This is a genomic window from Micromonospora sp. WMMD964, from assembly GCF_029581455.1.
GTDB lineage: Bacteria > Actinomycetota > Actinomycetes > Mycobacteriales > Micromonosporaceae > Micromonospora.
In genome coordinates this window covers 3315854-3426215 of record NZ_CP120860.1, presented here as the reverse complement: position 1 = coordinate 3426215, position 110362 = coordinate 3315854, and the positions used below count along the sequence as shown (strand labels likewise).

Sequence of the window (110362 nt, the reverse complement as noted above, 5' to 3'; positions counted from 1 at the left end):
GGTCCGACGGTCGACGCCGAGGCGGGACAACTCCACGTCGCTGAACTGGAACACCCCCCAGCGCCGTGACCCGTCCGCGGCGATCTCCACCCGGTACGGGTCGAGCCCGGACAGGCACCGCGCCACCTGCACCGCTGCCGCCGGATCCTCCGGGAACGCCTTCCGCACGTACTTTCCGACCCGCTCCTCCGGCCACCTGGGCGCCACCAGATCGCCCGACAGCTCGTCGAGCATCCTGCCGTCTGCGGAGCCGCTGACCGGCAGGCCACCCAGTGCCTGGAAGGCGATCAGCCGGCTGGTGGTGTCCGGGCCGAACCAGCCGTCCACCGGCACGAACAGTCCGCCCGCCACCAGCCGTTCCTGGAGGCTCTGCACGCACGGGCCGTACATGCCCTGGCGCAGGACGACCGGGCAGTCGTCAGTCGGCGCGTCGTCCGTCGTGGGGTCGGCGCGCGGTAGCAGCGTCCCGGCCGCGCCGACCGTGAGCACGGCGAGCAGCGCGACCGCCGCCAGCCGGAGGCGTCGACGCGCCGGCCGTGGCACGTCGGGTGGCACCAACTCCGGTGGAACCGGTCCCGCAGTCGGGGCCAGGTCCGCCGACGGAGCCGGAGCGGCCGGCTCTGCAGGCGGGGCTGGGTCGGCGGACGGGGCCGTGATGGTCGCCGTTTCCTGAACCCCCACACGGTCCCGCTCGCTGAGGTGGGCCTCGATGTCGCGCCGCACCGTCAACCACCGCTCGACCTCGCCGGCCGTCGTACCGCAGGCCGTCAGCAACGCCACGACGGTACGCTCCCGGGGCAGGGTGCTCCGCCCCAGCATCGTGGCCAGCGTGCTCGGTGGAAGCCAGTGTCCGGTGGCCGAGGCGCGGCGGGAGACCTCCCGGTAGGTCAGGCCGGAACGCCGACGCACGTCTCGGAGCAACGCGACGTACTCCCCCGCCGTGGTCGCCTGCGGCGCCAGATCCAGGGCAGCGTCATCCATCGAATCCCCCAGTTCGTTGGTGTCGTCAGACCCGGACCGTTGCCGGTCCGAACCCGTGGGCCGTACGCCCTCAGCGGCGCGGCCATCGAGGAAGACGCTAGAGAAGGCCGTCGGCCGGAACAATGGCCTGACTGCCCCGGCGCGGTGTCCGCGCAGCTCAGGGCCACCTGTCCGGGTTTTGTCCGACCATCTCGGACAGTCGCTGGATCCCGGCTTGCCCCCGCGGCCGCACGGTCAGGAGAATCGGGCGATGTCCACGGGGGAACTACGACCGGACGAGGCGGCCGACCCGGCCGAGTTCGTCGACCAGCTACGCCAACTCAAGGACCGGTCGCGGCTCACGTACCGCCAGTTGGAGCAACGCGCGGCGGCGGCCGGTGACGTGCTGGCCCGCAGCACCGCGGCGGACGTCGTCCGTCGGAACACGCTGCCGCGACCCGAGGTGGTGGCCGCCTTCGTCCGGGCCTGCGGTGCCGGCGACGAGGTCGAGGCGTGGCTGCGGGCGCGGCACCGCCTCGCGGTGGGTGCCTACGCACCGGAGTCGCCCACGCCTGACCAGCCGTCCCCGGACCGCACCGCGCCCGACCAACCGTCGCCCGACCAACCGTCCGCCGAGGCGGCGGTGCCGGGGGTGGTGGACGGGGGCGCGACCCGTTCGCGGTGGTTCACGCGGCCCGTGCCGCTGGCACTGCCTCTCGTCGGCACCCTGCTGGTCGCGATCGGCGTCGGTGTCTGGATCCAACGGCCCGACGACAAGCAGCGAACGACACCGCTCGGCGAATCGACCACCTCGGCGAGCGCCGGCCCGCCGGCCGCACCGGACGCCAGTGCCAGCGCGACGCTCGCTCCGAGCGCTCGGCTGAGCCAGATCCGGCCCGCCCGAAGTCCGCAGCTCTGTGTCACCGAGGGGCGGGATCGCACCGGCCAGTACCGGCATGAGGTGGCGGTTCAGCGGCCCTGCGCGGAGGCCACCCCACCGGACACCTACCTGGAGCCGGTGTCCGACGGGGTGTACTTCATCAAATGGAACCACCCGGCACACGGGGTGGGGTGCCTCAGCGTCCGCGACGAGGATCCCGGACGCAACATGCTCGAACCCGTCATCGACTGCTCTGCCGGCAAATCGTCCCGGCTGTTCCGGTTCGAGTCGACCGGATCGACGCCGACCTCGTACCGTATCCGGCCGGCCGACGGCGACCTGTGCGTCGGCCTGCGCGACGACGACACCGAGATCTCGGCCGAAGCGCTGGCCGAGCCGTGCACCGACGGCGGGGACCAGGTGTTCCTGGTCGACACACTGCCGGGCCGCTGAGCGGGGCCGCTCAGCGGGCCGGGGGCACCCGGTCCCAACCGACCGGCAGCGGCGGCGCGGACCAGGCCGGGTCGGGTTGCCATGTCGCCCACGCCGGGTCCCACCACCGTTCGCCGGCGTCGAGCAGCGCGGCGATCCGGTCGCCCTCGGCCTGGATCGCGTCACCCATGCCCGGGTAGCGCCCCTCGACGAGGCGCTGGGCGAACAACTCCACGTCCTTCCAGACGTACCGGTCGGCGTCCGCACCCCACCACAGGTCCAGCTCGTGGTCCAGGGTGTCCACCCCGATCGGGGTACGCCGCACCGGGTCCTGGAGGTTGAAGTACCAGCCGGCGAAGTCGCGACCCGGCCCCGTCCAGAACACGTCGATCGAGTGCGCCTCACCGGGGCGTTGCAGCATCACCTTGCCGTGGCCCGACCAGGAGCGGTGCCCGGCGGTCTCCCACGGGTGCCTCCCGCAGGGGAAGACACCGTCCTTCGGGAAGCCGAACTCGGCACCCGGCGGGAGGTAGAGCGCGAGCAGGTCGGGTGAGTCCTCGACGCAGATCGTCGGGCAGGCGAACCACACCTCGCCGCGCAGCACCTCGCGCCGCACCACGGTGTCACCGGGCGCGAACCGGTCCGCCACCACTTCCACCTCCGCACTCTCCCCACCGTGGGCTCGGGCCGGAGCAGCCCTCAGGCGGCCCCGGCCGCTGACGAATCAGACGGGCTCGATCGCGAGGTCCGTGACCTGGTCGTCCTTGATATCAAACACGAGGGCGAAGGACAGAGGTCCGCCGGGGAAATCACCGTCCCCGGAGGCCACCAGCCGGTCGTCCGCGAACGAGGTCGGCGTGAGCACGACCTTGGGGTTGATCAGGTGCCCCTGGATCCACTCGCTGATCTCGGCCACGCCGACCCAGGTCTTCCCGTCATCGCGCACGGTGGCCCCGTCGGCGAAGACCGCGGCCAGCGCTTTCGCGTCGTGCGCGTTGGTGGCCGTGATGAAGGTGTCGACGGCCTTGGGCAGAGTGATGTCGTTCATTGCTGCTCTCCAGTCTTCTCGAATTCCAGAACGCGGGCGCGTGCTGGTATGGACCTGCGTCAGAAATCCGCTCCGCGGGAGAGCTTCTCGTTCGCGCGCAGCTCCGCGAGTGCGTTCTCGTGCATCGCGACGACGACGTCGTAGCCGGAGTTGCCGAGCACGATTCGTTTCGGCGGAACGGGTGCGTTCATCGCGCTGATCACGGCCTGCACTCCGCGAACAGGGTCTCCTGCCTGCTTGCCGTTGTGGTCCACGAACGCCGCCTTGACGCCCTCGACCATGGGCACGTAGGCGTCGACGGTCTCGTTGACGTCCTCGTTCTGGAAGTAGGTGAAGGCCTTGGTGCGGAACGCCCCTGGCTCTACGACGAGCACGCGCACACCGAACGGCTCGACTTCCTGGCGCAGTGTCTCCGACAGTCCTTCGACCGCGAACTTCGCCGCCGCGTAGTAGCCGAACCCCTGTGCGCCGACGAGGCCTGCCACCGACGACATGTTCACGATCCAGCCGTCGCCGCGTGCCCGCATACCGGGCAGGACCGCGCGCACCACCTCGACCACGGCGAACAGGTTGAGGTCGAACGTGCGGCGGATCGTCTCGTCGGGGGCACCCTCGATCGAGCCGTACCAGCCACGGCCGGCGCTGTTGACGAGCACGTCGATCCCGCCGAACCGCTCCTCGGCCGCCTTGACCGCCGCCCGCACCTGGTCGGCATCGGTGACGTCGAGCTGGAGCACCAGCGCACGGTCGCCGTGTGATTCAGCCCACTCTCGCAGTTCGGCGGGCCGACGCGAGGTCACCACCACCTGATCGCCCTGCTCCAGGGCAGCCTCCGCGTAGACCAGGCCGAACCCTCCGGGCGTCCCACCCGTGATGAACCAAGTCCTCATGGACTCCTCCTCTCGCTATAGAGCGCAATGTAGCGCTATATGAGCTACCATAGCAACATGCAGAACGCACGGGATCGACTCCTGCTCGCCGCAGCGGAGTTGTTGCAGGCCGGCGGCACGGTGTCCACGAGGGCGGTGTGCGAACGCGCCGGAGTGCAGGCCCCCACGCTGTACCACCACTTCGGCAGCAAGCAGGGCCTGATCGACGCCGTGGTCAACCACGGCTTCACCCAATACACAGCGGTCGAAAGCTCCGGCAACCCGCTGAACGACCTGCGCGAGGGCTGGGACAGACACGTGCGGTTCGGGCTGGAGCACCCGTCGTTCTACGGGCTGCTCTACGGCCGCGTCGAGCCGGGAAAGCCCTGCGCGGTCACCGCTCCCGCGCACGCAGCGTTGCGCGAGCGGTTCACCGACGCCGCCTCCCAGGGCCTGCTCACGGTGCCCGCGGACGACGCCGCCGAACAGGTGCTCGCCGCCAACGTCGGCATCACGCTCACCTTGATCAGCCAGCCGGAGCCGGACTTCGGGCTGTCCGTGCGCGTCCGAGAGGCCGCACTGGCCGGAGTCCTGCACACGCCCTCCAGCGACGCCCCCGCTACCCGCGCGAGCGCCGCCCTGACGTTGCGTGCGCTGGTCGGCAACGACCCGGGGAACCTCACGCCTGGCGAACAGGCGCTGCTCGGCGAACTGCTGGACCGCCTGGCCCGCTGAAGCCTGTGGCGAAGTAGGTCATGGCCACTCGTTGATCGCGGCGAGGTGCACGGAAGCCCTGACACTCATGGATGTCAGGGCTTCTCGGTGATATCAGCGCGCGATGCCGATCCCCTTGTGGGGTTGATCGACTCGGTTTCGCCGACGTCGGGGTATCCCGGGGCTCGGATACCGCGATGTCGCCGACCTGGTGTGGATCATGGCGGGGGTCGGTGTCGGCGACCGGGTCGAGGCGCGGGTGGTTGGTCGTACCAAGACGGAGGGGGCCGGTGAACGGCCCCCTCCGTTGCGGTTTGGCGCCCGCCACCTTGCGGGCTGGCGCCCTCAGGCGTCGACGGCCGCCATCACGTCGTCGCTGACGTCGAAGTTCGCGTAGACGTTCTGCACGTCGTCGCAGTCCTCCAGCACGTCGATCAGCTTGAAGACCTTGCGCGCGCCCTCCTCGTCCAGCGGGATGTTCATGCTGGGGATGAGGGAGGACTCGGCCGACTCGTACTCGATGCCGGCGTCCTGCAGGGCGGTGCGGACCGCGATCAGGTCGGTCGGCTCGGACACCACCTCGTACGCCTCACCGAGGTCGTTGACCTCCTCGGCACCGGCGTCGAGGACGGCCATCATCACGTCGTCCTCGCTGGTGCCCTCCTTGGGGACGATCACCACGCCCTTGCGGGAGAACATGTACGACACCGAACCGGCGTCGGCCAGCGAGCCGCCGTTGCGGGTCAGCGCGGTGCGCACCTCGGTCGCCGCCCGGTTGCGGTTGTCGGTGAGGCACTCGATCAGCATCGCGACGCCGTTCGGGCCGTACCCCTCATACATGATCGTCTGCCAGTCGGCGCCGCCGGCCTCCAGGCCGGAGCCGCGCTTGACGGCGCGATCGATGTTGTCGTTCGGCACCGAGCTCTTCTTCGCCTTCTGGATCGCGTCGAAGAGAGTCGGGTTACCGGAGGGGTCGCCGCCACCGGTCCGTGCGGCCACCTCGACGTTCTTGATCAGCTTGGCGAACATCTTGCCGCGCTTGGCGTCGATGACGGCCTTCTTGTGCTTGGTCGTCGCCCACTTTGAGTGGCCGGACATCTTCTACCTCCGTCTGTCATTCCACGCCTGCATCGACTGCCGCACCGATGACGCGCCGCATCGGGCGGTCCGGCGGCCGGTCGGCTCCGCGGGAATTGCCGCGCCGGGCGACGGCCCTGCCGAACCGCGGCAATCTTACCGAGGTCACACCCGGGCGTGTCACATCCGGCACCCGCCGGGGTGCCGCCGGTGACCCATGGGACAACCAACCGGGGCCGGAGAACATGCCCCGCCGGTCGCAGGGCGCCCTGCCCGACCGCTCAGGCGGCCCGCACCAGATCCACGAAGTACGCGTGCACCCGCAGGTCACCGGTCAACTCGGGGTGGAACGAGGTGGCCAACAAGTTGCCCTGCCGGACCGCCACGATCCGGTCGGCGGCCGGGCCACCGGTCACCGTTCCGATGACCTGGACACCGGCACCGACCCGTTCGACCCAGGGCGCCCGGATGAAGACCGCGTGGAACGGCTCCTCCGGCACCCCGGTGATCTCCACCGGGGCCTCGAACGAGTCGACCTGCCGACCGAACGCGTTGCGCCGCACGGTCATGTCGATGCCGGCGAAGCCGCGCTGGTCGGGTCGGCCGTCCAGCACCGCCGAAGCCAGCATGATCATGCCGGCGCAGGACCCGTAGACCGGCATGCCGTCGGCGATCCGCTTGTCGATCGGCTCGCGCATCTCGAAGATGTCGGTGAGCTTGCTGATGGTGGTGGACTCGCCCCCGGGGATCACCAGGCCGTCGACCGCGTCCAGCTCCGCCGGTCGACGCACCGGGCGGGCGTCCGCACCCGCCGCGGCCAACGCCGCCACGTGTTCGCGGACGTCACCCTGAAGTGCGAGAACACCGATCACGGGTACGGCCATCCGTCGGTCACCAGCCCCGCTCGGCCAGGCGGTGCGGCTGCGGGATCTCGTCGACGTTGATGCCGACCATGGCCTCGCCGAGGCCACGGGAGACCTTCGCCAGCACGTCCGGGTCGTCGTGGAAGGTGGTGGCCTTGACGATCGCGGCGGCCCGCTGGGCCGGGTTGCCGGCCTTGAAGATGCCGGAGCCGACGAAGACGCCCTCCGCACCGAGCTGCATCATCATCGCGGCGTCGGCCGGGGTGGCGATCCCACCGGCGGTGAACAGCACCACCGGCAGCTTGCCGCTCTCGGCGACCTCCTTGACCAGCTCGTACGGGGCCTGCAACTCCTTGGCGGCGACGTACAGCTCGTCGGCCGGCAACGAGGACAGTCGACGGATCTCCTGGCGGATCCTCCGCATGTGGGTGGTGGCGTTGGAGACGTCACCGGTGCCGGCCTCGCCCTTGGAGCGGATCATGGCCGCACCCTCGGTGATCCGGCGCAGCGCCTCGCCGAGGTTGGTCGCGCCACAGACGAAGGGCACCGTGAAGGCCCACTTGTCGATGTGGTTGGCGTAGTCGGCCGGGGTCAGCACCTCGGACTCGTCGACGTAGTCCACGCCGAGCGACTGGAGGATCTGCGCCTCCACGAAGTGGCCGATGCGGGCCTTGGCCATGACCGGGATGGACACCGCCTCGATGATCCCGTCGATCATGTCGGGGTCGCTCATGCGGGACACCCCGCCCTGCGCGCGGATGTCGGCGGGCACCCGCTCCAGGGCCATCACCGCGACGGCACCGGCGTCCTCGGCGATCTTGGCCTGCTCGGCGTTGACCACATCCATGATCACGCCGCCCTTCAGCATCTCGGCCATGCCACGCTTCACGCGGGCCGAGCCGACGACGGGGGCGGTACCGGTGTTCGAGGCGGTGTTTTCGGGCACGGGTCAACGCTCCTTGGACGGGCTCCGGGGGTGGCAGCGAAAATGCTACGTGCGCTGCAACGCCGCACCGACAGCCAATCAGACCTCCGGTGGCCTGCCCTGTGGCACTGATCACCGGCCCGCGCGAGGCCGGGTCAGGTGGCGGGGACGTCCGCGGGCACCGTCAGGGTCGGGTCGTCGATGTCGAAGTAGCGCGGCCACTCCCGGCCCCGCCCCATCCGCAACAACCGCACCAGCGGCCGACTACGCGCCGAGCGGGCGTCCCGGACCAGATCGGTGTGCACCTGCCGGGACAGCGCCAACCGACGGCTGGCCGCGATGACCGCCCCGCAGTCCGGATCGTCCGGATCCAACTGGACGGCACGCAACTGCCGGGTCAGATCGTTCTCCGCCGCCTCACGCTCGTCCGGGCCGGCGTCCAGGGCGATCCGGGCCGCCGCGTACAGCTCGACGCCGAACCGCCGCTCGGCCAGCACCGCGGCCGCCGCCGCCCGGCGCAGCAGGTGGGCGTCGAGTGCCCGGGCCGCCAGCTCCGCGCGACCCTGCAACCTGTCGACCCGGCCGGCCGTCCAGACGAGGTACGCCGCGACCAGCCCGACGACCACGCTCGCGGCCACCACCCACCACATGTGCGGCATCGTAGTGCTGCTCCGTTTCAGTTCCGAGTGCGTGCGGTCAGGCCGGGAGACCGGTCACCGCCGCACCGTCCGTCACAGCGGTCAGCCCAGCCCCACCCATTCCTGGTCGATGACCCGCCCGTCGGTTGCCTCGATCGCCGCTGCGTATACCTCCAGAACACGGCGGGCAACCACCGGCCAGTCGAAATTCGCCACGACCTGATCCCCGCAGGCGGTCAGCGTGGCCCGCCCGGCGGGATCGTCCAACAGCTCGGTCACCGCGTCGCGCAGCCCCACCGGGTCGCCGGTGGGGAAGAGCCGGCCCGCGCGCCCACCGTCGAGCACCCGCCGGAACGCGTCCAGGTCGCTGGCGACAACCGTCGTACCCGCGGCCAACGCCTCGGTGAGGATCATGCCGAACGACTCGCCACCGGTGTTCGGCGCCACGTAGAGGTGGACACTGCGCAGCATGCGCGCCTTGTCCGGTTCGGTGACCAGGCCGAGGAACGTGACGCGCTCGTGCAGCTCGGCCGGGAACTGGTCGTACAGGTCGTCCGGGTCACCCGGGCCGGCGACGAGCAACCGCAACCCGGGCCGGGTGGGTGCCAGCGCCACGAACGCGTCACGCAGCACCGGGAAGCCCTTGCGCGCCTCGGTGAACCGGCCCAGGAAGCCGAGCGTGCCGCCGGTGCCCGGGGCACACTCCCCCGGCCAGCCCGGCAACGGCTCGGCGTCGGCGAACTTGGCCACCGCCACCCCGTTGGGGATCTCCACCGCGCCGCCGTCCATGTGCTCCACCTGCACCTTGCGGGCCAGCGCGCTGACCGCGATCCGGGCGGTGATCCGTTCCAACACGATCTGGAGCACACCCTGCGCCGCCGCCAACACCCGCGAACGGGTCATCGCGGTGTGGAACGTGGCCACCACCGGACCCCGAGCGGAGAGCACGGCCAGCAGCGACAGGCTCAGCGTGAGCGGCTCGTGCACGTGCAGCACGTCGAAGTCACCGTTGGTGATCCACCGACGGACCCGAGCGGTCGAGACCGGGCCGAACGCGATCCGGGCCACCGAGCCGTTGTACGGAAGCGGCACCGCACGGCCCGCGGACACCACGTACGGCGGCAGCGGCGAATCCTCGTCGGCCGGGGCGAGCACGCTGACCTCGTGACCGAGCGCGATCAGCGCCTCCGCGAGGTCCATCACGTGGTTCTGCACACCGCCGGGCACGTCGAAGGAGTACGGGCACACGATGCCGATCCGCATGCGTCACCGCCCCCTGTCCGTGATCGTGGGACACCAACCCACCGTGCCCACCACGCCCTAGGCCGGACCGGAGGCCGACGAGGGCAGCACCGTGCCGTCCCCCGCCCTCCGCTGGTCCAGCCACATCCGCTGCAACATGTGCCAGTCTTCCGGATGCCGGGCGATACCCGCCGCCAGACGGTCGGCGATCAGCTGGGTCAGCGATCGGACCCGCTGGTCCAGGGGCCCCGACTCGGGCCCCGGCACCGGCAGCGGGCCGGCGAGCGACGCGCAGGCCGCGTCCGTTTCGTACCACATCGAGGCCACGTAGAGCGGCGCTCCGGTGTGCAACGCGAGCAGTGCGGGCCCGGCCGGCATCCGGGTCTTCCCGTCGAAGAAGTCCACCTCCACGCCACGGGCGGAGAGGTCCCGGTCGGCCAGCAGCGGCACCACGGCACCGGCGCGTACCCGGTCCAGCAGCACCTCGAACGCCGGGCGCGGTCCGCCGTGGGTCGGCAGGATCTCCATCCCCAGGCTCTCCCGGAAGGCGATGAAACGCTCGTAGACGCCCTCCGGCTTGAGTCGCTCCATGACCGTGGTGATCGGCCAACCGGTGGCCGCCACCCAGGCCCCCGCGGCGTCCCAGTTGCCGGCGTGCGGCAACGCCACCACGGCGCCCCGGCCCGCGGCCACGTCGGCGGCGAGCAACTCCGCGCCGTCGAGCCGGAAGCCGGACAGGATCTGCGTCCGGCTCAACGACGGCAGCCGGAACGCCTCCATCCAGTACCGGGCGTAGGAGCGCAACCCACGCTTGACGAGATCGTCCAGCTCGGCGTCGGACAGCTCCGGCCCGACCACCCGGCGCAGGTTCGCGCGCAGTCGGTCCGTACCCCCGCCGCCACGGCGGTGGGCGCGGTCGGCGCCCGCCTGAAACGCCGCCGCCACCAGCGGCCGGGGTAGCGCGCGGACCACCCGCCAGCCGGCGACGTAGCCCAGCTCGGTGAGGTTCACGCGGCCCGGCCGCCGGTCGTCCGGCACCGGGCCGTCACCGGGCCCCTCACGCCTGGCCGTCCGGCTGGAGCTGCCGGGCCTGGCGGTAGACGTGCGTCATCCGCTGCCCCACCGTGAAGATCGACACCGCGGCGAGCAGCCAGAGCGCGATCTCCAGCGCCGGCTCCACACCGACACCGGTGAGGATGCCGCCGACGCCGACGATCAGCAGCCGCTCGGTGCGCTCGGCGATGCCCACGTTGCAGGTCATGCCGAGCCCTTCGGCGCGTGCCTTCACGTAGGAGACCAGGCTCCCGGCGGCCAGGCAGACCAGCGCGGCGGTGACCCCCGAGTGGTTGCCCTCGGTGGCCAGCCAGTACGCGACCGCGCCGAAGACGGCGCTGTCGGCGACCCGGTCCATGCTCGAATCGAGGAACGCGCCGAACCGGGTGGAGCCGCCGCTCATCCGGGCCATCGTCCCGTCGAGCAGATCGGTCAACGCGAACAGAGTCACGATCAACGCGCCCGCGACCAGATGGCCGCGCGCACCGAAGCCGAGCGCGCCGACGAGCACACCGACGGTGCCCGTGACGGTGACGGCATTGGGGGTGACGCCCGCGCGCAGAAGGGCACGGGCAATCGGCTCGACGACGCGGGTCATCCCCGCGCGGGCCGACACTTGGAAGATCTTCGCCATGGCGGTCCCCACGATAACGGTCCGCCCAGCTCCGCCGATACGGACGGTCCCGGCGACCCGCCCGCGAGAGGCTTGTGCCTGTCCGACAACGGGTGTGAGATCGAGCCAGGGGGTGAGCCAGCTCACCCGCCAACCCGTCCCGTTCCCGCTGTGCAGCAGACCACCGGAGGATATCGCCGCGCTCTCGCCCCGGGCCGCTTCCACCTCGCGCGGCGGTCGCCACCCACCACCGGCTGAGGGAGGTGCGCCCGATGGCGCAGAAAAATCAGGAGAAGGGTTCCACCGGCGGCGCGCCGGTCATGACCCGACCCGAACGGGTCCGCAACGTGGTGCTCGTCGGGCATTCCGGAGCGGGCAAGACGACACTCGTCGAGGCCCTGCTCGCGGCGACGGGCACGATCGGCCGGGCCGGCTCCGTGGTCGACGGCACCACCGTGGGCGACCACGACCCCGCCGCGGTACGCCAACAACGCTCGGTCAGCCTGTCCTGCGCACCACTGCTGCACAACGGCATCAAGGTCAACCTGCTGGACACCCCGGGGTACGCCGACTTCGTCGGCGAGCTGCGCGCCGGGCTGCGGGCCGCCGACGCCGCGCTCTTCGTCGTCTCGGCCGCGGGCGGCATGGACGCCGCAACCGTCGCCCTGTGGGAGGAGTGCGCGGCGGTCGACATGCCCCGCGCGGTCGCGGTGGCCCGACTGGACCAGCCCCGCGCCGACGTCGACGAGACGGTGGCGCTCTGCCAACGCCTCTTCGGTGACAACGTGATGCCGCTCTACCTGCCGATGCTCGGCGACGACGGCGTGTCCACCGAGGGTCTGCTCGGCCTGATCACCCGCCGGGTCTTCGACTACAGCGCCGGGCTGCCCGCCGACGTCCGCGCCCCCGACCCGGAACACCAGCGGGCCATCGACGAGTCCCGCGACGAGCTGATCGAGGGGATCATCGCCGAGAGCGAGGACGAGACCCTCATGGACCGCTACCTCGACGGCGAGGAGATCAGCGACGAGGTGCTCATCGAGGACCTGGAGAAGGCCGTCGCCCGAGGCCACTTCTACCCGGTGGTGCCGGTCTGCGCCCAGACCGGCGTCGGGTTGGACGTGCTGCTGGAGGTGCTGACCGCCGCGTTCCCCTCGCCGCTGGAGCACGAGCTGCCGGCGGTGACCGGCGTGGACGGGTCACCGCGTCCGCCGTTGACGTGCGACCCGGCCGGGCCGCTCGTCGCGGAGGTCGTCAAGACCACCGTCGACCGCCACGTCGGCCGGGTCTCGCTGGTCCGGGTCTTCTCCGGCACGCTGCGACCCGACCAGACGGTGCACGTCTCCGGGCACGGCATGGCCGAACGCGGGCACCCCGACCACGACGCCGACGAACGGGTCGGGCACATCTACACCCCGCTGGGCGCCACCCTTCGCGAGGTGCCGCTCTGCGCGGCGGGCGACATCTGCGCGATCACCAAGTCGGGCAGCGCCGAGACCGGCGACACCATCTCGGCCAAGACCGACCCGCTGCTGATCGCCCCCTGGGAGATGCCGGAACCGCTGCTGCCGGTGGCGATCGTCGCCCACAGCCGCGCCGACGAGGACGCCCTGGCCCGCAACCTGGCCCGCCTGGTCGCGGGCGACCCCACGCTGCGGTTGGAGCGCAACCCGGAGACCCACCAGTTGGTCCTCTGGTGCATGGGCGAGGCACACGCCGACGTGGTGCTCGACCGGCTCCGCGCCGGAGGCGTCGAGCTGGACACCGAGCCGGTCAAGGTGTCGCTGCGCGAGACGCTGACGGTGCCCGCGCGGGGGCACGGCCGGCACGTCAAGCAGTCCGGTGGCCACGGCCAGTACGCGGTCTGCGACATCGAGGTCGAGCCACTGCCCCGGGGCGGCGGCTTCGAGTTCGTCGACCGGGTCGTCGGCGGCGCGGTGCCGCACAACTACATCCCCTCCGTGGAGAAGGGCATCCGCGCCCAGCTCGAACGCGGCCTCGTCGCCGGTCACCCGGTGGTGGACCTGCGGGTGACCCTGGTCGACGGCAAGGCGCACAGCGTCGACTCCTCCGACGCGGCCTTCCAGACCGCCGGCGCGCTGGCCCTGCGCGACGCCGCCGAGCGGGCCCAGCCGGCACTGTTGGAGCCGATCGACGAGGTCACCATCCGGGTGCCTGACGGTTCGGTGGGCACGGTGATGGGCGACCTCTCCGGCCGACGAGGCCGTGTGCTCGGCACCGAACCGGACCCGGACGCCGAGGGCCGAACCCTCGTCCGCGCCGAGGTGCCGGCTACCGAACTGCTGCGCTACGCCGTCGAGCTGCGCTCGATGACGGCCGGCACCGGCACCTTCCGCCGTCACTTCGTCCGCCACGACCCGATGCCCGCCCACCTGGCCGACCAGATCCGCAAGGAACAAACCCCCTGACGCACCCCACCCCACCCCACCCCCTGCCTCGCCCCTCCCCACCCCTCCCCACCCCTCCCCACCCCTCCCCGCCGTCGATCATGGAGTTGCGGTGGGCGACATGCCACCTATGCCCCGATCTTCAGGCACCACAACTCCATGATCGACGGGGACGGGGGTGGGGGCAGGGTCGGGGCAGGGGGTGGGGTGGGGCTTGGGTCAGGGATGGACGGTGGGGTGGGTGGGCGGGGGCCAGTGCGGGCGGTCGGCGTCGCGTAGCGCCGCCGTGCGCAGCGCCGCCAACTGGCGTTCCACCTCGACGAACTGGTCCGCCGGCAGCGGGCCCCGGTGTAGCGCGGCGGCGTTCTCCTCGATCTGGGCGACCGTACGGCAGCCGGGGATCGGGATGGTGCGGCCACTGCGGGCCCAGATCCAGCCCAGCGCTCCCTGGGCGAGGGTGCGCCCGTCGGCGGTGAGCGCCGCTCGGACCGCGCCGACCCGACGCAGCCACTCCGGCGCGGGCCGACCACCACGGAACCACTCCAACCACCCGGGGGCCAGCCCGCGTACGTCGTCGTGCGGCAGGGTCGACGCGGCCGTGTACTTGCCGGTGAGCAGCCCCATGCTCAGCGGGCCCCGGTTGACGCTGGCCAGGTCGTACTTGTCGCAGACGGCGAGCAGTTCGGGGGCGTCCCGCAGCACGGACAGGGTGTGCTGCACGGCGGTGGCGTGCCCGAACGCGGTGGCGCGGTCGGCACGGTCGGTGCTCCACCCGTACGCGCGGATCAGGCCCTCGGCGACCAGGTCCTCGCAGCCGCCGATCAGCCCCTGCGCGCGGGGCACCGACAGGTCGGCGAGGTGCAGCTGGTAGAGGTCGATCCGGTCGGTGCCCAACCGGCGCAGCGAGTCGGTCACGGCCCTACGCAGGTACGCGGGCGACGCGTCCTCTCCGGTGGCCTGTCGGCTCGCCTCGTCGAAGGTGTAACCCCACTTGGTGGCGATCACGGCCTCGTCCCGGCGACCGGCCAGCGCCCGGCCGAGGACTCGCTCGCTGTGCCCGGCGCCGTACGTGTCGGCGGTGTCGAAGAGGGTGACGCCCAGGTCGAGCGCGCGGCGGACCGTACGCACCGACTCGTCGTCGTCGACCGCACCCCAGCCGAGCGGTTGGGTGCCCTCGGCCCACGGGCCGCCGATCGCCCAACACCCCATGCCGAGGGCGCTGACCTGGATGCCGCTGCGTCCCAACGTCCGTGTCGTGACTGCCATCGGCCGATCGTGCCACCTCCACGGGCGGGGGCGTAGCAGATCCCGGGGCCGGAATCGCGCGTGCGAGCCGACCGACCGGTACGGCATGATCGGCCGCATGCGGAGGCTGGGTGTGGACGTCGGCGGAGTGATCATCGAGCCGGCCGACGAGGACGCCGACACCTCGTTCTTCGGGGCGCACTACCTGCGTACGCCGGTGGTCGACGGGGCGTTCGACGCGCTCGCGGCGCTCGGGCCGGATTTCGACGAGGTGCACCTGGTCTCCAAGTGCGGGGAGGCCACCGAGCGCCGCACCCGGGAGTGGCTGGCCCACCATGGCTTCCCGGCGCGCACCGGCATCCCGGTCGAGCGGGTCCACTTCTGCCGTACCCGGCCGGACAAGGCGCCAATCGCCGAGCGCCTCGGGCTGACCCACTTCGTGGACGACAAGTTGGAGGTGCTCGGCTACCTGGAGTCGGTGCCGCACCGCTACCTGTTCCGGCCCCGCCCGGCGGAGGTCGCCGCCCACGAGGCGCTGCTGCCGCTCGTACACCGGGTGGAGAGCTGGCCGGAGCTGACCCCGCTGCTGCGCGCCGCCTAGCGGGCGGCGCGGGCCCGGCGTGTCGCCGACGGTCAGGACGGCCAGGCGCGGGCCAGCAGGTCGCGGGTGTCGTGCAGCAGTTGCGGCAGGACCTTGGTGCGGCCGATCACCGGCATGAAGTTCGCGTCGCCGCCCCAGCGCGGGACCACGTGCTGGTGCAAATGCGCGGCGATGCCCGCACCGGCCACCCCGCCCTGGTTCATGCCCAGGTTGAAGCCGTGGGCGTTGCTCACCTTGCGGATCACCCGCATCGCGGTCTGCGTGTACGACGCCAGCTCGGTGGTCTCCGGCACGTCCAGGTCGGTGTAGTCGGCGACGTGCCGGTAGGGGCAGACCAGCAGATGCCCTGGATTGTACGGATAGAGGTTGAGCACCACGAAGACGTGCTCGCCGCGGGCCACCACCAGGCTCTCCTCCGGCGGCAGCTCGGGGCCCCGGCAGAACGGGCAACCGGTCGGCTTCTCGTAGCCCTCGGCCGGGCGGTCCTCGCCGGAGATGTAGGTCATCCGGTGTGGTGTCCAGAGCCGCTCCAGGCCGTCCGCCATGCCGCCGATGTCGGTGTGCTGTTCCTCCCCTGTCACGAGCCGATCCTACGGAGCACTTGAGGCGTGCCGCGACACCTGTCGGATGGGAAAACGTCACCGTGCAAGTTCTTGACGGATCAATAGCAAGACCTGAAGATTCCATGCATCCAGAAACTTCCATGCATTGATGGAGGGTTACATGATCCGACGGCTCGGCCGGCTCCTCGCGGCACTCGCTCTGACTGCCGCCACCACAGTGGCCGGCATCACCCTCACCGCCGGCGCCGCCCAGGCGGACGGCTGCTACACCTGGGGCCGGACCCTGTCCCAGGGGGCATCCGGTGAGGACGTCCGGCAACTCCAGATCCGCGTCGCCGGCTACCCCGGCTACGGCGCGGTGCTCGGCCTCGACGGCGCCTTCGGCCCGGCCACCCGGTCGGCGGTGATCCGCTTCCAGCAGGCGTACGGGCTGCCCGCGGACGGGATCGCCGGGCCGCAGACGTACAACCGGCTCTACGCCCTCCAGGACGACGACTGCACACCGGCCAACTTCAGCTACGCCGAGCTAAACAAGTGCAACAGCGACTGGTCCGGTGGCGCGGTCTCGGCGAGCACCGCGCGGTTCAACGCGCTCGTCTCGATGTGGAAGCTCCAGGCCATGCGGCACGCCCTCGGTGACGTGTCGATCGTGATCAGCAGCAGCTTCCGCAGCTACGCCTGCAACAGCGCGGTCGGCGGCGCGTCGAACAGCCGACACCTGTACGGCGACGGGGTCGACCTGGTCGGGTCACCGTCGTTCTGCCGACTGGCCCAGCAGGCCCGCTACCACGGCTTCGGCCAGATCCTCGGCCCCGGCTACCCGGACCACAACGACCACACGCACGTCGCGGCGGTGGGCGGCTGGTCGGCGCCGAACTGCGGCATCTGACGCCGGTGCGTGCCCGGCCGGTCGGCCGGGCACGCACCGGGGCGTCACTCCGCGGCGGCGGACGGACCGATGTTGGTGCGGGAGCCGACCACGTCGAGGATGTGGGTCACCGCCTCGGCGACCGGTACGCCGTTGCGCTGGGAGCCGTCGCGGTAGCGGAAGGAGACCGTCCCGGCGGCCACGTCGTCGTCGCCGGCGATGACCATGAACGGGATCTTCTGCTGCTGCGCCGTACGGATCTTCTTCTGCATCCGGTCGTCACCCGCGTCCACCTGGGCGCGGACACCCTCGGCGCGCAGCGCCGCCACGAAACCGTGCAGGTAGTCGGTGTGGTCCTCGCGGATCGGGATGCCGACCACCTGCACCGGCGCCAGCCAGGCCGGGAACGCCCCGGCGTAGTGCTCGGTGAGCACCCCGAAGAACCGCTCGATCGACCCGAACAACGCCCGGTGGATCATGACGGGTCGCTGGCGGCTGCCGTCGGCGGCCTGGTACTCCAACCCGAAGCGCTCCGGCTGGTTGAAGTCGACCTGGATGGTGGACATCTGCCAGGTCCGGCCGATCGCGTCGCGGGCCTGCACGGAGATCTTCGGCCCGTAGAACGCCGCGCCGCCCGGGTCGGGCACCAACTCCAGGCCGGAGGTCGCGGCGGCGGTCCGCAGCGCCTCGGTGGCCTCCTCCCAGTCCTCGTCGGCACCGATGAACTTGGGCGAGTCGTCCCGGGTCGACAACTCCAGGTAGAAGTCGTCCAGGCCGTAGTCACGCAGCAGGTCCAACACGAAGCTGAGCAGCGTGGACAGCTCACCGGCCATCTGCTCGCGGGTGCAGTAGATGTGCGAGTCGTCCTGGGTGAGACCCCGGACCCGGGTGAGGCCGTGCACGACGCCGGACTTCTCGTACCGGTAGACGGTGCCGAACTCGAACATCCGCAACGGCAGCTCACGGTACGACCGCCCGCGCGACCTGAAGATCAGGTTGTGCATCGGGCAGTTCATCGCCTTGAGGTAGTAGTCCGCGCCCTCCAGCTGCATGGGCGGGAACATGGTGTCCGCGTAGTACGGCAGGTGACCGGAGGTCTGGAACAGCTGCGCCTTGGTGATGTGCGGGGTGTTGACGAACTCGTACCCGGCGGCCTCGTGCCGCTGCCGGGAGTAGTTCTCCATCTCCCGCCGGATGATGCCGCCCTTGGGGTGGAAGACCGCCAGGCCGGAGCCGATCTCGTCGGGGAAGCTGAACAGGTCGAGGTCCGCGCCGAGCTTGCGGTGGTCGCGCCGGGCGGCCTCCTCCAACAGCTTGAGGTACGCCTTGAGCTCGTCCCGGGTGGGCCACGCGGTGCCGTACACCCGCTGCAGTTGGGGGTTCTTCTCCGACCCCCGCCAGTAGGCGGCGGCGGACCGCATCAGCTTGAACGCGCCGATCAGGCGGGTGGTCGGCAGGTGCGGACCCCGGCACAGGTCCGACCAGCAGACCTTGTCCTCCTTGGCGTCGAGGTTGTCGTAGATGGTCAGCTCGCCGCCGCCCACCTCCATGACCTCGTCGGTGTCCAGGCCCTCGCCCTTGACCTCGATCAACTCCAGCTTGAACGGCTCGTCGGCCAGCTCGGAGCGCGCCTCGTCCAGGCTGCCGAAGCGGCGGCGGCGGAAGCGCTGCCCGGACTTGATGATCTCCTGCATGCGCTTCTCGAGCTTGCTGAGGTCATCGGGCTGGAACGGCTTGTCGACGTCGAAGTCGTAGTAGAAGCCGTTCTCGATGGGCGGGCCGATGCCCAGCTTGGCCTCGGGGAAGACGTCCTGCACGGCCTGGGCGAGGACGTGCGCGGTGGAGTGGCGCAGCACGTTGAGCCCGTCCGGCGAGTCCAGGCTGACCGGCTCGACGACGGTCTCCTCGGCCGGCGCCCAGTCCAGGTCACGGAGCTGACCCTCCGGGTCGCGGACCACGACGATCGCCTTGGGGCCGTTCGCGGGCAGTCCGGCCGCGGCCACCGCGTCGGCCGCCGTCGTCCCGGCGGCGACGACGACGGGGTCGGCCACGGCGGGGGTACGGGGTGCGGACACGATGACTCCTCCAAGCGGTACGAAACGGTGCCGATCCTCGGCTCCTGCCGATGCTATCGGTCGCGCCGTCGCCGCCTTCCGGACGGCTCGCGTTGAACCTTTCGCGCCTCGCAGCCGAACTACCGGGTGTGGCCGGAAAACCGGTGCCGGCCGCGCGGAGACGGATGGGGGCACGAGATGGCGAGCACGCACGGCGGCGAGCGTCGACGGCGGATCGCGGCGGTGACCGCGCTGACCGCCGCCGGGCTGCTGTTCTGGCCCGGCACGGCGGACGCGGCGGACGTGACGACCACCCCGACCAAGGCTCGGCAGGGCGACGCCGTACGCCTCGAGTTCACCGTGCCGGAGGAGCGCGCCGGCACGAAGACCAAGCAGATCGAGATCCGGTTGCCGGCCGACGCGCCGATCGCCGAGGTCTACCCGATGTCGGTGGACGGTTGGGCGCCCCGGCTCAGCTCCCGCACCCTCGACAAGCCGCTGGCCGGAATCCACTCCTCCGGGGTGAGCACGGTGACCACGGCGGTGACCTGGGTCCGGGTCGGCGACGGCGGCCCCGGTCCGGCCCGCCTGGCGCTGTCCATGGGACCGATGCCGCAGGCGGAGCGGCTCACCTTCGAGGTGGTCCAGACGTACGCCGACGGCACGGCCGTCCGGTGGGCGGACGCCACGGGCCCGCACCGGGCCCCGGTGCTGACTCTGCTGCCGGCGCTCCCCGGCGCCGGACCGGCCACCCACGGCGGGGGCCACGGCGCCCCGGCCGCCGGTGCGCCCGCCGACCCGGGTAGCGGTGTCGACGGCGGCCCGGCGGATCGTGCGGGCGGCGCCGACGAGGAGTCCGGCAGCGCCGACGGGATGCTGGCCGCCGGCCTGCTCGCCGGGCTCGGCGGCGGCGCGGCCATCGGTTGGCTGATCAGCCGATGGCGTCGGCGCGACCCGAACGAGGCCGCCGCACTCGCCGAGGTGACCGGGAACACGGACGAATTCCCCACCCTCGCCGAGGTCACCGGCCGCACCGCCGAGACCGCGACCCCGGCGGAGGCCGCAACCCCGACCGAAGCCCCCGGCGAACCCGGAGCGCCGACCCAGACCCAGACCGCGCCCCAGGCCGAAGCCCCCGGTGAACCCAAGACGCCGACGCCGGCCGAGGCCGCAAGGCCGGCCGAGCCGGTGCCTGCTTCTCGTTGATCGACTCGGGTTCCCGGAAACCGCGGCATCCAGGTCACGTGGACAGCCCGACTTCCGGAGACCCGAGTCGATCACGCCCACGACGCCCCGGGCAGGCCAGGCGACCAGGCCACCAGCGCGCCGGGCCGTCAGGGCGCCCAGGGCGGTAATGGTTCGCGGGCGGCCAGCCACGGCTCGGGCACGCCGCCCGGGGTGCCGACGCCGGTGTGGGCAGCCACCACCGAACCGGCGATGGCGGCCGTGGTATCCACGTCACCGCCGGCCCGTACGCACGTCCGGATCGCCGCCGGGTAGTCGTCGAGGTGGGTGGCGGCCACCCAGAGGGTGAAGCCGACGGTGTCCTGGGCGGTCACCCGGGAGCCGTTGCCCAGCGCCGCCACCACGCGGGCCAGTGGCCGGCCGAGCAGCCCGGCGGCCCGGTTCACGCTCCGGTGCACCTCGGTGCCGGAATCGAGCGCGGCGGCGATCCCGGCGAGCAGCCGCTCCGGGGCCGGCCGGTGCCCGTCGAGGCGGGACCGGGCGGCCAGCGCGGCGGCGACGGCGACCGCGACCGCCCCCGCGATGCCCTCCGGGTGCGCGTGCGTCACCTCGGCCGAGGCGCGGGCCTGCGCGGCGGCGCGGGCTGTCGAGTCGGCGAAGTACGCGCCCAACGGGCCGACCCGCATCGCCGCGCCGTTGCCGCAGGAGCCCTGCCCGTCGAAGGCGGAGGCGGCGGCCAACGGCCACGGGGTGCCGCCGTGGATCAGCCGCAGGATCTCCGTGGCGCCGTCGCCGTAGCCCCGGCGGGGGTCGCGACGTTCGGCGAAGGCCAGGGCCAGCCGGTCCCGGTCGATGTCGCCGCCGTCGACCAGGGCGGCGAGGACCGAGCAGGCCATCTCGGTGTCGTCGGTCCACCGCCAGGGAGCCGGTGGCAGTGCGCCCTCGGCGAGATCGACGGACGCCGACGACGCGGACCGTTCGCCGAGCGCGTCACCGGTGGAGAGACCGGCGAGGCTGTCCCGGGCGAGCGCCAGGCGGGCATCGACGAACAGCGTGAAGGACATCGTCGTACCAGCTTGCCCGCTCCTCAGGCACGTCGCAACGCGATCAACTTGCCAGGCCAAGTACGGTCTTGTCGTGGCCTCCGTGCTCCTGGTCGAAGACGATCACGTCGTACGCGGCGCGATGCTGCGGTCCCTCACCGACCGGGGGCATGCCGTGCACGCCGTCGGTACGGCGTTGGACGCGCTGCGTCGGGTCGCCGCGGAGACACCCGACCTGGTGGTTCTGGACCTGGGCCTGCCGGACCTGGACGGCTCGGACGCGCTGCGGATGCTGCGCGGCATCACCGATGTCCCGATCATCATCGCGACGGCCCGCGACGACGAGCAGTCGGTCGTCAAACTGCTGCGCGCCGGTGCCGACGACTACATGGTCAAGCCGTTCACCGGGGCGCACCTGGACGCGCGGATCACCACGGTGCTGCGCCGGGCCGGGCGGGCCAGCCGGGCGGTGCAGCCGGCGGTGCACAGCGTCGGCGGGCTGCGGGTGGACGTGGGCGAGCGCAGCGCCCAGCTCGACGGGGAGCCACTGGCGCTGACCCGCAAGGAATTCGACCTGCTGGCGTATCTCGCCGCGCGACCTGGGCGGGTAGTGTCCCGCCGGGAACTCTTGGAGGAGGTATGGCGGCAGCCATCGGTCGGCGAGGACCAGACAATCGACGTTCACCTGTACTGGCTGCGCAGAAAGATGGGCGAGTCCGCGGCGAAGCCGCGCTACCTGCGCACCGTGCGGGGGGTCGGGTTCCGGCTGGTGGCGCCGGACTGAGGACGGCGCTGGCCCTGCTCACGGCCGGCATGTGCAGTCTCGTCGCGCTCGCCTTCCTGATCCCGCTCGGGCTCAGCCTGCGGGAGCAGAGCCGGGACGAGGCGATCGCCGACGCGGCTCGGCGCAGCGCGTTGGTGACCGGCGCGCTCGCGGTGAGCACCGATCCGGCGGTCGTCGAGCGTGCCGTGGTGGCCAGCGCCGAGGGGGCCCCGACCCGTCCGGTGGTGCACGGGTTGGGGTTGGACGAGTCCGCCGGTCGGGCCGGCGGCGGCGACCTGGACCGCGCCCGAGCCGACAAGCGGTCGCTGGTGGTCGACGTCGACGGCGGCGTGGTGCGGCTCGACCCGGTGGTCCTCGGTGACCGGACGGCGGTGGTCGAGGTGTTCCTGCCGGATTCGACGTTGGGCGAGGGCGGCGGCACCTGGTTGCTCCTGTTCGCGGTCGGCGCGGCGATGGTCGGAGCGGCGGTGCTGGTCGTCGATCGGGTCGCCGCCCGCGCGGTGGACGCGACCCGGGGTCTGGTCAAGGCCGCGCTCTCCGTGGGCGACGGCGATGCAGGGGTACGCGTCGAGCCGACCGGTCCCCGCGAACTGGCCGAGGCCGGGTACGCCTTCAACCGGATGGCCGACCGCCTCGACGCGGCCCGCACCGACGAGCGGGAGCTGGTGGCCGACCTGTCGCACCGTCTGCGTACCCCGTTGACGGTGTTGCGGTTGGACGCGGAGGCGTTGGAGTCCGACGACACCAGCGTGGGGTCGTTCAGTCCGGCGGAGTTGGACCGGCTTCGCGGCATCCGGCGGATCCGGCAGGCGATCGTCACCCTGGAGGGTGAGATCGACGTGCTGATCAAGACCACCCGCAAGGCGGTGGCGCACGAGGCCGGGCCGGCGATGTGCGACGTCAGCGAGGTGGTCCGGGACCGGATGGTGTTCTGGGCGGCGCTGGCCGGCGACCAGAACCGGCCACACCGGGTGAACGGCGCACAGTTGCGCATCCCCGCCCCGGTGCCGCGGGCCGAGCTGGCCGCCGCGCTGGACGCGGTGATCGGAAACGTCTTCCGGTACACCCCGCAGGGCACCGCGTTCGAGGTGGCCGTGTCGCGGCGGGACGGGTACGTGGCGATCCGGGTCGACGACGCCGGACCGGGCATCGCCAACCCGGACCGGGCGCTGCGCCGGGGGGCCAGTGACCAGGGTTCGACCGGGCTCGGTCTGGACATCGCCAAGCGGGTGGCGTTGCAGGCCAACGGTTCGGTGAGCATCGACCGCGCACGGTTGGGCGGGGCCAGTGTGGTGATGCTGCTGGCCGATCCGGAGGCGACGCCCCGGCAGGTGAGCCGTTTCGGCCTGGTCGGTCGGATGGCCCGCGACGCCCGGGACACGAAGACCAGCGGCCGTCGCTGGCCCCGCCAGCGCCCCACCGACGAGTGACCGGTGGGCCGGTTGTGCCCCGGTGCAAGTCTTCCTTAGATCGCGGTTAACGACCGAGCTGGAACGCCTGCGGGCTGACAGGATCAGAGCACGAACCCACCAGTTTCACCGGTCGAGCGCACCATGCACCCACGGCCGGTGAAGCCGCGCGCGCGGCGGGAGTCTCAGGTCCCCCCACACCCACGCTCCCGCCGCGCGCCCTGCTCTCCCCCGTCGGCCGGGTCGCGTCGGGTCAGCGCGCGGTGGCGACGTACGCGTCGATCTCGGCGGTGATCCGCTGCTTGCCGGCGGCGTCGAGGAAGGACGCGCTCACGGCGTTGCGGGCCAGCCCGGCCAGGCCCTCGCGGTCGGTGCCGAGGAGTCGGGCCGCCACCGCGTACTCGTCGTTGAGGGTGGTGCCGAACATCGGCGGGTCGTCGGAGTTGATGGTGACCAGCAGCCCGGCGTCCACGAGCTGGCGCAGCGGGTGCTCGTCGAGGTCGGCGACCGCCCGGGTCCGTACGTTGGACGTCGGGCAGATCTCCATCCCGATCTGCCGCTCGGCCAGGTAGGTCAGCAGCTTCGGGTCCTGGGCGGCGGAGATGCCGTGCCCGATGCGCTCGGCGCCCAGCTCGTTCAGCGCGTCCCAGATCGTCTGCGGCCCGGTGGTCTCCCCGGCGTGCGGGACGGAGTGCAGACCGGCCGCGCGGGCCTGGTCGAAGTAGGGCCGGAACTGCGGCCGGGGTACGCCGATCTCGGGGCCACCCAGGCCGAAGCTGACCAGCCCGTCGGGGCGCTCGTCCAGGGCGACGCGCAGCGTCTCCTCGGCGGCGGGGAGGCCGGCCTCGCCGGGGATGTCGAAGCACCAGCGCAGGTCGAGGCCGAAGTCGGCGAGGGCACGCCGGCGGGCGTCCTCGATGGCCTCGCAGAAGGCCGGCGCGGGGATGCCCCGGCGCACGTGCGAGTACGGGGTGATGGTCAGCTCCGCGTAGCGGACCTGTTGGCGGGCCAGCTCCCGGGCCACCTCGTGGGTGAGGATCCAGACGTCCTCCGGGTCGCGGATGAGGTCCACCACGCTCAGGTACACCTCGATGAAGTGCGCGAAGTCGCGGAACTCGAAGTAGGAGGCGAGCGCCTCGGGGTCGGCCGGCACGGGGGTGCGCCCCTCGTGGCGGGCGGCCAGTTCCGCGACGATCCGGGGCGAGGCGGAGCCGACGTGGTGCACGTGCAGCTCCACCTTGGGCAGGCCGGCGATGAAGGTGGTCAGATCGGTCACGGGTTCTCCTGTGCATGGTCGCCGGTGTGGGCGACGAGGTCATGGTCGCCGGTGTGGGCGACGACGAAGACGCGGCGGAACGGGAAGTACACCTGACCCTGCCGCACCGGGTACGCGGCGGTGAGCCGTACCCCCAGCTCGGCCCGGAAGGCCGACCAGCCGGCGGCGTCCAGCGCGGCCCGGACCGGGCGTAGCGCGGTGCCTTCCATCCAGGTGAGAACCGGGTGCTCGGCGGCGGGCCGAGCCGGCAGCAGGTGCACGTAGGTAGTCTCCCAGGCGTCCACCGCGCAGCCCGCGGTGGTCAGCAGCGCCGCGTAGTCGGTCGGGTCGTCGACGGGGTCCGCGCGCAGCAGCGGGGCGACCTCGGCGCGCCAGGTGGGCCGGTCGGCGACCTCGCGGAGCGCGCGATGCGATGGAGCCTCGAAGTTGCCGGGGACCTGCATGGCGAGCCACGCCCCGGCGGGCAGTTCGGCGGCCCAGCGGCGCAGCAACTCCTGGTGGCCGGGCACCCACTGCAGGGCGGCGTTGCTGACGACCACGTCCTCGTCGCCGGTCGGACGCCAGTCGCGCAGGTCGGCGACCGCGAAGTCGACGGGAGCGTCCAGCGCGGCGGCCCGGTCGATCATCTCGGGTGCGGAGTCCAGGCCGATGACCCGGCTCGTCGGCCAGCGCTCGGCGAGGGTGGCGGTGAGGTGGCCGGGGCCGCAGCCGAGGTCGACCACGGCCCGGGGTCGCGCGGCGGGGATCCGTGCGACGAGGTCGTGGAACGGCCGGGACCGCTCGTCGCCGTAGCGCAGGTAGGCCGTCGGATCCCACATCTCGCCCCCAAACCGTACGTCCGTCTTGTTTTACGATACGGCTCGCGTGGCACCGCGGCAACCCGATCACTAGGCTCGGGGCATGGAACAGCGCAGCTTCACCCGGCTCGGCCGGACCGTCGGCGCGGTCGGCCTGGGCGCCTGGCAACTCGGCGCCGACTGGGGCACCGTCAGCGAGGCCGACGCGATGGCGGTGCTCACCGCCGCCGTGGACTCCGGAGTCACCTTCCTCGACACCGCCGACGTGTACGGCGACGGCCGCAGCGAGCAGCTCATCGGTCGCTTCCTCCGCTCCCGACCCGACGCCGGGCTCACCGTCGCCACCAAGATGGGCCGCCGCGTCGAGCAGCGGCCGCAGGCGTACACCCTGGCCAACTTCCGGCAGTGGACCGACCGTTCCCGGGCCAACCTGGGAATGGACACGCTGGACCTGGTCCAGCTGCACTGCCCGCCCACCGCCGTGTTCTCCTCCGACGAGGTCTTCGACGGGCTGGACACCCTGGTCGCCGAGAAGGCCATCGCCGGGTACGGCGTCAGCGTGGAGACCTGCGACCAGGCCCTCACCGCGATCGCCCGGCCGGGCGTGGCGAGCGTCCAGATCATCCTGAACGCGGTCCGCCACAAGCCGCTGGAGCGCGTCCTGCCCGCCGCCGCGGACGCCGGCGTGGGCATCATCGCCCGGGTGCCGCTGGCCAGCGGCCTGCTCTCCGGCCGGTACGACGAGCACACCGAGTTCCCCGCCGACGACCACCGCAACTACAACCGGCAGGGCGCCGCCTTCGACGTCGGCGAGACGTTCTCCGGGGTCGACTTCGCGCAGGGGCTCGCCGCCGTACGCCGGCTCGCGCCGCTGGTCGACGCCGACCGCACGATGGCGCAGTTCGCGCTGCGGTGGGTGCTGGACCAGCCGGGCGTGACCGTCGTCATCCCCGGTGCCCGCGACGCCGACCAGGCCCGACGCAACGCCGCCGCGGCGGCCCTGTCGCCGCTCACCGACGACCAGTTGACCGCCGTACGCGAGGTCTACGACGAGCTGATCCGCCCGCAGGTGCACGACCGGTGGTGACCCACGCACCCGGGGTGCTCGCGTCGCGTCGCACGACCGGCGATGCTGGACGGCGGCGCGCCGCCTCGGGCAGCGGAGAGGGGAATCGATGAGGGGCTGGCTTCCGCTCACCCTCGGTCTGCTGGCCGTCGTGGTCGGTGCCGTGTGGACGGTGCAGGGCCTCGGCTACGTCAACGGCAGCCTGATGACCGGCGAGCGGATCTGGGCGGTGCTCGGCCCGCTCGTGGCGCTGGCCGGGCTGGTGGTGCTCTGGCTCGGTCTACGCTCGCGTCGCCGACGCTGAGCGATCCGTCCACTACGGAACAGGACGTGGAAAAGCCCTGCACCCCGGGAGGGATGCAGGGCTTTCAACGACCCTGGCCGGATCGTCCCACTGGCCGGCGGGGGCCGGCCGTCTCACTCAGATGGGACGAACCTGCTCGGCCTGCGGGCCCTTCTGACCCTGAGCGATCTCGAACTCCACCCGCTGGTTCTCCTCCAGCGAACGGTAGCCGCTGGTCTGGATGGCCGAGAAGTGGACGAACACGTCAGCACCCCCACCATCGACGGTGATGAAGCCGAAGCCCTTGTCAGCGTTGAACCACTTCACGGTTCCCTGAGCCATGTGTATCTCCCTCTAAAAACTGGTGGCCGTGCACGCCGTCCGGCCGATTGGCCGTTTTCGAGCAGCGGCGCCTGAGGCGGCCCCACGAAGGAGACTTCTCTCAACCCACGCCATCTCTCAACAGCGTGGACCAGCAAATCACGTACGCAAAAAGTCTGTCACGACCTTCCCGACGAATTTCTCCGACATGTGACCTGACGGATGCCTCAGATCCGCTGGGTGGCGTCCGAAGCCATGCGAAAGCCCCCTTCCCATCGATGCGGGAAGAGGGCTGAAGTCGCTGTGGTCAGTCCGGCCAGGAGCCGGTCATCCGGCGTACGCCGACCGCCCCGCCGCGGTCCACGGCGGCCCGGACGACCGCGAAGATCGCGCCCTGCAGCGCCGCGGCGGCCAGGATCTCGCCCCAGCCGCGATCCTCGTCGGTCGCGTTCGGCGCCTCGCCGTCGCCCGCGGTGACCTTCCAGACCTGCCGGAAGATCGCCCCGGCCACCGTGCCTGCGGCGATACCCAACAACACGCCGACCGGCCGGTACGCGACCCGGCTGATGCTCTTGCTCACCTACGCCTCCCCCGCACGATCATCAACACCACCACGGTCGCCACCGCACCGGCGGCGATGGCCGCCCACGGCACCGGGTTGCGGCGCACCAGCTCACCCTTGTCGCGCACCAGCCCACCCTTCTGGTGTGCCTGTGCCCGCGCCATTCCGGCGCCCCGCACGGCCTGCCCGCGGACCCGGGCGACGGTCTGTGCCGCCTGCTCGCGCATCCGCTCCTTCGCCTGCCCGGCGGACTCCTTCAAACGCGCCTTGACGTCGGCCTTGGCGGCCAACGCCTCCATCGTCTCGCCCAACTCGACCCGGGTGCGACGGATCTCCTCACGGAGCGCCTCCGTGTCGCCGGTCCCGTTGCCGGTCATTGCCGCCCCCTGTCCTTCACCGCGGCCGTGACAGTGTCCACGTCGGCCCGGAGGCTGCGGACCGTCGCCGCCGGCACGGGCGGAACGGCACGGCTGACCTGCTTCTTGCCCACCAGGGCGAGGATGCCGGCCACCAGGAAACAGGCCACCGCGACGATCAGCGCGGCGGCCCAGGCGGGCAACACCAGGTCGAGCAGCAGGATCGCCGTGGCGACCAACGCGCCCAGGCCGAAGAACGCCAGGGCACCGCCACCGCCGAAGAGGCCGAGGCCGATGCCGGCGTGCTTGCCCTTCTGGGTCAACTCCGCTCGGGCCAGCGCCAGTTCGTCCCGCACGAGGCGGGAGACCTGTTCGGTGGCCCGCTGCACCAACTCGGCGGTGGAGGGCTCGCTCCCGTTGTGGGATGTGCGGGCGTTCGCCACGTCAGCCATGCTGTCCTCCTTTCCTCATCACCGCGCTGTATGCCCGGAGTCGCCGCCCGTCAATCCTAAAGCGCGCCGAACGCCCGACCGTGCCCCTTGTCGGGACGCCGCGCCGCGGATACGCCGGCTGATGCGGTGATCGAGGCAGAGACGTCCGGCAGCACATCCCCCACCCAAGCCCGACCAAACCTCCCGCAACGGACCAGACCCGGGTGTCGCGGCCCCGCGCCCGCACCCCCGCCGACCCGCACCCGCCCGGCCCCGCACCCGGCCGGCCCCGCACCCGGCCGGCCCCGCACCCGGCCGGCCCCGCACCCGGCCGGGCCCGGCCCCGCGCCCAAGATCCGCGCAACATCACCGATGTTGCTGCCTCGAGCGCTTCGGAGGCAGCAACATCACCGAACTTGCGCGGGCCCCTTCGTGGGGCCGGGTGCGCGGGCCCCTTCGGGGGGCCGGGTGGGGGGTGGGGGTCAGGGGCGGGTTTCTTCGGGGCCTACGAAGGCTTCGCTTCGGGCGTCGCCGTCGTCGCTGCCGCCGAAGACGCGGGCGTCGTCGGGGGCTTCGGTGTCGGAGCGGCGGCGGACCGGCCGCCGCGGCTGCACCCACTGCCAGGGCAGGTTGCTGGTGGAGTCGCCCAGCTCGGTACGGATCCGGGGCATCGAGGTCGGCCGGTTGTCCCGGATCCAGGCCACCAGGTGCTCCCGCACCAGGCACCGCAGGTCCCACAGACTGCCCGCGTCGGCGGCGCTGACCAACGCGCGGACGCGGACCATCCCGCCGGTGGCGTCGGTGACCTGCAGGACGCACACCCGCCCGTCCCACAGCTCGGTGCCCTCGACGAGGCGGCGAAGCTCCTCGCGCATGGTCTGCACCGGCACCGCCCAGTCCACGTCGAACTCGGCGGTGCCGAGCACCGCGGACTCGGTGCGCGTCCAGTTCTGGAACGGCTTGCTGGTGAAGTACGAGGTGGGCAGGATCAATCGCCGGTCGTCCCAGATCTGCACGACCACGTAGCTCAGGGTCAGCTCCTCGATCCGGCCCCACTCCCCCTCGACGACCACCACGTCGTCCAGCCGGACGGCGTCGCTGAAGGCGAGCTGGAGGCCGGCGAAGACGTTGCCGAGCAGGCTCTGCGCGGCGAGCGCGGCCACCACACCGACCACACCGGCCGAGGTCAGCACACCCGCGCCGATGCCCCGCACGCTCGGGAACGTCATCAGCATCACGCCGATGGTCAGGATGACGATCACCGCGATGGTCAGCCGGCGCAGCATCACCACCTGGGTCCGGACCCGCCGGGCGTGCCGATTGTCCGGTACGTCGACCCGGAACCGGGCCAGCGCGGTGTCCTCCACGACGACCAGCAGCGCGGCCACCAACCAGGCCACCGTGGCGATGACGGCGAGCACGAGCAGGTGCAGCACCAGGCGACGCCAGCTCTCGCCGACCGCGTACCCGGTGCTGAAGCGTACGGCGAACTGCACGGCGAGGACCGTCCCGGCGACCTGGAACGGGCGGTGCGCGTGGTCGGTCAACTCGGTCAGCAGCTGCGACCGACGGCCGAACCGCCGGGTCAGCCGGTGGACGACCTCGACCAGGAGGAGAGCGACCGCCGCCGCGACGAGCGTGGCGACGGCCGTTTCGAGATAGTTCTGCACAGCTCCGTTGCTTCCCTTCGGTCAGACGTCGGGCACTCCGGGCAAAAGCCCAAGAGTGCCCGATGTCCGTGCTATCGACCAGCTCAGACCTTGCGGTACCGGGACTGGAGGAAGCAGTAGACGCCGAAGGCGGCGATGCCCAGGGCGACCAGGGTCAGCAGGAACATGCCGTACGACTGCTCGCGCAGTGTGTGCAGCGCGGCGTCCAGACCACGGGCCTTCTCCGGGTCGTAGTTGACCGCGGCCACGATGACCAGCAGACCGGCGATGCCGTACGCGACGCCCTTGGCGATGTAGCCGGCCATGCCGAGTCGGCGGGCCAACTGGCGGGTCTTCGGGCTCATCTCACCGGTCTTCAGGTGCTTCTCGAACTTCTTGCGGGCACCGTAGATGACCAGGCCGACGCCGATCGCGGCGAGCACCAGACCGGCCAGGCCGACCAGCCAACGGCCGCCGCTGGAGGTCATCAGCTTGCCGGTCAGCGCTTCCTGCTGGTCGGCGCTGTTCGACCCGGCGTCCTTGAAGACCTTGAAGGCGGTCCAGGCGAAGTAGAGGTAGACGATGGTCCGGCCCGCCGAGGCGAGCCGTTCCATGACCCGCTCCCTGCCCCGCTCGGCGCGATGCCCGCTGGCGGCCTCCAACGCCTGCCAGATCGCCATCGCGAGCAGGCCGACCGCGACGGCGATGACCAGGAACTTACCCAGGGGCTGTTCGGAGAGGGTACGCAGCGCGCCGGACTGGTCGCCGTCGTCGGACGACGTGCCGAACGCGATCTGCAACGCCAACCAGGCGAAGAGGAGGTGGACGATGCCGTAGCCGATGAAGCCGGCCCGGGCGAGGAGTTCCAGCCACCGGCTGTCCGCCGTTCGGGAGGCGGTGGCTTGCGCGCTACGGGTGAGTGACATGGCGTCACAATCTCCGATTACGAAGATTCCCAAACGTCGGCCACCGCCTCCCGGCGTGGGGTCAGTTACCGGGGTTGCGGGAGACGCGGACCTTCACCTGCTGGTCGGTGACGCTGTCCAGGGTGACCGCGAAACCGCCGGCCTCGGCGGCCTGCTGGCCCATGGTCAGGGTGAGCTGCTCCCCGGCGACCTCGACGGTCACCTGGTCGCCCTCGGCGCCGACCAGTTTGGCCTCGACGCCCAGGATGGTGGCGCTCGCGTCGACACCCCGCTCGAAGGTGACCGTGCAGGCGTCCAGCCCGCAGTCGGTGGAGGCGCCCTGGGAGCTGCAACCGGCGAGCACGGCGAGGCCGAGCGCCAGACCGGCGAAGAGACCGGCGGCGCGGCGGACGGGGGGCATGGGCATGGTGGCGGGTCGGTTCGTCACCCCGCCAAGAGTACGAGACGCCCGCGACGCCCACGCGACAGCGAGCGCGGGGAGCGCCCCGGTTAGGGTCCGGGACATGCCGTTCGACATCGCCCGCACCCGGGCCGCGTACCCCGCCCTGACCGAGGGCTTCGTCCACTTCGACGGTGCCGGTGGCACCCAGACCGCGGCGGGTGTGGTCGACGCGGTCACCGACGCCATGCGATCGGCGGTCGGCAACCGCAGCGCCGCCTCCGTACCGGGTCGCCGGTCGTTGGAGCTGGTGGCCGAGGCCCGCTCGGCGGTCGCCGACCTGCTCGGCGCCGACCCGGCCGGGGTGGTGCTCGGTCCGAGTGCCACCGCGCTGACGTACACCCTGGCCCGTACGCTCGGCGCGAGCTGGCGTCCGGGTGACGAGGTGGTGGTGTCCGGCCTCGACCACGACGCGAACATCCGGCCGTGGGTGCAGGCCGCCGAGGCGGCCGGTGCGACGGTGCGCTGGGCCGAGGTCGACCCGGGCACCGGGGAGCTGCCCGCCGCCCAGTACGCCGACCTGGTCGGCGAGCGGACCCGGCTGGTCGCGGTGACCGCCGGCAGCAACGCCATCGGCACCGTGCCGGACGTGCCGACGATCGCCAAGATCGCGCACGCGGTCGGCGCGTTGGTCCACGTCGACGGGGTGCACTCGGTTCCGCACGGACCGACGGACCTGGCCTCGCTCGGTGCCGACGTGCTGGTGACCAGCGCGTACAAGTGGTCCGGGCCGCACCTGGCGGCGATGGTGGCCGACCCGGCCCGGTGGGAGGCGCTGCGCCCGGCGAAGCTGGTGCCGTCCTCGGACGCGGTGCCGGACCGGTTCGAGTACGGCACGCCGAGCTTCCCGCTGCTCGCCGGTGTCACGGCGGCGGTGGATCACCTGGCGGGGCTGGATCCGGACGCGGTCGGGGACCGGCGGGCGCGGCTGCGGGCCGGGCTGGCCGCCGCGCAGGCGCACGAGGAGGCACTGCTGGACCGGCTGCTCACCGGGCTGGCGCAGCGACCGGCGATCACCGTCTACGGGTCGCCGGCGCGGCGCTGCCCGACGGTCTCGTTCCGGGTCGCCGGCGTGACCCCGGCGGCCACCCAGGAGGCGTTGGGCGCCGCCGGGTTCTGCCTCTCCGTCGGCGACTACTACGCCTACGAGTACTTCGAGATGATGGGTCTACGCGACAGCGGCGGCGCGGTGCGGGCCAGCATCTACCACTACAACACGGCCGACGAGGTCGACCGGTTGCTCGCCGAACTCGACGCGCTGGCCGACGCCGCGGGGACAATGGCCGGATGAGCACCCTGGTCGAGGACAACCCGGCGAAGCGCCGCTTCGAGATCCTGGTCGACGACGCGTTGGCCGGCTTCACCGCCTACCTGATGCGCGGGGAGGTCCTGGTCTTCACCCACACCGAGGTGGACCGGGGCTTCCAGGGCAAGGGCGTGGGCGGCGCGCTGATCCGGGGCACCCTGGACGAGGTCCGTGCCCGGGGCGCGACGGTGGTGCCGCAGTGCCCCTTCATGGCGGCGTTCATCGACAAGCACCCCGAGTACGCCGACCTGGTGGCCGACCTGCCGTAACGCGGGCCCGACAGCGGGCACGGGCCGGACAGCGGACGCCGGTCGGCCAACACGCGCGGGCCGGTCAGCGGGCGCCGGTCGGCCAACACGCGCGGGCCGGTCAGCGGGCGCCGGTCAGCACCTCGGCGGCGGCCCGTCCGCTGGCCCGGGTCGCGCCGTGGGTGGCCAGGTGCACCGACCCGGTCACCAACTCCGGCACGCCCAACTCGACCACCACCGCGTCCGGCCGGGCGGCCAACGCCCGGTGCACGGCGGAGCGCATCCACTCGTGCCGGTGCAGGTCGCGGACCACCAGGACGAGCGGGCGGCTGCCCGCCCCCGCGCCCGGGTCGGCCGGTACGTCGGTCTCGGCGTAGCGGACCGTGCTGGTGCCGGGCAGCAACTCGCCCAGGGGCGCGCCGATGCCCCACGGGGTCTCCGCGCCGATGGCGATGTTGCGGAGGGGCTCGAATTCGACGACGTACGCCGGGCGGGTCAGCGGCAGCGCGGACGCCGCGGTCCGGGAGGCGGTGACCCGGACGGCGCGGCGGGCGGCGACCAGTCCGACGTCGGCGGCGCCGCGTCGCCCCGCCGACCCGGCGGTGCGGGCGGCCATCGTCCAGGCGGCGAGCTGTCCGACCCGCTTGGCGGCCTCGGCGAGCCGTTCCTCGGGCAGCTCACCGGAGACGACGGCGGCGACGATGGCGTCGCGAAGCTCGCGTGCCGCCTGCTCGTCGGCCCGCTCGCCGCCGACGCAGATCGCGTCCGCCCCCGCCGCCAGGGCGCGGACGGTGGCCCCGGCGAACCCGTACCGGTCGGCGACCGCGCGCATCTCCATCGCGTCGGTCACCACCACACCGGAGAAGCCCATCTCGTCGCGGAGCAGCCCGCCGAGGATGCGCTGGCTCAGCGTGGCCGGCAGTTCCGGGTCGAGGGCCGGCACCAGCAGGTGGCCGGTCATCACCGCCTGCACCCCGGCGGCGACGGCGGCCCGGAACGGGGCCAGCTCGCAGGCGTCGAGGCGGTCCCGGTCGGCGGCGATCCGGGGCAGGTCGTGGTGGGAGTCGACGTGGGTGTCGCCGTGCCCCGGGAAGTGTTTGGCGCAGGCGGCCACGCCCCCGGCCTGGAGCCCGCGCACCCAGGCGGCGGTGTGTCGCGCGACGAGCTCGGGGTCGGCGCCGAAGGCGCGTACGCCGATCACCGGGTTGTCCGGGTTGGAGTTGACGTCGGCGTCCGGGGCGTAGTTGAGCGTGACCCCGGCGGCGGCCAGCTCGACGCCGAGGTCCCGGGCGACCGCCTCGGTCAGCTCCGGGTCGTCGACCGCGCCGAGGGCGAGGTTGCCGGGCCGGGAGCTGCCGTGCACCGATTCCAGTCGGGTGACGTCGCCGGCCTCCTCGTCGATCGCGACGATGACGTCGGGCCGTTCCGCGCGCAGCGTCGCGGTGAGCGCCGCCACCTGGGCGGGGTCGACGACGTTGCGGGCGAAGAGCACCACGGCGCCGAGTCCCTCGCCGAGCCAGCGGCACACCCACGGTGGCGGGGTGGTGCCGACGAACCCGGGCTGCAGGACGGCGGCGGCGAGCGCCGGGAGGTGGCCGGCGGGAGTGGTCACGCCGCCCCCTCGGAACGATCGATCTCGATCACCGGCGTCGGTGCGCCCCCGTCGACCCGCTGGTTGCGCTCGCTCATGCGACCCCCGTACCCCATCTCTCGCACGCCATCGGCGCACCGCCACCGGCAGGCGGTCATGCCATGGTCACACCGGGCGATTCAATAGTCAATAAACCTTACAGTTGCCTCAGGGGCCTGCCGCCGGGAGAGTGCGGGGATGGATCCCGCCCTGCTGGCCGACGCGACGAGCCCGGCCGACATCCCCGGCGTACGCCTGCTCGGCCTGGTGGTCGGCGCCCTGCTGCTGCTCGCCGCGATCCGGGCGATGTTCGGCCGACGCTGAGCGAACGGCCCCCGGACGGCCGGTCCGGCCGACGCCGAGCGAATGGGCCCCGGCCGTCCGGTGTGGCCGACCACGCCCGGGGTACGGCTCTCCCCATCAGCAGGTCCGCGCGTTGAAGGAGAGACCATGAAGATCGGATACTTTTTGTCCAGTGAGGAGTTGACGCCAGCCGAGCTGCTGGAGCAGGCGCGGGGCGCCGAACGGGCCGGTTTCGAGGCGCTGTGGATCTCCGACCACTACCACCCCTGGGTGGACGCGCAGGGCCAGAGCCCCTTCGTCTGGTCGATGATCGGCGCGCTCAGCCAGGTCTGTTCGCTGCCGGTGACCACCGCCGTGACCTGCCCGACGGTGCGCATCCACCCGGCCGTGATCGCGCAGGCGGCGGCGACCAGCGCGGTGCTGCACGGCGGACGGTTCGTGCTCGGCGTCGGCACCGGCGAGGCCCTCAACGAGCACATCTTCGGCGACGCCTGGCCGCAGGCCGACGTCCGCCTGGAGATGCTGGAGGAGGCCGTCGAGGTGCTGCGCGAGCTGTGGGGCGGCGGGTTCGTCAACCACCACGGCAAGCACTACACGGTCGAGCACGCCCGGATCTACACGCTGCCTGACACTCCCCCGCCGATCTACGTCTCCGGTTTCGGCCCGAAGGCCATCGAGCTCGCCGCCCGCATCGGCGACGGCTACGTGAGCACCATGCCCGACGGCGAGATGGTCCGGCGTTTCCGCGAGAACGGCGGCGGCGACAAGCCGTGCCAGGCCGGCTTCAAGGCGGCGTACGCGGACAGCGAGGACGAGGGGATGCGCATCGCGTACGAGCGGTGGCCGAATGCGGGCGTGCCGGGCGAGTTGTCCCAGGTGCTGCCCTCACCACGGCACTTCGAGCAGGCCGCCGAGCTGGTCGAGCCGGAGATGCTCAAGGAGACGTTCGTCTGCGGCAACAGCGTCGACGCGCACCTGGAGATGATCGACAAGTACGCCAAGGCCGGTTTCGACGAGGTCTACGTGGCCAACACCGGCCCGCACCACCAGGGCCTGTTCGACCTCTACCAGCGCGAGGTCCTACCCCGGCTGCGCTGAGCCGGCCAGGGCCCGACAGCCCATGATCGCCCGGACTTGTTTCGGCGGTCATGGGCTCGGGTACCTCCGGCCCTCGATGAAACTGTCCACGCATTCGATGACGTTGCGCCGCGCCGCCCGGAGCCTCTTCGGCTGGAAGGCTCTGCGGCCCAACCAGTTGGCCGCCATGCGCGCGGTGATGAAGCGACGGGACGCCCTGGTGGTGTTGCCCACCGGCGCCGGCAAGTCGGCCATCTACCAGATTCCGGCCAGCCTGATCCCCGGCCCCACCGTGGTGATCTCCCCGCTGCTGGCGCTCCAACAGGACCAGATCGCCGCCCTCAACGAGCGGCAACGCCCGGAGCTGAGGGCGGTGCGGATCAGCTCGAACGAGTCGGCCGCCCAGCAGGCCGAGGCGATCACCGAGGTCCGCGAGGGCCGGGCCGAGTTCCTGTTCATCACCCCGGAGCAGCTCAGCAACCCCGATCGGATGGCCGAGGTCGCCTCCCTGAAGCCCGCGCTGGTGGCGATCGACGAGGCGCACTGCATCTCCGCGTGGGGGCACGACTTCCGCCCCGACTACCTCGCGCTCGGGCACCTGATCGAGGGCATCGGCCGGCCGCCGGTGGTCGCGCTGACCGCCACCGCCTCCCCACCGGTACGCGACGACATCATCGCCCGCCTGCGGCTGCGCGATCCGGACGTGGTCATCTCCGGGCTGGACCGGCCCAACCTGTTCCTGGAGGTGGCGCACTGCCCCGACGAGGACTACCGGTGGCGGCGGCTGATGACGCTGCTGCGCGACGAGGGACGGCCGGGGATCATCTACGTGCCGACCCGCCGCGCCTCCGAGGAGTTGGCCGCCCGGCTGACCGACGCCGGCTTCCCGGCGCTGTTCTACCACGGCGGGATGCCGGTCGGCGCCCGCGCGGAACTGCACGAGGCGTTCCTCGCCGACCAGGTCCCCATCATGGTGGCGACCTCGGCCTTCGGGATGGGCATCGACAAGCCGAACATCGCCTGGGTGGTGCACATGGCGCTGCCCGACTCACCGGACAGCTACTTCCAGGAGATCGGCCGGGCCGGGCGCGACGGGGAGCCGGCCCGGGTGCTGCTGCTGTGGCGGGCCGAGGACGTGGGCCTGCAACGGTTCTTCAGCGGCGGCCTGCCGGACGTCGACGAACTGCGCGACCTGGCCGCGTTGCTACGCCGCAAGCCGGCCACCAAGACCGAGCTGCGCGAGGCCACCGGCCTCGGGCCGCGCAAGCTGGGCCAGTATCTCGCCCTGTTGGAGCAGATCGGTGCCGCCGAGCCGCGCGCCCGGCAGCGCATCGGCGCCCCGCGCTACTCCCCCACGCCGGTCGACGCCGCCGCGGCGGCGCTGGCCGAGGCGGAGCGTCAACAGACGGTCACCCGGTCCCGCACCGACATGATGCGGGCCTTCGCCGAGACCAACGCCTGCCGGGGGCAGACCCTGCTGGCCTACTTCGGCGAGCAGATGAGCGCGGTCTGCGGCCACTGCGACAACTGCCACAGCGGCACGAGCGTCGCCGACCAGGGCGCGGTCGGCCCGTTCCCGGTGCACAGCCGGGTGCGTCACCCGGAGTGGGGCCCGGGCCTGGTGCTCTCCTACGAGGACGACAAGATGACGGTTCTCTTCGACGAGGTCGGGTACAAGACGTTGTCGGTGCGCGTGGTGTCCGAACAGGGCCTGCTGACCCTCGACTAGCCTGACCCGGGCACCGGTGTCGGGCCCGGTGGATCGACTGACCAGAGCACCGATTGACCAAGCAGAGCAGGGCGGAAGGGGCGTTGCCGTGATCGAGCAACCGGCGTACACCGGTTTCGGTTTCTCCGACGGGGAGTGGGGGCTGCTGGTCGGCCTGCCGCAGTCGGTCCTGACCGCGGCGAGCGCCGCCGAGTCCGACGGCACCCGCCGGACCATGGCGGAGACCGCGGCCGGTCTGGAGACCATCTCCGCCGGCCGGGAGTCGGCCAGCCCGCTGGTCGCCGCCGTGGCCGGTGAGATCGTGACCCGGGTCGGCGACCCGGAGGCCGGCGCCGAGTTGCCGGTCATCGCACCCGACGACCCGCGCGCGCTCATCGACGACGTGCTGCTGCGGGCCGGTGAGGCCGCGGCCCTGCTGGCCAAGCGTGTCGACGAGGGCGAGGCCGGCGCGTACAAGCACTGGCTCGTGCAGATCGCCGAGCAGGTGGTGGGCGCCGCGTCCAGCGGTGGCGTGCTGGGCATCGGCGGCGAATCCGTCAGCGACTCCGAGCGGCGCTTCCGCGACCGGCTCGCCCACGTGCTCAACGACTGATCGAGGACAGCGACGTGTCGGCCGGACCGGTCGGCTCGGCGGCCGGCGCCGCGGGGTCGGCCGGCCGGACGCCGCGCAGCGTCACCAACGCGGTGACCGCGCCCAGCAGCATCGCCACCATCGCGGCGACGGCGGCGACGTGCAGCCCGTCGGTGAACGCCACCCGGGCCGCGTGCAGCACCGCGTCGGCCAGGTCCGCCGGCAGCTCCTGGGCCACCGCGAGCGCACCTCCCAGCGTCTCCCGGGCGGCGTCGCCACTGTCGGCGGGCAGTCCGGCGGGCAGGCCGTCGAGGATCTCGCGGCGGTAGACCGCCGCGCCGACGCTGCCGAGGATCGCCATCCCCAGCGCGCCGCCCAACTCACTGCTGGACTCGGTCAGCGCGGACGCGACACCGGCCTGCTCGGCGGGCGCGGCACCGAGGACCAGCTCGGTGACGAGGGACATCACCATGACCAGGCCACCGGCGTAGACGCTGGCGCCGACGAGGAGCAGCCAGAGCGGCGACTCCGGCGTGACCCGGGTCAGCACCACGAAGCCGAGCACGGCGACCGCGAAACCCGCACCGATCAGGTACGCCCGTTCGACGCGCTGGGCGAGCGCGGCGGCGGCCGGCGCGACTCCGCCCACGGCGAGCGACGGCACCAGGCTCCACAGTGCCGCGCGCAGCGGGCTCAGGCCGAGCACCGACTGGAGGTGCTGGGTGGTGAAGATGGCGAAGCCGACCAGGGCGAACATCGCCAGCAGGTTGACCGCGAGCGCCCCGGCGAAGCCCCGGCGACGGAACAGGGCGAGGTCGATCATCGGGTACGCGCGGGTGCGCTGCCGGTGCAGGAACAGCGCGCCCACCAGCAGGCCGGCGACGATGGCGAGCACCCGCGCCGGGCTGACGCCGTCGCGGGCCATCTCCTTGATGCCGTAGATCACCGGGAGCAGTGCGCCGAGGGAGAGCGCCCCGCTGACGAGGTCGAACCGTCCGGCCGCCGGGTTGCGGGACTCGGGCACCAGGACCGGGGCGAGCAGGAGCAGCATCAGCATCGCCGGGATGTTGATCAGGAAGATCGACCCCCACCAGAAGTGCTCCAGCAGGATGCCGCTGAGCACCGGGCCGATCGCGATGCCGCCGGTGAGCGTGGCGGTCCAGATGCCGATGGCGGTGGCCCGCTGCCGGGCGTCGTGGAACAGGTTGCGCACCAGGGCGAGCGTGGAGGGCATCAAGGTGGCCCCGCCGACGCCGAGCAGGGCGCGCGCGGCGATCAGCGTCTCGGCGCTGTCCGCGTAGGCCGCCAGCAGCGATGCCGTCCCGAACGCGGTGGCGCCGATCAGCAGGAGCCGACGTCGGCCGATCCGGTCGCCCAGCGCGCCCATGGTGATGAGCAGCCCGGCCAGTACGAAGCCGTAGACGTCGAAGATCCAGAGCTGTTGGGTGCCGGTGGGGCGCAGCTCCTCGCTGATGAACGGGACGGCGAAGTAGAGCACCGACACGTCCATCGAGACCAGGAGCAGCGGCAGCATCAGCACCGTGAACCCGGTCCACTCCCGGCGGCCCGCCCGTGGCGCCGGTGAGGTGGTCGTCATCATGATCGATTCTCCTTCTGCGTATGACGTACGCTGTAATGCGTAGACCATACGCAGAACTAGGATGGCGAGGCAAGGAGGAAAAGTGGCGGCACAGACAGACGACAGCGGGCCAGTGCTCCCCCCGGCCATCGAGAGCGCCTGGGGGCTGCGGGGGCGACCGCCCAAGGGGCCCCGACCGGGGATGAGCGTGTCCACCATCGTGGACACCGCCGTACGCGTGGCCGACGCCGACGGGCTGGCCGCCGTCTCCATGAGCCGGGTGGCCAAGGAGCTGGGCGCCGCCACCATGGCCCTCTACCGGTACGTCGGCTCGAAGGACGAGCTGCTCCTGCTCATGGTGGACACCGGCTACGGCCCACCACCCGGCCCACCCGCACCGCAGGACGACTGGCGCGCCGGTCTTACCCGATGGGCCTGGGCCGAGCACGAGGTGCTGCGCCGCCGGACCTGGCTGCTACACGTGCCGATCAGCGGTCCGCCGATCACCCCGCAGCAGCTCGGCTGGCTGGAGGACGGGCTGCGCTGCCTCGACGGCACCACGCTCGCCGAGGGCGAGAAGATGTCGACGCTGCTCCTGATCACCGGGTACGTCCGCAACGAGGCCACGCTCACGTCGCAGATCGCCGAGGGCGCCCAGGCTTCCGGCGTCACGCCGAGCGAGATGATGCCCGCCTACAGCCGGATGCTGGCCCGGCTCATCGACCCGACCCGCTTCCCGGCGCTGCACCGGGTGCTGAGCGCCGGTGGCATCGACCAGGACGACGACCCGGACGACGAATTCGTCTTCGGCCTGGACCGGATCCTCGACGGCGTCGAGGCACTGATCCACAGACGAGCGGACTGAGGGAGCCCGGATGCTCCCGAGCGAGACGTTCGACACGACCGTCCTGCCACCCGGTGAACGATTCGGGATGTGGCTGGAACTGGTCGCCCGCACCTCGGCGCCGATGCAGGTCCGGTCCGAGCACGACGAGGACTTCATCGCCCGGGCCGACTTCGTCGACCTCGGGCCGATCCAGCTGGTCAGCTACGACTACCCGTCTCTGGACGCCTTCCGGACCCCGAAACTCATTCGCCAGTCGGATCCGGAGGTGTACATTCTCGCCCTCACCACCGGCGGCGTCGGCACGTCCAGCCAGGACGGTCGCCGCAGCGAGATCCAGGTCGGTGAGTTCACCTTCTACAACGCGTCGCGTCCGCACGACCTCGGCCACCAGGCGACGGAGCCGGAGCGGCACCAGGCCAGCTCGATCATCACGTTGATCCCGCACGCCGCGCTGCCGCTGCCACCGCAGCGGATGGCAGCGCTCTACGGCGGGCGGATGTCCGGCAGCGAGGGGATCGGGGCGCTGCTGGCGCAGTTCCTGTTGCAGGTGACCAGGCACCCCGAGCAGTACCATGCCGCCGACGCGAGCCGACTCGGCGCGGTCGGGCTCGACCTGGCCACCACCATGCTCGGCCGGCACCTGGTCGCCGAGGACGCCGTACCCACCGAGGTCCGCCGCCGGGCACTGCTCACCCAGGTGCAGTCGTACGTCCACCGGCACCTCGGCGACGCGACGCTCAGCCCTCGGGTCGTCGCCGACGCCCACCACATCTCGGTGCGGTCGCTGCACCGGCTGTTCGAGGCCGAGGAGACGACCGTGGCGTCGTACATCCGCGATCTGCGGCTGGCCCGGTGCCGACGCGACCTGTCCGACCCGGCGCTGCGAAACCAACCGGTGCAGACCATCGCGGCGCGCTGGGGGTTCTCCGACAAAGCCCACTTCAGCCGGGCGTTCCGGGCAGCCTACGGGGTGAGCCCACAGGAACATCGCGACAACAGCTCGCATCCGGCGCGGATCGTCAACCGCGCGGCGTCCATGGTCAACACGAGGCGGGCAGACTGACACCACGTGGCCGACCGCTCGCGGTGGGCCGCCAACGGGGGCCGTGGCGAGGCGCCCGCCGCGCGTAGGCGCGGCGGGCGGCCGCCCGGTGGCCGCCCGCCCACGCCCGAGTCTCCGGCCCCGCCACTTCCCCCCAGGATCGTCGGCGGGGCCGGTCAGGCCTTCTCCAACAGCTCCAGGACGACCCGCTCGGCCTCCTCGCGCGACGCCTGCGGGTCCACCGACGCCACCACCCCGTCGTGGTAGAGGTCCACCACCCGTGGATCCACGTAGGACGCCCGAGCCACCGTCGGCGTGTTGCCCAGCAGGTCGGCCACCGCACGCATCACGGAGACCACCGCCCTGCGCCGCGCGGTCACCGAGCGGGCCGGGGCGGCGATGGCCAGCTCGGTCGCGGCGAGCACCGTCGCGTGCCAGGTACGGAAGTCCTTGGCGGTCATCTCCCCACCACTGGCATCGCGCAGGTAGCCGTTCACCTCGTCGCTGCGCACGTCCCGCCAGTCCCGGCCGTCCCAGTAGCCGAACAACCGGTCCGCCCGCCGCCGCCGACGGCGCAGATTGACGAGCACCTGGCACAACTCCGGGTCCTCGATGCGGCGTACCTGCTCGATGCCGCCCTTCGCCGGGAACACCAGGACCACGCAGCCGCCCCGCGACCGGGCGTGTTCGGGCCGCAGGGTGGACACCCCGTACGTCGGGTCGTCGCCGGCCGCGTACTGGTCACTGCCCACCCGGAACATCCCCATGTCCAGCAGGCGGGCCACCGTGGCGAGCACCCGGTCCCGGTTCAACCCCCGGCCGTCCAGGTCGCGACCCACCCGCTCCCGCAGCGCCGGCAGCCGGCGGGCCACCTCCAACATGTGGTCGAACTTCACCTCGTCCTGCTTCTCCCGCCACCGTGGGTGGTAGACGTACTGCTTGCGTCCGGCCGCGTCGATCCCGATCGCCTGGATGTGCCCGTTCGGGTACGGCGAGATCCAGACGTCCTGCCAGGCCGGAGGGATGACCAACTCCCGCAGCCGGGCCAGGACCTCCGCGTCCCGGACCGGAGCGCCGGTCGGGTCGACGAAATGCCAGCCCCGCCCGCGTCGACGCCGTCCGTACCCCGGTCGTCCCGGGTCACTACGCCGCAACCGCACCGGAGACCCGCACCACCCTCTCCACCTCAGCCACGGCGGCCAGCACCTCGTCGAGACGCAGCGCCGCCATCGTCGGGTGGCTTCCTACCCCGTCCCACCTGGGCCAATCCCCCTCGCCGACCCAGAGCACCCGGTGCCGGGGCCGGTCCGGCGGCGGTCCCCAGTGCGCCGGTGGCACCGGCCCGAAGAGGACCACCGACGCGGTGCCGTACCCGGTGGCCAGATGAGCCACCCCGGTGTCCCCGCTGACCACCAGCCGGGCGTCGGCCACCAGCGCGGCGAGCGTGCCGAGGTCGGTCCGGCCGGCCAGCACGGCGTCGGACCCCAGGCCCGCCGCCTCGGCCACCCGGGCCGTCAGGGCCCGTTCGTCGGCCGAGCCGGTGAGCAGCACCCGGTGCCCCTGGTCGGTCAACGCCCGGGCCAGCGCGGCGAACCGCTCGGCCGGCCACCGCTTGGCGGGGATCTTGCTGCCGGGATGCAGCACCGTCACACCGGTGGGCAGCCCGGTCACAGCCGGGCGGCGCAGGCCGAGGTCGGCCCGGTCGGCCGGGATGTCGTGCCAGGACAACAGCCGGCACCACCGGTCCACCTCGTGCTCGTCGTCGGACCACTGCGGACCGTCGGCGTGGCCGGCATCCGGGTTGGCGAAGGCGAGCAGCCGACCGGGTCGGGTGGCCGCGAGCGACCGGTGCGACTGCGGACCGCGGCCGTGCAGGTTGACAGCGACCTGCGGGACCGAACCGACCCGGACGGGCCGGTCCAACCCGGCGGTGTCCACCAGCCGGTCCACGCCGCCGACCAGGTCGACGAGCGGAGCCAACCCGGCGGGCGCGGCGAGCGCCAGCTCCTGGGAGGGGTACGCCGCTCGCAGTGCCCGCAGGGCGGGCACCGCGGTCACCAGGTCGCCGACGCCGAGGGCGCGCAGCACGAGGATCACGGGTACGACGTCTCCTGCTCGGCGCAGACCACCAGCTCGCGCACCGCGCAGCCGGGCGGCTGGTTCAACGCGAACATGATCGCGGCGGCGGTGTCGACGGGGTCGTTGAGGATCGCGTCCGGCCCCGGCTTGTACTGCGGATCGCGCTCGTCGAAGAACGCGGTGCGCATCCCACCCGGAATGAGCAGCGTGACGCCGACCTGACCGGCGAGTTCGGCGGCGAGGGCACGGGTGAAGCCCACCACGCCGAACTTCGCCGCGCAGTACGCGGTGGCGTCGCTGACCGCCTTGACCCCCAGGGTGCTGGCGACCGTGACGATGCGACCCCGCGACGTCAGCAGGAACGGCAACGCGGCCCGGATCACCGCCGCGGTGGCCAGCAGGTCGACCGCGACGATCCGATCCCAGGTCTCCCCCGGCACGTCGAGGAGTCGACCGGGCACGTCCATGCCGGCGGCGGTGACCACCGCGTCCAGGCCGCCGGCCTGCTCGGCGAGGTGCCGGGTGGCCACCTCGGCGGCCCGCGTGTCGGCGAGGTCGCACTCGGTCCAGGACACCCCGTCGGCCGGTGCCTGCCGGTCCAGCACGACCGGTCGACCACCGGACGCGGCCACCGCCGCGACCACCGCCGCGCCGAGCCCGCTCGCGCCGCCGGTGACCAGGACCGTCGGCCCGGCTCCCTGCCGCGTGGCGGTCATCGGGTCCGCTCCGCGAGCGTACGGACGATCATGTCGGTGGTGGACCGACCGTCCAGGTAGGGCACCACCACCGTGTTCCCACCCCACCGGCGCAGCACCTCCGCCTCCGGAAGGATCGTCGCGTCGTCCCCGCCGCCGGTGGCGTAGTCGCCGCCCTTCACCCAGATGTCGGGGCGTACCCAGGACAACGCCGCGTCCGGAGTCGGCTCGTCGAAGACGAGGACGGCGTCGACGCAGCTCAGCGCGGTGAGCACCCGACTGCGGTCGTCCTCGGACATCACCGGCCGGTCCGGGCCCTTCAACCCGGCCACGCTGGCGTCGGAGTTCAGGCAGACGATCAGGCAGTCGCCGAGCTGCCGCGCGGCCTGCAGGGTGGCCACGTGCCCGGCGTGCAGGAGGTCGAAGCAACCGCCGGTCGCCACCACCGTGCCACCTGCGGCGCGTACCTCCTGCAGGAGGTTTGCCACCGCCGCGACTCCCACCCGATCGCTCGCCACGACGCCTCTCGGTAGCGCTCGGAGGGCTCCCCGGGCGGGCGCGCTCCGCGCGGGCGCCAGATCGGTCGGCAGCGCCGCGGCCACTCCCCCACCCGCCACGAACCTGGACGCCTCGGCGACCGCCGCCTGCACCGCCTCGGAGACCAGCGCACCCTCGGCCAGGGCGAGGCTGGCGGCAGCCGCGAACCGGTCGCCGGCCCCGCAGGTGTCCCCTTCGGCGCTGCCCGGTGTCGGCACCACGAGCGGCGTCGACCCGGCGTGACAGAGCAGCGCGCCGTCGCCGCCCAACGTCACCGCCACCGCGCCGGCCCGCCAGCGCCGCCGCAGCCCCTGCGCCCCCCGCGACGCGGTGGCCAGCCGGGACGCGCCGGGCACCGCCGGGACCAGCTCGCGTACCTCCGACTCGTTCGGGGTGGCCAGGTGCACACCGGGCACCGCCTCCGGGCCACGCGGGTGCGGATCCCACACCACCGGCGCACGGGTCGCGGCCAACGCGTCGCGCAGCGCGGGCTGCCGGGCCACCCCCCGGCCGTAGTCGCTGACCAGCACCGCCGACGCCGAGCCGATCACCCGGAGGACCTCCTCGGACGGTTCGCCGGGATCCCCGGACGCGCCTCCTCGGTCGTGCCGCAGCAGCACCCGGCCCCGAGCCCGGAGCCGGATCTTCTCCGGCGTCGCACCGGGCAGGGCCAGCGGGTACACCTGGACGCCGGCGGCGGCGAGCAGCGCGCTCAGGCGGGCGCCGCCGGCGTCGTCGGCGAGCGCGGTCACCAACACCACCTCGGCGCCCTGCGCGGCGGCGAACACGGCGGCCAGACCGGCGCCACCGGGCCGGTCGACGGCCGAGGTCTCGTCGAGCACCGGCACCGGGGAGTCCGGGCAGAGACGGTTCACCACCCCCTCCACGTCCCGGTCGAGCAGGGTGTCGCCGAGCACCACGACGGGTCCCCTCACGCTTGCCTCCTCATCCTCACGCGTCGACCTGCTGGGCGGCCTCGCCGTCGAGCACCACGTCGACCCCGGCGCGCACCGAACCCGGCTCCCCCGGCAGGCGGCGGATGACAGCCGCCGCGTCGGCCGCGGCCAACGCGGCGGGCAACTCCTGTTCCAGGTACTCGCACAGCAGGTGACTGGTCACGAGGTGCAGCTCCTGGACGACTTGGGTGTCACCGGACACGACGGCCAGCACGTCGTCACAGGCGTCGGCGAGCGGATTGGGGACGGCCCCGGTGAGCGCCCAACTGGTCACGCCGACGACGCGGGCGGCCTGCGCGGCGCGGACCAGGTTGGGGCTGGCCCCGCTGGTGCTGAGCAGCAGCAGGACGTCACCGGGGCGGCCGTGGGCGCGCACCTGCCGGGCGTAGACGTCGTCGTAGCCGTAGTCGTTGGCGATCGCGGTGAGCGCGCTCGTCTCGGCGTGCAGCGCGATCGCCGACAGCGGCTGCCGGTCGTCGTGGAGCTTGCCGACCAGCTCCGCGGTGAGGTGCTGCGCCTCGGCCGCGCTGCCGCCGTTGCCGGCGACCAGCAGCCGACCCCCGTTGGCGAGCCGGTGGGCCAGGTCGGCACCCCAGCGCGCCAACTGCGACTCACACCGCCGGTACGGCACCAGCGCCGCCGCGAGATTCGTCAGGTGGGTGTCGAGCAGGCTATCCGCCGGCATCAGGCCACCACCCGGGTCGGCCGACGGACGGCGGCCACCTCGCTGTAGACCTCGACCAGCCGCTCGGCGGTGGCCGCCCACGAGTACCGGGTCCGGGCCCGCTCGCGGGCCGCCGTGGCGTACGCGAAACGCCTGATCCGGTCGTCGAGCAACCCCTGGATCGCGGCGGCCAGAGCATGCGGGTCCCGCGCCGGTACGAGGTCACCGGTCGTGCCGTCGACCACGGTGTCCCGGATGCCGCCGACGGCGGTGCCGACGACCGGCACACCACAGGCCATCGCCTCCAGCGGCGTCAACCCGAACGGCTCGTACCAGGGTGCGGCGACCAGCAGGTCCGCGGAGCGGTACCAGCGGCCCATCTCCTCCCGGGGCACCGCGCCGACCAGGTGCACCCGATCGGCCACCCCGCACGACTCGGCGAGGGCCCGCAGCCGCCGGGCGTACGGGTCGGTCTCCAGCAACCCTTCGGGCGGGCCGCCGACGACCACGCACTCGGCGTCCGCGACCAGCGCCATGGCACGGATCACGGTCTGGAAGCCCTTGCGTTCGACGAGCCGGCCGACGGTAAGGATCCGCGCCCGACCCGGCTCCCGGTCGGCGGCCGGTCCGAGCGGGGCGAACGTGGCGAGGTTGACCCCGGAGGGCACGACGGTCATCCGGGACCGGGGCACCCCCATCCGGACGAGTTCGCCCACCTCGTCGCGGCACTGGGCGACGATCCGGTCCACCGAGCGGCCCAACTCGCGCTCGTAGGACACCCGCCGGGCCGGGCTGGTGTCCTGCACCCCCTGGTAGCGGCGCTTCACCGTGCCCAACGCGTGGTACGTCTGCACCACCGGCACCCCGGTCTGCCGACCGGCGGTCAGCGCCGCCAGGCCACTCATCCAGAAGTGCGCGTGGATCACCTCGGGCACCCAGTCCCCGCCCCGCCAGCGCTCGGTCAGCCAGCGGCTGAACTCCCGCATGTGCGGCAGCAGCGCGTCCTTGGCCACCGGCTCGGCGGGCCCGGCGGGCACGTGCACCACGTCGTACCCGTCCGGGCTGCGGACCGTCACCGGCAGGTCGGGCGCGTCCCGGCGCGTGTAGACCCGCACCTCGTGCCCGGCGGCGGCGAGCGCGGCGGACAACTCCGCGACGTGCGTGTTCTGGCCGCCGGCGTCCTCCCCTCCGAGGACGGCGAGCGGGCTGGCGTGCTCCGAGATCATCGCGATCCGCATACTTCCTCCTCCAGCAGCCGGTCCCAGTCAGCGAGGAAACGGTCGAGGCCGTACCTGTCGCGGGCGGCGGTCCGCGCCGCCGCTCCGGCCTGACGTGCGGTCGCCGGTTCGTCGATGAACCGGCGGGCGGCGTCGAGCAGGGTGTCGGTCCGGGTGGCGAGGGCCCCCGCCTCCGGCGGCACCGCCATCACCGCCTCGGTGGTGGCGAGCGCGACGACCGGCATGCCGATCGCCATCGCCTCGATGAGGCTGAGCCCGAGCGACGTCCACCGGCACAGGTGCAGGTACGCGCGCCGCCGGGCCAGCTCGGCGTGCATCCGGTGCTGGGGCACGTCGTCGTGGCTGATCAGTCGGTCGGCGGGCAACCCGAGGTGGTCGGCCAGCCCGGCGACGCCCATCCCGAAGACGTCCAGCGGGGCGATCTCGGCGAATCGGGGAAGCAGGTCGGTGCCGGTGACCCGGCCGCGTCGGACCGGTTCGTTGATCACCACGGCGAGCCGGTCCAACTCGCCGGTGTAGGACACGGCGGGGGCGACGATGCCGTGGTCGACCACTGTGGTGCGGGTCGTGCCGGTGTCCCAGAAGATCTGGTTGAACCCGGTGACGTGGGCGATGAGCAGGTCGTCGCGGTCGGCCATCGGGTGCCGGGTGTCGGGGACGTCGCCCTTCGGGGTGTTGTGCTCGACGTAGACGGCGGGCACGTCGCGTCCGGGGCGGCGACGCAGCCACTGTTCGGCCCGGTCGATCTCCTCCGGCCGTTGCAGGATGACCACGTCGACGTCGGTGCCGGGTAGATCCTCCGGGGTGACCTCGACCGCGCTGTCCGGCCAGGGGTAGGTGCGGGCCCGGCCGAGACCGTACGGGCCGCGGTCGGGTGTGGTGGGGATCAGGTAGCGGTGGTCGCCGTGCACGAACGATGTGGTCCAGGACCCGTGCACGTGCCAGAGCAGGATGTTCATCGGCCGCCACCACCACCGACGGCGAGCATCCGCAGCGCGTCGACCACCTCGTCCGGGTCGACACCGCTGAGGCAGGGGTGGCCGGGGACCGGGCAGCTCGCGGCCCGGGTGTCCCGGCACGGCGCCGCGGCGTCGCCGAGCCGGACGGTGGGCACCCGGTAGGGCCCCCACTGACCGAACGGGACGGTCGGCGCGAAGAGGCTCACCACCGGCACCCCGGCGGCGGCGGCCAGGTGCGCCGGCCCGGTGTTGCCGACCACCACCGCACCGGCGTCCGCCACGATCCCGGCCAGCCCGGCCAGGTCGGTTCGTCCACCCAGGTCGACGCCGCCGGCCGCCGCGACCCGGGCGGTGACGTTCCGCTCGTCGCGGCCACCGGTGACCAGCACCCGGTGCCCGGCGGCGGTCAGCGCCCCGGCGATCCGGGTCGCCACCTCGGGCGGGCACGCCCGGCTCGACGCGGCCGAACCGGGGTGCAGTACCACGTACCCCGGGTCGCCGAGACCGGACGGACGCGCCGCCACGGCGTCGTGGCGGAGCCGGAGCACCGGTTCGTCGTCCTCGGGCAGCCGGTGGCCGGCGGCGGCGGCGAGGGAGAGGGCGCGTTCGGGTTCGGGGACGCCCACCGGCACCCGGTGCCGGACGTCCAGCAGCGAGCCCGGGTAGTCGTCGCTGATCGCCGCGATCCGGCCGATCCCCGCCATCCGCAGCAGCAGGGCCAGCGGCAGGGCGGACTGGTGGAACGAGGTGAACACCACCGCCTGCTCGGCGCCGACCGCGCCGAGGCGGGTGATCAGGCCCCGCATGTCCTCCGGGTCGACCGGCCCCGGCGTGCTGTCGATCCAGGGCAGCGGGTGCTCGATGATCTCGTCGACGCCGGGCAGCAGTTCGGCGGCGGCGCGCCCCCGCGGCCCGCACAGCAGCACCACCCGCTGCGCCCCGGCCGCGACCGCGCGGATCGCCGGCCCGGTGACCAGCACGTCCCCCGCCGAGTCCGACCGCACCACCAGAGCGGTCCGTACCGGCTCGGCGGGCGGGGTCGCCGGCCGTACGGCCTGTTGACGGCGCAGGATCTCGTCCACCGCCGCCGGCAGGTCGCCGGCCGTCCACCCGGCGGCGGCGACCTCCTCCGGTCGGGTCACCGGAGTGGGCACCAGGACGCCCGTCGCCCCGGCGGCCAGCGCGGCGGCGATGTCCCGGCCGATGTCGCCCACCAGCACGCACCGGGACGCGGTGGTGCCCAGCTCCCGGGCGGCGGCGTGCACCAGACCGGGTGCCGGCTTGCGGCAGTCGCACCGGTCCTCGTCGTCGTGCGGGCAGACCAGCCAGGCGTCGAACCGTCCCAGCAACTCCTCGACGCGGGCGTGCACCGCCCGCATCTGCTCCCCGGTGAAGTAGCCCCGGGCCAGGCCCGACTGGTTCGTGACCACCGCCAGCCGCAGCCCGGCCGCCCGCAACCGGTCCAGCGCGGCCCGCGCTCCCGGCACGGGTCGCACCTTCTCCGGGTCGCCGTTGTACGGGACGTCCTCGATCAGCGTGCCGTCGCGGTCCAGCAGCACCGCGTCGTACAGGACGCCCCGGGGGCGTGCGGTCAGGTGCCGCGACCCGGCGGAACCGGCGCGGTCAGCAGCGGCGTACACCCGGGCTGACCTGCGCTGATACGGCTCCTCCTGGTCCTGTCGCACAGCCGGCGGGTTCCCTGCGCCCGAAGGAGTAAACGTCGTCGCCGAGGGGGTGGGCCAGCGCCACCAGCGGCGCCCCGGTGGGCCTTACCCGTCGCGCCGGAGAAGCTAACGCGCCGGTCGTTAGCGCCGCCGTGGCGCGGGTATGGGAGTCCAGTGGCGATTGTGGAGAAAGTGATCCAAGCTCCCCCGCAGCAGGTGTTCGACGTGCTGGCCGACGGGTGGACGTACAGCGACTGGGTGGTCGGCACCGCACACATGCGCGACGTCGACGACACCTGGCCGCGGGTGGGCAGCCGACTGCACCACCGGGCCGGGCCGTGGCCGTTCTCGCTGCAGGACGCCTCGACGGTGCTGGTCTGCGAACCGCCGCACCGGCTCGTCCTCAAGGCCGGCCTCTGGCCGGCGGGTGAGGCGATAGTGGCCTTCACGCTGGAACCGGTCGGCGAGGACGCCACGCGGGTGCGCATCGGGGAGGACTTCGCCGCCGGCCCGCTGCGCTGGCTCCACACCAAGCTCAACGACCTGGTGCTGCACCTGCGCAACCGGGAGACGCTGGACCGGCTCGCCGACATCGCCACCCGACAGAAGGGGTGACCGTGACGCAGACCGTGGTGGTGACCGGGGCGAGCGCCGGCGTCGGTCGGGCCGTCGCCCACGCGTACGCGGCCCGGGGCGCCCGGCTCGCGCTGCTGGCCCGGGGCGAGGCGGGCCTCGCCGCCGCCGAGCGGGAGTGCCGGCTGCGCGGCGCGACCGACGTGCGCGCCTACCGGGTCGACGTGGCCGACGCGGGAGCGGTGCAGGAGGCCGCCGATGACGTGGTGCACCGGTGGGGCGGCATCGACCTGTGGATCAACAACGCCATGGTGTCGGTGTTCGCGCCCGCCTGGGAGATCCCGGCGCGCGAGTTCCGCCGGGTCACCGAGGTCACCTACCTGGGCACGGTGCACGGCACCCTGGCGGCGCTGCGCCACATGCGGGCGCACGGGCGGGGCACGATCGTGCAGGTGGGCTCCGCGTTGGCCTACCGGGGGATCCCGCTGCAGTCGGCGTACTGCGCGAGCAAGCACGCGGTGCAGGGCTTCAACGACTCGCTGCGCGCCGAACTGCTGCACGACAGCCCGGGGGTGAAGCTGTCGATGGTGCAGTTGCCCGCCGTCAACACCCCGCAGTTCTCCTGGGTCCGCACCCGGCTGCCCCGGCATCCACAGCCGGTGCCGCCGATCTTCACGCCGGAGTTGGCCGCCCGGGCCATCGTCTGGGCCGCCGAGCGCGGCACCCGCGAGCTGAACGTGGGCGGCCCGACGTGGCAGGCACGGCTCGCCGACATCCTGTTCCCCGGGCTGCTCGACCGGAAGCTGGCCCGCGACGGCTACGACAGCCAGCAGACCGACGAGGAGATCGATCCGGCCGCCTGGCGGGACAATCTCGACCATCCCGGTGACGAGGACACCGACCGGGGCGCGGCGGGCATCTTCTCCGACCGGGCCCACGACCGTTCGGCGGCGCTCTGGGTCGGCACCCACAAGCCGGCGCTGACCGGTGCCGTACTCACCGTCGCGGCACTGACCCTCGCCGCCGCGGCACGACTGCGGCGCTGACCGACCGTGACCGGCGCGGCCCGGCCTCCACGGCCGCTGGCCTGGCAACCCCACCACCAGCGGATCGATGATCGGACACGGCTGTCCATCGGGGCCCGCAACGCCCGGAAGGGGTGCCTCTTCAACCCGAATGTGACAACTGGATACCCTTTCCAGGAGCCCCCTGTCCGCAAACCGAGGATGTCCGCATGATCGAGCCTGTGCAGCTGCCGTCGCCGTGGCGGGACGTACGCCTGACCGTCGTCGTGCCCACCTACAACGAAGCGGGCAACCTGCCCACACTTGTGGAGCGGCTACTCGCACTGCCGCTGCCCGGCCTGCGCATCCTCGTCGCCGACGACAACTCCCCGGACGGCACCGGTGACGTGGCCGACAAGCTGGCCATCGAGCACCCGGAGCGGATCGAGGTCGTGCACCGTGCCGGCAAGGAGGGCCTCGGCCGGGCGTACGTCGACGGGATGGGGCGGGCGCTCGAAGGCGGCGCCGAGTACGTGGCGCAGATGGACGCCGACCTGTCGCACCCGCCGGAGGCACTGCCGGGCATGCTGGGCGCGCTGCTCTCCACCCAGGCCAGCGTGGTGATCGGTTCCCGTTACGTGCCGGGCGGCGAGCTGGACGAGAACTGGCCGCTGTACCGCCGGGCGCTCAGCGGCTGGGCGAACCTCTACGTGCACACCCTGCTGCGGGTCCGCATCCGCGACCTGACCGCCGGCTTCAAGATCTGGCGAGCCGACGCGCTGCGGGACATCGACCTGAAGCGGGTGCAGTCCAACGGCTACAGCTTCCAGGTGGAGATGCACTACCTCGCCACCAAGCTGGGGCACACCATCCTGGAGGTGCCGATCCGCTTCGAGGAGCGCCAGGAGGGCGCGTCCAAGATGACGACCGCGACCAAGGTGGAGAGCGCCCTGATGCCCTTCCGCCTGCGCAGCAAGCACCGCAACATCACCAACTGAACCCCACCCGCGCGCCCGTCCACGCCGCCACGCGCCCGCGCAGGCACGCCGCCACGCGGCCGGGCGGCCACGCCGCCATGCGGCCGCGCCGCCACGCCGCCACGCGGCCGGGCGGCCACGCCGCCACGCCGCCGCGCAGGCACGCCGCCGCGCGGCCACGCCGCCACGCCCAAGATCCGCGCAACATCAGCGATGTTGCTGCTTCCCGCGTCTCGGAGGCAGCAACATCGGGGAAGTTGCGCGGATCTTGCGGGCGGGACGCGGCGCGCGCGTACGCGGGACGCGGGAGCGGCGCGCGGAAGCGGCGCGCGGGTCAGTCGGGGTAGACCGCTCGGTGGGCCGTCGCGATGGCTGCGGCGTAGGCCCGGCCGGTCAGGGCGCGGTCGCGGGCCAGCGCCGCGCGGGCCGCGTTCGCGCCGGGCGCGCCGTGCACCCCGCCGCCGGGATGCGCCGACGCACTGGCCAGGAAGAGCCGGTCCACCGGGGTGTCCGCCCGGCCCAGGCCCGGGATCGGGCGCAGGAACAACTGTTGGTACGCGGCGGCGGTGCCACCGCCGAGGGCGCCGCCGACCAGGCTCGGGTTGCCCTTCTCCAGGTCGGCCGGCCCCGCCACGTGCCGTCCGACGATGAGCTGCCGGAAACCCGGGGCCGCCGCCTCCAACACGTCCTCCATGCGCTGCACGTGACCGGCGACGTCCTCGGCCCGCCAGCCCCGACGGAACGGCAGATGGGTGTACGACCAGAGCGACTCGGTGCCCGGCGGGGAGTGCTTCGGCTCGGCCACGGACATCTGCCCGACCAGCAGGAACGGGTCCCGGGGCAGTTCGCCGCGGGCCAGCTCGCCCGCGTACCGGGTCAACCCGTTCAGGTCCGCGCCCAGATGCACGGTGCCGGCGCCGACCAACTCCCGGTTGGTCCACGGCACCGGCGCGGACAGCGCCCAGTCCACCTTCAGCGTCGAACCGTCCCAGCGGAAGTGCGCCAGATCCTCCACCAGCCGGGACGGCAGGGCCGCCGCGCCGACCAGGTCGAGGTAGAGCGCAGGCGCCGGCACGTCGGCGAGGACGGCCCGGCGGGCCCGCCACAGCGCGCCGCCGACGGTGCGGACCCCCATCGCCCGGCCCCGTGCGGTGAGCACCCGGTCGACGTGAGCGCCGTAGAGGATCACCCCGCCGCGCTCCTGCAGCCGCGCCACCAGCGCGTTGGTGATCTGCTGGGCCCCGCCTTCGGGGACCGGCCAACCGATCTGCTGACCGAGCATGGCCAGCAACCAGCCGTACACCCCGGAGCCGGCCTCCTCCGGGGACAGGTCGGTGTGCAGGGCGCAGCCGGCCAGCAGGGCCGGCCCGCCGGGGCCGTCGAAGAGTTCGTCGCCGAGCTTGCGCACCGGCACCACCAGCCGTCGGGCCAGTCGCAACGCACCGGCGACCCGCAGTCGACGCAGCAGACCCAACCCGCCCCGCACCGGCGGGAAGGGCGAGGTGATCGCGTCCAGCATCGGCTCGGCCACCTCGACCCAGTCGGTGTACGCGTTGAGCCAGCGCTTGCCGTCACCGGGGGCGAACTGCTCCAGCGAGGCCGCGGTGACGTCCGGGTCCCGGTTGATCACCGCGGCTCGGCCGTCCGGCAGCAGGTGCGCCAGGACGTCCGGCGCGTGTCGCCAGGACAGCCCGTACCGACCCAGGTCGAGACCGGTCAGCACCGGTGACGCGTACCCGAGGGGGTAGAACGAGCTGTAGAGGTCGCTCAGGTAGCCGGGCGCGGTGACCTCGGCGGAGCGGACCGCGCCGCCGGGCGCGGCGGTGGCCTCCAGCACGACCACCTCCCAGCCGGCGTCGGCCAGCAGGTTGGCCGCCACCAGACCGTTGTGGCCGGCCCCGACGATGACGGCGTCCGCGCTCTGCGCGGCGGTGGTGGTCATCCGATCCGCCTACCCGGCGTACAACCGGGCGAAACGCGTTTGTCCCGCGCGGACCCGGGCATCCAGCGCCGCATGTACACGGTTGCGCAGCTGGTGGGCGGGGTGTGGGGCGCGGGCGGCGACGGCGGTGAACTCGTGGTGTGTGACCCGGCGGACGGAGCGCCGGTCAGCACGGTGCCGGTGGCCACCGCCGACGAGGTCGGCAAGGCGGCCCAGGCGGCACGGAACGCGGCGGCGGCGTGGGCGGCGACCGCGCCGGCCGAACGGGCGGCGGCGCTGCACCGGGCCGCGGACGCGGTGGCGGCGGCCACCGAGGAACTGGCGGAGGCGGTCACGGCGGAGATGGGCAAGCCGTCGGCGGACGCCCGCGGTGGCGTCGAGGCGGGCATCGGCACCCTGCGACAGTACGCGGAGCTGGCCCCGCTGCGGGGAGGGCGGACCCTCAACGGCGGAGTCGACGCGCTGGACTTCCTGACCCCGCAGCCGCGTGGTGTGGTCGCCGCGATCACCCCGTGGAACGACCCGGTGGCGGTCTCCTGCGGGCTGCTCGGCGCCGCCCTGGTGACCGGCAACGTGGTGCTCTACAAACCGAGCGAACGGGCACCGGCGACGGGTTGGCTGCTGGCCCGGGCGCTGGACGAGGCACTGCCGGCGGGCGTGCTGTCCCTGCTCACCGGGGGTCCGGAGGTCGGTGCGGCGCTGGCCGCGCAGGAGGTCGACGTGGTGGCGCACGTGGGTTCGACGGCGACCGGGCGGGCGATCGCCGCCGCCGCGGCCCGCACCGGCGCGAAGGTGCTCCTGGAGAACGGGGGCAGCGATCCGTTGGTCGTCGACGCGGGCGTCGACCCGGAGTGGGCGGCGGGGCAGGCCGCGCTCGGCGCGTTCGCCAACGCCGGGCAGATCTGCGTGGCGGTGGAGCGGATCTACGTGCATCGGGAGGTGGCCGAGGACTTCGTGGCCGCCCTGACGCGGCACGCCGAGGCGCTACGGGTCGGGCCGGGCCGGGACCCCGGCACCGAGCTGGGCCCGTTGGTCGACCGGCGGCACCGCGACCACGTGCACGGGCAGGTGGCGGCGGCGGTGGCGGCCGGCGCGCGGGTGCGGGTCGGCGGCGAGGTGCCGGACGGGCCGGGGGCGTTCTACCCGGCCACGGTGGTCACCGACTGCCGGCACGACATGCCGCTGGTACGCGAGGAGACGTTCGGACCGGTGGCGCCGGTGGTGGTCGTCGACTCGTTCGACGAGGCCCTGCGCTGCGCCGCGGACTCCCCGTACGGGCTGGCCGCCACCGTGTTGACCCCGTCGATGAGTCACGCGCAGCAGGCCTGGCGGGAGTTGCCGGTCGGCACCGTCAAGGTCAACGCGGTGTTCGGCGGCGCGCCGGGTGGCGCCGCGCATCCACGCCGCGCCAGCGGGCAGGGCTTCGGGTACGGCCCGGAGCTGCTGGACGAGTTCACCGCCACCAAGGCGGTGCACATCGAAGCGCCGGGCGGCGGCCGGTGGTGAGCCCGTGGTGAACGGAACGGGCGGACGCAGGGGTGGTGCGCCCGCCCGTACCGTCGTCTGTCGGGTCAGTCCCCGCGAGCCTTGCGGGTGGCCCGGTCGTTGGCCTTCTGGATCGCCTTGACCAGGTCCGGCTTGTTCATGCTGGAGCGGCCGGGGACGTCCAGTTCGCGGGCCACCGACATCAGGTGGTCCTTGCTGGCGTTGGCGTCCACCCCACCGGCGGTGGGTGCGCGCCGCTCCGGTCCGCCGCCGGCGGCCTGCTGGTCGCTCGGCCCCTTGCGGCCCTTCGGCTCCCAGTGGTCGCCCACCTTCTCGAACTGGTGCTTCACCGCGGCGAAGGCGGTCCGGTGCGACCGCTCCCCCTCGCCGTAGGTCTCGACCGCCGAGTCGTGCGTCTTCTCCCAGGTGCGCTGCGCCTTCTCCGGGGAGCGTCGCAGCGTGCTGGGCAGGTCTTCGCGCCCGGGCATCTCGTCCTCCTCCGTGTCGGTCAGATTCCCTCTGACGTTCCCCCGGGGTCCCGGGCTAAACGGGCGGTCACGGTGGTCGGGTTTGTCGATTTCCCGGTGCGGGTACCGGCGGGCCAGGCCCGACCGGACGACCGGTCATCCGGTGGCCGGGGCGCAGGGAGCGGGCATGACGACCATGGAGCCCGGTACGGCGATCGACGGTGCACAGCGCGCCGGGGTTCCCCGCCGGATGCGGCAGCTGAGCTGGCGGACCTGGCGAGGCGTACTGGTCCGCAGCGTGCAGAACTTCGTCACCGACAACTGCTCGGACTGGGCCGCCGCGCTCACCTACTACGGGGTCCTCGCGCTCTTCCCGTCAGCGATCGTGGTGGTGGCGTTGGTCGGGCTGGTCTCCTCCGGCGAGCAGACCGTCGACACGGTCGTCGACCTGGCCAACCAGGTGGGCGCAGGTGCGGTGCTCTCCGACGACCAGGGCGGCGTGATCGGGGTGATCCGGTCGGTGGTGGTCGACCAGAGCAATCCCGAGCTGCTGCTGAGCTTCGGCCTGCTCGGCGCGCTGTGGTCCGCGTCGGGCTTCATCGGCGCGTTCACCCGAGCCTCCAACGCCGTCTACGGGGTGACCGAGGGCCGCCCGGTGTGGAAGCTCCGCCCGCTCCAGATCGGCCTGGCGGCGATCACGTTGGTGCTGCTCGCGGTGGTCGCCCTCGGTCTGATCGTCAGCGGTCCGGTCACCGACGCGGTCGGGGATCTGATCAACGCCGGTGGTCTGGCCCGCACGGTGTGGAGCGTGGCGAAGTGGCCCGTACTCGCCATGATCATGATGGTGTTGCTGTCCCTGCTGTTCTGGATCGCGCCGAACGTGCGGCAGCCCCGCTTCCGCTGGCTCACCCCCGGCGGCGCGGTGGCCCTGGTCTCCTGGGCCGCGGTCTCCTTCGGCTTCGGCCTCTACGTGGCGAACTTCGGCTCGTACAACACCACCTACGGCAGCCTGGGCGCGGCCATCGCCTTCCTGGTGTGGCTCTACCTCAGCAACTCCGCGCTCATGCTCGGGGTGCAGATCAACGCCGAGGTGCAGCGCGGACGGCAGTTGCAGGGCGGCGACCCGGACCCGGACGACCCGGTGCTGCCACCCCGCAGGCCGGCCGACGACTGAGCCACCTCGGGGTGGTCGTCCGGTTCGACGCCCGCGCCTGGGCCCGTTCGTGACCGGGTGCCGGTTTAGCGGGCGGGGTGCCGGGTAGCGCAGAAGGCATGGAGCGTGGCAACAGCAAGCACGGACCGAGGATCGACGAACAGATGAGCCAGGAGGTCAGCGGCCTCGTGCAGGGGCCGGGGACCGGCGGCTCACGGGTCGACGAGTCGCGGGTGCCGGAGCCGGCCGGTGAGGACCAGCCGGAGACGACCACCGCCCCGGCCGGCGACCTGCGCACCGGCACCCCACAGGGGATGAGTTCGACGGACGTCGAGCAGCGCAGCCGGCTGGGCCGGTTCATCTCGATGAGCGCGCTGCCGGGTGACCGCCTGGTGCTCGTCGCCAGCGCCCGCGAGAACGAGGCGCCCGACGACATCGTGGCGGCACTGGAACGGCTGCCCGAGGGCACCGTCTACCAGACCGTCTCCGAGGTGTGGGCCGCGCTCGGCAACAAGAACGAGACGACTCGCTGGTGACCGGGTCGCCCCCCGACCCGACGACCATTAGCGACTGAGGGAGGTTCTCTGATGAGTGGCGTTACCGAACATGTCGACGTGTCCGTGCCCGTACGCACCGCGTACGACCAGTGGACGCAGTTCGAGGAGTTCCCCGAGTTCATGGAGGGTGTGCAGGAGGTCCGGCAGCTCTCCGACACGATGACCCACTGGAAGGTGGACATCGCCGGGGTGAAGCGCGAGTTCGACGCCGAGATCACCGAACAGCTTCCGGACGAGCGGGTCGCGTGGCGCTCGACCGACGGCACGCAGCAGGCCGGCGTGGTGACCTTCCACCGGCTCGACGCGGACAAGACCCGGGTGACCCTGCAGCTCGAGTTCGAGCCGCACGGCGTGGTCGAGCAGGCCGGCGACAAGCTCGGCATCGTCGACCGGCGCGCCAAGGGCGACCTGGAGCGCTTCAAGACGTACATCGAGCGGCGCGGTCAGGAGACCGGTGCCTGGCGGGGGTCGGTGGACCGCCCGCAGCCGTGACCGCGCACAGCGTCACCGATGGCCGCCGGATCCCCGGCGGCCATCGCCGTCTCCGAGCCCGCCCACGGGACACAGTTTGCGATCATCGCGCCCGGGTACGGCTGAGAGCATGACCGACGACGACATCAGGGTGTGGCGCGACGAGGAACGACTCCCGTTGGAGGAGTTGGAACGGGCCGTGTCCGGTTCCAGCCTCGACGGGCAGGCCGACGACGTGACCGGCAACGACGCGGGCGAAGAGGCCGCGTTCGGGCACGGGCCGGCCGCGTCCGACCGGGAGGGGCAGGCCCAGGGCGACACCCGGGAGGCCACCGACCCGCAGCGCGCCTACCGCCCGTCCACGACCGGACGGACCGGACCGGACGTCTGATCGTCCCCGCCGGGCTGGGCGGGCACCACCGGCGCGGGCGGCCCGGCGGTGGGTCGACGGGCACCCCACTCGTACAGCGCGATCAGCCCCAGCGCGAGCACCACCAGGGCCGATCCCAGCACCTGCACCGACGTGTTGGCGATCAGCACGCCGAGCCCGGCCGGGACGAGCGCGGCGCCGACGCCGGACGCGCCGATCTGCAGTCCGATCGCCCGGTCCGCGTGCGCCAGGCCGACCCGGTCGGCGGTGGTGAGGGTGAGCAGCGGGAACACCGGCGCGGCGGCGAAACCGACGACGACCAGACCGCACACCGCCAGCACGGCCGGTCCGGGGACGGCGATCAGCGCCGCGCCCACCGCCATGCCGGCCAGGCTGGCCCGCAGCACCAGGCCGGAACCCAGCCGCTCGGCCACCACACCCTGCACGATCCGACCGACGAAGAGACTGAACCAGTACGCGGAGACGCAGCCGCCGGCCACCGCCGCGCTCAGCCCGCGCCCCTCGGTCAGCAGGAGGAACGCCCAGAGGCCGGCGGACACCTCGATGGCCACGTACAGCGCGAAGGCGAGCGTCCCGGACCAGACGGCGGGCATCCGCAGCGTCTCCCGGACCGGGACCCGGACGACCGCCGACGTGGCGGGTGAGGGTCCGGCGGCGTCGCCGACCGGGGTGGCGGCCGGGACGCCCCGTTGCCAGGCCCGCACGGTGAGTGCGAACGCGACGGCGAGGCCGAGTTGGGCGGCGGCCACGATGCCGTAACCCCAGCGCCAGGCCAGCCCGGCGCTGAGCACGCCGGTCATGATCAGCGGGCCGATGGCCACGCCCAGACCGAAGAAGGCGTGCAGCCAGTTCATGTGGCGTGGCCCGAACGCCGAGGCCGCGTACGCGTTGAGCCCGGAGTCGACAGCGCCCGACCCCAGCCCGACCAGCAGCGCACACCCCACGAACACGGCCAGTGTGGGGCTCACCGCGTACCCGGTCAGCGCCAGGCTGGCCAGCAGTGTGCTCCCGGCGAGCAGGACGCCCACGCCGACCCGGGCCAACGTGAACCCGGCCAGCACGCTGGAGGTGAGATAACCGACCGTGCCGGCGGTGAGCACCCATCCGACCGCCTCGGTCGGTACGTCGAAGTCGCTCCGGATCGAGGGCCAGCCCACACCGAGCAGGCTGTCCGGTAGGCCGAGGCTGACGAAACCGAGATAGGCCAGCAGGAGCAGTGAGGCGCGGGGGCGTGGTGGCGTGGTGGACACGGAACACCATCCTGCCGCAGGGCACCCTAGCGCGGTCGGCACCCGGTCGCCCGCTGCGGAAAGAAGTCGTGTCCGGACGGTCGAGAAAACGGACAGCTCATCCAGAATCGGCCGATCGGGGGACGGCAATCCGGCGTGTTCGCGTAAGAATTTCGGGATGCATCAAGGCTCCGGAGTTCTCTCCCCGCGCCAGCGCCGGCTCGCCTGGCTCGGTTTCCTGCTCGCCGCGCTGCAGGCGCCCGTGTCCGCCTGGCTCGTCGCCGACGAGTCGTGGCTGTTCAGCCTCTGTGTCGCACTGATGGTGGCCGTCGTGATCATCGCCGACGACGCGGCGCGGCGTCGCCCGGCCGACGCGACCGGCGACTAGTTCGTCCCGCCCGGCCGGGCTTCGTGCCCCGGCCGACCCGGGCTGCGGCGGCGCTCCTTCATCTCCGCCTCGTAGAGGTGCCGTCGCCCGCCCACCAACTCGTCCCGGGCCTGTCGGTCCAGCTCCCGGAACAGCGCGTGGTAACCGTCGTCGAAGTCCTCGACGATCTGGAACGTCCACCGCCCGGCGATGACGTTGCGACCCCGCAGCTCGGTGCCGATCCGCTCGGCGATTCGCGGATGCCCGGCGGCGCGGAACTGCTCCACCGCGTCGTCGAGCATCAGGTCGGCGTGCCCGATCAACTGGTGCATCGAGTACAGATGCCCCCGGGCCCGCTCCACGCACTCCAACGCCTCGCTGAGCTTGCCGAGCGCGGCGACCGTCGCGTCGCTCACGCCGGCCGGCCGCCGGTGCCGCTCGTCCGGTCCGTCCAACTGCTGTGCCATTCGTGCCTCCGTGCCGTATGCCGCCGTCTGCGGGTGCTGTTCCTGCTGCCCCGTCTGTGCCGGATCAACCCCCACGGTCAGCACCTGGTCGTCCGGTGGCGTAGCCGACATCCGCCGACCGGCCGAGGTCGACGCGGTCACCCGTCGGTTAGCCTCGGTCACCATGCGTGTGCCGTTCACCCGGGTCGCCTCCCGTACCGCCGTCGACTCGGCGCGGTCCACCCTGGCCGCCCTCACCGTCTCCGTGGGCACCGTCGGCCTCGCCGCCGCCGCCGCGCGACCAGGGCTGCTCGCCCTCGTCGACCAGCACGCGGCCGCCGTGCGGGACAGTCTCGACGGGGACCGCCGACCGCTGAGCGCGGCGATGCTCGCCGGCTACGCCGAGGGGGTCCGCACGGCCGCCCTGGAGCACGGGTGGACGCCACCGGCCGGGCCGGTGGACTGGAGCCACCCGGAGTGGCTGCTCACCCGACTGCTCGCGGTCTGCGCGTTGGCCCGCTCGCTCGACCGGGCCTGACGGCCGGCCGGCCCGGCGGCCACCGCCCGGGTACGGCGCGAGGAGGGCGTCCCGCGTCGTCCGCGGAACACCCTCCCCACCAGCCGTGCCGTTCCGCCCGTTACGAGCGGTACTGCTGGGCTTCGTCCACCCGAGGCATCGCCTGGGTACGATCGCCGCCGCGGTCGGCCATCTGCCGCTCCACGTCGCTGCGCCCGGCCGTCGTCGCCGCACGCTGCTGCTGCACCGCCCGCGCCTCCTCGGCCGCCCGACGCAGCCAACCGTCCCAACGGTTCTGCATCGGCTTCACCAGACCACCGCCGACACCGACGATCAGGATGCCGGCCACCGTGGCGAGCACCGCGATCAGCACCGGGGTCGTCACCGTGGTGGCGATACCCACCTGGTTCAGCGCGGCGATCACACCGAGAGCGATGATGAAGATCGCCGTCAGGTCGGCCAGCACCTTGCCGTACGAGAGCCCTCCCAGCGCGCCGGTGACCAGATCCCGGACGGCGTTGGCGATCGCGGCCGCCACCACCACGATGACGATCGCGATGAACGCACGCGGCAGCCAGGCCACCACGCCGCTGATCAGGTCACTGATCGCGTTGGGTCCCCAGACTCCGAAGGCGAACTGGAGCGTGAACAGCAGTACGGCGTAGTACGCGAGTCTGGCCAGGATGTCGCTGGCGTCGTACTTCGTTCTCTCCAGGGCCCGTTTGATCCCGCCGCGTTCGACCGCTTGGTCGAAGCGCACCCGTTCCAGCACCGTATCCACGATCTTGAGGACGGCTCTGGCGATCAGCCAGCCGACCACGAGGATGACGATGAAGGCCACTGCCTTCGGGATGAAGAGCAGCACTGACCTCCAGGTGTCGGCGATGGCATCGCCGATGTCGGCCTGCCGGACCGCGAGGGTTTTCAGCATGATGTCCCTCCTGTCGCATGGACTGCGCCGGGCGCATACCCGGCAACCGGTGCGGCAGTCCGCGAGGAGCGCCGACATTTTTACGACAAGCCACCCGACAGGGGCCCTGAACTGCCCGAACGTCCGTCGCGGCCGAGGGCGACGACGGCTCGCGGTCATGATCGGATGCCTTTTCCCACCGGCCGACTAGGCTGCGGACATGCCAGGAACGGTCGGGCGGGTCCCCACGCCAGCAACTCCCGGCCCGGGCGCGTCCCCCGGGTCCGGTGTGGGTGCTGCCGTGCTGGCCCACGACTGGGCCGGCACCCCGTTGGGCCCGCCGCAGAGTTGGGACGTGGCGGTCCGAGCAGCGGTGGAGCTGATCCTCGCCTCGCCGATGCCGATGGCACTCGCGTACGGCGACGACCTGGTGCTGCTCTACAACAGCGGCTACGCCGAGTTGCTGGGCACCAAACACCCGGGTGCGCTCGGCCGCCCGGCCGCCGAGGTGTTCGCCGAGATCTGGGCGCTTCCGGGCGTCGGCGCGGTGATCGAACGCTGCTACCGGCAGGGTGTGCCGTTCCTGGAGAAGGAGTCGACCCTGCCACTGGTCCGTGGCCACTCCCCCACGGCGGAGCAGGCGGTCTTCACCCGCGGCTACTCGCCGGTGCGCGACAGCGTCGGGAGGACCGTCGGCGTGCTGACGGTCGCGGCCGAGACGACGCACGTCACCGAGCAGTTGCAGAGTCTCAGCGAGGTCGCCGCGGCGCTCGCCGGCACGCTCACCCTCGACGACGTGGCCCGGGTGGCGCTGCGGTACGCGATCACCACGTTCGACCCCGACCAGGCCTCGTTCGTCGTCGACGAGGGCGGCGGCGGCTGGCGGATGGTGCGCCGGGTCCGCGGCGAACTGCTGGACGAGGCCGACGAACGTCTCCCCCCGCTCTGGCGGCGCGCACCGGCGGACTGGTCGACGCCCGTGGTGCAGGCGGCCCGCTCGGGTCGCCCCTCGTTCGTCCGGGACGGGCAACCACTGCGGGACACCGCGGTGGACCGCCACGACCAGAAGGTCCGCTCGGTGGCGGCCCTGCCGCTGGGCACGTCGGTGGTGCGCGGTGGGCTGGCGGTCGGCTACCAGATTCCGCACACCTGGTCGCCGGCCGAGCGGGCCCTGCTGGCCGCCTCGGCCGAGCTGATCGGTCAGGCCGCCGAGCGGGCCCGCCGCTTCGAGACCCAGCACGGCACCGCCCAGCTGTTGCAACGCAGCATGCTGCCGGAGCACCTGCCGGACCTGCCCCGGCTGCGGGTCGCGGCCCGTTACGACCCGGGGGTCGACGGCAACGCCGCCGGCGGCGACTTCTACGACGCCTTCCTGTTGCCCGACGGTGCGCTCGGCGTGGTGCTGGGTGACGTCGCCGGCCACGACGTGCAGGCCGCCGCGCGGATGGGTCAGGTCCGGGCCGCGCTGCGCGCGCTGGCTCTGGCCGACCCGGCCCCGGCCGCCGTGCTGACCGGGCTGGACCGGCTGGTCACCAGCCTGGGCGTGGAGGCCGGCACTCACGAGCTCTTCGTCACCGTGGTGTTCGGGGTGATCGACGCGGAGCGGCGGGAGCTGACCCTGGCCAGTGCCGGGCACCCCGCGCCACTGATCCGTCGCGGCGACGCGGCCGGCCGCCCGCACGCCGAATACCTCGACGTCCCGCCCGGCCCTCCGCTGGGCCTGGGCGGTCGGCCGGGCACCACGACGGTCCCGTTCCGCCCCGGTGACACCCTGCTGCTGTTCAGCGACGGGGTGGTGGAGCGCCGCCGGCACAGCCTCACCGCCGGGCTGACCACCCTCGGCGACGCCGTGGCCAAGGCCGGCAGCGGTGACCCGCGCGCCCTCTGCGCGGTGGCGACCGCTGCGGTGCCGGGCGGCACCGAGGACGACGTGGCGGTCCTCGCCGTCGAACACGCCCTCCAGCCGAGCCGGTCGGCGAGCATGGAGATGCCCGCGGAGCCGACCGCGCCCAGCCGGGTCCGGCACTGGATGACCGGTCAGCTCACCGAGTGGCAGGTGGCCGAGTCGGTGATCGGGGCGGCAGTGCTGTGCACCAGCGAGTTGACGACGAACGCGTTGCTGCACGCCGGCACCGCGGCCCGGGTGGAGATCGACCTCAGCCCCGAGCGGCTGCTGGTCTCGGTCGCCGACTCCGGCACCCGGGGCACCGTGACCCGGGCCCGCACCGACACGTTGAGCAGTCGTGGGCGCGGTCTGGGCCTGATCGAGGAGCTCAGCGACGCCTGGGGCACCGACCCGTCGGTCCGCGGTTCCACGGTCTGGTTCGAGATCCGCACCTGAGCCGCGGGCGCCGCCTGAAAGCCGCCCCCAACGGGTAGGAGGACGCCCATGCGTACCGACACACCCGCCGGGGTCCTCTTCGACGTCGACGGCACTCTCGTCGACACCACCTACCTGCACACCGTGAGCTGGTGGGAGGCGCTGCGCCAGACCGACCAGCCGGTGCCGATGGCCACGGTGCACCGCTCGATCGGGATGGGTTCGGACAAACTGCTGGACCACCTGCTCGGTCCCGAGCGGGACCGCGACGGCGACTCCAGGCTGCGCGACGCGCACGACACCCTGTACGCCGAGTACTGGGAGCGGCTCACGCCGCTGCCCGGAGCGGCCGACCTGCTGCGCGCCTGCGCGGAGCGGGGGTTGCGGATCGTGCTCGCCACCTCCGCCTCGGAACCGGAGGTCGGGGCGTTGCGCCGGGCGCTGGCCGTCGACGACGTGATCGACACGATCACCTCCTCGGCGGACGCGGAGCAGAGCAAGCCCGCCCCGGACATCCTGGTCGCGGCGTTGGAGCAGTCCGGGTTGGCGGCCGAGCGGGTGGTCTTCGTCGGCGACTCTGTGTGGGACGTCGTCGCGGCCGGCAAGCTCGACATCCCGTGCGTGGGGCTGACCTGTGGCGGCACCAGCCGAGGCGAGCTGGCCGGTGCCGGGGCGGTCGCGGTCTACGACGACCCGGCCGCGTTGCTGGGCGAATTGGCGCAGTCACCGCTGGCCCGACGCAGCGGGTGAATCTCCCTCCGGTTCACCCGCCGGTCCGCGCATAGCGCGAGCCCGAGCGGGGCAAGGTGTGTCACCACCTGCCCGCGCCGCGCGGGTGCGGCCGAGAGGTGGTGCCGTGGAGCCGGTAGATGTGGCGTTCGCGCTGGTCGGTGTGGGCGCTCTGCTCGCGGGCATCCTCCCGCGGATCCTGGAGCAGCGTCCCCTGTCCATGCCGATCGCGTTCCTCGCCCTCGGCATGCTGGTGTTCCTGCTGCCGGTGGGGCTGCCGACACCCGACCCGCTGGCCCACCCGGAATTGGCCACCCACCTCACCGAGATCGGCGTGATCGTCGCGCTGATGGGCGCCGGGCTCAAGATCGACCGACCGTTGAGTTGGCGGCGGTGGTCCTCCACCTGGCGGCTGTTGGCGATCGCGATGCCCCTGTGCATCGCGGCGGTCGCCCTGCTCGGCTGGTGGTGGGCGGGGCTGGTCCCGGCCGCCGCCCTGTTGTTGGGTGCCGCGCTGGCCCCGACCGACCCGGTGCTCGCCGCCGACGTGCAGGTCGGCGAGCCGACCGATGTGGAGGATTCCGAGGACGAGGTCCGCTTCGCGTTGACCTCCGAGGCCGGGCTCAACGACGGGCTGGCGTTCCCGTTCGTCTACGCCGCCATCGCCATCGCCTCGACCAGCCTCGCCCCCCGCGAGTGGTTCGTCGAGTGGTTCACCGTGGACGTGCTGTGGAAGGTCGGCGTCGGGGTCGGCGGCGGTCTTCTCATCGGCTGGCTGCTGGGCAAGTTGTTCTTCCGCGCTCCCAGCGAGCTGCGGCTGGCCCGGCACGCCGAGGGTTTCCTGGCGCTGGCCGCCACCTTCCTGGCGTACGGGCTGGTGGAGGTGGTCGGCGGGTACGGCTTCCTGGCGGTGTTCGTGGCCGCCCGGGCGATCCGGGCCGCCGAGCGGACCCACGAGTTCCACTCGGTGCTGCACGACTTCGCCGAGCAGGTCGAACGGCTGCTCACCCTGGTGCTGTTGCTGCTGCTCGGCGGCGCGATCGTGGGTGGTCTGCTGATCCCGTTGACCTGGTCGGCCGCCGCCGTCGGGTTGGCGCTGGTGTTCCTGGTCCGGCCGCTGGCCGGTTGGCTGTCGCTGCGCGGGGCGCCGGGACGACCGGCCGAGCACTGGGTCATCTCGTCGTTCGGCATCCGTGGCGTCGGCTCGTTCTACTACCTCGCGTACGCCACCACGAAGGCCGACTTCCCGCAGGCCGAGCTGCTCTGGGCGACCGTCGGCCTGGTGGTGCTCGTGTCGGTCGTGGTGCACGGCATCACGGCGACCCCCGTGATGCAACTGCTGGACCGGGAGGGTGAGCGGACGTCCGACCCGGCCGAGCGGGACACCGACGCCCGGCCCGTCGCGGCGGCCGGTTAGGGCCGGGTGTCAGGCCAGCCGGGCGACCAGGGCCCGGCCCAGGTCCCGCCCCGAGCGCCAGGCGGTCTGCACCTGCGGCTTGCCGAACGCGTCACCGGCCAGGCCGATCCCGTCGCCGTCGAGGTGATGGGTGGCGTCGTCGGTGCCGGTGGTCGTCGGCTTCGCGTACGTCCAGCGGTGCACGTGCACCTCGACGGCCTGCTCGGGGAGGCCCAGGAGGTCGCGGACGGCCTGCTCGATCGCCGGGCCCGCCCCGGTGGGCTGGGCCAGGTGACCGGCGGCGAACTCCGCGACGGTGTGCGCGACGAGCACCGGTGCCCCGTCACCGCGCCGGTCACCGTCGTCGCAGACGAGGCTGAGCACCGGATGGTCGTTGACGAACGCGCCCCGGAAGTCCGGCCACCGCCGGGTCGGGAAGCGCAGCACCGCGGCCATCGTCGGCGACCAGCCCTGGGCCTGGACCGCCCGGGTGGCGTCGAGCAGGGCGGGGTCGAGCAGCAGGGCGGCCTGCGGGCCGGGCATGGCCAGGGCGACCGCCGCGCACGACTCGCCGTCGACGGTCGGCCCCGGCTCGACGGTGAGCACCAGCCGGTCGACCGTCACCGGCACCGCGCCCGCCAGGTGTTCGACGAGCGACCGCAGCCCGCGCGGCGCGGCGAAGCGCATCGGGCCGGGCACGTCCCGCCGCCCGTCGCGGTCGTACGACTGGAAGGTGTCGGTCCATTCGCGCACCAGGCCGGCGGCGCGCCACTGCTCGACCACGTCGACGAAGTCCGGGTCGGTGGCGGTGAAGTACGCGGCGCCGATGTCGGCGGGCCGACCTCCGAAACGTTTGCTGGCCATCCGGCCGCCGCAGACGTGCCCCCGCTCCCGGACCTGCACCGGCACCCCGGCGCGCACCAACTCCAGCGCGCAGGCCGTCCCGGCGATGCCCGCTCCGACCACCACCACACCCGACCGGTCCACAGTCATCCGATGATCGTAGGCGGCGGACGACGACCAGGATTTCGCCCCAAGCCCCACGACCACGACCACGACCCACGACCCACGACCACGCCCCACGACCACGACCCACGGCCCACGGCCCACGGCCAAGATCCGAGCAACTTCCCGGATGTTGCTGTCTCAGAGCAGCCGGAGACAGCAACATCCCTGATGTTGCGCGGATCTTGGCGACGAGCGCCCGGGACGAGCGGGCGGCGGCAGGCGGCGGCAGGCGCGAGGACGGACGGTGGCGGGCGGGACCGGGACCGGGACCGGGCTGGGCCGAGGCCGGGGCCGGGGCCGGGGGCGGGGGCGGGGCCGGGGCGCATGAACCGCCGATGATCGGGGTACTGGCACACCTGTTCGAAGGAAGGGTGATGACGATGACGGACCGCGACAACCAGCAGGCCGACCAGAGCGCCGCGATCAAGGACCCGGACGAGTGGGTCACCGGTGACGAGCCGCCCACCGCGGCTCAGGAGTCCTACCTGGGCACCCTGGCCCGGGAGGCGAACGCGGAGATCCCGGCCGACCTGACCAAGGCCGAAGCCTCCAGGCAGATCGACGAACTCCAGGCCCGAACCGGCCGAGGCCAGTAGGACCCCGTTGATCATGGAGTTGTGGTGGCCGATTCGATGCGATACAAGCAGATTGTCACCCACCACAACTCCATGATCGACGGCGCAGGACCGCGCGTGCACGGGTCGCGCAGGACCGCACGTGCGCAGGTCGCGCAGGACCGCGCGTGCACGGGTCGCACGGTCAGTCCCGGGTGACCCGGTGCAGTGTCACCTCGGTCAGGTGGCCGGCGCTGATCGTGGCGGTGAGGTAGGTGGCGTGCGGTTGGGAGCGCCGGTCGGTGGGCGACCCGGGGTTGAGCAGGCGCAGCCCACCGGGCGCCTCGGTGTCCCAGGGGATGTGCGAGTGACCGAAGACCAGCAGGTCGACGTCGGGGAAGCGGGCCGCACACCGCTTCTCGCGACCGGTTCGTTGGCCGGTCTCGTGCACCACGGCGACCCGTAGGCCGTCGAGGTCGACCCGGGCCACCTCCGGCAGCCGGGCGCGCAGCGCCGGCCCGTCGTTGTTGCCGTACACCCCGACGAGTCGGCGCGAACGCGCCGTCATCGCGTCCAGCAGCGCCTCGTCCACCCAGTCACCGGCGTGGATGACCACGTCGGCCGCCTCGATCGCGGCCCAGAGCGGGGCGGGCAGGTCCCGGGCCCGCTTCGGTACGTGGGTGTCCGCCGTGAGCACCAACCGCATGCCGGCATTCTCCCTCGCGCCCCGGCCGTCGGCCGGGTGACGCGCGCCGGCAGTCGGGTGGTTCAGCGACTTGCCGGGCTGAAGTGTTTCGGTGGCATGCCCAGGCCGCGCAGGGCCGGGTCACGCTCGACGTCGGTGAGCACACCGGCGGCGTTGATCAGGCCGATGTGCGAGAACGCCTGCGGAAAGTTGCCGACCTGCTCCCCGGTCAGCGGATCGATCTGCTCGGCGAACAGACCGAGGTCGTTGACCCGCGCCGCCAACCCCCGGAACAGCTCGTGCGCCCGCTCCCGGTCACCGGCCAGCGCCAGGCAACTCACCAGCCAGAACGAGCAGATGAGGAAACCGGCCGGGTCGCCGTCCCAGCGCCGCAACAGGCCGTCGTGCGACAGCCGGTCCTCCACCGCCTGGATCGTCGAGCGCATCCGCGGGTCGTCGGCCCGGAGAAACCCCACCAACGGCATCACCAGCACCGACGCGTCCAGCTCGTCGGAGTCGAAACTCCCGGTGTACGCCTGGATACGCTCGTTCCACCCCCGTTCGAGCACCTCGGCGCGTACCTCGTCGCGGGCGGCCGTCCAGCGGGCCACGTCCTGCGGCTCGCCGAGCCGGTCACCGAAGCGGACCGCCCGGTCGAGCGCGACCCAGCACTGCACCTTCGACGACACGTGGTGGTGCTCGACGCCACGTTCCTCCCACATCCCCGCGTCGGGCAGATTCCAGTCCCTCGCGGCCTGGTCGGCGAGCACCCGGAGGACGTGGCGTACCTCCTGATCCAGCGGCACCAACCTGTCGCGCATCAACCAGGCGGCATCCATCGTCTCGCCGAAGATGTCGGTCTGCCGCTGCTGCCAGGCGTCGTTGCCGATCACCACCGGCGGGCTGTCGCGGTACCCGCCGAGCTGCTCCAGGCGGTGCTCGGTGAGGTCCCGTTCGCCCAGCACGCCGTACATGATGGGCACCGGCTTGTCGTCGACCCGGCCCATCGCCCGGCCCAACCAGGCGAACTGCCGCTGCACCTCGGTCACGCACGACGAGCGCCACAACGCCCGCAGGGTCAGACTGAAGTCGCGCACCCAGACATAGCGGTAGTCGTAGTTGCGGTCGCCGCCGAGCTTCTCCGGCAGTGAGGTGGTCACCGAGGCCACCACCGCACCGCTCGGACCGTACGTCATGCCCTGCACCACCAGCCGGCTGCGCCGCACGTGCTCGGGGTAGAGCCCGTTGTACGGATGATCCTCGGCCCAGGAGCGCCATCCGGCCACCGTGTCGGCGATGGTCTGGTCGGCGTCCGGCACCTCCGGCAACGGCGAGTCGTAGGTCGGGGCGTACCCGAGGGTGAAGTTGTGTTTCGTGCCGGCGCGGACGGTGAACGTCGCGGTGGCCTCGCCGTCGCCGGGAGTGAACCCCACGGTGCACCGCAGGGTGAGTCGGGCGGCACCGGCGATGGCTTCCAGCATGTCGTCCCGCTCGACCAGGTACGCGATGGTCCGGCCGTACTCGAAGCGCGGCCGGTAGTGCGACCGCATCGGCACCTCACCGGACAGCCCTTCCACCGAGCGGACCAGCACCTGCGGCGAGTCCATGCCGATGTCGTGACCACGGGAGCCGGGCTCGAAGGCGAGCGCGTCGGTGAGCGCCACCTCCCCGTGCGCGGTGCGGAAGACCGTCCGCAGCACCAGGGTGTCGTCGAGGTAGCGGCGCTCGACCGTGAAGTCGCCCTCCGGGCGGATCGACCAGTGCCCGGCGCCGTCGTCGAGCAGCCGCGCGAAGACCGACGGGGCGTCGAACCGACCCGGGCACCACCAGTTCACCGAGCCGGTGTGATCCACCAGCGCCGCGCTGCGGCCGTCGGCCAGGAAGCCGTAGTCGCTGATCTGTCCGCTCCGCACCCGAGTGTCTACCCGGGCTGGTCGGACCCATGCCCGCGCGTCGGCGGGCGAAGCGCGCCGGTCGGTGTTACCGCCGGCCGTGGGCGGGAACCCCGGGAGCTGACGAGGGAGGATGCTCATGACGTCAGCTTCGGGGCCGACCGCCGCGTGGCGGCCCGGCACACAGGGTGGCGACCTGCTTCCGTCCGGGCCGGCCGGCCGCCTGTCGACACCGGCCGGAGACGGCCACGGGCCGGAAGCCGGTCCGCCGACCGTGACGATCGGTTCGTACCCGGACTATCCGGCCGCGCAGCGGGTGGTCGACTATCTGGCCGACAACCGTTTCCCGGTGGAACACAGCGCCATCGTCGGCACCAACCTCGCGCTCGTGGAGACGGTGCTCGGACGGATGACCACCGGTCGCGCCGGCCTGCTCGGCGCGGGCACCGGCGCCTGGTTCGGGCTCTTCATCGGCCTGCTGTTCGGCATCTTCACGGTCGGCAACTGGTTGGCGGTGATCCTGGTCGGCCTGGTCGTCGGGGCGATCTGGGGTGCCGTGTTCGGCGCGGTCGCCCACGCCATGACCGGCGGGCAGCGCGACTTCACCTCGGCCAGTTCGCTGCGCGCCGGCCAGTACGCGGTGACCGTCGACGCACAGCTCGCCGACCAGGCCCGCCAGTTGTTGGCACGGATGCAGGTGCCCGGCGCGAACGCCCGCTGAGCCACGACCTGACGACCGGCCGTCCCGGCAGTACGCCGGGGCGGCCGTTCAGTCGTGGTACGCCAGCTCACCCGCGCGGATGTCGACCTCGACCCGGTTCTCCGGCGGCGCCAGTGGGCAGGCCCAACGGTCGTCGTAGGCGCAGCTCGGGTTGTAGAGATAGTTGCCGTCCAACCGGACCCGGTCGCCGGGCAGCAGTTCGACGCCCCGGCCGAAGGTGCCCTTCACCGTGTCGGTGAGGTACCGCCCACCCCCGTAGGTGTCCTGCCCGCAGGTGCCGTCGCGCACCGGCACGAACAGCCCACCCCCGTACGCCTCGATCCACCACAGGGTCAGCGGGCCCCACGGCGTCTCGGCCACCGCCACCCGCCGGTACGCGACCACCCCGTCCGGGCCACCGGTGTCGATCCGCAGCTCGCCGCCGGCCGGCCGCAGCGGTGCCTCCACCACGGCGTCCGGGTTGGCGGGGAAGTAGCGGACCCCGGTGAAGTCGGCTCGCTCCGCCGGTGGGATCGGACTCTGCGGGTGGGTGGCGAACAGCTCGTCGCGCTGCGCCCGGAAGCCGGTCAGGTCGACGTCGGACAGGTACAGCCGGGCCACCCGCTCCCGCCAGTCGGCCAGTTCAAGATGATCCACGTCGTCGAGCCTATGCCGCGGTGGTCGGCCACCTCACCGGGACGGCCAGTTGCTCAGCAGGGCGTCGAGGGCGTCCAACGTGCGGGTCCACGAGTCGTCGGTCGTCCGGGGGGTGTGCCGGAAGCCGCCGGTCTTCTCCAGGCTGACGAACCCGTGGAACGTGCTGTGCATCATCCGCACCGCGTCGGTCTGGTCGGGCTCGGCGAGGCGGTAGCCGCGCAGGATGGCCCGGGTCATCTCCGCGTGCCGGGGGCCGGCGCTCGCCATGGCGGTCTCCGGGTCGAGGTCGATCTGCATCGCGGCGTACCGGCCGGGGTGCTGCCTCGCGTAGTCCCGGTACGCGTTGGCGAAGGCCACCAGCGCGTCCTTGCCGGCGCGACCGGCGAGGGCGCCGGCGACCCGGTCCGCCAGTTCCTCCAGGGCCAGCAGGGCGATCCGGACGCGCAGGTCCCGCGCGTTCTTGAGGTGGAAGTACAGGCTCGCGTCCTTCACCCCGAAGTGGCGCGCGAGCGCGGCGACCGTCACGTTCTCCACGCCCACCTCGTCGGCCAGCTCGGCGGCGGCCAGCGTGAGGCGCTCGGCGGTGACCCCGGCACGTGCCATTCAACACACTCCCCTAGTTTTTCACCTAGGATGACTAGGCTATTGCCTATGTTAGTCCATTCCGAGTCCGCCATCCGCGCTTCCTTCGTCAACACCACCCAGGGCGAGGCGAAGCGGCTGGCCGTACCGAACGACCTCGACGGACGACCCTGGGACGATCTCGACTTCCTCGGCTGGCGGGACCCGGCCGCACCGCAGCGGGCCTACCTGGTGGCCGAGGCCGACGAGGGGCTGATCGGGGTGGCGCTGCGGGTGGCACCCCAGCAGACCGGGCGGGGCCGACGCAGCATGTGCTCGCTCTGCCTGACCAACCACAGCGGCGACGGCGTCTCACTGATGACCGCCCGCAAGGCGGGGCCGGACGGGCGGCAGGGCAACTCGGTCGGCGTGTACGTCTGCTCCGACCTGGCCTGCTCGCTCTACCTGCGCGGCAAGAAGCACGCCGGGCCGCGCATGCACGAGACGCTGACAGTGCCCGAGAAGGTCGAGCGCACCCGCACCGCCCTCACGGCGTTCCTCCGCAAGGTCACCGAGTGAGCCGGTGATCCGCCGGGTCGGTCGCCAGGCGGGCGTGCAGGTGCTCGTCGTAGCGGCGGCCGTCGCCGTACCGGTACGACTCGCGCAGCGTGCCCTCCGCCCGGTAGCCGGCCCGGTCGGCCACCCGGCAGGAGGCCGGGTTGGCCACCGCGTGGCACAACTCCACGCGGTGCAGCCCGAGGTCGGCGAAAGCCCACCCGGTGAGCCGCCGGACTGCGCGCACCGCCACGCCACGCCCGCGCGCCGACGGGACCGTCCAGTAGCCGATGGACGCGTCGCCGTCGTGGATGCGGTGCAGCGACACCGAGCCGAGCAGGCCGCCGTCGACCGCCGAGGTCACCGCCATCGAGGCGTGGTCCCCGGCGGACCAGTCGGCGCGGCGGCGCACCCAGGACAGCGCGACCTCGTCGTCGATCGGGCCGCCGCCCTGCGGGTTCCACTGGGCGATGGCCGGGTCGCGCAGGGCGTCGCGCACCGCCGGGGCGTCCTCGTCCCGCCAGGGACGAAGCAGCAGGTCGTCGGTGGTGAGGTGTACGTGTTCCACGAGGCCGGAGTCTGACACATCGCGTACCGACCGCGCCGCCGCATTGTCGGCCACTTCTTTCAAAGCTGCACGAAACGCCTGCCGCATGCCGAAAAGGTGACCCAGGCAACGCGCGAGAGCACTAGTTAAATTTTGAACTAGTGCTATCGTCATCCGCATGACCGAGAGCCTGGACAGCACCCGAGAGGCCGCCTGGCGGGCCTACATCGAGGCCAGCCAGCGTCTCTACACCCAGCTGGAAGAAGACCTGCGCGCCGAGAGCGACCTCAGCTTCGCCGACTACCACGTGCTGGTCCTGCTCTCCGAGGCACCGGGACAGCGACTACGGATGGGCGAGCTGGCCAGCCGACTCATCTTCTCGCCGAGCCGACTGACCTACCAGATCTCCTCGATGCAGCGCCGCGGCATGGTCAGCAAGGAGCCCTGCCCGGACGACCGACGCGGCAGCGAGGCGGTCCTCACCGCCGCCGGGCTGCTCGCACTACGGGAAGCCGCACCACACCACCTGGCATCGGTGCGCACCCACCTGATGGACGACCTCGACGACGCCGAGGTCGCCTGCCTCACCCGGGTCTTCGGCCGGATCGGTGACCGCCTGCGGGCGTCCCGGTCCGGTTCGACCACCCATGCCACGAGCTAGGAGCATTCGATGCCCGCAATCACCGTCGACAACGTTCTCGTCCTGCCCCGCCTGCCCCGGCTGGCGGAGTCCACCACCTTCCGGCCGGTCCGCACGGTGACCACCGCGCCCAGCGGCTTCGAGGGCGAGGGCTTCCCGGTCCGCCGGGCCTTCGCCGGGGTGTCGACCACCGACCTCGACCCGTTCATCCACCTCGACCAGATGGGCGAGGTCGACTACGCGCCGGGCGAGCCGAAGGGCACCCCGTGGCACCCGCACCGCGGCTTCGAGACCGTCACGTACATCATCGACGGCGTCTTCGACCACCAGGACTCGCACGGCGGTGGGGGCACCATCACCGACGGCGACACGCAGTGGATGACGGCGGGCAGCGGCCTGCTGCACATCGAGGCGCCACCGGAGCACCTGGTGATGAGCGGCGGGCTCTTCCACGGCACCCAACTCTGGGTCAACCTGCCCCGCTCGGCCAAGATGAACCCGCCCCGCTACCAGGACATCCGGGGCGGCGAGTCGGCACTGCTCACCACCCCCGACGGCGGCGCGCTGATCCGGGTCATCGCCGGTGAGATCGCCGGGCACCGCGGGCCCGGTTCGACCTTCACCCCGATCACCATCACGCACGTCACCGTGCAGCCGGGGGCGCAGGTCGACCTGCCCTGGCAGCCCGATTTCAACGCCCTGGTGTACGTGCTCGGCGGGCGCGGCACGGTCGGCACCGACCGGCGGCCGGTGCGTACCGGCCAGCTCGCGGTGCACGGTCCGGGTGACGCGCTGCGGTTCACCGCCGACCCCGCACAGGACGGCAACACCCCGGCACTGGACCTCTACATCATGGGTGGCCGGCCGATCCGGGAGCCGGTGGCGCAGTACGGCCCGTTCGTGATGAACACCCGGGACGAGTTGATCCAGGCGTTCGAGGACTTCCAGGCCGGCCGCCTCGGGGTGATCCCCAGCGAGCGTCTGCCGCACACCGGCGGCCAGGGCACCCGGCCCTGACCACAGGTCACCACCGCTGTCGGCGCCGACGTCCCCGCGTCACCTCCGGGGCGTCGGCGCCGCCTCAGGAGACCGCGAAGATCCCGGCGACGCCCAGAATCACCATCAGCAACACCGCTACCAGCGCACCCCGTTCGCTCTCCACCGCCTGCTCGCGGTCCTCGGTCACGGGGTTCGTCGTGTCGCGGGGCATGGTGTGGCCTCCTCGGCTGTCGTCGCGTCGCTGGTCGATGGCGTTGGCCGGGTCACTGGTCCTCCGGCCTGGCGTGCACACGGGGGTCGGTCGTCCTACCGTGAGGACGTTGCCGACCTCCAGGAGGGCTGGACGGTGCCGTTGCAGGACTGGTTTCTCACCGCTGAGGAACGCGCCAACCCGGTGTCTGGGTTACCCGTCTGGACCACGGGAAACCTCGCCGAGCCGTTGATTCACGGTGCCGCGTACTTCGACCGGCTGGTCGAGGAGGTGCAGGCGCTGGGCCCCGGTGACCACCTGTTCTTCACCGACTGGCGGGGTGACCCGGACCAACGGCTGCGCCCGGACGGCCCGACCGTGGCCCAGCTCTTCGCTCAGGCCGCGCAGCGCGGCGTGGTGGTCAAGGGGCTGATCTGGCGTTCGCATCTCGACGTGCTGGCCTACAGCGAGGCGGAGAACCGCGACCTCAGCGAGACGATCTCGGCAGCCGGTGGTGAGGTGCTGCTCGACCAGCGGGTCCGGCGCGGCGGTTCGCACCACCAGAAGCTCGTCGTGTTGCGGCATCCGGGCGCACCGGAGCGGGACATCGCGTTCGCCGGCGGGATCGACCTGTGCCACAGCCGCCGCGACGACGCCGATCATCGTGGTGACCCGCAACCGGTGCAGATGTCCCCCCGTTACGGACCCAACCCGCCCTGGCACGACGTCCAGCTCGCGGTACGCGGCCCGGTGGTGGGCGCGTTGGACACCCTGTTCCGGGAACGCTGGACCGACCCGATGCCGCTGGACTCGGAGAACCCGGTGGCCTACCTGCGGGACCGACTGCGCGGCACGGACCTGCGCCCGGACCCACTGCCCGAGCAGCCGGCCGACCCACCGCCCTGCGGTCCGCACCAGATCCAGGTGCTGCGCACCTACCCGGCCGTCCGCCCCCGCTACTCGTTCGCGCCCGACGGCGAGCGGACCGTGGCTCGGGGTTACACCAAGGCGGTACGCCGCGCCCGCCGACTCATCTACCTGGAGGACCAGTACCTCTGGTCCGCCGAGGTCGCGGACCTGTTCGCACACGCGTTGCGGGACAACCCGGAGCTGCACCTGATCGCGGTGGTGCCGCGACACCCGGACGTGGACGGCCGGCTGGCGCTGCCGCCGAACATGGTCGGGCGGGAGCAGGCGCTGTCGCTGTGCGAACGCGCCGCACCGGACCGGGTGCACGTGTTCGACGTGGAGAACCGCTCCGGCGACCCGGTCTACGTGCACGCGAAGGTGTGTGTCGTCGACGACGTCTGGGCCAGCGTGGGCAGCGACAACTTCAACCGCCGGTCCTGGACGCACGACAGCGAGTTGTCCTGCGCGGTGCTCGACGACACCCGGGACCGGCGCGAGCCCACCGATCCCGCCGGGCAGGGGGACGGCGCCCGGGTCTTCGCCCGGGACGTGCGGCTGCGGCTGTGGCGCGAGCACCTGGACCGGGACCCGGACGGCGCGGACGACGCCGACCTGCTCGACCCGGCGGACGCCGTCGCGGCGGTCACCGCCGCCGCCGACGCGCTCCAGCGGTGGTACGACGGTGGTCAGGTGGGCGAACGGCCGCCCGGTCGGCTGCGTCCACACCGCCCCGAGCGGTTGCCGTGGTACACCCGGGCCTGGGCGTTGCCGGTGTACCGGCTGGTCTACGACCCGGACGGCAGGCCACTGCGGGCGAGGCTGGCCGGCACCTGGTGAACCGGCCGGATCGGCTCCGGGGCGGCGACCGGGTGCACGGTCAGGCCGCCCGGGTACGCGAACGAGGAGCGCGGCGCGTAGTAGCCGAACCCGATGGTCAGCGGGTTGGCCGGGCGGAGCGCGTACAACGGGTGCCCCGGCTGGAGGAACTCCACCGACTCGATCTCGAACGGGGCGACCGGCTCGGCGATGAAGGGGTACACCGAGCTGAGCAGCTGACCGTCACGACGGGTGAAGTAGCGGTGGTGCCCGCTGCTGATCACGTGACCGGTCTGCCCGACGCGGCACCGGGCCTGGATCACCGTCGTCCCGTCGATCTCCGTTTCGGAGAGCAGGTCCTCGCCCCTCACCTCGATCCTCGTCCGCCCGGCGAGCACCGGGGCGCCCCGGGCGGCGGCGTACTCACGGACCCGCCGGCTGGAGGCCACGTAGTGGCTCCACCAGCCGCCCGGGTTGAGGCCACCGGGGGCGTCCACGCCCACCAGTGAGACCCCGAGGTAGGTCAGCGAGTACGCGCCGAAGCCGGAGGTCTGTGTCTCGTCATCGACGATGTACTGGTTGAGGAACACCTGGCGGTCCGGGCGGGGGCACAGCCCCGGCGGAACCAGTGCGGCGACAGCGTCCGGGTCCGCCGGCAGCCAGCTGAAGTAGAGCGTTCGACTGTTCACGACGAGCTGGGGAGCGGCTGGATCGAGCACGGTGCCTCCGAACCGGGTGTGTACCCGCGACGCTACGGCCGGTCCCGCCAGCGGGACAACGACGGATAGGCGACACTGCTGCCCCGATGTCGGATTTCATGTTGACCGGTTGGCGGCCTGGCACGACCGCACGGTCAGGCCGGACGGATGACCGGATGACGCGACGTGGCCGGAGAGAACGGGTAAGGATCCTCACAGCCCGACCGACTTATGTCGGCTTTGCGCCTTTTGTTGCTCAACACACCTTAAGTACATCAGCCTTTCGGCTAGATTTCTGCGAGACGATCAGGCTAAGGTGACTCCCGAACGGCCCATAGAAAGCTAAACCAAAGAGTCACACCTTTTTTGTCCGCGGACGAGGTGCAGGGAGGACCACCCATGACCGCGCCAACGATTACCGAGCAACCGAGCACCGCCGTCAAGGCCACCACCAAGCTCGACCCGCGCGCTCTCACCGACAGCGCCGCCGACCTGCTCAACGCCATGGCCGCGCTGCCCGCCAACCACCCGTCGCGCGCCGCCCTGCGGGACCGCGCGATCGAGGCCTGGCTGCCGCTGGCCAACCACCTGGCCCACCGCTACAGCGGGCGCGGCGAGCCCACCGACGACCTGGCCCAGACCGCCGCTGTCGGCCTGATCAAGGCCATCGACAAGTTCGACCCCTCCCGGGGTGTCGACTTCGCCGGCTACGCGATCCCCACCATCATCGGCGAGCTCAAGCGGCACTTCCGGGACCGCACCTGGGACATCCGCGTGCCCCGCCGGCTCCAGGAGCTGCGGCTGGCCATCTCCGACGCCAACAGCTCGCTGCTGCAGACCCTCGGCCGCTCGCCGACGGTCGCCGACATCGCCGCCCACCTCAAGCTCACCGAGGAAGAGGTCCTGGAGGGCCTGGAGGGCGCCCGCGCGTACAACGCGGTGTCGCTGTCCACCCCGACCGGCGACGGCGAGCGGGCGACCGAACTGGGCGACATGCTCGGCGGCGAGGACAACGAGTTCGAGCTGGCCGAGCTGCGGGTCGCGCTCGGCCCGGCGCTGGCCACCCTGGACGAGCGCGAGCAGAAGATCCTCACGCTGCGCTTCTACGGCAACCTGACCCAGTCGCAGATCGCCGACCAGATCGGCGTCTCGCAGATGCACGTCTCGCGGCTGCTGACCCGGGCGCTGACCAAGCTGCGCGGCCAGCTGGACGGCACGTACTGAGCACCTGACGAAGCGGAGGGCCGGGTCCGTGGACCCGGCCCTCCGCTCGTCTCCGTGTTGTCACGCTGACGTGACAGCGGGTGCGGGGCGGTGTCAGTTCCCCGCCGGTTCCCGCCACATCGGCCAGAACGGTGTGCCGTCGGGCACCCGGAACGGCTCGCCCGCCAGATAGCCGTGCCTCGCGTACAGGTCTCGGCTGCGAGGGCTGCTCGCCTCCAGGTACGCGGGCATCCCGTTGGCGTCCAGCCAGGCGTGGTGGTGCCGCATCAACGCGCTGCCCAGCCCCTGCCCCTGCCGATCCGGCCGGGTCGCCAGGAAGGCCAGGTGGTGGTGGTCCGGGTGCGGGTGGTTCGCCGCGAACAGTTCGTCCAGGTGCTGGAACCGGTCGGTCCACTCACCGCAGGCGGCGGCCAGTCGGGTGTCGTAGTCCGCGGGTGGCGGCGCCGGCTCGCCGACCGACGGGAACCAGACCGCCACCGACGCCCGGTCCTCGGTGGCGTGCACCATGCCGTACCGCATGGCATGGCCGACCAGGATCTCGAAGTCCCCGGCCAGCACCGCCTCCCGCTTACTCGCGTCGGGCACCAGCCAGTACGTCACCTCCAGCACGGTGAACGCCTCGGCGATCCGACCCGCCACGAGAGCGGTCTCCTCCGGCCCGAGCCGCTCGATGACCACGCTCATCGGGTCGCCTCCGCGGTGGGCTGCGCCGACGGCGTGACGACGGCGGCGCTGCTCGCCGCGCCCAGACCGATCCGGGCGTACGTGTCGGGGCGGTTGCCGCGCAGCACCAGCGCCCAGCCGATGCCCAGCAGGGCGGCCACCGGGTACACGGCGGGCAACGCCCAGCGCAGGGTGGAGTCCGGCGCGACACCGAGCAGGTTGGCGAAGTTCGACACCGCCAACCAGATGATCACGAAGAGCGCGATGGTGGCCAGGCTGGGCGCGACGGCCCGCCGCCACACGTTCTCCCCGCCGTCGGAGCGGGCGAAGTAGGCGATCACCGCGACCGAGGTGGTGGCGATCAGCAGCAGTACGCCGAACCCGCCGGTGGTGCCGCCCCAGAAGAACAGTTGGACCACCGGATCCCAGCCGTTGACCGCGTACACGAGGATGACCACCAGGCCGAGGACGCTCTGCGCCACCGAGGCCGCCCGGGGCGCGCCGGACCGGGCCGAGGTCTGCCCGAACACCGCGGGCAGCACCCGCTCGCGGCCCAGCGCGAACGTGTAGCGGGCCGTGGTGTTGTGAAACGAGATCATCGCGGCGAGCACCGAGGTCAGGAAGAGCACCTGCCCGATGGTGACCACGGTGTCGCCGAGATGCGCGGCGGCCAGGTTGAAGATCAGCCCGACGCTCTGCTCGCCGGCCTCGGCGACGATCTGGTCCGGACCCACGGCGACCGCCATGGTCCAGGACGACAGCGCGTACAGCCCCGCGATGATCACCACTGACAGGTACGTCGCGAGTGGCACCGTCCGCTTGGGATCCTTGCTCTCCTCGCTGAAGACCACTGCGGACTCGAAGCCGACGAAGCCCAGGATGGCCAGCACCAGCACGGCGCCGACACCCGGCACGAAGAGGTTGTCCGGTGCGAAGCCGGCGAAGCTGACCTGGTCGCCGGCCGGGTTGCCGATCTGCCCCAGGTCGAAGACGAGGATCACCACGATCTCGGCGACCAGCAGCGCGGCCAGGACCAGACCGTTGATGTCCACCCGGAGCAGGCCGAGCAGGCCGACCAACGCCCACGCCACCAGGGCCACGACCGCCCAGTGCGGGTGCCCGCCGAAGATCCGGTCGAGCACCGGCTCGGCCGCCGCGCCGATGGTGCCGTAGAGCCCGACCTGCAACGCGTTGTACGCGATCAACGCGACCCAGGAGGCACCCACGCCCACCGGTCGCCCGAGACCACGGGAGATGTAGGCGTAGAAGGCGCCGGCGTTCTCCACCCGGCGCGACATCGCCACGTAGCCCACCGAGAACAGGGCGAGCACCGCGGCGACCAACAGGAAGGCCAGCGGGATGCCGGTCACCCCGATGACGCCGTAGCCGGTGGTGACGACGCCGGCGACCACGGTCAGCGGCGCGGCCGCGGAGAGCACGAAGAAGATCACCGAAGGGATGCCGAGGCGGCCTCGGGCCAGGGCATCGGAGACGTTGCTGGGTCGGTCGACTGTCGATGTCGGGGGCATACGACTACTCCGGTCGTCGAGGGGGAGGGGCAGGGGTTACCGGGGAAATCAGGGAATGCCGCGCAGCACGGCGGCGCCGACGGCGGCCTCGGTGTGCCCGACCAGTTCCTTCAGCGGCGCCGGCAGTGCGGGGATGAGGACGTTCAGCCGGTGGTGGGCGCGCGGACCGGCGCTCCACAGCACCTCACGGGTCAGCCCCGCGGCCACGACGAGACCGAGCAGCAGGGCGTCCGGCACGTTCGGCGGGTCGGGCCGCTCCAGCAGCGCCCGTAGCCGGGTCGCCGGCCAGGCCACCGCGTTGAGATCGATCGGCAGGTAGGTGACCGAGGTACGCAGCAGCCGTCGACTCTCCTGCCGACGCAGCACGCCGGCCCGGGCCAGGCGCTCCCCCACCGAGGTCGTCGCGCTCTGCGCCAGGAAGCTGAGCCAGGTCCGCAGCTCCTGGTGCTGGGGCTCGCCGATCAACTGGTCGAGCACGGTGTGCGCCAGCGCGTCCGCCGGCGGACGGCGGTCGATGACGGTGACCTGCCCGCCCGACACGGTGATGTGTCCGTAGAGGATCAGCTCGCCGAGCAGCCCGCCGGCCAGCCCGAACCCGGTCGCCGCGGGGTGCAGCTTGGCCTTGCCACGACTGTCGTTGTGGGCGATCAGGAAGAACTCGTCGGCGATGAGCAACGGTCCTCCCGCACAGGTGTGTCCACAGTGTTCGTGACCGGGAAAGGATGCACCGAGAGCTATTGCAACGCAACTCCCAGATTTGAAAGTTGCACTCCGTGCAGGCACGACCTGCGGATCTTGGTCTGTCAGACTCGGACAGTGACCGCCACCCCCACCAGCCGACCCGCCGCCAGCCCGACCGTGCGCCGCCGACGCATCGCCCGGGAGCTTCGCCAGCTCCGGGAACGCGCCGGGATGACCCTCGACGTGGCCGCCCGCCAGCTCGACATGTCGAAGAGCAACCTCTCCCGGATCGAGACCGCGCAGATCGGCATCAAACCCCGCGACGTCCGTGCCGCCCTCGCCCTGTACGAGGTCACCGGCTCGGACGCGGAGGCCCTGATCGAGATCGCCCGAGGGGCCCAGCAACGCGGCTGGTGGCAGAACTACAGCGACGTGCTGCCCGAGTGGTTCGAGTTCTACGTGGGGCTGGAGGCCGAGGCGGCGGCGTTGCGCACCTACGAGGCCGAGTCGGTGCCGGGGCTGCTGCAGACCGAGGCGTACGCGCGGGAGATCTACCGGCGTACCGCCGGTGAGGACGGCCTGGAGCGCAAGGTCGCCGCCCGACTGCACCGGCAGGAGGTGCTGCGCCGCGAGAACCCCGTCCACCTCTCGGTGGTGCTCAACGAGGCGGTGCTGTTGCGCCCGGTCGGCGGTCCCGCCGTGATGGCCGAACAGTTGATCCACATGAGCCGCATCGCACAGTTACCCAACGTGACAATTCAGGTACTTCCCTTCGCGGCCGGCGGCCATCCCGCGATGAGCACCCCGTACGTGATCCTCAACTTCGCCGACGCCGCCGACGCGTCCGTGGTTTACCTGGATAACCTCACGATGGGGTTGGCTCTGGAGGAGGCCGACCAGGTGCTCGGGTATAGCCTTCTGCACGAGGAGCTGTGCCGGATGGCGCTCGATCCGACGGCGTCCTTGACCCGTCTTTCGGATGCTTCTCGTAACTTTGCGTGACCGCTTCGGCGGCACGCCGACGCAGACGAGAGGTACCACGGATGACCGCGCACGACCCGACCCGAGCGGCCTGGCGCACCAGCACGCGCAGCAGTGGCAACGGCAACTGCGTGGAGGTCGCGACAGCCGACGGTCGAGTCGCCGTACGCGACAGCAAGGACCGGACCGGCCCGGTGCTCGCCTTCGGCCCGGCCGCCTGGCGGGCCTTCGTGTCCGGCGTCGGTGAGGTCCGTCGCCGCTGAGGCGTCTCCGCCGGTGCGAGACTGGGCCGTGCTCTCCGACGTGACAGTGGACCTGCCGGTACGCCCGGTGCTGCCGGCGCTGGTCGCGGCACTCGACACGGCCGGCACCGCCGTCCTGGTGGCCCCGCCGGGCACCGGCAAGACCACCCTCGCGCCGCTGGCCGTGGCCGACCGGGTCACCGGCCGGGTGGTGATCGCCCAGCCCCGTCGGGTGGCGGCCCGCGCCGCCGCCCGACGGATGGCCGAGCTGCTCGGCGAGCGGGTGGGCGAGCGCGTCGGCTACGCGGTCCGCGGCGAACGCCGGGTGGGGCCGCACACCCGGGTGGAGGTGGTCACCACCGGTCTGCTGCTCCGCAGGCTGCACCACGACCCGGAGCTGCCCGGCACGGGTGCCGTGCTGCTCGACGAGTGCCACGAACGACAGCTCGACGCCGATCTCGCGCTGGCCTTCACCGTGGAGGCCCGGGCCACCCTCCGGCCGGACCTGTGGTTGCTGGCGATGTCCGCCACCCCGGACACCGACCGGTTCGCCGCGCTGCTCGGCGGGTCCGCCCCGGCCCCGGTGGTACGGGCCGACTCGGCTCTGCATCCGGTGACGCGGATCTGGTCGCCGCCGCCACGCCCGATCGCCCCACCCGGGGCCGGGCCGGTGGACCGGGCCCTGCTCGACCACGTGGCGGCCACCGTCCGGCGCGCCTTGCGCGAACGCGACGGCGACGTGCTGGTCTTCCTGCCCGGGGTCGGCGAGATCGCGGCGGTCACCGGCCGGCTGGCCGACCTGCGGGAGACCGTCGCGCTGCTGCCGCTGCACGGCCGTCAACGCGGCACCGAGCAGGACGCCGCCCTGCGTCCCGCCGATCGACGCCGGGTCGTGCTGGCCACCGCGCTCGCCGAGACCAGCCTGACCGTCCCGGGCGTGCGGGTCGTGGTGGACGCGGGGTTGTCCCGGGTGCCCCGCATCGACCTGGCCCGAGGGCTGGGCGCGTTGGTCACCGTGCCGGTCTCCCGAGCCGCCGCCACCCAACGGGCGGGCCGGGCCGGTCGGGAGGCTCCCGGGTACGTCTACCGGTGCTGGTCCGAGGCGACCCACGAGCGGCTGCCCGCGCGCCCCGAACCGGAGATCGCCACCGCCGACCTCAGCGGCTTCGCGTTGGAGCTGGCCGCCTGGGGTCGGCCGGACGGTGTCGGGCTGGCGCTGCCCGACCCGCCACCGGTCGCCGCCATGACGGTGGCCCGGGACACGCTGCACACCCTCGGAGCGGTCGACGCCGAGGGCCGGATCACCGCCCGGGGACGGGCGATCGCCGCCGCCGGGGCGCACCCCCGACTGGCCCGGGCGCTGCTCGACGGCGCCGACCGGGTCGGCGCCGACCGGGCGGCCGAGGTGGTCGCCCTCCTCGCCGAGGAGAGCGTGGCCGGCCCCGGCGACGACCTGGTGGCCGGCTGGCGTCGGCTGCGAGCCGGTGTCGACGCGGGCGCGACCGCCCGCTGGCGCATGGAGGTACGACGGCTGCGGGCCGCGCTGCCCACCGATGGGGCGAACGGTCGGGCCACCGACTCGGCGGGACGGGCCACCGTGGGTGCGTTGAGCGACGATCTCGCCGCGGGGCTGCTCGTCGGTCTGGCGTACCCCGAGCGGTTGGCCCGGGTGCGTCGGCCGGGCGGCTCGGCGTACCTGATGACGGGCGGGACCGCCGCGGACCTGACGGCCGGCTCGGGGCTGGCCGGTGCCGACTGGCTGGCGGTGGCCGTCGCGGACCGCACGCCCGGCGCGCGGGCGGCGCGAATCCGCCGGGCCTCGCCGGTGGACGAGGCGACGGCCCGGGAGGCGGCGGGCCCACTGCTGCGCACGGAACGGGAGGTGGGCTGGGCCGACGGGGACGTGGTGGCCCGGGAGGTGACCCGGCTGGGCGCGATCGAGCTGGTCCAGCGGCGACTGGACCGGCCGGACCGGGCCGAGGTGGCCGAGGCGTTGCTCACCGGTCTGCGTCAGGAGGGCCTGGGCCTGCTGTCCTGGACGCCGTCGGCGCGGGCGCTGCGCGAGCGGCTCGCGTTCCTCCGGCACCACCTCGGCGACCCGTGGCCGGACGTCGGCGACGAGACGTTGCTCGACGCGGCGCCGACCTGGTTGGGGCCGGAGTTGGCAGCCGCCCGACGCCGCGCCGACCTGGCCCGGGCGGATGTGACGTCGGCGCTGCGCCGGCTGCTGCCCTGGGCGCTGGCGGCCAAGCTGGACGAGGTGGCCCCGGAGCGGATCGAGGTGCCCAGCGGGTCCCGGATCCGGGTGGACTACACCGACCCGGCCGCGCCGGTGCTGGCGGTGAAGCTCCAGGAGACGTTCGGTTGGGCGGTGGCACCACACGTCGGCGACGGACGGGTGCCGGTGCTGCTGCACCTGCTCTCCCCCGCCGGTCGGCCGGTGGCGGTCACCGCCGATCTGGCTTCGTTCTGGCGCACCGGCTACCCGCAGGTCCGTTCCGAGTTGCGTGGACGCTATCCACGGCACCCGTGGCCGGAGGACCCGGGAACGGCGACGCCCACCCGGCACGCCACGCCACGGCGGCGCTGACCGTCGGCGCTACTCCTCCGCGACGTCGGCCACCACGACCGTGACGTTGTCCGGCGCGCCGGCGTGCAGCGCCAGGTCGATGAGCTTGCCGACGCACTCCGCCCGGTCCGGGTAACCGGCGAGCACCTCGGTGAGGGTGTCCGGACGGACGACGTTGGAGAGCCCGTCGCTGCACAGCAACCACCGGTCGCCGGCCCGGGGCACCATCGTCGCGTACGACGGGGAGACCTCGTCGCCCTGCAACGCCTGGGTGACCACGGCGCGTCGCGGGTGGCTGCTGGCCTGGTCCGGGGTGATCACGCCCTGGTCCACCAGCATCTGGACGAACGTGTCGTCGCGGGTGACCTGCTTGAGCACGCCGTCGCGGTACAGGTAGGCCCGGGAGTCGCCGACGTGCGCCAGGGCCAGGCAACTGCCGGTACGGGCGAAGAGCAGGGCGGTGAGGGTGGTGCCCATGCCCTGACGCTCGGGATCCTCGGCGACCGCCTGGCGGATCCGGGAGGTGGCCAACGCGATGCCACCTTCGAGCGCGGCCACCAGGGCGTCCTCGGGTGTCTCCACGTCGAGCGGGGCGACCGCGTCGATGGTGAGGGCGCTGGCCAGGTCGCCGGCGGCCATCCCGCCCATGCCGTCGGCGACGGCGACGAGCCAGGTGCCGGCGTGCAGGGCGTCCTGGTTCCCGCTGCGGATCAGCCCAGGATCGCTCGTTCCCACGGAACGCAGCTTCAGGGTCATGGGAGGCAGCCTGCCAGGCGAAGGGCGCAGTTGTCTCTAGGAGATCAGGACGACGGCGCGTGGCGCGGCCAATCTCACGTCTTGGTGCCACCGCGTGTCGGCCCACCCCGCACACCGACCGCCCTCGTCGGACGCCCCAACCCATCCAACCGGATCAATTGACATCGTCTACCGACGCTGGAAACATCGAGCCGATATTGGGAGCGCTCCCAGCTTCTTGTCGCCACCACCGTCCCGTCTCCGTCCCGGAAGGACTCCCCGTGACGTCATCCCGACGCCGCCTGCTGTTGGCTGCGGCGACCACTCTGGCCCTCACCGGCGCGGGCGCCGGCGCGGCCCACGCCGACCCACCCCCGGACGCGCCCGAGCAGATCGACAACGGCGACTTCAGCGCCGGAGTGAGCCCCTGGTTCTCCTTCGGCACCGGCGCGCTCGCGGTCACCGACGGCCGGCTCTGCACCACCGTCGCCGGTGGGCTGGCCAACCCGTGGGACGCCGGCATCGGCCAGGACGGCGTGCCGCTGATCGCCGGCGCCGAATACACCCTCGGCTTCGCCGTCTCCGCCACCCCCGGCGCCGCCGTCAAGGCCGTACTACAGCTCGGCAGCGCCCCCTACACCACGTACGCGGCGGTGGACGCCACCGCGACCGGCACGTTGCAGCGGGTCGAGCAGACCTTCACCGTGCCGGACACCAACCCCAACGCCCAACTGATCTTCCAGGTCGGTGGCGCCGCCGAGGCGCAGACCATCTGCCTGGACGACGTCTCCCTGCGCGGCGGCGAGCCCCCCGAGCCGTACGTGCCGGACACCGGGCCACGGGTGCGCGTCAACCAGGTCGGCTACCTGCCCGGCGGGCCGAAGAACGCCACCGTCGTCACCGAGGCCACCGCGGCGTTGCCCTGGCAGCTGCGCTCCTCCGCCGGCGCCGTCGTGGCCAGCGGCACCACCACCGCACGCGGTGTCGACGCCGCCTCCGGGCAGAACGTGCACTCGGTCGACTTCTCCAGCTACCGCACCCCGGCCAGCGGGCTGACGCTCACCGTCGACGGCGAGACCAGCCACCCGTTCGACATCTCCGGCACCCTCTACGACCAGTTGCGCTCCGACTCGCTGCAGTTCTTCTACGCCCAGCGCAGCGGCATCGCCATCGACGGTGACCTGATCGGCGACGAGTACGCCCGCCCCGCCGGTCACCTCGGCGTGGCACCCAACCAGGGCGACACCAACGTGCCCTGCCAGCCGGGCGTCTGCGACTACTCCCTCGACGTGCGCGGCGGCTGGTACGACGCGGGCGACCACGGCAAGTACGTGGTCAACGGCGGCATCGCCACCTACCAGCTCCTGAACACCTTCGAGCGGACCAAGACCGCCGCCACCGCCGGCGGCGGGGCAGCGCTGGGCGACAGCACGCTGCGGGTGCCCGAGCGCGGCAACGGCGTACCGGACATCCTCGACGAGGCCCGCTGGGAGCTGGAGTTCCTGCTGCGCATGCAGGTGCCCGCCGGCAAGCCGCTCGCCGGAATGGTCCACCACAAGATCCACGACCAGAACTGGACCGGGTTGCCACTCGCCCCGGAGGACGACCCGCAGCGGCGCGAGCTGCACCCGCCGTCGACCGCCGCCACCCTCAACATGGCCGCCACCGCCGCCCAGTGCGCGCGCCTGTTCGCCCCCTACGACGCGGCGTTCGCGAACCGCTGCGCCGCCGCGGCGAAGACCGCCTACAGCGCGGCCAAGGCCAACCCGGCGGTGTACGCCAGCCCGACCGACGGCACCGGCGGCGGCGCGTACGACGACAGCAACGTCTCCGACGAGTTCTACTGGGCGGCCGTCGAGCTGTACCTGACCACCGGAGCACAGACCTACCTGACCGACCTGACCGCGTCGCCGCACCACACCGGCGACGTGTTCGAACCGCGCGGCTTCGGCTGGCAGAGCGTCGCCGCGCTGGGCCGCCTCGACCTGGCGACCGTGCCGAACGGGCTGCCCGCCGCCGACCTGGCCCGGGTACGCGCCTCGGTCACCGCCGCCGCCGACACGTACCTGGCCGAGCTGCGCCGGCAGGCGTACGGGCTGCCGATGCCCGGTGACGCCAACAGCTACTTCTGGGGCGGCAACAGCAACGTCATCAACAACGCCGTCGTCCTGGCCACCGCCTTCGACCTGACCCGCAACGCCGCCTACCGCGACGGCGCCGTGCAGGCGATGGACTACATCCTCGGTCGCAACGCCCTGAACATCTCCTACGTCACCGGTTGGGGCGAGCACGCGGCACAGAACCAGCACAGCCGCATCTTCGGCCACCAACTCGACCCGACGATGCCCCGGCCGCCGGCCGGTTCGATCGCCGGTGGCCCGAACGCGGCCCTCCAGGACCCGTTCGTGGCGCAGTTGCTGGCCGGGTGCGAGCCGATGTTCTGCTACGTCGACGACATCAACTCGTACTCGACGAACGAGGTGGCGATCAACTGGAACTCGGCGCTGACCTGGATCGCCTCGTTCCTGGCCGACCAGGGTGACTCCGGCGCGGTGCCGGCGACCACCTGCTCGGTGGCCTACACCAACTACGGCGCCTGGCAGGGTGGCACCGGGTTCACCGCCCAGCTGACCGTCCGCAACACCGGCGCCACGGCGGTCAACGGGTGGAACGTGCGGTTCGCGTTCACCGGCGACCAGCGGGTCCGCGAGGCATGGCTGGCGAAGGTCACCCAGTCCGGCGCGACGGTGACCGCGCGCAACGAGTCGTACAACGCCAAGATCGCACCCGGCGGCTCGGTGACGTTCGGCTTCAACGCGACGACCACCGGCGGCGCCAATCCCGGTCCCGGTCTGGTGACCGTCAACGGGTCGGCCTGCTCGCTGACCTGACGCTGGTTCCTGTGGTGGCCGCCCCTCCCCCCGGGGCGGCCACCACAGGGCTACCCGCCCCGGGCGCGTGCCGCGTTGTGCTCGGCGACCAGACCCGGCAGGTCGTCGAGCGAGTCGATGCGGAACAGGCACTGCTCGGCCACGGCCGGGAGGTCCAGGATGTGCCCCCACGGCGAGCGCCGGATCAGGCAGGCCTTCATCCCGGCCGCCAGGGCCGGACGGGCGTCGTTGTCGGGTCGGTCGCCGACGTACAGGATCGACGACGCGTCCCCGCCACCCTCGGCGACGACCCGCTCGAAGAAAGCGGCCGACGGCTTCGCCACGCCCCAACCGTGCGAGGTGCCGATGACGTCCACGGGAAGGCCGAGAGCGCGCAGGGTGGCCTCGGCGTGGGCCGGCTGGTTACCGGCCAGGCCCACCAACAGCCCCTGGTCCCGCAACGCGGTCAGGCACCCTCGCGCGTCCGGGTAGAGGTCCTCCTCGCCGAACGTCTCCGGCCGACCGGCCCTCGCGCGACGGTCGAGTTCGGCGGCGAGATCGAAGTCGGGGCGGAAGGTTCGGAACGTCTCCTGGTAGTCCAGCCCTCGGGCGATAACCGCACCGAAGACCGCCGAGAACGTGTGCCGTGGAACGCCGAGCCAGTCCGCCCATGCCGCGAACTCGCGGGACTCGTCGAGGATCGTTCCACCGACATCGAAGAAGACCGCACTGATCACGCCTGGCCCCCGTCCTGGTGCACCATTCGGCGGATCATAGGCGGCGGGCGGCGGCCGAGCCGACCACCAGTGCTTGCCGGGTGCTGTCGAGCTGATGTCGTAAACGATTCACCAACCACGCGCGCCAAACCCGGTGGGTCCGTCGTTCCGGGTGGGCCATGGTGGGGGCCATGGACGACGGTGATCTGACCGACGCGGAGCGTCGGGTGTGGGCGGCGATGCCGGCGGGATCGCGGGCCGCACTGGCCGGCTGTCCGGTAAGGGACGTGCGCACCGCCGAGCAGGAGGCTGGCTCGATCCCGACCGACTCCCCGCCGCAACCGGTACCGCCACCGGCGACCTGACCAGACGAGTCGGACACGGACTGTGACCGGAGCCGCACTGTGCGGGGCATCGGTACGCGGGCAGCGGCTCTAGGGTCGGTGGATGGGCACCCGGGCGGGCTTCCGCGGCCGGTGGCGGTCACTGTCGCCGCTGCCGCCGCCCGGTCGGCTGCGCACGCTGTCGCTGGCACCCTGGCCAACACTGTCGGCACGGGGTTGTGGGTGACGGCTGCGGCGCTCTACCTGACCCGCTCCGTGGGGCTCACGCCGACCGAGGTGGGGTGGGGCCTCACCGTCGCCGGCCTGGTCGGGCTCACCGCGAGCGTGCCGCTCGGTGGGCTCGCCGACCGGCGAGATCCCCGAGCGTTGCGGGCGGTCCTCCAACTGGCACAGGCCGCTGTCGCCGCCGCGTACCTGGTGGTCGGTTCGTTCCCGGCCTTCCTGCTAGTGGCCACTGTGGACGCGTTGCTGGTCTCCGGCAACCTGGCGGTCCGCGCCGCGCTGGTCGCCGCGGTCGGTGGCCCGGAGGGCCGGGTGCACGCCTTCGCGACCCTCCGCGCGGTGGCGAACCTGGGCGTCACGCTCGGCGCGGGGCTGGCCGCGTTCGCGTTGGTGGCGGACACCGGGTGGGCGTACCGGCTGCTGGTGGTCGGCAACGTCGTGACCTATCTGCTGTCGGCGGCGCTGATCATGCGACTGCCGCCGTACCCGCCGGTCCGGCGGTCCGTCCGGCCGCGACCGGGTCGCGCGTTGCGCGACGGGCGCTTCCTCGCGGTCGCCGGCGCTTCGGCAGTGCTCTCCCTGCACTGGGTCGCGCTGACGCTGATCCTGCCGCTGTGGGTGGTGACCCGCACCGACGCGCCCCCGGTGACGGTCGCGGCCGTGCTGCTGGTCAACACGGTGCTCACCGTGCTGCTCGCGGTACGGCTCAGCGGGAGCGCCCGGCACGCGGTGCCGGCGGCGGCGACGATGCGGCGGGCCGGCCTGGTGCTCGCGGCCGGGATGCTGCTCTGGGCCGCGACCGCCGTCGTGCCCACCGTGGCCGCGATCGGTCTGCTCCTGGGCGCGACGGTGATCTACACGCTGGGCGATCTGTGGCACGGCGCGTCCGGGGCGGCGTTGGCCTACGACCTCGCCGCCCCGGACGCCATCGGCGCCTACCAGGGGGCCGACACGCTGCTCGCCGGGCTGGCCCGCGCGGCCGGACCGGCGTTGCTGACCTGGTTGGTCCTCGGCGGCGGCCCGGCCGGTTGGCTGGCCCTGGCCGGGCTGCTCGCGGTCACCGGTCTGGCCGTGCCACCGCTGACCCGACGGGCCCTGGCGAACCGCGCCGAGCCGCTACCCGCCGCTGGTCAGCCGATCTCCTCGTCGACGTAGCACCAGCGCCACGCCTCGCCGGGCTGCGCGGAGCGGATCACCGGGTGCCCGGTGGAGGCGAAGTGCTTGCTCGCGTGCTGGTTCGGCGACGAGTCGCAGCAGCCGACCTGCCCGCAGCTCAGGCAGGTACGCAGGTGTACCCAGTAGGTGTCGCCGACGGCGACGCAGTCCGCGCACTCGTCGGGGGTGCGCGCCTCGACGGCACCCGCCTCGGTCAGGTGCTGACAGCTCACTTCTCGACCTCCCGCAGCAACGACTCTTCCAGGTCCAGGTCACGATAGGCCCGCACCAGCACCTCCTCAGGAATCTGACCGGAGTCCCGGGCAGCCCGGAACACGTCCCGCTCGGCGTCGATCATCTCCTGCCGCAGCCGACCGTACGCCTGTGACGGGGTCTCCCGCTCGGTGCCACCGAGCCGTTCCCACGCCATGTTGGTGCGGTCCTCCACCGCTCGACGCAGCCGGTCCACCACCGCCTCCGGGGCGCTGTCGGCCAACTCGTCGAGGCGTTCCTGGGCGGCCCGGCTGGCCTGCTGCTGCACACCGGCCGCGGACAGCGCGTCCTGCACCGGGTCGTCCGGCGGCAGCCGCAACCGACGCGCGACCAACGGTAGCGTGGCTCCCTGGCCGACGAGTGTGAAGACGATCACCGCGAAGGCCAACCAGATGAACAACGCCCGGGGGTACGGCTCGTCGTCGGCGAGGGTCAGCGGCAACGCGAGGGCGGCGGCCAGGGTCACCACGCCGCGCATCCCGGCCCAGCCGATGATGATCGGGAACTTCGGCGACGGCCTGGGGTCGCGGCGGCGGACCCGGGGCACCAACCGGGCCAGGTAGGTGGCCGGGAAGAGCCAGACGAACCGGGTGAGGAAGACGGCGGCGAGCACCGCGAACGTGATCAGGGCGAGCGAGCCGATCGGCTCGTCGAGGTCGCGCAGCACCTCCCGCAGTTGGAGTCCGACCAGCAGGAAGACCAGGCCCTCCAGCAGGAAGCGGACCAGCCGCCAGAACGCGCCGGTCTGCAGGCGGGACGCCGCCGACAGCAACTGGGGCAGCTTGTGCCCGAGCACCAGGCCGGTGACGACGACCGCTACCACCCCGGAGGCGTGCAGGTGCTCGGCGGTGAACACCACGGCGAACGGGATGATCAGCGACAGGGCGTTGTCCAGCAGCGGGTCACTGATCCGCCGGTGCAGGAAACCGAAGACGACCGCCCCGAGCGCCCCGATCAGGATGCCGCCGCCGGTGGCCCGCAGCACCTCGATGGCGACGTCGGCCGTGCCGACCGCCGAGCCGACGGTGGCCATCGTCGCCACCCGCAGCAGCACCAGCGCGGTGGCGTCGTTGACCAGGCTCTCCCCCTCCAGGATGGTGACGACCCGGCGGGGCAGGCCGACCCGCCGGGCCACCGCCGTGGCGGCCACCGCGTCCGGCGGGGCCACCACCGCGCCGAGGGCCAGGCAGATCGCGAACGGCAGTTGCGGCAGCAGCAGGTGCAGCACCAACCCGACCACGAACGCGGTGAACAGCACCAGGCCGACCGCGAGCAGCAGGATCGGCCGGATGTTGTTCTTGAACGCCGGCACCGAGGTCTCCAGCGCCGCCACGTAGAGCAGTGGCGGCAGGATGCCGATCAGCACCAACTCGGGCTCGAGGTGCACCTGCGGGAAGCCCGGCACGTACGACAGCGCCAGGCCGAGCACGACCAGCACGATCGGCGCGAGCAGGCCGAGCCGGCGGGCCAGCGCGGCGCCCAGGGTGGCGATCGCCAGGAAGACGACGACCGGAAACAGGCTTTCCATGGGGTACGAGCCTAGGGGTACGTGAGTACGGCCTCGATCAGCCGGCCGGGCGCAGCTTCGGCAGCACCTCGGCGCCGAACGCGTCGATGAAGTCGCGCTGCTCCTGCCCGACGTGGTGCAGGGCGATCTGGTCGAAGCCGAGTTCCAGGTACTCCTCCAGCCAGCCGACGTGGCGGCCCAGGTCCGCCGACACGTTGACCACCTCGGCGACCCGCTGGGCGGGAACGTCGGCGGAGACCGCGTCGAAGTGCTCGGCGGTCTCCAGGTCCCAACACACCGGTGGGGCGAAGACGTTGCTGCGCCACTGGTCGTACGCGATGGCCTCGGCCCGTGCCTGGTCGGGCGCCCAGGAGACGTGCACCTGCAGGTGCAGGGGCCCGCGCCCACCGGCGTCCCGGTACGCGTCGATCATCTCGCGCAGGTGCGCCGTCGGCGCGTTCACGGTGATCAGCCCGTCCGCCCACTCGGCGCACCAGCGGGCGGTGGCGACGCTGACGGCGGCGCCGACCAGCGCGGGCGGCTGTTCCGGGCGGGTCCACAGCCGGGCCCGGTCCACCCGGACCAGGCCGTCGTGGCTGACCTCCTCGCCGGCCAGCAGCGCGCGGATCACGTCCACGCACTCGCGCAGCCGGGCGGCGCGGACGTCCTTGCGCGGCCACGGGTCGCCGGTGATGTGCTCGTTGCTGGCCTCGCCGGTGCCCAGCGCCGCCCAGAAGCGGCCCGGGTACATCGCGCCGAGGGTGCCGATGGCCTGCGCGATGATCGCCGGGTGGTACCGCTGACCGGGTGCGTTGACCACCCCGAACGGCAGACCGGTGGCCTGCAGCGCGGCGCCCAGCCAGGACCAGGCGAAGCCGGATTCGCCCTGCCGGGCGCTCCACGGGGAGAAGTGGTCGGAGCACATGGCGGCGTCGAAGCCGGCCCGCTCGGCGTGCGTCACCGCCTCCAGGAGGGCGCGCGGACCGATCTGCTCGTGCGAGGCGTGGAATCCGAACGTCGTCATGGGCGCACTTCCTACCCACGTCGGCGTCGCCTGATGCGTGCGCTATTCCGCGTGTGCCCCCGCACCGGCCGAGGCGGCGCCCTCGCCCACCCACACCGTCTTGGTGTTGCAGAACTCCCGCATACCCAGCTCGGACAGCTCCCGCCCGTAACCGGAGTTCTTCACCCCGCCGAAGGGCAGCTCCGGGTAGGAGGTGGTCATGCCGTTGACGAAGACGTTCCCGGCGTCCAGGTCGGTGGCGAAGCGCTCCTGTTCGGCCGGGTCCCGGGTCCAGGCGTTCGAGCCGAGGCCGAAGCTGGTGCCGTTGGCGACCTCGATCGCCTCCTCGTAGGAGGAGACCCGGAACAGGCCGGCGACCGGACCGAAGACCTCCTCGGACCACATCCGCATCTGCGGGGTCAGGTCGGTGACCACCGTCGGCGGGTAGAACCAGCCGTCACCGCCGGGCAGCTCGCCGCCGCAGAGCACCGTCGCGCCCTTGTCGACCGCGTCGCGGACCTGGGCGTGCACCTCGTCGCGGCCCCGCTCGCTGGCCAGCGGGCCGACGTCGGTGTTCGAGTCCATCGGGTCGCCGACGCGCAGCGCGGCCATGTTCGCGGCGAACCTCTCGGCGAAGGCGTCGAACACGTCGGTGTGCACGATGAACCGTTTCGCGGCGATGCAGGACTGGCCGTTGTTCTGGCAGCGGGCGGTGGTGGCCACCTCGGCGGCCCGGTCCACGTCCGCCGAGGGCATCACCACGAAGGGGTCGCTGCCCCCGAGTTCCAGGACGGTCCTCTTCAGCTCCCGCCCGGCGATCTGCGCGATGGACCGACCGGCGGGCTCGCTGCCGGTGAGCGTGGCGGCGCGCACGCGGGGGTCGCTCAGGATCCGGTCGACGGCGTCCGAGCCGACCAGCACCGTGGTGAAGGCGCCCTCGGGGAAGCCGGCCCGGCGGAACACGTCCTCCAGCAGCAGGGCGGTCTGTGGCACGTTCGAGGCGTGCTTGAGCAGGCCGGTGTTCCCGGCCATCAACGCCGGTGCCGCGAAACGCATCACCTGCCAGAGCGGGAAGTTCCACGGCATCACGGCGAGCACCACACCGATCGGCTGGTAGCGGATGAACGCCCTGGTCGCCTTCACGGCGGCGGCGTCGGCCGGCTCGTCGGCGAGGAACGCGGGGGCCTTGTCGGCGTAGAAGCGGGCGGCCGTGGCGCACTTGGTCACCTCGGCCTGCGCCGCCACGTACGTCTTGCCCATCTCGGTGGTCATGATCCGGGCGATCTCGTCGCGCTCGGCGTCGAGCAGGTCCGCGGCGGCGTTCATCCACCGGGCGCGCTGGTCGACTGTCGTCGTCCGCAGCTGCCGGTACGCGAGGTCGGTGCGTTCGATGGCGCCGTCGAGCTGCTCGGTGGACATCGCCTCATAGGTCTTGAGCACCTGTCCGGTGGCGGGGTTGGTGGTGGCGATGTGGGGCATCTCGTCCTCCTGTCACTCGAACAGCGAGTGTCGTACGCCCGGCTCCTCGCGGCGGCGGGCGGCGCGGCGGCGCTGGATCACGACCAGGTCGACCACGGCGACCACCGCGAAGATCGCACAGAGCACGCCGAGCCAGGCGATGCCGGCCCAGAACGCCAACACCGCGAAGATCACCATGATCACCAGCCCGAAGCCGGCGAGGGTGAGCCGGAGGTTCAGCGCGCTGTAGGCGTGGCCGACCGTGCCACGGGCGCGCCGGGGCTGCGATCTCGTCATACCCACGCACCTACCCCCGATCGGCCGGGTTAACCGGCAGTGCGCGCTCCCAGCCCCCGGCGGGCTGGTGTGCTCGATTACATCCGTTCGCGCCGCAGCCCCGCCGACCGCAGGATGGGCGCATGTCAATGACCCTCACCGTGCCGGTGACCGTCGCCATCGCCCGCCGTGTCGACCCGGGCCGGTCCAGCGAGATGGTGGCCTGGATGCGGGCCGGCACCGCGCTGGCCGAGGCGTTCCCCGGGTTCCTCGGCGCCGGTTGGGTGCAGAGCGGCCCGGGTTCGCCGGAGTGGCACATGCTCTACCGATTCGCCGACGCCGAGACGCTGCGCCGGTGGGAGGAGTCCCCGCAGCGGCACTGGTGGCTCAGCTCGGCGCAGGGCATCGTCGAGCACACCCGGGTCGAGCGGCGTACCGGGATCGAGGGTTGGTTCGACCCCCCGTCGGAGCACTCGGTGGACCCGGTGGAGCCGGCCCCGCCCGCGTCGCCGCCCCGCTGGAAGCAGGCGGTGACCATCTGGCTGGCGTTCTTTCCACTGAGCCTCAGCGCCACACTGCTGACGAGTCACTTCCTCGACGCGGTGCCGCTGGCGGCGCGGGTGCTGCTGATGACGCTCTGCCTGACCCCGCTGATGACGTACCTGGTGCTGCCCCGGATCACCAGGGCGTTGCACTGGTGGCTGCACGGCCAGCGGGCGCCCTGGCGGGGCTTATAGCACCCCGACAGCGCCCACGTCGGCGCTCTGCCGCATAGCCGACAGCAACTTCCCGACAAACCCCGTCCTGCGCATAGAGTTACCGCGCTGTCGCTCTGTGCTGCCGGAACGGGAGACATCATGCCTCGACGCTGGGTCGCCGCCCTGGCCTGTCTCGCGGCCCTGGTGGCACTGGCCTGCGAGGGCGGCACCTCCGCGGACCCCCGCCCCACCAGGAGCACCCCGCCGTCGGGCGGGCCGGGCGGCATCGCCGCACTCGGCGACTCGATCACCACCGGCTTCGCGTCCTGCCTGGTGCTGACGTCCTGCGAGCGCAACTCCTGGTCGACGGGGGACGGCCTGCGGGTGCAGAGCCACTACCGTCGGCTGCTGGAGCAAGATTCGGCGATCCGCGACCGGAGGTACAACCACGCCCGTCCCGGCGCCCGCGCGGACGCCCTGGAGGGCCAGGCCCAGGCGGCGGTACGCGACCGCCCCGACTACGTCACCGTGCTGATCGGCGCCAACGACGTCTGCCGGGGCGGGGTGGACGCGATGACGCCGGTCGCCGAGTTCCGCGCCGACGTCGACCGGGGCCTACGGGTGCTGCGGACGGGCCGCCCGAAGGCCCGGGTTCTGGTGGTGAGCATCCCCGACCTGTACCGGCTCTGGGAGGTCGGGCACGGCGACTCCCGGGCCGTTCGCGCCTGGCGGCGGGGCATCTGCCCGGCCCTGCTGGCCGAGGCGACCTCGACGGCGCCCGCCGACCGGGCACGCCGTGCCGCCGTGCGGGAGCGGATCCAGGCGTACAACACCGAACTGGTGGCGGCCTGCCGGGCGTACGGCTCACGCTGCCGCCACGACGGCGGCGCGGTGCACAGGGTCCGGTTCACCCTGGACCTGCTCAACCCGCTGGACTGGTTCCACCCCAACGCCACCGGTCAGGGCCGCATCGCCGAGGTCACCTGGCGCTCCTCCGGCCTGGCGAGCTGACCAGCCCGGCCGACCGTCAGCGGTGGCGGGGCTCCGGTACGGAGGCGCCCCGGGAGCGGAAGAGAGCCCGGGACCGCTTCGCGAGATCCTTGGTGGCCGACGAGTTGGCCCAGGTGCCGAGCACTATCGCCGCACCGGGGATGACCTTGGCGACCATCCGCTTGGCGGCCCGGACACCGGCCATCTGGGCCAGGCGGACGCCGAGTTGCAGCATGACCCGACCGAGCGGGCGCTGGCCACGCAGGCCGAACAGCGCGTCGGCGCGTTCCCGGCCGGCGGCCACGCCGAGAGCCAACCGGGCACTCTCGGCGACCTTGTGCACACGCTGGAGGACCAGCAGGTCGGTGGCCCGGTCGCCGTGCAGCGGGTCGACGTCGTAGGCGGCGGCGATGTGCAGCACCATCCGCGCCTGGGTCCAGGCCAGCACGCCCACGTCGATCACGGCCCCGGGCAGCCCGGCCGCTCCCGACACCGCGCCCGACAGCCGGGCCAGGTTGACGAACTTGCGGGTCGCCTGGTCGGCGAGGACGTCGGCCGACACGCCCGGCTGCTCGGCCCGGGCCCGAGCGGCCCACTGCGCGGCCTCCGGCCCGAGCCGGCGGACGGCCTCCAGGGCGAGGTGTTCCGGTGCGTACTGCGGGTCGTCGCGCATCCGGTCCCAGAGGCGGGCCGGCGGACCCTCGGGGGCGTCCACCGGCCCGGCCGGCTGGCTGACGGACGGCTGTGGAGTGGGAACGGCGGGCTGGCCGCCGACGGGTGGGGTGTCGGTCACCGGGTCTCCCCAGGGGTGGAGATGGCGGACAGGGCGGCCGATGGAGCGGTCAGCGGCGGCGGTTGGACAGCCGGGCCGCCAGTCCCTTGAGCTTCTGCTGGTTGGCCGGCTTCGCCATCTCTCGACGGCCCCGCTCCACCAACTGCTGCCCCTTCGGCGATCTGAGGAACGTGGTGATTCGCTGCATCAGTGACATGGCGTCCTCCTGTCGATGATCCCTGCGTCATGTGTACCCCTAACCCGCAACACATGTACCCGGGATGCGACAGCCTCAACCCTGACCGTCCATAGTGGTCGGTAGGTTACCGCTCCGCCGACACGAGGGCGTCGACGACCCGGGTGGCGCGCCATTCGTGCTGCTGGTAGTGCTCGGGGTACGCGGACACCTGCACCGCCTGCGCGGCGTCGGTCAGCCGCATCCCCTCCCAGCCGGGCACCTGCTCCAGCGCGGCGAGGAACTGCCGGGTGGCGAACTCCGGGTCCATCAGCCGACCCACCGGGCCCCAACCGCTGCTCGACCGCTGCTGGAACAACCCGACCGAGTCGTGGTCCCAGCCGACGCCCTGGTGCGGGTAGTCCTGCGACTCGGGCAGGACGCCGCTGGCCACGTTGTAGAGGTTGCTCTCCTGCATGGCGGTGGCCACCGCGATCACCAACCCGCGGCGGGGCACCCCCATCTTCCGGCCGGTGCGGACGATCGTCTCGGCGTTCTGCATCTGGGCCCGGTCCAGGCCGACGACGGGAGCCGGACGGGTCGGGCGAGCCGGGGCGGCCTTGCGGGCCGGAGCCGTGGTGTCCGGGTCGGCAGGGGTCGCCGTGGCGGAGGCGCTCGGGGCAGCCGTCCGGTCGAGGCCACGCGAGGCGGTCTGCTGCTCGGCACGCTGCGCCAGCTCGGAGCCGGCCGCTGACGCGCCCCGCGTCGCGGCGTCGGCGCTCTCGTCCCGGACCTGCGCGACGGCGGCCAGCCCGAGGCAGCAGACCACCCCGGTGGCGAGGGCCACCTGCGCCCGCCGTCGACCGGTCAGGTCCCGGGCGTACGCCCGGAGCCGACTCGCGGCGGTTGTCCGTTCGGTTGAGGTGCCGTCCTCCAAATGGGCAGTGGGGCTGCTCGGGGCGTACGGGTCGTCGAGGGTGCCGTCGTCACGCATCAACCGAGGCTAGGCAGGGCGAAACGCCGATCACGCACGGTGATCACGTGGCGATCGCCACACATCCGGCCCGCACCGGTGGACGACCGGGTCGGGTCGACCCGGTCGCGGAACAGACCTCGCGTACCGGACGAAAACGGCAGCCCACTCAGGTCGGTCCGGTCGTTGACAGGCCGGGACATCGAACCCTCGGACCTGACATGATCGACAAACTCGGCCTTTGGGCCGAACCCGACCTCCACCGAACGGTCGGCGTGGAACACCTCGCGACGAAAACAGGTGATTGGTCCGGTCACGCCCATCCCCCGGGCGGCGGATCGCCCGGAGCAGGAATGCGCCAGGATGGCGGGTACGTTGCCCGAACGGGTGCCCTCCGTCGCGACGGCGCCCCGCAGGCACATTTCAGGGAGGTCCGCACCGGTGCTCGACCCACACGAGCTCTACCAGCTCACCGACGATCTGCCCGACCTCGGGCAACCGGTCCTGATCCAGGCCCTCACCGGGTTCGTGGACGCCGGCAACGCCAGCCGGCTGGCGCGCGAGCAACTGCTCACCTCGCTGGAGGGCCGGCCGATCGCCACCTTCGACGTCGACCAGCTCTTCGACTACCGATCGCGACGACCGGTGATGACCTTCGTCGAGGACCACTGGGAGAGCGTCGACTCGCCCACGCTGGAGCTGCACCTGCTGCACGACGACGACGAAACCCCCTTCCTGCTGCTCACCGGCCCCGAGCCGGACCTGCAGTGGGAACGGTTCGTGGCCGCCGTCGCCGGGCTCGCCGCCCGGTTGGACGTCCGGCTCACCGTCGGCCTCAACTCGATCCCGATGGCGGTGCCGCACACCCGTCCCACCGGGGTGACCGCGCACGCCACCCGCCCGGAGCTGATCGCCGGCTACGAGCCCTGGCTGCAACGCGTCCAGGTGCCCGGCAGCGTCGGTCACCTACTGGAGTTCCGCCTCGGCGAGCAGGGCCGCGACGCGCTGGGCTTCGCCGCCCACGTGCCGCACTACGTGGCGCAGACCGAGTACCCGGCCGCCGCCGAGGTGCTGCTCACCTCGGTGTCCCGCAGCACCGGTCTGCTGCTGCCCGGCGACGGGCTGCGCTCGGCCGCCGAGGTGGTTCGGGTGGAGATCGACCGGCAGGTCGCCCAGACCGACGACGCGGCAGCCCTGGTCCAGGCCCTGGAGGAGCAGTACGACGCGTTCGCCCGAGGCCGGGGCGAGAAGAGCCTGCTCGCCCCGGACGCCGGGCCCCTGCCCACCGCCGACGAACTCGGCGCGGAACTGGAGCGGTTCCTGGCCGAACAGACCCGTCCCGGCGACACCCCGGCCGGCTGACCCGGCGTCGCGGCGGCGGATGCGGCAGGCTGGGGGCATGCGCCTGGCGACCTGGAACGTCAACTCGGTGAAGGCCCGCCTACCCCGGCTACTGGAGTGGCTGGCCGACACCGGGCCGGACGTCGTCTGCCTGCAGGAGACCAAGTGCCCGGACGGCGCCTTCCCGGTGACCGAGGTAGGCGAACTGGGCTACACCGTCGCCAGCCACAGCGACGGCCGCTGGAACGGGGTCGCCATCCTGTCCCGGGTCGGGCTGGACGACGTGCGGGTCGGGTTCGCCGGCGAGCCCGGCTTCCCCGCCCCGGAGGCCCGGGCCATCTCCGCGACCTGCGACGGGGTCCGGGTCTGGTCGGTGTACGTGCCCAACGGCCGGACGCCGGACGACCCGCACTACGCGTACAAGTTGGCCTGGTTCGCGGCACTACGCGACGCGCTGGACACGGAGTTGGCCGGCGGGCTTCCGCTGGTGGTCAGCGGCGACTTCAACGTCGCCCCGACCGACGCCGACGTCTGGGACCCGGCGGTCTTCACCCACTCCACCCACGTCACCCCGGCCGAGCGGGCAGCCCTCGCCGCGCTGCGCGACCTCGGCCTCAGCGACGTCGTACCCACCCCGATGAAGGGGCCACACCCCTTCACCTACTGGGACTACCGGGCCGGGATGTTCCACCAGAACAAGGGCATGAGAATCGACCTGGTGTACGCGTCCGCGCCGTTCGCCCGAGCGGTCCGCTCGGCCTACGTGGACCGGGAGGCGCGCAAGGGCAAGGGCCCCTCCGACCACGCGCCGATCGTCGTCGACGCGGACCTGGTGCCTGCGGTGGAGACGTTCTGAGCCTGGCTAGGGTGGGCAGATGGCAATCGTGAAGATCAACGCTATCGAGGTCCCGCCCGGTGGTGGCGCCGAGCTGGAGAAGCGGTTCGCCGCCCGAGCCGGCACCGTGGAGAACTCCCCCGGCTTCCTCGGCTTCGAGTTGCTCCGCCCCGTGGCCGGCGAGACCCGCTACTTCGTCTACACCAAGTGGGAGAGCGAGGAGGCGTACCAGGCGTGGGCCGCCGGCCCGTCGCGCGCCGCCCACGCCAGCGCCCCCGGCGACAAGCCGCGTCCCCCGGTCTCCACCGGAGCCAGCCTGCTGGAGTTCGAGGTGGCGCTGCACGTCCCCCAGTCCTAGCTGGCGGCCGCCTCTGCGCGAGCAACGGCCCGGATTGACAGTCGGGGTGATGCGACGACCGGCCGGTGACGCGAAGCGCCGATCGCCGAGATTCAGCCCAGCGGTCCGCAACCCGCCTCACGGAATGAGGAGGGCCTTGCCCGGGATCGAACGCGCCTCCATCGCGCGGTGAGCCTCAGCCGCGGAAGGCAGTGGATACTCGCGTGCGATCACCGGGCGAATCCGCCCCTGCACCGCCTCGGTCAGGGCCCTGCCCGCAAGCCGCACCATCTCCGACGCCTCGAACTGAACGTCCGCAATGCCGTACAGATCGATGCCGCGCGCCTGTGCACTCTGTAGGTCGATCTCCGCGAAGTCGCCACTCGCCGCCCCATGGGCCGAGACCCGCCCGCCGTCGGCCACCAACTGAAAGGCGTCGCTGCCGAGTTTTCCCCCGACACCGTCCAGCAGCACATCGACCGACCGACCACCGAAGGCTTCGCGTACCGCGTCGGTCCATCCGTCACCGGCGTAGTCGACGACAGCGTCGGCGCCGAGCCGTCGTACCAGTGTGAGCTTGTCCTCGCCACGGGCCGCTCCCACGACCTGCGCACCGAGACGGTGTGCGAGCTGGACAAGCAGCGTTCCCATGCCGCCCGCGGCCGCCAGGATCAGCACCCGGTCGCCCGGCTTGACGCCGACTCCGTCGATGATGCCCATGGCGGTCACGCCGTCGTGTGCGAGGCCAGCCGCTTCCCGCAGGCCAAGGCCGTCGGGGACCGGCACCAGCCGGTCGACGCCGGCACGAACCAGTTCAGCGTAGGAACCCCGCGTCCCGGCACCCGCAACGACCCGGCGGCCGAGCCAGGACGCAGAGACGCCCGGACCGACGGAAATGATCGTTCCCGCCGCTGCGCCGCCCGGTACGTACGGGGGGATAACGCCGAACGCCTCGCCCCAGCCACCGCGGATCTGAGTCTCCACGTAGATCGTGTCCACGGCCTCGGCCCGAACGATGACCTCCCCCTCCCCGGCTTGCGGATCGGGCAGGTCCACCAGGATCAGAACCTCTGGACCCCCGTACTCGGAAACCTGGATCGCCCGCACGCATGTCTCCGATCAGCCGCGGTCCAGCGCTTCGGATCCGCTTCCACACCTCGTGTCAGCGACGCTAGGACCTCAACGCTGGTTGAAGTCAAGCGGGAGGTCGGGAGATCGACGGCGGAGTTCACGGCGACGTCCGAGCCGCGCCGCCACACCCACAGATGAACCCAAGCCAGCACCGCAGCCGAATCGCGCCGGACCGTCTGTCGCCGTTGATAGCGTCGAGGCAGACCGAGCGGTAATCGGCCACCAGTCGCCCTGCCAGCCATTCCACGCCGTTCGTTCAGGGCGCATCCCAAGGCGCGGGGGGCCTGGTCATGTTCGACGGGTTCGAAGAGTTCGACATCGACACGCCCGGCGCGAGGATCCACGGACGCCGAGGCGGAAGCGGTCCGCCCGTTCTGCTGCTGCACGGCATTCCCGAGACGCACCTCATGTGGCACCGGGTCGCGCCACGGCTCGCCGAGAAGTACACGGTCGTCGCCACCGACCTGCGGGGCTGGGCGGTAGCGGCAAACCGCCGAGCACCGCCGAGCACGAGCCGTACAGCATGCGCGCCATCGCCCGCGACCAGATCGAGGTGATGCGGCGCCTGGGCCACGAGCGGTTCCGGCTCGTCGGCCACGATCGCGGGGCCCGCTGCGCGTACCGTCTGGCGCTGGACGAACCGGAAGTCGTCACCCGGCTGGCCGTCATGGACGTCGTCCCCATCGGAGATGTCTACAACCGCGCCGACAAGGAGTTCAGCCTCTCCTACTGGGTCTGGTCCTTCCTGGCGGCACCGGCACCGGTGCCCGAGCAGTTCATCGCTGCGGCGCCCGCGGTGCTCGTCGACTTCATGCTCGACACCTGGCCCGAGGTCAAGGACGCCTTCCCGCCCGAGGTACGGGCGGCGTACGCCGAGCAGTTCAGCGACCCCGCGACGGTGCACGCGATCTGCGAGGAGTTCCGCGCCGCCGCGACGCTCGACTACCAGCAGGACGAGGCGGACCGGGGGAACCGGAAGATCGCCTGCCCGGTGCTGTTCCTCTGGAGCCGGCACGGCCAGGTGGCGAAGCTCTACGACGACCCGCTCGCGATCTGGCGGGAGTGGGCCGACGACGTACGCGGCGAACCCGTGCCGGTCGGACACTTCATCCCGGAAGAGGCACCCGACGAGACCACCCGCCAACTCCTCGACTTCCTGCGCTGACGCCCGCCCGACCCGCGGACGCCGACGCCGAGTCGAGTCCTCAACCCGGCGGGGCCGCGCCCACTCAAGGCTTGATCCACTCGGGTTCGCCGAACTGGGGGTGTCCGGGCGGCGGGGATACCCCAACTTCGGCGAAGGCGAGTGGATCAAACGCTAGCGCGCGGTCACTGCTTGCGGGAGGACTGGAGGGTCGCATTGCCGCTGTCGGCAGCGTGCGGGTCGAGTGGTCACTGTTTCTGGAACATGACGGCGGCGACGTCCGCCAGGAGCGCCAGCGACCAGTCGAGTTGCGGGCATTCACCGTCACCTCGGCACTCTCGACAGCCACCTGCACGCCACGGCCGATCGACCGCCCGGGTCCAATGCGCGTCGAGTACGCGCTTCGCCACGAACAACTCGGTCGCCCTGGACACCGGCTCGTCGATGGGCATGTGCGACACCTCCATGCGTCCGGAAGTAACTGCCCCGGGGGGCAGAGTCTGACGTCTTGCTCCCCGGGGGGGGCGCCGGATACCTCGGAGTGCTGAAGTCCAGAACCACCCGACTGTCTCACTGTATCCACTGTCTCAGTGTAGTCAAGTTCTCACTGTATCCACTTTGCTGGTTCGTCGCCTTGTCCTGTTCGTGCCAGGGCTGGAAACATGATCTCCGCTGAAGTCCAGGAGAGTCGATCATGCCAACCAGACCACCGCACTACCGCCGCGTCGCAGACGACATCGAGCAGAAGATCCGCTCCGGTGAATACCGACCTGGGCACCAGTTGCCGTCCGTCTCGGAGATCGGCGAGATCTACAACGTCGCACGGTCAACCGCGTACCGCGCAGTCAAAGAGCTGCATGACCGCAACCTCGTCTACGGACAGCAAGGCCAAGGCGTCTTCGTCGCCGAGGCCGAGTAGCGCGCTGCGCCCCACAGGCCGTCCCGGCGCTTGATCCACTCGGGTTCGCCGAACTGGGGGTATCCGGGCCGCGGGGATACCCCAACTTCGGCGATCCGGAGTGGATCAAGCGCTATAGAGGGCTGCCTCAGGAATTGCGGGAGGACTGGAGGGTGGCGAAGGCGATGACGTTGTCGGCGTAGCCGGTGCGTCCGCCGATGAACTGCCCGCCGCAGGTGATCAACCGCAGACCGGGCGGCCCGTCGTGGCCGTAGATGCGCTCGGCGGGAAGCTGGTCCTTCGGGAAGTGCTCGACGGTGTCGACCCGGAACACCACCACCGACTCGTCCGCGCGGGCCACCTCGATCAGGTCGCCGGGCTTCAGCTTGCCCAGGTCGTAGAAGACCGACGGGCCGGTCTTGGTGTCCACATGCCCGACGATCACCGACGGGCCGGGCTCGCCGGGCGTCGGCCCACGGTCGTACCAGCCGGTCTCGTTGTGCTTCTCTAACGGCGGTACGGCGATCGAGCCGTCCCGTGCCTGCCCGACCGGCTCCACCGGCGCGGCCACCTTGATCGACGGGATGCTGAGGCGCACCGGGCGACTGGCCGACAACCCGACGGACTCGCTGCGGGGCGGTCGGTCGCCGCCGGTCGGGGCGAAGTCGAACGGGCCGACCGAGCGGCCCAACCCCGCCCCGGTGGCGAAGACCCCGGCCAGCACCAGCACCACGGCCAGCGGCACCGACCACGGGCTACGGCCAGTGGGTCGGCTGCGCCGGGGGGTGACGGCGGTCGACGGGCGTGCGGCCACAGTCGGGCGCTCGGGGCTCAGCGGACTGTCGTCCAGCGGTAGCCGGTGGACGTCGAAGCGATCGTCCGTCGGCCACCGGTCCTCACGCGGAAACCGGTCGTCACGCGGAAACCGGTCGTCGAAGCGGTCATCCGGCGGCGTGCGGTCGTCCCGGGCACGGCGGTCGTCGAGGCGGTCGTCGGGGGCTGGGCGTGGGCCCGACGACGGGCGGGGACCCGGGGACGGGCGGGGACCGGGCGGCGGCGACGCGGGTCGGAAGATCTCCATGGCCGACTCAGCGCCCGGCGCCACGGACCAGACGCGGCCGACGCAGCGCCACCACAGCGAGGACCAGCCCGCTGATGGTCAGCGCCGCACCGACGGGCAGCAGCATTCTCCCGGTGACTCCGCCGGCACCACCACCGAAGCCGGTGGCCGGACCCCGACTGGGTTGGGGGGACGGCACCTTCTTGACCACCTGGAGCATGGTCGAGGCCGTCTCGCCGTCCCGGCACTCCAACTTGACCCGGTAGTTGCCGGGGCGGGTGCGCTCGCGCACCATCGGCGCGGCGGTGAGCACCCCGCGCTGCGGCTGCACGCCGACCGCGCCGAACGCGTCCGACACGACCGTCGCACCCACCGAGTTGTCCCGGCAGCTGGCCCGGATGCCGACCAGGTAGCCGGGCTGCACCGTGCTCGGGCTCACCTCGACGAAGATGTCCACCGGCCCCGGCTGGGGCGCGCCACCGGGCGGCCCTCCGGGCTGCGGCGCGGGCGCTGCCGCGGCGTGCTGCGGCACGGTGAGCGCCGCGTCGACGGCCGCAGCGGCGGCGAGCACCGCGCCGACCGGCTCGGACACGACGGGCACGGAGGAACCGGCAGGCGAGAGAGGGGCAGCGAGCGCGGCAGAACCGGCAAGCGAGGGAGGGGCAGCGACCGCAGCAGGGGCGGCAAGCAATGGGCCGGCGAGCAGCGGGCCGACGAGCGCGGCCAGTACGGAAAGGATCACGCCGCCACGGGTCACTGTCACGATGCCCCCTCTCGACGCCGTGCGGCCGTGTCGGGCAGCGGAGCACCCGACCTGCCGTACCAGTTGGATCCTCTCATTTCCGGTCGCACATCACATCCGATCAGCCGACGGGGTCGCGTACGCTCGGGTCGCTGTGACCACCACCGACCATGACCCCGCCGTCCCGCCCGTGAGCCGGACGATCCGCACGTTCCACCCCCGCCGGGGTCGGATGAGCGACCGGCAGACCGACGCCCTGGGCCGGCTCTGGCCCGCGTACGGCCTGGATGTGCCGGACGGACCGGTCGTGCCCGTCGACCTGGCCGACCTGTTCGGTCGCCGGGCGCCGGTCGTGCTGGAGATCGGCTCGGGCATGGGCGACAGCACCGCCGCGATGGCTGCCGCCGACCCGGACCGAGATTATCTGGCGGTCGAGGTGCACACGCCGGGAATCGCCAACCTGCTCGACCTGGTGGAGCGGGGTGGCCTGCGCAACGTACGGGTCGCGCAGGGCGATGCGTTGTCCCTGGTCAGCGGCTTGCCCGAGGGTGCGCTCGATGCCGTGCACGTCTTCTTCCCGGACCCGTGGCCGAAGACGCGCCACCACAAACGGCGGATCATCCAGCCGGCGCACGTGGCGTTGCTGCGGTCCCGGCTGCGCTCCGGCGGCTCGCTGCACTGCGCGACCGACTGGGCCGAGTACGCCGAGGCGATGCGGGAGACCCTGGACGCGGATCCGGAGTTGGTGGACGCGTACGGCGGCTTCGTGCCGCGTCCGGCGCACCGCCCGGTGACGAAGTTCGAGCGGCGGGCGATCACGGCCGGTCGACCGGTCGCCGACCTGATCTACCGACGCCGCTGACCGACGGAGGCCACCCGCCGTGGGCCGGCGGAGGCTGCCCGTGGAGGGGCCGGCGGAGGCCGGGTTGGCGTACCGGGGCATGATCCAGGCACCATGGACAGGCTATGACGCTCACCGCCGCGCTACCGAGAAGCGCCGACCCCGACACCCTCTTCGACGCGTTCGCCGGCTGGGCGAAGGAGCGCGGCCTCGACCTCTACCCCCATCAGGAGGAGGCGGTCATCGAGATCGTCTCCGGCGCCAACCTGATCATGAACACTCCGACCGGCTCGGGTAAGAGCCTGGTGGCGATCGCGGCGCACTTCGCGGCCCTCGCCGACAACCGGACGACCTTCTACACCGCGCCGATCAAGGCCCTGGTGTCGGAGAAGTTCTTCGCGCTCTGCGAGGTCTTCGGCGCCGAGAACGTCGGCATGCTGACCGGCGACGCCAGCGTCAACGCCGACGCCCCGATCATCTGCTGCACCGCGGAGATCCTGGCCAACCTGGCGCTGCGCGAGGGCGACCGGGCCGACGTCGGCCAGGTGATCATGGACGAGTTCCACTTCTACGCCGAACCCGACCGGGGTTGGGCGTGGCAGGTGCCGATCATCGAGCTGCCGCAGGCCCAGTTCATCCTGATGTCCGCCACCCTGGGGGACACCACCCGGTTCGTCGACGACCTGACCCGGCGCACCGGGCGGCCGACCGCCGTCGTGCGCTCGGCGGAGCGGCCGGTCCCGCTCATCTTCTCGTACGCGATGACGCCGCTGCACGAGACGCTCGAGGAGCTGCTGGAGACCAAGCAGGCCCCGGTGTACGTGGTGCACTTCACCCAGGCCGCCGCGCTGGAACGCGCCCAGGCGCTGACCAGCGTCAACGTCGCGACCCGCGCCGAGAAGGACATGATCGCCCAGGCGATCGGCAA

The 110362-nt window shown here is 72.5% G+C and carries 118 protein-coding genes (2 of these 118 cut by a window edge); 54 read left to right on the top strand and 64 right to left on the bottom strand.

The genetic code is table 11. From position 1 onward, the window contains the following. Positions 1–981, bottom strand: the 5' portion of a protein-coding gene (locus O7616_RS15920; RefSeq protein ID WP_282302705.1) for a peptidoglycan-binding protein. The gene continues 93 nt to the left of window position 1, outside the view; 981 of the gene's 1074 nt are visible here — the first part of the coding sequence; it begins with the start codon at positions 979–981; the stop codon falls past the left edge of the window. 250 nt (positions 982–1231) lie between these two features. Here O7616_RS15920 and O7616_RS15915 point away from each other — a divergent pair, with 250 nt between their 5' ends. Further along, positions 1232–2293: a helix-turn-helix domain-containing protein gene (locus O7616_RS15915; protein WP_282302704.1), complete on the top strand. Its 1062-nt coding sequence runs from the start codon at positions 1232–1234 to the stop codon at positions 2291–2293. 10 nt (positions 2294–2303) lie between these two features. Here O7616_RS15915 and O7616_RS15910 read toward each other — a convergent pair whose 3' ends face one another. The 3 genes from O7616_RS15910 to O7616_RS15900 form a co-directional block, all read right to left on the bottom strand. Continuing rightward, positions 2304–2921, bottom strand: coding sequence for a DUF402 domain-containing protein (locus O7616_RS15910; protein WP_282302703.1), 618 nt, complete (start codon positions 2919–2921; stop codon positions 2304–2306). Between the two features lie 75 nt (positions 2922–2996). After that, positions 2997–3320, bottom strand: a complete 324-nt coding sequence (locus tag O7616_RS15905; protein WP_282302702.1) for a nuclear transport factor 2 family protein — start codon at positions 3318–3320, stop codon at positions 2997–2999. Between the two features lie 59 nt (positions 3321–3379). Beyond that, positions 3380–4210 carry an SDR family NAD(P)-dependent oxidoreductase gene (locus tag O7616_RS15900; protein WP_282302701.1) on the bottom strand — a complete coding sequence of 277 codons (831 nt, stop codon included), beginning with the start codon at positions 4208–4210 and terminating at the stop codon, positions 3380–3382. Positions 4211–4267: 57 nt separating this feature from the next. Here O7616_RS15900 and O7616_RS15895 point away from each other — a divergent pair, with 57 nt between their 5' ends. Beyond that, positions 4268–4924: a TetR/AcrR family transcriptional regulator gene (locus O7616_RS15895; protein WP_282302700.1), complete on the top strand. Its 657-nt coding sequence runs from the start codon at positions 4268–4270 to the stop codon at positions 4922–4924. A gap of 324 nt (positions 4925–5248) precedes the next feature. On the opposite strand, the gene O7616_RS15890 is transcribed toward O7616_RS15895, so the two are convergent. From O7616_RS15890 to pgsA, 7 genes are all read right to left on the bottom strand, one after another. After that, on the bottom strand, positions 5249–6001 hold the full coding sequence (locus O7616_RS15890; protein ID WP_145783932.1) for a YebC/PmpR family DNA-binding transcriptional regulator: 753 nt from the start codon (positions 5999–6001) through the stop codon (positions 5249–5251). Positions 6002–6261: 260 nt separating this feature from the next. Next, complete coding sequence (gene pdxT, locus O7616_RS15885; protein ID WP_282302699.1) at positions 6262–6864, bottom strand: pyridoxal 5'-phosphate synthase glutaminase subunit PdxT; 603 nt, start codon at positions 6862–6864, stop codon at positions 6262–6264. A 7-nt stretch (positions 6865–6871) separates the two neighbouring features. After that, positions 6872–7789, bottom strand: a complete 918-nt coding sequence (gene pdxS / locus O7616_RS15880; RefSeq protein WP_282260962.1) for a pyridoxal 5'-phosphate synthase lyase subunit PdxS — start codon at positions 7787–7789, stop codon at positions 6872–6874. 134 nt (positions 7790–7923) lie between these two features. After that, positions 7924–8427 carry a hypothetical protein gene (locus tag O7616_RS15875; protein WP_282260963.1) on the bottom strand — a complete coding sequence of 168 codons (504 nt, stop codon included), beginning with the start codon at positions 8425–8427 and terminating at the stop codon, positions 7924–7926. A gap of 81 nt (positions 8428–8508) precedes the next feature. After that, positions 8509–9669 carry a glycosyltransferase family 4 protein gene (locus tag O7616_RS15870; protein WP_282302698.1) on the bottom strand — a complete coding sequence of 387 codons (1161 nt, stop codon included), beginning with the start codon at positions 9667–9669 and terminating at the stop codon, positions 8509–8511. Between the two features lie 57 nt (positions 9670–9726). Then, positions 9727–10659 carry a phosphatidylinositol mannoside acyltransferase gene (locus O7616_RS15865; RefSeq protein ID WP_282307648.1) on the bottom strand — a complete coding sequence of 311 codons (933 nt, stop codon included), beginning with the start codon at positions 10657–10659 and terminating at the stop codon, positions 9727–9729. Positions 10660–10705: 46 nt separating this feature from the next. Then, positions 10706–11335 (bottom strand): phosphatidylinositol phosphate synthase, encoded by a 630-nt coding sequence (gene pgsA, locus O7616_RS15860; RefSeq protein ID WP_282260965.1) that lies wholly within the window; start codon positions 11333–11335, stop codon positions 10706–10708. 251 nt (positions 11336–11586) lie between these two features. Here pgsA and O7616_RS15855 point away from each other — a divergent pair, with 251 nt between their 5' ends. Beyond that, positions 11587–13743, top strand: coding sequence for an elongation factor G-like protein EF-G2 (locus tag O7616_RS15855; protein ID WP_282302697.1), 2157 nt, complete (start codon positions 11587–11589; stop codon positions 13741–13743). A 198-nt stretch (positions 13744–13941) separates the two neighbouring features. On the opposite strand, the gene O7616_RS15850 is transcribed toward O7616_RS15855, so the two are convergent. Continuing rightward, the gene (locus O7616_RS15850; protein ID WP_282307499.1) at positions 13942–14988 is read right to left on the bottom strand and encodes an aldo/keto reductase; all 1047 of its coding nucleotides are present in this window, start codon (positions 14986–14988) and stop codon (positions 13942–13944) included. 97 nt (positions 14989–15085) lie between these two features. Between O7616_RS15850 and O7616_RS15845 the strand changes: the two genes are divergently transcribed. Further along, a complete protein-coding gene (locus tag O7616_RS15845; protein ID WP_282307498.1) occupies positions 15086–15568 on the top strand; it encodes a hypothetical protein in 483 nt (160 codons plus the stop codon). Positions 15569–15600: 32 nt separating this feature from the next. Here the strand turns inward: O7616_RS15845 and O7616_RS15840 are convergent, their stop codons facing one another. Further along, entirely contained in the window at positions 15601–16113 is a 513-nt protein-coding gene (locus tag O7616_RS15840; protein WP_282264604.1) for an HIT domain-containing protein, read from the bottom strand. 178 nt (positions 16114–16291) lie between these two features. On the opposite strand from O7616_RS15840, the gene O7616_RS15835 reads away from it, so the two are divergent. Then, the gene (locus O7616_RS15835; protein ID WP_282307497.1) at positions 16292–17020 is read left to right on the top strand and encodes a D-Ala-D-Ala carboxypeptidase family metallohydrolase; all 729 of its coding nucleotides are present in this window, start codon (positions 16292–16294) and stop codon (positions 17018–17020) included. A gap of 44 nt (positions 17021–17064) precedes the next feature. Here the strand turns inward: O7616_RS15835 and thrS are convergent, their stop codons facing one another. Further along, positions 17065–19074, bottom strand: coding sequence for a threonine--tRNA ligase (thrS, locus tag O7616_RS15830; RefSeq protein WP_282260971.1), 2010 nt, complete (start codon positions 19072–19074; stop codon positions 17065–17067). A gap of 177 nt (positions 19075–19251) precedes the next feature. Here thrS and O7616_RS15825 point away from each other — a divergent pair, with 177 nt between their 5' ends. Further along, the gene (locus tag O7616_RS15825; RefSeq protein WP_282307496.1) at positions 19252–20259 is read left to right on the top strand and encodes a DUF1775 domain-containing protein; all 1008 of its coding nucleotides are present in this window, start codon (positions 19252–19254) and stop codon (positions 20257–20259) included. A gap of 128 nt (positions 20260–20387) precedes the next feature. On the opposite strand, the gene O7616_RS15820 is transcribed toward O7616_RS15825, so the two are convergent. After that, positions 20388–21302, bottom strand: coding sequence for an ADP-ribosylglycohydrolase family protein (locus tag O7616_RS15820; protein WP_282307495.1), 915 nt, complete (start codon positions 21300–21302; stop codon positions 20388–20390). Between the two features lie 73 nt (positions 21303–21375). Here O7616_RS15820 and O7616_RS15815 point away from each other — a divergent pair, with 73 nt between their 5' ends. Both O7616_RS15815 and O7616_RS15810 read left to right on the top strand, forming a co-directional pair. Beyond that, a complete protein-coding gene (locus tag O7616_RS15815; RefSeq protein ID WP_282260974.1) occupies positions 21376–22065 on the top strand; it encodes a response regulator transcription factor in 690 nt (229 codons plus the stop codon). 29 nt (positions 22066–22094) lie between these two features. After that, on the top strand, positions 22095–23495 hold the full coding sequence (locus O7616_RS15810; RefSeq protein WP_282307494.1) for a HAMP domain-containing sensor histidine kinase: 1401 nt from the start codon (positions 22095–22097) through the stop codon (positions 23493–23495). Between the two features lie 232 nt (positions 23496–23727). Here the strand turns inward: O7616_RS15810 and O7616_RS15805 are convergent, their stop codons facing one another. Continuing rightward, positions 23728–24750: an adenosine deaminase gene (locus tag O7616_RS15805; protein WP_282307493.1), complete on the bottom strand. Its 1023-nt coding sequence runs from the start codon at positions 24748–24750 to the stop codon at positions 23728–23730. Beyond that, on the bottom strand, positions 24747–25568 hold the full coding sequence (locus O7616_RS15800; protein ID WP_282307492.1) for a trans-aconitate 2-methyltransferase: 822 nt from the start codon (positions 25566–25568) through the stop codon (positions 24747–24749). Before O7616_RS15800 ends, O7616_RS15805 begins: the two co-directional genes overlap by 4 nt. A gap of 82 nt (positions 25569–25650) precedes the next feature. Here O7616_RS15800 and O7616_RS15795 point away from each other — a divergent pair, with 82 nt between their 5' ends. Continuing rightward, positions 25651–26634 carry an aldo/keto reductase gene (locus O7616_RS15795; RefSeq protein WP_282307491.1) on the top strand — a complete coding sequence of 328 codons (984 nt, stop codon included), beginning with the start codon at positions 25651–25653 and terminating at the stop codon, positions 26632–26634. A gap of 88 nt (positions 26635–26722) precedes the next feature. Further along, positions 26723–26917 (top strand): hypothetical protein, encoded by a 195-nt coding sequence (locus tag O7616_RS15790; RefSeq protein WP_282307490.1) that lies wholly within the window; start codon positions 26723–26725, stop codon positions 26915–26917. Positions 26918–27034: 117 nt separating this feature from the next. On the opposite strand, the gene O7616_RS15785 is transcribed toward O7616_RS15790, so the two are convergent. The 7 genes from O7616_RS15785 to O7616_RS15755 all read right to left on the bottom strand — a co-directional run bounded on the left by O7616_RS15785 (position 27035) and on the right by O7616_RS15755 (position 31547). Next, positions 27035–27238, bottom strand: a complete 204-nt coding sequence (locus O7616_RS15785) for a cold-shock protein (protein ID WP_030338233.1) — start codon at positions 27236–27238, stop codon at positions 27035–27037. Positions 27239–27524: 286 nt separating this feature from the next. Next, positions 27525–27797 (bottom strand): DUF4235 domain-containing protein, encoded by a 273-nt coding sequence (locus O7616_RS15780; RefSeq protein WP_088990412.1) that lies wholly within the window; start codon positions 27795–27797, stop codon positions 27525–27527. Continuing rightward, positions 27794–28156: a DUF3618 domain-containing protein gene (locus O7616_RS15775; RefSeq protein WP_282260982.1), complete on the bottom strand. Its 363-nt coding sequence runs from the start codon at positions 28154–28156 to the stop codon at positions 27794–27796. Before O7616_RS15775 ends, O7616_RS15780 begins: the two co-directional genes overlap by 4 nt. Continuing rightward, positions 28153–28587 carry a phage holin family protein gene (locus tag O7616_RS15770; protein ID WP_282260983.1) on the bottom strand — a complete coding sequence of 145 codons (435 nt, stop codon included), beginning with the start codon at positions 28585–28587 and terminating at the stop codon, positions 28153–28155. Before O7616_RS15770 ends, O7616_RS15775 begins: the two co-directional genes overlap by 4 nt. 461 nt (positions 28588–29048) lie before the next feature. Next, positions 29049–30236 (bottom strand): mechanosensitive ion channel domain-containing protein, encoded by a 1188-nt coding sequence (locus tag O7616_RS15765; RefSeq protein WP_282307489.1) that lies wholly within the window; start codon positions 30234–30236, stop codon positions 29049–29051. Between the two features lie 83 nt (positions 30237–30319). Next, positions 30320–31141, bottom strand: a complete 822-nt coding sequence (locus tag O7616_RS15760) for a DUF1206 domain-containing protein (RefSeq protein ID WP_282307488.1) — start codon at positions 31139–31141, stop codon at positions 30320–30322. 61 nt (positions 31142–31202) lie between these two features. Further along, positions 31203–31547, bottom strand: a complete 345-nt coding sequence (locus tag O7616_RS15755) for a hypothetical protein (RefSeq protein WP_282307647.1) — start codon at positions 31545–31547, stop codon at positions 31203–31205. 97 nt (positions 31548–31644) lie between these two features. On the opposite strand from O7616_RS15755, the gene O7616_RS15750 reads away from it, so the two are divergent. Together O7616_RS15750 and O7616_RS15745 are read left to right on the top strand one after the other, a co-directional pair. Next, positions 31645–32871 carry a cysteine desulfurase-like protein gene (locus O7616_RS15750; RefSeq protein ID WP_282307486.1) on the top strand — a complete coding sequence of 409 codons (1227 nt, stop codon included), beginning with the start codon at positions 31645–31647 and terminating at the stop codon, positions 32869–32871. Beyond that, positions 32868–33155: a GNAT family N-acetyltransferase gene (locus tag O7616_RS15745; protein ID WP_145783975.1), complete on the top strand. Its 288-nt coding sequence runs from the start codon at positions 32868–32870 to the stop codon at positions 33153–33155. The genes O7616_RS15750 and O7616_RS15745 overlap by 4 nt, the downstream gene beginning before the upstream one ends. Positions 33156–33255: 100 nt before the next feature. On the opposite strand, the gene O7616_RS15740 is transcribed toward O7616_RS15745, so the two are convergent. Further along, positions 33256–34746, bottom strand: coding sequence for a glycoside hydrolase family 3 N-terminal domain-containing protein (locus O7616_RS15740; RefSeq protein WP_282307485.1), 1491 nt, complete (start codon positions 34744–34746; stop codon positions 33256–33258). Positions 34747–34962: 216 nt separating this feature from the next. Between O7616_RS15740 and O7616_RS15735 the strand changes: the two genes are divergently transcribed. From O7616_RS15735 to O7616_RS15720, 4 genes are all read left to right on the top strand, one after another. Next, positions 34963–35088 (top strand): hypothetical protein, encoded by a 126-nt coding sequence (locus tag O7616_RS15735; RefSeq protein ID WP_255421242.1) that lies wholly within the window; start codon positions 34963–34965, stop codon positions 35086–35088. Between the two features lie 126 nt (positions 35089–35214). Beyond that, the gene (locus O7616_RS15730) at positions 35215–36165 is read left to right on the top strand and encodes a TIGR03557 family F420-dependent LLM class oxidoreductase (RefSeq protein WP_282307484.1); all 951 of its coding nucleotides are present in this window, start codon (positions 35215–35217) and stop codon (positions 36163–36165) included. 76 nt (positions 36166–36241) lie between these two features. After that, entirely contained in the window at positions 36242–37873 is a 1632-nt protein-coding gene (locus tag O7616_RS15725) for a RecQ family ATP-dependent DNA helicase (RefSeq protein ID WP_282260996.1), read from the top strand. Between the two features lie 88 nt (positions 37874–37961). Then, entirely contained in the window at positions 37962–38465 is a 504-nt protein-coding gene (locus O7616_RS15720; protein WP_282260997.1) for a hypothetical protein, read from the top strand. Here the strand turns inward: O7616_RS15720 and O7616_RS15715 are convergent. After that, positions 38455–40044, bottom strand: coding sequence for an MFS transporter (locus tag O7616_RS15715; RefSeq protein WP_282307483.1), 1590 nt, complete (start codon positions 40042–40044; stop codon positions 38455–38457). The genes O7616_RS15720 and O7616_RS15715 overlap by 11 nt on opposite strands. Positions 40045–40126: 82 nt before the next feature. On the opposite strand from O7616_RS15715, the gene O7616_RS15710 reads away from it, so the two are divergent. Then, positions 40127–40888, top strand: a complete 762-nt coding sequence (locus O7616_RS15710; protein WP_282307482.1) for a TetR/AcrR family transcriptional regulator — start codon at positions 40127–40129, stop codon at positions 40886–40888. A gap of 10 nt (positions 40889–40898) precedes the next feature. Further along, the gene (locus O7616_RS15705; protein ID WP_282307481.1) at positions 40899–41933 is read left to right on the top strand and encodes a helix-turn-helix domain-containing protein; all 1035 of its coding nucleotides are present in this window, start codon (positions 40899–40901) and stop codon (positions 41931–41933) included. Positions 41934–42088: 155 nt separating this feature from the next. Here O7616_RS15705 and O7616_RS15700 read toward each other — a convergent pair whose 3' ends face one another. From O7616_RS15700 to O7616_RS15665, 8 genes are read right to left on the bottom strand one after another with little or no spacing between them, the layout of a single operon-like run. Further along, positions 42089–43072: a DNA topoisomerase IB gene (locus O7616_RS15700; protein ID WP_282307479.1), complete on the bottom strand. Its 984-nt coding sequence runs from the start codon at positions 43070–43072 to the stop codon at positions 42089–42091. After that, positions 43056–44009: a glycosyltransferase family 9 protein gene (locus O7616_RS15695; protein ID WP_282307478.1), complete on the bottom strand. Its 954-nt coding sequence runs from the start codon at positions 44007–44009 to the stop codon at positions 43056–43058. The genes O7616_RS15700 and O7616_RS15695 overlap by 17 nt, the downstream gene beginning before the upstream one ends. Further along, a complete protein-coding gene (locus O7616_RS15690) occupies positions 44006–44707 on the bottom strand; it encodes an SDR family oxidoreductase (protein ID WP_282261007.1) in 702 nt (233 codons plus the stop codon). Before O7616_RS15690 ends, O7616_RS15695 begins: the two co-directional genes overlap by 4 nt. Further along, positions 44704–46158 carry a PfkB family carbohydrate kinase gene (locus O7616_RS15685; protein WP_282307477.1) on the bottom strand — a complete coding sequence of 485 codons (1455 nt, stop codon included), beginning with the start codon at positions 46156–46158 and terminating at the stop codon, positions 44704–44706. Before O7616_RS15685 ends, O7616_RS15690 begins: the two co-directional genes overlap by 4 nt. A gap of 16 nt (positions 46159–46174) precedes the next feature. Further along, complete coding sequence (locus tag O7616_RS15680; protein ID WP_282307646.1) at positions 46175–46867, bottom strand: SIS domain-containing protein; 693 nt, start codon at positions 46865–46867, stop codon at positions 46175–46177. Then, positions 46864–48081, bottom strand: coding sequence for a glycosyltransferase (locus tag O7616_RS15675; protein WP_282261010.1), 1218 nt, complete (start codon positions 48079–48081; stop codon positions 46864–46866). Before O7616_RS15675 ends, O7616_RS15680 begins: the two co-directional genes overlap by 4 nt. After that, entirely contained in the window at positions 48066–49040 is a 975-nt protein-coding gene (locus O7616_RS15670) for a glycosyltransferase (protein WP_282307476.1), read from the bottom strand. The genes O7616_RS15675 and O7616_RS15670 overlap by 16 nt, the downstream gene beginning before the upstream one ends. Continuing rightward, entirely contained in the window at positions 49037–50725 is a 1689-nt protein-coding gene (locus O7616_RS15665; protein WP_282307475.1) for an HAD-IIIA family hydrolase, read from the bottom strand. The genes O7616_RS15670 and O7616_RS15665 overlap by 4 nt, the downstream gene beginning before the upstream one ends. A gap of 171 nt (positions 50726–50896) precedes the next feature. Here O7616_RS15665 and O7616_RS15660 point away from each other — a divergent pair, with 171 nt between their 5' ends. The 3 genes from O7616_RS15660 (at position 50897) to O7616_RS15650 (ending at position 53279) form a co-directional block, all read left to right on the top strand. Then, positions 50897–51319, top strand: coding sequence for an SRPBCC family protein (locus O7616_RS15660; protein ID WP_348773868.1), 423 nt, complete (start codon positions 50897–50899; stop codon positions 51317–51319). 2 nt (positions 51320–51321) lie between these two features. Further along, positions 51322–52323 carry an SDR family oxidoreductase gene (locus O7616_RS15655; protein ID WP_282307473.1) on the top strand — a complete coding sequence of 334 codons (1002 nt, stop codon included), beginning with the start codon at positions 51322–51324 and terminating at the stop codon, positions 52321–52323. A gap of 188 nt (positions 52324–52511) precedes the next feature. Next, positions 52512–53279 carry a polyprenol monophosphomannose synthase gene (locus O7616_RS15650; protein WP_282261018.1) on the top strand — a complete coding sequence of 256 codons (768 nt, stop codon included), beginning with the start codon at positions 52512–52514 and terminating at the stop codon, positions 53277–53279. 313 nt (positions 53280–53592) lie between these two features. Here the strand turns inward: O7616_RS15650 and O7616_RS15645 are convergent, their stop codons facing one another. Continuing rightward, on the bottom strand, positions 53593–55200 hold the full coding sequence (locus tag O7616_RS15645) for an NAD(P)/FAD-dependent oxidoreductase (protein WP_282307472.1): 1608 nt from the start codon (positions 55198–55200) through the stop codon (positions 53593–53595). Positions 55201–55272: 72 nt separating this feature from the next. Between O7616_RS15645 and O7616_RS15640 the strand changes: the two genes are divergently transcribed. Further along, on the top strand, positions 55273–56706 hold the full coding sequence (locus tag O7616_RS15640; RefSeq protein ID WP_282307471.1) for an aldehyde dehydrogenase family protein: 1434 nt from the start codon (positions 55273–55275) through the stop codon (positions 56704–56706). 65 nt (positions 56707–56771) lie between these two features. Here O7616_RS15640 and O7616_RS15635 read toward each other — a convergent pair whose 3' ends face one another. Next, a complete protein-coding gene (locus tag O7616_RS15635; protein ID WP_282261022.1) occupies positions 56772–57173 on the bottom strand; it encodes a ChaB family protein in 402 nt (133 codons plus the stop codon). A 166-nt stretch (positions 57174–57339) separates the two neighbouring features. Between O7616_RS15635 and O7616_RS15630 the strand changes: the two genes are divergently transcribed. The 4 genes from O7616_RS15630 (at position 57340) to O7616_RS15615 (ending at position 59724) form a co-directional block, all read left to right on the top strand. Then, entirely contained in the window at positions 57340–58326 is a 987-nt protein-coding gene (locus O7616_RS15630; protein ID WP_282307470.1) for a YihY/virulence factor BrkB family protein, read from the top strand. Between the two features lie 98 nt (positions 58327–58424). Beyond that, a complete protein-coding gene (locus O7616_RS15625; protein ID WP_203149384.1) occupies positions 58425–58841 on the top strand; it encodes a DUF2795 domain-containing protein in 417 nt (138 codons plus the stop codon). Positions 58842–58892: 51 nt separating this feature from the next. After that, positions 58893–59354, top strand: a complete 462-nt coding sequence (locus O7616_RS15620) for an SRPBCC family protein (protein WP_088990440.1) — start codon at positions 58893–58895, stop codon at positions 59352–59354. A 109-nt stretch (positions 59355–59463) separates the two neighbouring features. Continuing rightward, positions 59464–59724: a hypothetical protein gene (locus tag O7616_RS15615; protein ID WP_282307469.1), complete on the top strand. Its 261-nt coding sequence runs from the start codon at positions 59464–59466 to the stop codon at positions 59722–59724. Here O7616_RS15615 and O7616_RS15610 read toward each other — a convergent pair. Next, positions 59682–60974 carry an MFS transporter gene (locus O7616_RS15610; protein ID WP_282307466.1) on the bottom strand — a complete coding sequence of 431 codons (1293 nt, stop codon included), beginning with the start codon at positions 60972–60974 and terminating at the stop codon, positions 59682–59684. The genes O7616_RS15615 and O7616_RS15610 overlap by 43 nt on opposite strands. Before the next feature lie 157 nt (positions 60975–61131). Here O7616_RS15610 and O7616_RS15605 point away from each other — a divergent pair, with 157 nt between their 5' ends. Further along, entirely contained in the window at positions 61132–61341 is a 210-nt protein-coding gene (locus O7616_RS15605; RefSeq protein WP_088990443.1) for a hypothetical protein, read from the top strand. Here O7616_RS15605 and O7616_RS15600 read toward each other — a convergent pair. Then, positions 61338–61787 carry a hypothetical protein gene (locus O7616_RS15600; protein ID WP_282307463.1) on the bottom strand — a complete coding sequence of 150 codons (450 nt, stop codon included), beginning with the start codon at positions 61785–61787 and terminating at the stop codon, positions 61338–61340. The two genes, O7616_RS15605 and O7616_RS15600, sit on opposite strands and share 4 nt — an antisense overlap. 163 nt (positions 61788–61950) lie before the next feature. Here O7616_RS15600 and O7616_RS15595 point away from each other — a divergent pair, with 163 nt between their 5' ends. Further along, a complete protein-coding gene (locus O7616_RS15595; protein WP_282307462.1) occupies positions 61951–62304 on the top strand; it encodes a DUF6401 family natural product biosynthesis protein in 354 nt (117 codons plus the stop codon). A gap of 100 nt (positions 62305–62404) precedes the next feature. Here the strand turns inward: O7616_RS15595 and O7616_RS15590 are convergent, their stop codons facing one another. Continuing rightward, the gene (locus O7616_RS15590; RefSeq protein WP_282307461.1) at positions 62405–63214 is read right to left on the bottom strand and encodes a hypothetical protein; all 810 of its coding nucleotides are present in this window, start codon (positions 63212–63214) and stop codon (positions 62405–62407) included. Positions 63215–63413: 199 nt separating this feature from the next. Between O7616_RS15590 and O7616_RS15585 the strand changes: the two genes are divergently transcribed. The 3 genes from O7616_RS15585 (at position 63414) to O7616_RS15575 (ending at position 67659) form a co-directional block, all read left to right on the top strand. Next, positions 63414–65534: a SpoIIE family protein phosphatase gene (locus tag O7616_RS15585; protein WP_282307460.1), complete on the top strand. Its 2121-nt coding sequence runs from the start codon at positions 63414–63416 to the stop codon at positions 65532–65534. A gap of 48 nt (positions 65535–65582) precedes the next feature. Further along, positions 65583–66263, top strand: coding sequence for an HAD family hydrolase (locus O7616_RS15580; RefSeq protein ID WP_282261034.1), 681 nt, complete (start codon positions 65583–65585; stop codon positions 66261–66263). Positions 66264–66369: 106 nt separating this feature from the next. Next, positions 66370–67659, top strand: coding sequence for a cation:proton antiporter (locus tag O7616_RS15575; RefSeq protein ID WP_282261035.1), 1290 nt, complete (start codon positions 66370–66372; stop codon positions 67657–67659). 9 nt (positions 67660–67668) lie between these two features. On the opposite strand, the gene O7616_RS15570 is transcribed toward O7616_RS15575, so the two are convergent. Beyond that, complete coding sequence (locus O7616_RS15570; RefSeq protein ID WP_282307645.1) at positions 67669–68610, bottom strand: FAD-dependent oxidoreductase; 942 nt, start codon at positions 68608–68610, stop codon at positions 67669–67671. 416 nt (positions 68611–69026) lie between these two features. Here O7616_RS15570 and O7616_RS15565 point away from each other — a divergent pair, with 416 nt between their 5' ends. Then, a complete protein-coding gene (locus O7616_RS15565) occupies positions 69027–69242 on the top strand; it encodes a DUF3072 domain-containing protein (protein ID WP_282264607.1) in 216 nt (71 codons plus the stop codon). Between the two features lie 163 nt (positions 69243–69405). Here the strand turns inward: O7616_RS15565 and O7616_RS15560 are convergent, their stop codons facing one another. Both O7616_RS15560 and O7616_RS15555 read right to left on the bottom strand, forming a co-directional pair. Beyond that, complete coding sequence (locus O7616_RS15560) at positions 69406–69906, bottom strand: metallophosphoesterase (RefSeq protein WP_282307459.1); 501 nt, start codon at positions 69904–69906, stop codon at positions 69406–69408. Positions 69907–69968: 62 nt separating this feature from the next. Continuing rightward, on the bottom strand, positions 69969–71798 hold the full coding sequence (locus O7616_RS15555) for a glycoside hydrolase family 15 protein (RefSeq protein WP_282307457.1): 1830 nt from the start codon (positions 71796–71798) through the stop codon (positions 69969–69971). A 118-nt stretch (positions 71799–71916) separates the two neighbouring features. Between O7616_RS15555 and O7616_RS15550 the strand changes: the two genes are divergently transcribed. Further along, entirely contained in the window at positions 71917–72498 is a 582-nt protein-coding gene (locus O7616_RS15550) for a general stress protein (protein ID WP_282307456.1), read from the top strand. 48 nt (positions 72499–72546) lie between these two features. Here O7616_RS15550 and O7616_RS15545 read toward each other — a convergent pair whose 3' ends face one another. Then, on the bottom strand, positions 72547–73134 hold the full coding sequence (locus O7616_RS15545; RefSeq protein WP_282307454.1) for a DUF1684 domain-containing protein: 588 nt from the start codon (positions 73132–73134) through the stop codon (positions 72547–72549). 33 nt (positions 73135–73167) lie between these two features. Then, positions 73168–73737, bottom strand: a complete 570-nt coding sequence (locus O7616_RS15540; RefSeq protein WP_282307453.1) for a TetR/AcrR family transcriptional regulator — start codon at positions 73735–73737, stop codon at positions 73168–73170. A gap of 48 nt (positions 73738–73785) precedes the next feature. Here O7616_RS15540 and O7616_RS15535 point away from each other — a divergent pair, with 48 nt between their 5' ends. Beyond that, positions 73786–74274, top strand: coding sequence for an FBP domain-containing protein (locus O7616_RS15535; RefSeq protein WP_282261043.1), 489 nt, complete (start codon positions 73786–73788; stop codon positions 74272–74274). Here O7616_RS15535 and O7616_RS15530 read toward each other — a convergent pair. Beyond that, a complete protein-coding gene (locus O7616_RS15530) occupies positions 74264–74818 on the bottom strand; it encodes a GNAT family protein (RefSeq protein WP_282261044.1) in 555 nt (184 codons plus the stop codon). The genes O7616_RS15535 and O7616_RS15530 overlap by 11 nt on opposite strands. 157 nt (positions 74819–74975) lie before the next feature. Here O7616_RS15530 and O7616_RS15525 point away from each other — a divergent pair, with 157 nt between their 5' ends. Both O7616_RS15525 and O7616_RS15520 read left to right on the top strand, forming a co-directional pair. Continuing rightward, entirely contained in the window at positions 74976–75458 is a 483-nt protein-coding gene (locus O7616_RS15525; RefSeq protein ID WP_282261045.1) for a MarR family transcriptional regulator, read from the top strand. 9 nt (positions 75459–75467) lie between these two features. Then, positions 75468–76454, top strand: coding sequence for a pirin family protein (locus tag O7616_RS15520; RefSeq protein WP_282307451.1), 987 nt, complete (start codon positions 75468–75470; stop codon positions 76452–76454). 64 nt (positions 76455–76518) lie between these two features. On the opposite strand, the gene O7616_RS15515 is transcribed toward O7616_RS15520, so the two are convergent. Next, positions 76519–76647, bottom strand: coding sequence for a hypothetical protein (locus O7616_RS15515; RefSeq protein WP_282261047.1), 129 nt, complete (start codon positions 76645–76647; stop codon positions 76519–76521). Between the two features lie 135 nt (positions 76648–76782). Here O7616_RS15515 and O7616_RS15510 point away from each other — a divergent pair, with 135 nt between their 5' ends. Then, positions 76783–78372, top strand: a complete 1590-nt coding sequence (locus O7616_RS15510; RefSeq protein WP_282307449.1) for a phospholipase D-like domain-containing protein — start codon at positions 76783–76785, stop codon at positions 78370–78372. On the opposite strand, the gene O7616_RS15505 is transcribed toward O7616_RS15510, so the two are convergent. Next, positions 78321–79040: a hypothetical protein gene (locus O7616_RS15505; protein WP_282307448.1), complete on the bottom strand. Its 720-nt coding sequence runs from the start codon at positions 79038–79040 to the stop codon at positions 78321–78323. The two genes, O7616_RS15510 and O7616_RS15505, sit on opposite strands and share 52 nt — an antisense overlap. Before the next feature lie 408 nt (positions 79041–79448). Between O7616_RS15505 and O7616_RS15500 the strand changes: the two genes are divergently transcribed. Then, a complete protein-coding gene (locus O7616_RS15500) occupies positions 79449–80273 on the top strand; it encodes a SigB/SigF/SigG family RNA polymerase sigma factor (RefSeq protein WP_282261050.1) in 825 nt (274 codons plus the stop codon). A 93-nt stretch (positions 80274–80366) separates the two neighbouring features. Here O7616_RS15500 and O7616_RS15495 read toward each other — a convergent pair whose 3' ends face one another. The 3 genes from O7616_RS15495 to O7616_RS15485 are packed head-to-tail and all read right to left on the bottom strand — an operon-like array spanning position 80367 to position 83140. After that, positions 80367–80957 carry a GNAT family N-acetyltransferase gene (locus O7616_RS15495; RefSeq protein ID WP_282307447.1) on the bottom strand — a complete coding sequence of 197 codons (591 nt, stop codon included), beginning with the start codon at positions 80955–80957 and terminating at the stop codon, positions 80367–80369. Next, entirely contained in the window at positions 80954–82465 is a 1512-nt protein-coding gene (locus tag O7616_RS15490) for an APC family permease (protein ID WP_282307446.1), read from the bottom strand. The genes O7616_RS15495 and O7616_RS15490 overlap by 4 nt, the downstream gene beginning before the upstream one ends. Positions 82466–82513: 48 nt before the next feature. Then, positions 82514–83140, bottom strand: a complete 627-nt coding sequence (locus O7616_RS15485; protein ID WP_282261053.1) for a GPP34 family phosphoprotein — start codon at positions 83138–83140, stop codon at positions 82514–82516. A 183-nt stretch (positions 83141–83323) separates the two neighbouring features. Here O7616_RS15485 and O7616_RS15480 point away from each other — a divergent pair, with 183 nt between their 5' ends. From O7616_RS15480 to hrpB, 3 genes are read left to right on the top strand one after another with little or no spacing between them, the layout of a single operon-like run. Next, on the top strand, positions 83324–84148 hold the full coding sequence (locus tag O7616_RS15480; RefSeq protein ID WP_282307644.1) for a helix-turn-helix transcriptional regulator: 825 nt from the start codon (positions 83324–83326) through the stop codon (positions 84146–84148). 41 nt (positions 84149–84189) lie between these two features. Beyond that, a complete protein-coding gene (locus O7616_RS15475) occupies positions 84190–84390 on the top strand; it encodes a DUF397 domain-containing protein (protein WP_282261054.1) in 201 nt (66 codons plus the stop codon). A 28-nt stretch (positions 84391–84418) separates the two neighbouring features. Further along, a complete protein-coding gene (gene hrpB / locus O7616_RS15470) occupies positions 84419–86959 on the top strand; it encodes an ATP-dependent helicase HrpB (RefSeq protein WP_282307642.1) in 2541 nt (846 codons plus the stop codon). Between the two features lie 9 nt (positions 86960–86968). Here hrpB and O7616_RS15465 read toward each other — a convergent pair whose 3' ends face one another. Next, positions 86969–87694: a protein phosphatase 2C domain-containing protein gene (locus O7616_RS15465; RefSeq protein ID WP_282307445.1), complete on the bottom strand. Its 726-nt coding sequence runs from the start codon at positions 87692–87694 to the stop codon at positions 86969–86971. Positions 87695–87954: 260 nt separating this feature from the next. Between O7616_RS15465 and O7616_RS15460 the strand changes: the two genes are divergently transcribed. Continuing rightward, complete coding sequence (locus O7616_RS15460) at positions 87955–90564, top strand: glycoside hydrolase family 9 protein (protein WP_282307444.1); 2610 nt, start codon at positions 87955–87957, stop codon at positions 90562–90564. Positions 90565–90614: 50 nt separating this feature from the next. On the opposite strand, the gene O7616_RS15455 is transcribed toward O7616_RS15460, so the two are convergent. Continuing rightward, positions 90615–91280, bottom strand: coding sequence for an HAD family hydrolase (locus O7616_RS15455; RefSeq protein ID WP_282307443.1), 666 nt, complete (start codon positions 91278–91280; stop codon positions 90615–90617). Between the two features lie 170 nt (positions 91281–91450). On the opposite strand from O7616_RS15455, the gene O7616_RS15450 reads away from it, so the two are divergent. Further along, the gene (locus tag O7616_RS15450) at positions 91451–91624 is read left to right on the top strand and encodes a hypothetical protein (protein WP_282307441.1); all 174 of its coding nucleotides are present in this window, start codon (positions 91451–91453) and stop codon (positions 91622–91624) included. 201 nt (positions 91625–91825) lie between these two features. Beyond that, a complete protein-coding gene (locus O7616_RS15445) occupies positions 91826–92980 on the top strand; it encodes an MFS transporter (protein WP_282307440.1) in 1155 nt (384 codons plus the stop codon). Here O7616_RS15445 and O7616_RS15440 read toward each other — a convergent pair. The 5 genes from O7616_RS15440 to O7616_RS15420 are packed head-to-tail and all read right to left on the bottom strand — an operon-like array spanning position 92956 to position 97518. Next, complete coding sequence (locus tag O7616_RS15440) at positions 92956–93213, bottom strand: UBP-type zinc finger domain-containing protein (protein ID WP_282261065.1); 258 nt, start codon at positions 93211–93213, stop codon at positions 92956–92958. The two genes, O7616_RS15445 and O7616_RS15440, sit on opposite strands and share 25 nt — an antisense overlap. After that, positions 93210–94781 carry a Na+/H+ antiporter gene (locus tag O7616_RS15435; protein WP_282307439.1) on the bottom strand — a complete coding sequence of 524 codons (1572 nt, stop codon included), beginning with the start codon at positions 94779–94781 and terminating at the stop codon, positions 93210–93212. Before O7616_RS15435 ends, O7616_RS15440 begins: the two co-directional genes overlap by 4 nt. 37 nt (positions 94782–94818) lie before the next feature. Further along, on the bottom strand, positions 94819–95784 hold the full coding sequence (locus O7616_RS15430; RefSeq protein WP_282307438.1) for a TIGR03885 family FMN-dependent LLM class oxidoreductase: 966 nt from the start codon (positions 95782–95784) through the stop codon (positions 94819–94821). Between the two features lie 42 nt (positions 95785–95826). Next, on the bottom strand, positions 95827–97242 hold the full coding sequence (locus O7616_RS15425) for an NADP-dependent succinic semialdehyde dehydrogenase (RefSeq protein WP_282307437.1): 1416 nt from the start codon (positions 97240–97242) through the stop codon (positions 95827–95829). 12 nt (positions 97243–97254) lie between these two features. After that, complete coding sequence (locus O7616_RS15420) at positions 97255–97518, bottom strand: DUF6343 family protein (RefSeq protein ID WP_282261074.1); 264 nt, start codon at positions 97516–97518, stop codon at positions 97255–97257. A gap of 122 nt (positions 97519–97640) precedes the next feature. Here O7616_RS15420 and O7616_RS15415 point away from each other — a divergent pair, with 122 nt between their 5' ends. Both O7616_RS15415 and O7616_RS15410 read left to right on the top strand, forming a co-directional pair. Next, positions 97641–98234, top strand: a complete 594-nt coding sequence (locus O7616_RS15415; RefSeq protein ID WP_282261075.1) for an antibiotic biosynthesis monooxygenase — start codon at positions 97641–97643, stop codon at positions 98232–98234. A gap of 120 nt (positions 98235–98354) precedes the next feature. Then, complete coding sequence (locus O7616_RS15410) at positions 98355–99206, top strand: GDSL-type esterase/lipase family protein (protein ID WP_282307436.1); 852 nt, start codon at positions 98355–98357, stop codon at positions 99204–99206. Between the two features lie 16 nt (positions 99207–99222). Here O7616_RS15410 and O7616_RS15405 read toward each other — a convergent pair whose 3' ends face one another. From O7616_RS15405 to O7616_RS15395, 3 genes are all read right to left on the bottom strand, one after another. Continuing rightward, positions 99223–99978 carry an EcsC family protein gene (locus O7616_RS15405; protein WP_282307435.1) on the bottom strand — a complete coding sequence of 252 codons (756 nt, stop codon included), beginning with the start codon at positions 99976–99978 and terminating at the stop codon, positions 99223–99225. 49 nt (positions 99979–100027) lie between these two features. Continuing rightward, positions 100028–100174 (bottom strand): hypothetical protein, encoded by a 147-nt coding sequence (locus O7616_RS15400; RefSeq protein WP_165435705.1) that lies wholly within the window; start codon positions 100172–100174, stop codon positions 100028–100030. A gap of 106 nt (positions 100175–100280) precedes the next feature. Further along, positions 100281–101126, bottom strand: coding sequence for a peptidase M23 (locus tag O7616_RS15395; protein ID WP_282307434.1), 846 nt, complete (start codon positions 101124–101126; stop codon positions 100281–100283). 420 nt (positions 101127–101546) lie between these two features. Between O7616_RS15395 and O7616_RS15390 the strand changes: the two genes are divergently transcribed. The 3 genes from O7616_RS15390 to O7616_RS15380 are packed head-to-tail and all read left to right on the top strand — an operon-like array spanning position 101547 to position 103639. Then, complete coding sequence (locus O7616_RS15390; protein WP_282261080.1) at positions 101547–102467, top strand: PAC2 family protein; 921 nt, start codon at positions 101547–101549, stop codon at positions 102465–102467. A gap of 37 nt (positions 102468–102504) precedes the next feature. Beyond that, a complete protein-coding gene (locus O7616_RS15385) occupies positions 102505–103302 on the top strand; it encodes an exodeoxyribonuclease III (RefSeq protein WP_282261081.1) in 798 nt (265 codons plus the stop codon). Between the two features lie 19 nt (positions 103303–103321). Then, complete coding sequence (locus O7616_RS15380) at positions 103322–103639, top strand: antibiotic biosynthesis monooxygenase (RefSeq protein WP_282307433.1); 318 nt, start codon at positions 103322–103324, stop codon at positions 103637–103639. Positions 103640–103756: 117 nt separating this feature from the next. Here O7616_RS15380 and O7616_RS15375 read toward each other — a convergent pair whose 3' ends face one another. Continuing rightward, entirely contained in the window at positions 103757–104725 is a 969-nt protein-coding gene (locus O7616_RS15375) for a zinc-binding dehydrogenase (RefSeq protein ID WP_282307432.1), read from the bottom strand. A gap of 314 nt (positions 104726–105039) precedes the next feature. Between O7616_RS15375 and O7616_RS31170 the strand changes: the two genes are divergently transcribed. Both O7616_RS31170 and O7616_RS15365 read left to right on the top strand, forming a co-directional pair. Then, positions 105040–105306, top strand: a complete 267-nt coding sequence (locus O7616_RS31170) for an alpha/beta fold hydrolase (protein WP_348773867.1) — start codon at positions 105040–105042, stop codon at positions 105304–105306. Beyond that, positions 105273–105914: an alpha/beta hydrolase gene (locus tag O7616_RS15365; RefSeq protein ID WP_282307431.1), complete on the top strand. Its 642-nt coding sequence runs from the start codon at positions 105273–105275 to the stop codon at positions 105912–105914. Before O7616_RS31170 ends, O7616_RS15365 begins: the two co-directional genes overlap by 34 nt. Positions 105915–106141: 227 nt before the next feature. Here O7616_RS15365 and O7616_RS15360 read toward each other — a convergent pair whose 3' ends face one another. Continuing rightward, positions 106142–106345 (bottom strand): hypothetical protein, encoded by a 204-nt coding sequence (locus O7616_RS15360; RefSeq protein WP_282307430.1) that lies wholly within the window; start codon positions 106343–106345, stop codon positions 106142–106144. Positions 106346–106587: 242 nt separating this feature from the next. Between O7616_RS15360 and O7616_RS15355 the strand changes: the two genes are divergently transcribed. Then, positions 106588–106812: a GntR family transcriptional regulator gene (locus O7616_RS15355; protein WP_269680043.1), complete on the top strand. Its 225-nt coding sequence runs from the start codon at positions 106588–106590 to the stop codon at positions 106810–106812. Positions 106813–106939: 127 nt separating this feature from the next. On the opposite strand, the gene O7616_RS15350 is transcribed toward O7616_RS15355, so the two are convergent. Together O7616_RS15350 and O7616_RS15345 are read right to left on the bottom strand one after the other, a co-directional pair. After that, positions 106940–107605 carry a class F sortase gene (locus O7616_RS15350; RefSeq protein ID WP_282307429.1) on the bottom strand — a complete coding sequence of 222 codons (666 nt, stop codon included), beginning with the start codon at positions 107603–107605 and terminating at the stop codon, positions 106940–106942. Between the two features lie 274 nt (positions 107606–107879). After that, positions 107880–108617, bottom strand: coding sequence for a hypothetical protein (locus tag O7616_RS15345; protein ID WP_282307638.1), 738 nt, complete (start codon positions 108615–108617; stop codon positions 107880–107882). 208 nt (positions 108618–108825) lie between these two features. Between O7616_RS15345 and trmB the strand changes: the two genes are divergently transcribed. Then, positions 108826–109455, top strand: coding sequence for a tRNA (guanosine(46)-N7)-methyltransferase TrmB (trmB, locus tag O7616_RS15340; protein ID WP_282307637.1), 630 nt, complete (start codon positions 108826–108828; stop codon positions 109453–109455). Between the two features lie 104 nt (positions 109456–109559). Beyond that, on the top strand, positions 109560–110362 hold the 5' end (the start) of the coding sequence (locus O7616_RS15335) for a DEAD/DEAH box helicase (protein WP_282307428.1). Its footprint extends 1711 nt past the window's final position; 803 of the gene's 2514 nt are visible here — the first part of the coding sequence; its start codon is at positions 109560–109562; its stop codon lies beyond the right edge, outside the window.

What these genes read in the sequence shown, in the direction of transcription:
- O7616_RS15915 (WP_282302704.1), top strand. Translation starts at nt 1,232, where the DNA reads ATGTCCACGGGGGAACTACGACCGGACGAGGCGGCCGACCCGGCCGAG.
- O7616_RS15905 (WP_282302702.1), bottom strand. Translation starts at nt 3,320, where the DNA reads ATGAACGACATCACTCTGCCCAAGGCCGTCGACACCTTCATCACGGCC.
- O7616_RS15900 (WP_282302701.1), bottom strand. Translation starts at nt 4,210, where the DNA reads ATGAGGACTTGGTTCATCACGGGTGGGACGCCCGGAGGGTTCGGCCTG.
- O7616_RS15895 (WP_282302700.1), top strand. Translation starts at nt 4,268, where the DNA reads ATGCAGAACGCACGGGATCGACTCCTGCTCGCCGCAGCGGAGTTGTTG.
- O7616_RS15890 (WP_145783932.1), bottom strand. Translation starts at nt 6,001, where the DNA reads ATGTCCGGCCACTCAAAGTGGGCGACGACCAAGCACAAGAAGGCCGTC.
- pdxT (WP_282302699.1), bottom strand. Translation starts at nt 6,864, where the DNA reads ATGGCCGTACCCGTGATCGGTGTTCTCGCACTTCAGGGTGACGTCCGC.
- O7616_RS15875 (WP_282260963.1), bottom strand. Translation starts at nt 8,427, where the DNA reads ATGCCGCACATGTGGTGGGTGGTGGCCGCGAGCGTGGTCGTCGGGCTG.
- O7616_RS15870 (WP_282302698.1), bottom strand. Translation starts at nt 9,669, where the DNA reads ATGCGGATCGGCATCGTGTGCCCGTACTCCTTCGACGTGCCCGGCGGT.
- pgsA (WP_282260965.1), bottom strand. Translation starts at nt 11,335, where the DNA reads ATGGCGAAGATCTTCCAAGTGTCGGCCCGCGCGGGGATGACCCGCGTC.
- O7616_RS15855 (WP_282302697.1), top strand. Translation starts at nt 11,587, where the DNA reads ATGGCGCAGAAAAATCAGGAGAAGGGTTCCACCGGCGGCGCGCCGGTC.
- O7616_RS15850 (WP_282307499.1), bottom strand. Translation starts at nt 14,988, where the DNA reads ATGGCAGTCACGACACGGACGTTGGGACGCAGCGGCATCCAGGTCAGC.
- O7616_RS15845 (WP_282307498.1), top strand. Translation starts at nt 15,086, where the DNA reads ATGCGGAGGCTGGGTGTGGACGTCGGCGGAGTGATCATCGAGCCGGCC.
- O7616_RS15840 (WP_282264604.1), bottom strand. Translation starts at nt 16,113, where the DNA reads ATGGCGGACGGCCTGGAGCGGCTCTGGACACCACACCGGATGACCTAC.
- O7616_RS15835 (WP_282307497.1), top strand. Translation starts at nt 16,292, where the DNA reads ATGATCCGACGGCTCGGCCGGCTCCTCGCGGCACTCGCTCTGACTGCC.
- O7616_RS15825 (WP_282307496.1), top strand. Translation starts at nt 19,252, where the DNA reads ATGGCGAGCACGCACGGCGGCGAGCGTCGACGGCGGATCGCGGCGGTG.
- O7616_RS15820 (WP_282307495.1), bottom strand. Translation starts at nt 21,302, where the DNA reads ATGTCCTTCACGCTGTTCGTCGATGCCCGCCTGGCGCTCGCCCGGGAC.
- O7616_RS15810 (WP_282307494.1), top strand. Translation starts at nt 22,095, where the DNA reads ATGTGCAGTCTCGTCGCGCTCGCCTTCCTGATCCCGCTCGGGCTCAGC.
- O7616_RS15800 (WP_282307492.1), bottom strand. Translation starts at nt 25,568, where the DNA reads ATGTGGGATCCGACGGCCTACCTGCGCTACGGCGACGAGCGGTCCCGG.
- O7616_RS15795 (WP_282307491.1), top strand. Translation starts at nt 25,651, where the DNA reads ATGGAACAGCGCAGCTTCACCCGGCTCGGCCGGACCGTCGGCGCGGTC.
- O7616_RS15790 (WP_282307490.1), top strand. Translation starts at nt 26,723, where the DNA reads ATGAGGGGCTGGCTTCCGCTCACCCTCGGTCTGCTGGCCGTCGTGGTC.
- O7616_RS15785 (WP_030338233.1), bottom strand. Translation starts at nt 27,238, where the DNA reads ATGGCTCAGGGAACCGTGAAGTGGTTCAACGCTGACAAGGGCTTCGGC.
- O7616_RS15775 (WP_282260982.1), bottom strand. Translation starts at nt 28,156, where the DNA reads ATGACCGGCAACGGGACCGGCGACACGGAGGCGCTCCGTGAGGAGATC.
- O7616_RS15770 (WP_282260983.1), bottom strand. Translation starts at nt 28,587, where the DNA reads ATGGCTGACGTGGCGAACGCCCGCACATCCCACAACGGGAGCGAGCCC.
- O7616_RS15760 (WP_282307488.1), bottom strand. Translation starts at nt 31,141, where the DNA reads ATGTCACTCACCCGTAGCGCGCAAGCCACCGCCTCCCGAACGGCGGAC.
- O7616_RS15755 (WP_282307647.1), bottom strand. Translation starts at nt 31,547, where the DNA reads ATGCCCATGCCCCCCGTCCGCCGCGCCGCCGGTCTCTTCGCCGGTCTG.
- O7616_RS15750 (WP_282307486.1), top strand. Translation starts at nt 31,645, where the DNA reads ATGCCGTTCGACATCGCCCGCACCCGGGCCGCGTACCCCGCCCTGACC.
- O7616_RS15745 (WP_145783975.1), top strand. Translation starts at nt 32,868, where the DNA reads ATGAGCACCCTGGTCGAGGACAACCCGGCGAAGCGCCGCTTCGAGATC.
- O7616_RS15735 (WP_255421242.1), top strand. Translation starts at nt 34,963, where the DNA reads ATGGATCCCGCCCTGCTGGCCGACGCGACGAGCCCGGCCGACATCCCC.
- O7616_RS15730 (WP_282307484.1), top strand. Translation starts at nt 35,215, where the DNA reads ATGAAGATCGGATACTTTTTGTCCAGTGAGGAGTTGACGCCAGCCGAG.
- O7616_RS15725 (WP_282260996.1), top strand. Translation starts at nt 36,242, where the DNA reads ATGAAACTGTCCACGCATTCGATGACGTTGCGCCGCGCCGCCCGGAGC.
- O7616_RS15715 (WP_282307483.1), bottom strand. Translation starts at nt 40,044, where the DNA reads ATGATGACGACCACCTCACCGGCGCCACGGGCGGGCCGCCGGGAGTGG.
- O7616_RS15705 (WP_282307481.1), top strand. Translation starts at nt 40,899, where the DNA reads ATGCTCCCGAGCGAGACGTTCGACACGACCGTCCTGCCACCCGGTGAA.
- O7616_RS15690 (WP_282261007.1), bottom strand. Translation starts at nt 44,707, where the DNA reads ATGACCGCCACGCGGCAGGGAGCCGGGCCGACGGTCCTGGTCACCGGC.
- O7616_RS15675 (WP_282261010.1), bottom strand. Translation starts at nt 48,081, where the DNA reads ATGCGGATCGCGATGATCTCGGAGCACGCCAGCCCGCTCGCCGTCCTC.
- O7616_RS15670 (WP_282307476.1), bottom strand. Translation starts at nt 49,040, where the DNA reads ATGAACATCCTGCTCTGGCACGTGCACGGGTCCTGGACCACATCGTTC.
- O7616_RS15650 (WP_282261018.1), top strand. Translation starts at nt 52,512, where the DNA reads ATGATCGAGCCTGTGCAGCTGCCGTCGCCGTGGCGGGACGTACGCCTG.
- O7616_RS15645 (WP_282307472.1), bottom strand. Translation starts at nt 55,200, where the DNA reads ATGACCACCACCGCCGCGCAGAGCGCGGACGCCGTCATCGTCGGGGCC.
- O7616_RS15640 (WP_282307471.1), top strand. Translation starts at nt 55,273, where the DNA reads ATGTACACGGTTGCGCAGCTGGTGGGCGGGGTGTGGGGCGCGGGCGGC.
- O7616_RS15635 (WP_282261022.1), bottom strand. Translation starts at nt 57,173, where the DNA reads ATGCCCGGGCGCGAAGACCTGCCCAGCACGCTGCGACGCTCCCCGGAG.
- O7616_RS15630 (WP_282307470.1), top strand. Translation starts at nt 57,340, where the DNA reads ATGACGACCATGGAGCCCGGTACGGCGATCGACGGTGCACAGCGCGCC.
- O7616_RS15625 (WP_203149384.1), top strand. Translation starts at nt 58,425, where the DNA reads ATGGAGCGTGGCAACAGCAAGCACGGACCGAGGATCGACGAACAGATG.
- O7616_RS15620 (WP_088990440.1), top strand. Translation starts at nt 58,893, where the DNA reads ATGAGTGGCGTTACCGAACATGTCGACGTGTCCGTGCCCGTACGCACC.
- O7616_RS15615 (WP_282307469.1), top strand. Translation starts at nt 59,464, where the DNA reads ATGACCGACGACGACATCAGGGTGTGGCGCGACGAGGAACGACTCCCG.
- O7616_RS15605 (WP_088990443.1), top strand. Translation starts at nt 61,132, where the DNA reads ATGCATCAAGGCTCCGGAGTTCTCTCCCCGCGCCAGCGCCGGCTCGCC.
- O7616_RS15600 (WP_282307463.1), bottom strand. Translation starts at nt 61,787, where the DNA reads ATGGCACAGCAGTTGGACGGACCGGACGAGCGGCACCGGCGGCCGGCC.
- O7616_RS15595 (WP_282307462.1), top strand. Translation starts at nt 61,951, where the DNA reads ATGCGTGTGCCGTTCACCCGGGTCGCCTCCCGTACCGCCGTCGACTCG.
- O7616_RS15590 (WP_282307461.1), bottom strand. Translation starts at nt 63,214, where the DNA reads ATGCTGAAAACCCTCGCGGTCCGGCAGGCCGACATCGGCGATGCCATC.
- O7616_RS15585 (WP_282307460.1), top strand. Translation starts at nt 63,414, where the DNA reads ATGCCAGGAACGGTCGGGCGGGTCCCCACGCCAGCAACTCCCGGCCCG.
- O7616_RS15580 (WP_282261034.1), top strand. Translation starts at nt 65,583, where the DNA reads ATGCGTACCGACACACCCGCCGGGGTCCTCTTCGACGTCGACGGCACT.
- O7616_RS15565 (WP_282264607.1), top strand. Translation starts at nt 69,027, where the DNA reads ATGACGGACCGCGACAACCAGCAGGCCGACCAGAGCGCCGCGATCAAG.
- O7616_RS15560 (WP_282307459.1), bottom strand. Translation starts at nt 69,906, where the DNA reads ATGCGGTTGGTGCTCACGGCGGACACCCACGTACCGAAGCGGGCCCGG.
- O7616_RS15550 (WP_282307456.1), top strand. Translation starts at nt 71,917, where the DNA reads ATGACGTCAGCTTCGGGGCCGACCGCCGCGTGGCGGCCCGGCACACAG.
- O7616_RS15540 (WP_282307453.1), bottom strand. Translation starts at nt 73,737, where the DNA reads ATGGCACGTGCCGGGGTCACCGCCGAGCGCCTCACGCTGGCCGCCGCC.
- O7616_RS15535 (WP_282261043.1), top strand. Translation starts at nt 73,786, where the DNA reads ATGTTAGTCCATTCCGAGTCCGCCATCCGCGCTTCCTTCGTCAACACC.
- O7616_RS15525 (WP_282261045.1), top strand. Translation starts at nt 74,976, where the DNA reads ATGACCGAGAGCCTGGACAGCACCCGAGAGGCCGCCTGGCGGGCCTAC.
- O7616_RS15520 (WP_282307451.1), top strand. Translation starts at nt 75,468, where the DNA reads ATGCCCGCAATCACCGTCGACAACGTTCTCGTCCTGCCCCGCCTGCCC.
- O7616_RS15515 (WP_282261047.1), bottom strand. Translation starts at nt 76,647, where the DNA reads ATGCCCCGCGACACGACGAACCCCGTGACCGAGGACCGCGAGCAGGCG.
- O7616_RS15500 (WP_282261050.1), top strand. Translation starts at nt 79,449, where the DNA reads ATGACCGCGCCAACGATTACCGAGCAACCGAGCACCGCCGTCAAGGCC.
- O7616_RS15495 (WP_282307447.1), bottom strand. Translation starts at nt 80,957, where the DNA reads ATGAGCGTGGTCATCGAGCGGCTCGGGCCGGAGGAGACCGCTCTCGTG.
- O7616_RS15490 (WP_282307446.1), bottom strand. Translation starts at nt 82,465, where the DNA reads ATGCCCCCGACATCGACAGTCGACCGACCCAGCAACGTCTCCGATGCC.
- O7616_RS15475 (WP_282261054.1), top strand. Translation starts at nt 84,190, where the DNA reads ATGACCGCGCACGACCCGACCCGAGCGGCCTGGCGCACCAGCACGCGC.
- O7616_RS15465 (WP_282307445.1), bottom strand. Translation starts at nt 87,694, where the DNA reads ATGACCCTGAAGCTGCGTTCCGTGGGAACGAGCGATCCTGGGCTGATC.
- O7616_RS15450 (WP_282307441.1), top strand. Translation starts at nt 91,451, where the DNA reads ATGGACGACGGTGATCTGACCGACGCGGAGCGTCGGGTGTGGGCGGCG.
- O7616_RS15435 (WP_282307439.1), bottom strand. Translation starts at nt 94,781, where the DNA reads ATGGAAAGCCTGTTTCCGGTCGTCGTCTTCCTGGCGATCGCCACCCTG.
- O7616_RS15430 (WP_282307438.1), bottom strand. Translation starts at nt 95,784, where the DNA reads ATGACGACGTTCGGATTCCACGCCTCGCACGAGCAGATCGGTCCGCGC.
- O7616_RS15425 (WP_282307437.1), bottom strand. Translation starts at nt 97,242, where the DNA reads ATGCCCCACATCGCCACCACCAACCCCGCCACCGGACAGGTGCTCAAG.
- O7616_RS15420 (WP_282261074.1), bottom strand. Translation starts at nt 97,518, where the DNA reads ATGACGAGATCGCAGCCCCGGCGCGCCCGTGGCACGGTCGGCCACGCC.
- O7616_RS15415 (WP_282261075.1), top strand. Translation starts at nt 97,641, where the DNA reads ATGTCAATGACCCTCACCGTGCCGGTGACCGTCGCCATCGCCCGCCGT.
- O7616_RS15410 (WP_282307436.1), top strand. Translation starts at nt 98,355, where the DNA reads ATGCCTCGACGCTGGGTCGCCGCCCTGGCCTGTCTCGCGGCCCTGGTG.
- O7616_RS15400 (WP_165435705.1), bottom strand. Translation starts at nt 100,174, where the DNA reads ATGTCACTGATGCAGCGAATCACCACGTTCCTCAGATCGCCGAAGGGG.
- O7616_RS15395 (WP_282307434.1), bottom strand. Translation starts at nt 101,126, where the DNA reads ATGCGTGACGACGGCACCCTCGACGACCCGTACGCCCCGAGCAGCCCC.
- O7616_RS15385 (WP_282261081.1), top strand. Translation starts at nt 102,505, where the DNA reads ATGCGCCTGGCGACCTGGAACGTCAACTCGGTGAAGGCCCGCCTACCC.
- O7616_RS15380 (WP_282307433.1), top strand. Translation starts at nt 103,322, where the DNA reads ATGGCAATCGTGAAGATCAACGCTATCGAGGTCCCGCCCGGTGGTGGC.
- O7616_RS31170 (WP_348773867.1), top strand. Translation starts at nt 105,040, where the DNA reads ATGTTCGACGGGTTCGAAGAGTTCGACATCGACACGCCCGGCGCGAGG.
- O7616_RS15365 (WP_282307431.1), top strand. Translation starts at nt 105,273, where the DNA reads ATGCGCGCCATCGCCCGCGACCAGATCGAGGTGATGCGGCGCCTGGGC.
- O7616_RS15360 (WP_282307430.1), bottom strand. Translation starts at nt 106,345, where the DNA reads ATGCCCATCGACGAGCCGGTGTCCAGGGCGACCGAGTTGTTCGTGGCG.
- O7616_RS15355 (WP_269680043.1), top strand. Translation starts at nt 106,588, where the DNA reads ATGCCAACCAGACCACCGCACTACCGCCGCGTCGCAGACGACATCGAG.
- trmB (WP_282307637.1), top strand. Translation starts at nt 108,826, where the DNA reads ATGAGCGACCGGCAGACCGACGCCCTGGGCCGGCTCTGGCCCGCGTAC.